Raw genomic sequence first — 115,343 nt, forward strand, 5'->3', positions numbered from 1 at the left:
CATTATTCATTATTCATTATTCATTATTCATTATTCATTATTCATTATTCATTATCAACCTCATTGACTGAGGTTGAAGTAAAACTATAGAGCGAATTCGCAGAAGATTAAGCTGCAAATAAACACCAAACCTCTCGAATGTCGTTAGTTAGGAAGCATGTTGCCTGCAGCTCTACCCCTCATTTTTAACTCTATTTATTTCACACTACTCGGTCTTTGGAACCAAGGTGAGCGCGCATCAGTTTGATCGAACAAGTTGTATTGCTTGTTCAGCACTTGGCCACCGTCACGCGTGATCGGTAACCAGGTAAAGCCTGCGCGGCTTGAGCTTGGTTTCACGGTGACTAAATCAAACGGAATCGACACGTAGAAGCCTTTGGTATAGCTACCTTCACCGTACTCTTCAGTTGTCATGTCGGTTAAGCTGACAAACGCACCGGCAATAACGCCACTCTTGAACTGCTTAGAGAAATCGACACGAGTACCGATATCACCAGCAAGGAATTTACCGACGCCCACTTTAAGCAAGGTATCGCTCAAGAAGTCCCATTGTGGGGTGTAGTAACCGGTAATAAAGCCCGTCGTGCCCTTATCGATCACTTTGTACGTTCGACTGCTGTCGTCTGGGTTGACTTGGATCTCTTCATCAAACGTACCAAACCAGCTTTCAGGGTCTCGCTGACTGATCGCGGTCATGTCTGCACCAATGGCCCAGTTTTGGTTGAATGGACGATACAGGATTTCGCCACCCACACCCGCGAACATGCTCTCTAGGTAACCACCGTAAGCTTGGGTGTAGACACCGCTGCCATAGTCTTCAAACCAAGTCAGTTGTAAACGGTCTAAGCGAACCGGATCGTCAACGTAAGAGCGGAACAAGGTTCTTACTCTTGGCGTTTGGTCAGTGCCGTCTGATGGGATTTCGTAATTAAACTTGTCGTAGTTGTCGACTAAGTTAACGTAAAGAGAGCCCGACAGTTCGACATTGTTTAACGCCCAGAACGAAGCATTGGTGTATAAACCCAAACTGTATAAGTAGAAGTTTTCAGCCGAACCGAATGATTGAGCTAGGTTTGGTGAAATCGACACATCGAATCGTTCACGCCCATCATGATAGATAACGGATTTCTTGCGTTCTAATTCGTGAGTATCCGTTGCATCACTGGTTTGAGCGTTAAGGTAACTGTTGTTAGCTGCCGCTTTGAACGCTTGAGCATCCACCGTTGTCTCGGTGAGTTCCAATGATTTGTCGTTTTCGATGATTTTGTAGGTATAGATGTAACTCGGCACCGCGTTGGCAATCACGGTCGCACCGCGTTCTAGGGCGATATCTCTATCTCGGTATTTAACCTGAGTGCCCTTTACTACAATACTGTTATCGTCGACCAAGATTTGCGCTTGTTCATAGCCAGCGATCGTTTCAAGCTCTTCCGCAAGGGCTGTCATGTCAATATCTTCAACCGTCTCGACACCACTTGGGCGCAATTCTGCTGTTTCGGTATCTCGCCACACGGAATACATTTCATTGAAGTTAGTAGAGAGATCGAAACCAAGGGTTAGCGTATCACCTCGCTCATAGCTCACTTTAGCCGAACCCCAATCAGTGAAACGGTACACCGCTCCCACATTCCATGGCGTATGTTGTGTCATGTCGACACCACCACGTACTACTGGGAAATCTTGAGAGTAATCGTTGCCATCGTATTCAAGCTTCAAGGTTAAAGGCTTATAAGGGGTTTGATATTCAAAACCACCATAAATCGCCGCATCGCCTTTGAACCAACGTTCAAAATCGACACTGCCGCCATTGCCTTTAAAATCAGACGGGCGAGCACAATACTTATCACTGGCTTTACACAGTGGGTTAGTAAAGTTACCACTGGTACCCATGTAGCCCCAAGCCATGCCAACAGTAAAATCAATCGGACCCAAACGTTTGGTTGTCGCGAAAAATTCGCCATCAAATAAGCCAGTACCACCAAAGTCACGAACACCTACCGAGACTTCCGGCATGTAGTACCCTTCTTCGATTAAGCGCAGTTTAAAGTCGATGCCCTTGTCGGTGTGCTTGGTACAGCCACTAAATGAATTTTGAGAACAGTCTTGATTACCACTGCCGCTATAATAAAGGTCTTGCGCTTGTGTGTAACGAATGGTGGTTTCAAGCCAAGGCATCACCTGTAGGCTGGCGTTATAAAAATAGTATTCATTGTTAAACGAGGCGCTAAAGTTAAACTCGCCTTCTGGTGCCATTCGGCCTGTAGGCATTTGCATTAAGCCAACACCACCAAAGTTCATTTGCGACGTTCTGTATTCTGTGTCGTCGAATGATGATTTTTCTGCTCGAATCGAAACGGAATCAATGGTTGTCTCTGCTCTCGTCGAAACGCTACTGGTCATTAACAAAGCGCAGGTAACCGATGTGCACACCGCCGATAGAGGGAATGATTTCTGTTTCAGCATTACAGGCCAACCTTATGACGTAGCAAATCGACGATATCTTGGTTCAACGTTGAGTATTCCGATGGCAAAGAATAGAACGCCATAAATACGATGGCACCTGGCGCTAAATAAACCGGCAGTTCGTTCCAGTACGCATATTGAATGGTTTGCACCACGCCATCAGGTTGAACAACATACGCCACGCTATTATCTACAGATTCACCCATAAAACCGTTCGGCAATGCATCGAGATAATCATTCAACGTTCCATGCTCAATCAGATTCATTGTTACCGACTCTTTCATTGCACCCATCAACTGAATGGAAGTTGGTCGTTGTGGTAAGTACAGAGAAAATGCTTGAATTTGACTGTCTGACGGCTTGTTAGTGTGAGAATTTGAAACAAGTAACGGGTTCTTATCTGATTGCGAGATAACCGCATTGCGGTCTAATTCAATAAAAACTCGATTTAGATATTGGAAAGAAGCCAATTGTTGCTTTACCAGTTTTGCTTCTGGTTCTTCTACCGAAAAAGCGTCAAGCTGGTTAAATACATTGCGTTTTTTTGCTTCGATAGCTTGATTGGCTTTGTTAGATTCGTTAGCCTCAGTATTGGTTTTATCAAACAGTTGAGCCGAAAGGGGAAAGTAACCAATACTGCCGTTCGCATTCACGTTAACGTCGTCTAATACCTGAAGCAGTCGAACGTCAGCTTTATACTCAAACGTTACACCTTGAAGGGGAAGTTCAACCGTTGTCTTAATCGGAGAGGCGTTGCTAACAGTGCACAGAGAGAACAGCGTACTCAACACCAACAGAGCTCTCACCACTGGTAACCGACGTCCCGTCATTTTTGATACATGACTCATATAATTCATCATTTTCGTTCATTACCCTGTTCGTTAATTGCTTTGATAATGCTTAAGAACGGTTAACTCAAGCCTTGTCATATCAGGGCCTAAATACTGTATGGTTTTGACCACTTTTCCTTTACTATCGACCCAATATTCGTTGGTAATCTCTTGTTCTAACATCGGAAAGTTAATTTTTTCTTGAAACTTCTTGGTATCGATAGACATTATCGGTGTTTCGACCGTTTCATTTCCCGCATACGTTCGGATAATGTTTGCTTTATAGCCGAATCGATAATTGGGTTGCCAGTCGTAAACCGCTTGCCATTTTTGAGCTCCGGGGTTGGTAGACACATCAAACGCAGAAGAAGAGTCTGCTGACGAACTGTTTGCAGACGAGAACGAATCTAACGGTTGGAATGCCAAACCTGAAAGGTTTTCGTAGGGAAGCAATAGCGTTTGTACAATACGTCCATTTTCAGTGACGATCATAGCTTTATCAGAAGACATCCATTTTAATTGCTCTACGCCCGTTTGAGGATTTTCACCGACGTACGCCAAAACCATGAAGATTTTGCCTTGGTCATTCACTTCCGCATAAATACTGGAATAAGGTAAGGTTTGAATGTATTCCTTTGATAGCTCAACATCGGTTCTGCCAAAAAAGGCTTCATCAAAAGTGGAGTTAACGTCTTGAAACTGCTGAGAACAACCCGCAAGAAAAAGACCAAGAGATATGATTAGAAGTTTAAGCATGACGAGTTCGGCTTCCTAGCAATCTGGTTGCTGATATCCAATATGAAAATCTGATATAAAAAAACCACTTTATGCTTTCACACAAAATGGTTTTAAACACCAACTCAAAAATTATCGAGTTGTTGTTGTAGTCGTTGCACCGCTTTCGTTAGAAGCAACGGCTACTGCTGCTGCCGCTGCTACTGCTGCTGTCGTTACTGCAACAGTTGTAGCTGTACCTGCTGCAACTGCAGATGCGCCTGCACCGGCTGCCGCACCACTAGTACCAGCACCAGCGCCCGCTACTGCAGTTTCTGTTGCTGCAAAAGCACCACCTGAGAAGCTAACTGCTAATGCAGCTGCTAGAGCCATCTTTTTCATAATGATTTCCAATAATATAAACGTTTATAATAGAGACTAATTACATAGACCCTACCAGCCACTCAGCTTAAGTAACTGTTTGTACATCATAATTAATAACTTCAATCAAGTAAATGGATAAATCATAAGCAATTAGTATATATCCCCCATTAATACATTAACTCACACACAACAATATGCTTCCTCTGTATTCTCCCCCCCTTTATAGCTATACTCCTACCCTATAATTTTTCGCCCAATAACGAATAAGAGTTCAAGATATGCAAGAGTTAGTTCCATTTGTTCAAGAGAATATGATTTTAGCCATCGTATGGATCGGCTTGGTTGTTGCCATCATTGCGAACGTTATCAAGACATCAAACGCAGCTTACAAAGAGATCACGGCTGCGCAAACCACACACATGATTAACCGTGAAAACGGTGTTGTGGTTGATATTCGTACTAAAGATGAGTTCAAAAAGGGGCATATTACTGACGCAGTTCACATTTTGCCGTCAGATATCAAAGCAAATAGCTTTGGTAGCCTTGAAAGCCACAAAGCCGACCCAATCATCGTAGTATGTAAGACAGGTCAAACAGCTCAAGAAAGCGCTAACCTACTGGTTAAAGCTGGTTTCGAAAACGTAAGCCTGCTGAAAAGCGGCTTAGTGGCTTGGAGCGAAGCTAACCTACCTTTGGTGAAAGGTAAAAAGTAGTTAAAGGTAAGCTGACCTAACTAAACGAATATGACTTTAAGGTTTTGTTCAACAGAGATGGCGAACGAAACCTAATTATAAATTTTTAAGGACAAGAAAATGGCTGAAGCAGCACAACAAGACGCACAACAGAACTTCGCAATCCAACGTATCTTCCTAAAAGACGTATCTTTCGAAGCGCCAAACTCTCCAGACATGTTTCAAAAAGAGTGGAACCCAGATGTAAAACTGGACCTAGACACTCAAAGCCGTGAGCTTGGCGAAGGCGTGTACGAAGTAATCCTACGCCTAACGGTTACAGTTAAGAACGCAGAAGACACTGCATTCCTTTGTGAAGTTCAACAAGGCGGCATCTTCTCTGCAAGCGAAATGGAAGCAGGGCAACTAGCTCACTGCCTAGGTGCATTCTGCCCGAACATCTTGTTCCCATACGCTCGTGAAACAATTTCTAGCCTAGTGGTTAAAGGTACGTTCCCACAACTGAACCTAGCACCAGTTAACTTTGATGCTTTGTTCATGAACTACCTACAAAACCAAGCTCAACAAGCTGAAGGCGAACAAGCTTAAGTCTCAAACTAGAGCTTAACTCTAACGATTCAAGCGCTAGTTAGCTTTTAAATGCACATCGCAACTTCTGCGATGTGCATTTTTTCTTTACACTGTATTAAAATTGAAAGCTCCTCTGATTTTAGTGGATAGCTTTTCCAAGACTCTTCGATTTCCCTCATTATTTTTAGGTGGAAGCATGACAGAAACAACTGACTCGACAAACGCTTATGGCAAAGAGATCGCCATGGCAGTAATTGGCGCAGGTTCTTACGGAACATCTTTAGCTATCTCTCTAGCGCGTAACGGTGCAAACGTTGTTCTGTGGGGGCATGATCCTGTTCACATGGCTCGCCTCGAATCCGAGCGCGCAAATAATGAGTTTCTACCGAATATCGACTTCCCAGAAAGCCTAATCATCGAATCAGACCTTGAGAAGGCAGTAACAGCAAGTCGTGATCTTCTTGTTGTCGTCCCTAGCCACGTATTTGGTATCGTTTTAAATAGCCTTAAGCCTCACTTAACAGATTGTTCTCGTATCTGCTGGGCAACAAAAGGCTTGGAGCCAGAAACAGGCCGCCTACTTAAAGATGTCGCTCACGATGTGCTTGGTGATGGGTACTCGTTAGCAGTTCTATCAGGACCTACCTTCGCCAAAGAGCTAGCGATGGGTATGCCAACGGCAATCTCTGTGGCTTCCCCTGATGCAGAATTCCTTGAGCAACTTCAAGAAAAGATTCACTGTGGCAAAACGTTCCGTGTGTACGCAAATTCAGATTTTATTGGCATGCAGCTTGGTGGCGCGGTTAAAAACGTTATCGCCATTGGTGCTGGCATGTCGGATGGTATTGGTTTTGGTGCCAATGCACGTACTGCACTTATCACTCGCGGTCTAGCTGAGATGAGTCGACTAGGCGCAGCTCTTGGTGCGCAACCAGAAACCTTCATGGGCATGGCTGGATTGGGTGACCTAGTGCTAACCTGTACTGATAACCAATCACGTAACCGTCGCTTTGGTTTGGCACTTGGCGCAGGTAAAGATGTAGATACAGCACAAGAAGAAATTGGCCAAGTAGTGGAAGGTTATCGCAACACCAAAGAAGTTTGGTTACTATCAGAACGTATGGGCGTTGAAATGCCCATTGTTGAACAGATTTATCAAGTGTTGTATCAAGGGAAAGATGCACACCTAGCAGCACAAGATCTGCTTGCTAGAGACAAAAAGTCAGAAAGATAGTTAGAGCAGATACGAAATTAAAGTAAGCGAGATACGAAGAGAGTTAGAGGTACGGGTAATCAAGATGCGAATAACATAAAGTAAATGACCCGAACAAAGTTCTCCAACTCGCTCGTTCCTCACTCTTGAAGATGACGTTAATATAATGCCCGTCATTGAAGAATGAAGTATCTGGGATCTCATTTACGCTAATTGGCTTTTCTAAGCTCTTCGTATCTATCATCTCGCTACACGTATCTGATTTAAAAGAATGGATGGAAAAATGAAACACTGTGAACAGCAAAAAGTTTGGCAATGCATAGTGAAGGAAGCTCGACAGCTGTCAGAGCAAGAACCTATGCTTGCGAGTTTTTATCATGCCACGATCATCAACCATGAAAGTTTAGGCGCAGCCCTTAGCTACATCCTAGCAAACAAGCTAAAGACGGCTTCAATGCCAGCAATGGCAGTACGTGAAGTGGTTGAACAAGCATTTAAGCAGGATCAATCGATTATTGATGCGGCAGCTTGTGATATTTGCGCGACGGTAAATCGAGATCCTGCGGTCGAGATGTACTCGATGCCTCTACTTTATCTGAAAGGCTACCACGCTCTGCAAGGTTACCGAGTAGCTAACTGGTTGTGGAAACAAGGGCGTATCGCACTTGCTACTTACCTACAAAACCAAATTTCAGTTGCTTGCCAAGTTGATATTCACCCAGCGGCTCGTATCGGTAAAGCTATCATGCTCGACCACGCCACTGGTATCGTGATTGGTGAAACTGCTGTCGTCGAAAATGATGTATCGATCCTTCAAGACGTTACCCTTGGTGGTACTGGTAAAGAAGGCGGCGACCGTCACCCCAAAATCCGCGAAGGCGTAATGATTGGGGCCGGAGCTAAAATACTCGGCAACATTGAAGTAGGTGAAGGCGCGAAGATTGGTTCATGCTCTGTTGTACTACAAGCCGTACCACCTCATACAACAGTCGCAGGCGTTCCTGCAAAAATTGTCGGAAAACCGAAAACAGATAAACCATCTTTAGATATGGACCAAGGCTTCAATGGTCGCTCGCAAAATTTCATTCATGGTGATGGAATATAAGAGCTGATTCTAGGTTCGATGAGCCAAGATACGAAAGACTTAAGAGCAGATGCTGAAAACTAATAAGAGCAACATGACGATAATGATGAAACCAGTCCAAGTAATTAGCACTGTTCTTTTGATATCTGCCAGCCTTTGCGCTGTTCTTTTCTCTGCATCGCCACTTGCCGCATCGAAAGGGGAGCTGAAAGGTGTGTCGAGTGAGATATATCGTCAACAAAAAACACTATCCTCACAACAGAAGAAGCTCGACAATTTACAAGCAAACCTCAAGCAACAAGAGCTCTCTATCTCCTTGCTTGAAAAAGCCATTAAAACAAGTAAAAAACAACTCAATACCGCCAATGCTAATGTTGCTAGCTTAGATAATAAGATTAAAGCGCTTACAGTACAGAAAAAAGCCCATACCGATAAGTTAGAGCAGCTGATTCAGACTTACTACATGACCAGCAGAGCCAAAGCCTCTTCTCACATCTTAAATACTGGCGTTGAAGAAGACCGCATTAGTCACTATTACCAACACCTCGCCAAAGCGCGTTCTGCAACAATCAAAACGATCGAACAAACTCAACTTGAATTAGAAGAAAGCCATAAGCAACGCCAACTTGAGCAAGAACAAATAGCAGCGCTGTTAAATCAACAGGTAGCAAAGCGCAACAAACTATCGCAGACCCAAACACAGCGTAAAAAGACCGTCGGCAGTATTAAGAAAAACATCTCTGGCGACAAAAATTACTTAGCCGAACTTCAACGTAATGAAACCCGCCTAAAAGCCGAAATAGCGAAAGCAGAAAAAGCCGCACGAGAGAGACGCAATGCTGTCCCTATGGATGGCTTAGCCAAACGTAAAGGTAAACTGCCTTGGCCAATCAAAGATAAAGTTCTGCATAACTACGGCTCACGCCAAACTGGTCAAGTAAATTGGAAAGGCATGGTGATCAAAGCGAAATACGGTCAACAAGTAAAATCCGTATACTCGGGAACGGTCGTATTTGCCGAGTACTTGCGTGGTTATGGTTTAGTGGTACTGCTGGACCACGGTAAAGGCGACATGACGCTCTATGGCTTTAACCAAGCGCTTTTAAAGAAAGAAGGTGACAAGGTGAAAGCGGGTGAGGCTATTGCGCTTGCAGGTGACACTGGCGGACAAACCCGCCCATCGCTGTACTTTGAAATTCGTAGAAACAGCCAAGCTCAAAATCCGAAAAGATGGTTAGTTAGGTAAAAACAGATACGAGATATAAGTAACCGAGATGCGAAGAGCAAGCCCAAAGAGCTGAAAATCTCTGAATTCGCATTTATCAAACTCAGTCATTCCTGAATTGAGGGACGAAATATCTGGAATCTCTATCTCACATTGCCGTGAGTCATCTTTCGAGCCCTGACATAAAAAGATTCCCTATCACGCTCGTTCCTCGCTGTAGGGAATGACGTCGCGATTTATATCCCACCACTCGAATCTGTGCTTTCCCGCTCTCGTTACCCGAATCCCACTTACCGCTTACCCACACCTTCGCTTTTATTTACTGTTCAGCGCTCTCACACCATCTTCTAGCAATGTCAGTTGCTCAAAGCCTTGAGTCGTTGCAATCGGTTTAACGGTTGCGATCATCTGCAGCATTCCTTGGTGAACAACTTGTTCAGTAATTTGAGCTTTTGGCGACATCGCGGACTGATACGCCAACCAACCTGATGCGATCAAGTGAAGAGATGTGACCATCGACTTCATTTCTGCATCTGTTGCCTTTAGCAAATTCAACTCAACAAATGCTCTCATAATATCCACAAGATTCGTTTGCAGCTTTTCTTGAACGGCCATGTAATCAAGGTGCAGCTTTTCATCACGTGACAATATTTCAGGCAAATTTGCATAGAAGAATCGATACTTCCACATCAGCGTGAAGATGGAATCTAAGTAGCTCTTTAGTAGCGTCAGGCTTTCTTGCTGCCCTTGAATCGGAGTAAATCTTTCAAGTAACTCTGTCGAGTAGAGAGTAAAGATATCACGTACAATTTCTTGTTTGTTGCGGAAGTGGTAGTAGAGGTTTCCGGGGCTGATTTCGATGTGTTCAGCAATATGATTGGTCGTAATACTACGCTCGCCGTGCTCATTAAAAAGCTCTAGAGCTGCGTAAACAATCTTGTCACGTGTTTTCATTAGCATTAGTATCCCTATCCGTTTAGTGGTTCAGTATATCGCCACTAAACAGATAGATCGACCTGTTCACATCTGGTCGAATTAGCTATAGCTACATGGCAGACAGTTTATTTACTGTACTTTTTCACCATGTTTACTACATTTACTACATCATGCCTTGTTATGCCCATATGCATTGGCAATGAAATGATTTCATTACTTGCTATCAAAGCTTTTGGGCAACGACCAGATTTTTCATACATTTTGTACTCTGAATTATCTGTATAATGCACACCTGGATAGATATCATTTTCATTTAGCTTGATTAGTAACTCATCTCGATTTGAAACTCGTATTTGAAGTAAATGTGTCGATGATTCACACCCTTGAGCAATCGGAACTATTTTTACATTATCACATTCAGATAACTCTTCACGATACCACTTAGCTAACTGTCTGCGATAAGAATTATCATTATCCAAGTATTTAAGTGCAACTAAAGCCATACCGGCCATAATTGAGTTGCCATGATATTTAAAGCCTAAATCTTCAACATCATATTTCCACTTATAAGCACCTTGTGCGGCTGTACGCGCGTAAGTATCTTTATTAATACCCAACCAAGTTAGTTTACGTGCTAACGCATCATATTCTGGGTTCTGGAAACAAATCATTCCAGAGTCAGCTGTAGGCATATTTTTTACAGCTTGATAACTAAACACGGTGACATCAGCATTATAACCTACGTGCTTTCCCTCAAACCTTGACCCGGCCATGTGCGCCGCATCTAATACTAGAGCCAACCCACGCTCTTTACACAGCTTTGCCACCGCTTCAAGTTGACCAGTATTTCCACCTAGCCCCACAAAAACAACAGCTTTAGTCTTATCTGTTATCTTTTCTTCAATACTCTGAGGGTCTAAGCATAAGTACTCATCAACATCAGCAAAAATAGGCTCTAGACCAGCGTACTTAATAGCGTGGTTAGTAGAGACAAATGTTAAAGATGCAGATATAACTTCATCGCCATCACTCCAATTATGCGCACGCTTCAAGACTTCAAATGCGAGGTGAAGGCCCGCTGTTGCTGAACTCAAAAAGTGAGCATGAGGTAGGCTAGTATACTTTTTCCATTCATCCTCAATTTCGACAGTTTTAAAGCCCATTCCTGTCCAGCCTTTTTCTAGGCACTCTCTTACATGCTCTAGACACTCATCAACACGAAACTTTGGAACAAATAATTGCGTTGTCATCTTATAAAACCTTATTTTTAGAAATGCTCAGCATCTTTAAGTAGCAGCCCATTCTTGTCTTTATCTGAAACGATCAAACTTTCTTCATCTAATTGCCAATCGATCTTTAATTCTGGATCATTCCAGGCAATAGAACGTTCACTTTGTGGGAAGTAATAATCGGTTGTTTTATACAAAAACTCGACTTCATCTGTCAACGTCAGAAAACCATGAGCAAAACCCTCAGGGATCCATAATTGCTTCTTATTCTCCTGACTCAGTTCAAACGATTGCCACTGTTTATAGGTTGGAGAGTCAGCCCGTAGATCGACCACGACATCTAAAACTTTTCCACGGACAACTCGAACAAGTTTGCCTTGCGGGTGCTGTATTTGATAATGCAGGCCTCGAAGCACAGCCTTACCTGATTTAGAGTGGTTATCTTGAACAAATTGAACGCTTCGGCCAATTAATTTTTCAAAGTTTGAATGATTGAAGCTTTCCATAAAAAAGCCTCTCTCATCTTCAAAAACTTTAGGCTCAATTATCAAAATGTCTTTTAATTTAGTCTTAGTTGCTTTCACTGTTTACAAGCCTCTCTAGATATTGTCCATACTCATTCTTTAGCATAGGCTTTGCTAAGTTTGATATATCCTGGCTACCTAACCACCCATTACGCCAAGCTATTTCTTCTAAACAAGCAACCTTTAGCCCTTGTACATTTTCGATGGTTTGCACAAAAGATGAAGCCTCATGAAGGCTTTCGTGAGTACCTGTATCTAGCCACGCAAAACCACGACCTAATAGCTCTACATTCAGCGAGCCATCGTTTAGGTACATTTCATTGATAGTGGTAATTTCTAACTCACCTCGATGAGATGGCTTTACTTTTTTTGCCATTTCTACAACTCGATTATCGTAGAAATACAAACCAGTTACCGCATAGCTAGATTTTGGCACATCAGGCTTTTCTTCGATCGAAACAGCTCTCATTTTTTCGTCAAATTCGACCACACCAAAACGCTCAGGATCTTTGACTTGATAACCAAAAACAGTTGCTCCAGACTCTTTTGAAGCTGCATTTTGTAGAGTTCTAGAAAAAGACTGTCCGTAGAAGATGTTATCCCCTAACACCAAACAAACACTGTCATCACCAATAAACTCTTCACCTATGATAAAGGCTTGCGCTAAACCATCTGGGCTTGGTTGAATTGCATACTCAAGGTTGATGCCAAAATCTGAGCCATCACCAAGTAGGCGTTGGAAACCAGCGTTATCTTCAGGTGTCGTAATAATTAAAATATCTTTGATACCAGCTAGCATTAACGTCGAGATTGGGTAAAAAACCATCGGCTTATCGTAGATGGGCAAAAGCTGTTTTGATACGCCGCGAGTGAGTGGATACAACCGCGTGCCTGAGCCTCCAGCAAGAACAATCCCTTTCATTACTTATCAACCTTACCATTTACAACTAAATCTGAAGAAACACCTAAGCGTTCACCAGCGTAAGAGCCATCTAATACGCGTGACCACCATTGTTTATTATCTAAGTACCACTCGACAGTTTTACGAATACCTGATTCGAAAGTTTCTTCTGGCTTCCAACCCAATTCTCGTTCAATCTTTGACGCATCGATGGCGTAGCGTACATCATGCCCAGGCCTATCAGTGACATAAGTGATTAAGTCAAGATAGTTACCCACACCTTCTGGCTTATTGGGCACCAACTCTTCAAGTAATGTACAGATCGTTTTTACTACATCAATGTTTGCTTTTTCATTGTGACCACCAATGTTATAGGTTTCACCTACCTCACCTTCAGTGACCACCTTGTACAACGCTCGAGCGTGGTCTTCGACAAACAACCAATCACGGATTTGCATACCGTTGCCATACACTGGCAGAGGTTTTCCATCGAGTGCATTCAAGATCATCAATGGGATCAATTTTTCAGGGAAATGGTAATGGCCGTAGTTATTTGAGCAATTAGTTACGACGGTTGGTAAACCATAGGTGCGTAGCCAAGCTCGGACGAGATGATCAGAAGAAGCTTTCGAAGCTGAGTATGGGCTTGATGGCTCATACGACGTCGTCTCGGTAAACAAGTCATCCGTACCTTCTAAGTCGCCATAGACTTCGTCAGTAGAGATATGGTGGAAACGAAAAGCAGCTTTATCACTTTCAGAAAGCTCATTCCAATAGGCTCTAGTTGCTTCAAGCAATGTATATGTACCAACAATATTAGTTTCGATAAATGCAGCAGGGCCGTCAATCGAACGGTCAACATGAGATTCAGCAGCCAAGTGCATTACTGCATCAGGCTTATGCAGCTCAAAAATACGGTCTAGCTCAGTACGATTACAAATATCCACCGCTTCAAATGCATAGCGCTCGTGCTCTCCCACGTCAACAAGAGACTCTAAGTTACCCGCATAAGTCAACTTATCAACATTCACGACGCTGCTAGATGTATTATTTATAATGTGACGAATGACAGCTGAACCGATGAAGCCAGCGCCGCCTGTAACTAATATCTTCATAAGATTTCTAAAACCCTAAAATTCAAAGGAAAAGTTCTTCTAATTTTGTAAATCTATTTCTTACTATTCGAAGGATAGTTCGATACGTAATACCAGCTCAAATGCTTAAGCAACTAAAATAGTTCAAAATCAATTGCGACCAAACAACTCTCATGTCGCGCGTAAGCCAGCCTACAAACAAAAGTCGAAGACGTAGAATCTTTCATACTAAGACCGATAAGATCGTGTTTTGAGTAGGTAATAATGACTAGATTAACACAATCATATCACACTAGAATTAAAGAATTATTCCACTAGCTCGCTTCGTTTGTTCCTTGCTATACTCGTGTGAGTTTGTATTCAAAAAAGTAGGAAGAAATATGATTATCGTAACTGGTGGTGCAGGCATGATTGGCAGCAATATTGTTAAGGCGCTCAATGAAGCTGGCCACAACGATATTCTAGTTGTCGACAACTTAAAAGATGGCAAAAAATTTAAGAACCTGGTTGACCTAGATATCACAGATTACATGGATCGTGATGACTTTCTAACTCAAGTTATGGCTGGTGATGATTTCGGTCCTATTGAGGCTGTTTTCCATGAAGGTGCATGTTCTGCGACCACCGAGTGGGATGGCAAATACATGATGCTCAACAACTATGAATACTCTAAAGAGTTGCTGCATTACTGTATCGAGCGCGAGATTCCGTTCTTGTATGCTTCTTCTGCTGCCACTTATGGTGAAACCGATACCTTTATTGAAGAGCCGCAGTACGAAGGCGCGCTAAACGTATACGGCTATTCAAAACAGCAATTTGATAACTATGTGCGTCGCTTAACTGCAGATGCAACCGCACACAACGAAACGCTTTCTCAAATCACTGGGTTTCGATACTTCAATGTCTACGGTCCACGTGAACAGCACAAAGGCAGCATGGCTTCTGTCGCTTTCCACCTAAACAATCAAATGAACGCTGGTGAAAACCCGAAATTATTCGCAGGAAGCGAAACCTTCAAGCGTGATTTTGTGTATGTTGGTGATGTTGCGGCCGTAAACCTGTGGTTCTTAAAAAATGGCGTATCAGGTATATTCAACCTAGGTACAGGTAATGCCGAATCATTTGAAGAAGTCGCAAAAGCGGTGATTAAACATCACGGTAAGGGAGAGATTGAAACTATCCCATTCCCTGAGCATTTGAAAGGTGCTTACCAAGAGTTTACTCAAGCTGATTTAACTAAGTTGCGTAATGCCGGTTGCGATGTTCAATTTAAATCGGTTGCTGAAGGCGTCAGCGAGTACATGCAGTCAGTTAATCGCTAGATTACACTCTCCCGAAAACAAGCTAACGGTATACTGTTAGCTTGTTCAATATATATCGCCAGTTAAAGGTTTACAGTGACAACTCAACGCGACGACTACGATCCTAAAGCATACAACCCCAAATTCATCAGTGCGTTTTTATCACCAAAACACTGGGGAACTTGGCTCGGGCTATGCCTATGTCTACCCATTTCTTTGCTGCCAAACTCGATTCGAGTAGCCATAGCAAAATTCGTGGCGACAAAAATGGCGAAGAAGCAACGTGGCTCAGTACAAAAGGCACGTATAAACCTCGCGCTTTGTTTTCCAGAAAAGTCTGTTCAAGAGCGTGAAACCATTCTAACCAATTGCCTAACAACTGCTGGCGCCTTTTTACTTGGTTTTCCTGCCATATCATTACGCAGTAAACGTTGGCTTGAAAAACACTCAGAAATCATTGGATTAGAACACTTACAACAGCTACAAAAAGACAATCAAAGTGCTATTTTGCTCGTACCTCACTCTTGGTGCATCGACATTCCGGCTATCCTTTTAGCTTCAAGAGGCTTACCCGTTTCTGCGATGGCAAATAGCCAGAAAAACCCTCTGACCGATTGGCTCATGCACAAGCAAAGAGTTCAGTATGGCGGACGAGTTTATGATCGCAGTGGAGGCATTAAGCCATTTATCAAATCAGTCAAAGATGGCTACTTGGGATATTACCTGCCAGATCAAGACCATGGCCCAGAGCAAAGTGTATTCTCAGATTTCTTTGCGACTGAAAAAGCAACCTTGCCCGGACTTGGAAAACTAGCAAAAGTAAGCCGAGCGAAGATCGTTCCAACCTTTGCCAGCTATAATATTGAGACGGGTAAATACGAAATTGAAATCAAAGCACCCATTGAGTTATCCGGCGATGAACATCAAGACGCTAGGGCAATGAATGAAGTCGTTGAAGGTTTTGTTAATCCGAAACCTGAGCAGTACATGTGGATTTTAAAGTTGTTAAAAACACGTAGGAATGGACAAGACCCATATGTGGGTTATTAACACATATCTTCTAATTTATTAAAGATTATCCGCCTTCTTAGAAGGCGGATTTATTCGTCTCATTATTTTTGACTAAATAATAGGTTATGATAAAAACCATCAACTGTGTAATCTTCAAGCTTAATCAAAACTGATTCATCAAAGTCACCAGAGATAAATTCCTCAATATGATTTGCGAGTTCATTTAGAGAGTCAAATATAAGGAAATTATCTTTTGAGTATAAAGGGTGATTATAAAGACTCGTATTATTCGTGATAACTTTCTTTCTGGCGTATAACGCTTCTTTAACCCTCATAGTATCAGACGTCTGTCCATCAAGAACAATTTCCAGTACACATTTGGTATTGAGCATCACGGTTAGGTATTCAACATAGGAATAAGAAGGTTTTTTGTCAAACACAATAAAGTTGCACTTAAAATCACCCAATGCCTCTTCTATTTTTTGAACCTTTTCTTTCCTTCCTTTATCCACCCCCACAAAAGACACATCGTAATCAGAGGATTTTGCTATCTCATCAATAATTTTTAGTTGAGGCATCGGAGAATAAGCATGCTTAAAGTTGTATTTTTTTGCATCACCCTCATCAAACGTATATATTTCAAAATCATCTAAAAGATGGTTCAAGCTCCCATCTGTAATATTCCTAAAAAGAATAATCTTCCTCCCACTAACCTTTGATATTGACTTAATGTCTCTCAAAGAGTCGGTTGTGAATATGACATCAAAGCCATTTAGCGCCTTTATTTTTCGTCTTATGATCGCTCCATAAGCCTCATGATAGTGTTTTTTACTGTAGAAAAATAAAAAGGAAATTAATTTCACTAACCACTTGCTTAAGAAAATATGATGCTTTTCATAATCAGACGATAGCACATCAATTTCTAGTTTTTCATACTGTTGCTTGTAGCCTACAAAAACCAGTTTTGGCTTCAATTTATCGTTCATAAGGCAACCTTTTAAAAGACTCGACAATACTTCCTAATGCACTATTGGCTTTATTACCTTCAACTACCTTCTCGTAATAACTAACATACGCTGCAGCCATGACATTGGCATTGAATTGATCTCTCGCGTATTCATTACAACGAGCTGAATCATAGGTGTCAGAATTTAAGATCCCTTCTACGAGATCTTGTTCACAGCTCGATAAAAGACCTACCTCACTAGAAACTAATTCCGGCAGTGAGCCATAAGGTGTACCAAACACTGGGCAACCAAAATACAAACTCTCTGTAATCGCTAAGCCAAACGGTTCATGCCAAGTCACGGGGAATATCAGACCTTTTGACTGAGTCATGATCTGAGATTTCGTTGTATCGTCCACCATCCCTAAAAAACGAACATGACGATCTAACGTTAACCTGAAACCCATTTTTAGGTTCAATCGATGGCCGCCCAACACATCAAGCTGCTGGCCAGCTTTCTTGGTAATATCAATGGCACCTTGAACATTTTTAACTCGCCACGCCGCTTTCCCAAGAAAATGGAAACGTTCTCGTTGCAAGTTAAAGTTAGGCTTTTGGTAGTTATCCCAATTCAAGCCATTGTAAACATAAGCTTGTGCACCATGATTTTTTGCATGCTGAGATGAAACAAAGACGGTATTAGGGTCAATAGGGCCGTCTGAATTACCATGCTGCGTTAAAATGTAGGGATAAGAGATAGGCTCTAGATCAGAGTGGAAATGTACAACATCAATATCATTTGGAAGCTGACTTTGCAGTGGTACATTCGGTTGATACTCGATGACTCTCGCCCAATCACACTTTGTGCCTTTGCCAGCGAGCAGCGTCACTCGGTGCCCGGCAAGATGCAAAGCATAAACTAAGTCCCAAATGACTCGTTCGGTTCCACCATAATTCACCACAGGTAACGTAGCTCTTGTATACATTAAAATATTCATAATCACTTAATTTTTAAAAGCTTTTACTTTAGCGACAACAGCTTGATGAACACACCCTGGAACAAATTGCTCTATTTCTCCACCATGAATAGCGACTTCACGAACCAATGTTGATGATAAAAAAGCAAACTCTTCTGAAGGTGTCAAAAACAGGCTCTCTAGTTCTGGTTTTAATCGACGATACATTGTCGTCAAACCAAACTCATACTCAAAGTCCATTGTTGTTCTTAAGCCACGCACCAAAATTGAGGCATTTTGCTCGGTCGCAAAATCAACCAGCAAGCTGCTAAAACCCTCGACGGAGACATTAGGTAATTCATGGCAAGTTTCTCGCAATAAGGCCACACGCTCATCTAAGCTAAATAAGGTGGCTTTACTTGGGCTCTCTGCGACACCAATGACAAGCTTTTCAAACATACATGCAGCACGTTTAATTAAGTCATAGTGGCCGTTAGTCACTGGATCAAAAGTACCTGGGTATATTGCTATTTTCATGACATTCCTTTATTCACTGGATGTTTTCTTGTTTTTCAATCGGCCTAATACACGGTCTAGCTGCTCAATCACCGATTCTGTTGAAATAAGAGCCATAAGATCTTTTCCTTTTACTCGGGTTCCCCATGGAAGCTCGTCAACCGCTTTACCGTGTTGCTCTTCAGCAATCTGTTCATAGACAGAAACCACACTGTCTAAACTATGATAAGGCCCTGTTCGCATTGGGTTACTGTGCGCATACAAACCAATCACGGGGACACCTTGAGTCGTCGCAATGTGTGCAGGCCCTGAATCAGGAGCGATCACAACACTGGATTTACCAATCACTGCGGTAAGCTGCTTTAACGAAGTTGAGCCTACTAAGTTAATACAAGGTGATGTCATGTGCTGAGAGATATTGTCGGTTAAATTGCGCTCTCTATCCGTTGGAGCACCACAAAAAACCACTTTAAAGCCTAACTGATAAGCGTGATCGGCGACAGCGGCATAGCGCTCAACTAACCAGTTTCTCTCATCTTTACTCGCGGCAGGGCTAATAACAATATACGGCTCATGCGCAAGCTCCATCGATAGTCTTTGATCTTCATCAGACAAAGCAAGATCCCATGTCGGCACCTGTTTGGAACACCCCAAAAAGTAAGCAAATTCAGAGAAATTATCTAACACATGAGATGCGTCCGTTTTTGGCAGCTTGCGATTGGTAAAGAGCCACTGCCCCTCTTTGGCACGTGTCCAACTAAAGCCAAGTTTTACTTTTGCCTTTATCCCTATCGTTAACAGGCTGGCTCTTAGTGCAACTTGCATATGCAGTAAATAATCAAACCGAGTTAGACGCAGGGATCTCCATACTTCTTTCATTCCTTTTAGGCCGCGTTTTTTATCAAACACTACAACTTGAATTCCAGGTATATCACCAAGTAATTGAGCTTCGATTTTTCCCATCACCCACGTGATCTGACATTCTGGATAGGTAGCTTGAATAAGTTGCACCACAGAAAGGGCATGACAAACGTCACCAATGGCAGATAAACGCAGAATACAAATAGATTTTGGAGCAGAAAGAGCGTTATTCATTGATCGATTCCAATGGCATCATTTCTAGAACAGCAGAAACAACGTTATCTGGCTTGATATCTTGAAGGCATGGCGAATAGGCATCATCGCTAATTTGACATTTATTTTTATAACAAGGGACGCAGTTACGTTCAGATTGCACAAGTCTAATATTGGCGACTCTTTGGGAGCGAACACCATTGCTGTATAAATTGTTCGTTACATCAATTGGCTCTTCATAAGGCCAAGGTGACCACATGCTTGCTGGCGCCACGCTAATAATAGATACAATTGGGATAGAGTAACCTGATGCGAGGTGACCAGGGCCACTATCAGGTCCAACAAAACCATCACTGTGTTTTATTAATACCGAAGTTTGAGCTAATGATAATTCCCCTAAAACACTGACCAGTTGATTCGATTCAGGGACTTGGTTAATGATTTGTTCCACAATGGTCTCGTCTCGTTCTAATTTAGCGCCAGATAAGACAATATTATAACCTGCAGATATCAGACGATTGATGACTTCGACCCAATACGAGACTGGCCACTGCTTAATTTCGTTAGAGGATGGCGCATGCACAACAATATAGTTTGATGGCAATCTCTTTTGAACTGCTGAAGGTAATAACTCTTCGGGAGATACAAGCCGTGCAATACAATTAACATCTATGGTATCCAACATACGAGCAACGCGACTCATTTTATGCTCAAAGCGATGCTGTTCTTTAATGTAATAAGTATAAATTAACTTTTTAACCCAGGCGCCAGAAAGCGATTCATCAATGGCCCCAAGTCTTTTCTTGCCAAAGATAAAACTATAGATAGCGGTTCTATCATTAAGCATTTCATTGACGACTAAATCATATCGACCATGCGTTTTTAAAATTCGGTAATAGTCCTTAACGGATGCTCTTGGCGGAATTTCAACTAAAGAGTCAACGTCTGGATTGGTACCAAAAACCATCTCCCCTCTAGCATTCACTAAAACATCTATTGTGGCGGTCGGAAACGCTTTTCTCAGACTATGGGTAAAAGCAGAGATCAACAAACTATCACCAATGCAATGAGTGGCAACAACTAATATTTTTTGGTAACTACATGAATCGTTCATTAATCTGTTCGGCGTTTGATATACTGTTCTACCAAGTATGCCATAAACTCCCCAATACGAGACAGTGATTCATGTTTACAACAAAGCAAATCCATAAAACAACGTACTGGTATAACCCTAAGTTACTCACCGAAGACGTTGAATTGGCTTTTTCTGTGGATTATTGGAAGGCGAATCAAGCAATACTGGGGCACGCTCAAGGTAGAGGAACAACATGGTTTGTTAAGGGAGAAAAAAGCGATTTCGCTCTTCGACATTATCATCGCGGCGGCTTGTTTGGAAAGCTAGTTAGAGACAGCTATTTATTTACTGGATTAGAGAACTCACGAGCATACCAAGAGCTAATGTTACTTGAGCTTCTAGCCACACATAAAGTTAATGTCCCGACACCCGTTGCTGCGAAAGTTTCGCAAGAAGGGCTCGTTTACAAAGCCGATATTTTAATTGAAAAGATTTCCGACGCAGAAGACTTAGTAAAGATACTATCAAACAAAAAACTATCCGATTCCCATTTCAACGATATTGGTCATCAAATTCGAAAAATGCACGATGCCGGGGTCAATCATACCGACCTCAATATCCATAACATTCTCGTTGATAAAGCAGGCAAGGTTTGGATTATCGATTTTGATAAATGCCTAACGCAAACAGGTAATAGCTGGAAAGAGAGTAATTTAAAGCGACTTAAGCGCTCATTCGAAAAAGAAGTTCGATTAGGAAGGATTGATGCTCAGCACTTTGATTTTTCACAAATTGAACAAGGGTACAAAGTGAGTACCCTTGAGAGTCTATGATTTATTCTTCTTTCAAACCAAATAACTTACGAAGTTTCTTTTTCTTTTTATAGATATGCCCTCGAATCACTTCAGCAAGAGGGCGCTTGAAGGACACTTCTTTAGCTAAGCGTATTTGCTCTTCAAATGGTTTATCTCCGTGTTCTTCAAAGAACTGTTCCAACACCGTTCTCGCCCAGTCTTTTCGTCCACTCGTTGAATAATGATTGAGCCAAGCTTTCGCTGGTTCAATATTCACCTGTGTAGAGAGCGCTTCAGATAACGCAAACTGTTCTAGAGTGTGTGCCTCACACCCTTCTTGACGTAACGCTTGAATCAACACATCGGCATAATCAAAAGCCGATGAGTTTTTTCCGGTGATACCAATGACTGCCGACGCCCACATAACTGAGTTTGAATTAGTGCGGTAGACACTGCCATCCATAAGTTTTATATCTCTATCTCTGATATGTGAATACTCATTGGTGCTTGGCAAAGTATTGATGTTCACTTCTGAGCAAAACAGTAACGCGTTTTTATCCGATATAGAGTCGAAGTAAACATTTGTTGGCACGTTAAAGTACGTATCTGTATCTAGAAAAAGCAGTTTATCTTCAGGACTCAACTCTAAATTATCACAAAGATATTTTAAGCCGCGGTTCTTGATTCTAAAGTGATAAGTATTGTCTAGACTCCATTCAGCCTTTTGCTCAGGCGATATCGGAAACACTTTAATTGGCATATTAGCGAAATGCTCAGGTTCTTCCGCTAGAACAGAAATTTCAGGCCTAGTTCCATTTGCCTCAACCCAATTGGCTAAAAAAGACAAAATGCAAAACCTTGCGCCTTGATAGTAAGTTCTATCATTGCCATAAATGACAAATGTTAAGTGTTTTCTAGCCAATTCTGATTTCATAATTTAGTACTTCGTAATATTTTTAAAAAGTGCTTTGTGCTTGCTGCTGACATGGCTTCGAACATGAGTTCGGTATCCCTCTTTAAACCAACTTCTAACCGTCGCATAAAGCCCTGAGGTTCTACCACTCAACTCACTATCAAATGCACCGGTTTTACTGCCCTGACGAACCAAAGGTGGGTGTGTCCAAAAAATATTGTACTCTAATGTCGTTCGTTCATTACCAATATAACCATCAATAGGTGCGTCAGTTATATTGCTTTCCATATGCTTTACCATTGCACGAGCAAAACTAAGGTCATAAAGCAAACCACCAGTAAGCTTGTTCGTTTTACACAAGTACAGATGTTGATTTGGAACTCTTACTGATGCAGGTACTAAGCTCGATGCCTCTTCAATATTTACAAGATACTTTTCTTCACCACGAAGTTCATTTTGGAAAGCTTCTAGTTGCTCAATAAAATCGCTATTTAAAAAAGCATCATCTTCTAACACTAATACTTGTGGAATTTGTTCTTCTACGACTTTTTTCATCACTAAGTAGTGCTTATAAAAGCAAGACTTCTCAGGGAGCCTCAGTGAGTCGTCAAAAAAACCATTTCTAACCTCATCAGATAGATCATCGATATCACCAGCTAACATATATTCGTAATCAGTGATGCCCACTTCTGGCAGGTGCTTATCTATATGTTTTCTACGTTCTTCGTAGCCTTTGCTTACATGAATAACAAAAGTTTTGATCATGGTGATGTCTCAATATTGGTTGACTGATTATTGGTGGCTGAATGATGTATCAATTGGAGTGTTTGTTGTAACGCACCTTGATTCTGTTGAACTATACCATAGCCTATTCGCCCTTTTTCAATTAACTCTTTAGGCTTGGATAATGCACTGATCATTTGTAAAGCAAGCTCATTCTCATCGGCTACAACAGACAGTGCGCTCGAGTCGATCAATTGATTCGCCAGGTCTGCAAAATTGAAATAGCTCGGCCCTGTTAAGCAGTATTTTTGAAGCAGCGCAGGTTCGATGAAGTTATGTCCTCCTACTTTCTTTCCAAGTAGGCTTCCTCCCATAAAAACAAGATCGCTCGCAGAAAGCATAACCATAAGCTCTCCCATCGTATCCCCCAAGTAGACGTCGACATCGAGCGGTATCTCGTCAACAACTTCGGTTCGACGAACCAAAACTAAGCCTTGGTTTTTGGCCAATTCAGCAACTGAATCAAACCGTTCAGGGTGACGAGGTACTATCACTAACAGCAATTCTGGCCGTTGGATTTTGGCTTGTTGGTAAGCTCTAAAAATTTGTTCATCTTCGCCCGCATGAGTGCTCGCGGCGACAACAATCTGCCTACCCTGCCCCAAAATATCTTTAAGATGCTCGCCTTGTGCGATTACATTATTATCAATCGACACATCGTACTTAATTGACCCTGTGACAATGACTTTTTCGCTCGGCGCACCTAGTAACTCAAATCGAGATTTATCATCAGAGTGTACTGTCAATATTAAATTTAACTTAGAGATAGTCGGATAAATTAACGAACTCATTTTTTGATAATTACTGGCTGATTTTTCGGATAATCGTCCATTAACTAATATCATCGGAACATCATTTTTAGCAACGGTGTTAATGGTGTTTGGCCATAATTCCGTTTCAATAATGAGCATGTTATCTGGCTGAACGCGGTTGATAAAACGTTGAACACACCAACTAAAATCAATAGGCATATAACGATGGCTAATCGAACCGCTCATCTTTTCGACCTGCTCAGCGCCTGTACTCGTTGTTGTAGTGATCAGTATTCTTTTATCTGGGTTTTGTATCGCCAGTTGTTCAACTAACTTCTTACTCGCCAGCACTTCCCCTACTGAAACAGCATGAAGCCAGATCACGCCCGACTGTCTATTATTGATCGACGGTGTAAACCCGAAATGCTCTTTCCAACGACGACCAAAAGGTGGTTTGTTTGCTTTGGAACGATATAAGCCCCAAAGCAGGATAGGGCTTACAAGGAAAAGTAACGCGGTATAGGCCCAACGAACGACAGTGCTCATATGACGACCTTATTTATATTTTGCCTTGGGAAATTACATCAAACTGCTCAATAGCACTAATGACTCTACTCGGCATTAACTCAGTTAGGCACTTTAGGTGCTGCTTGGGACAAGTTCGTTCAAAGCAAGGTCGGCACTCAATATCGGTATTGATGATCGCCAGTTTGTTCGTTAGCGGAGGCGTATATTTAGGTGAACTAGAGCCGTAAACAGCCACGACATTACAGCCCACCGCAGCGGCCACATGCATCAGCCCAGAATCATTGCTAACGACAGTACGACAAGCCCCGATCAAGTCTACAGCCTGAATTAAGCTCGTATCTCCAGCTAAATTGAAGCAATGCTGCTGCATATTAACAGGGACTTGTTCGATTATCTTTTGGGTTACTTCACGATCTTTAGCCGAGCCAAACAACCACACTTGGTAACCTTGTTTTGTCATCGCTGTCGCTGCTGTTGCAAAGTGATTATCAGGCCAACGTTTCGCAGGGCCAAACTCAGCACCAGGACATAAACCAAGGACAGGCCTTTGATTGTTTAAACCAAATTGCTCCATAGCCTCTTGTTGGCTGGAGTCAACAACTTGTAGGCTTGGAAAAGGTAATGATGACAATTCACCTAAACAACCACTACCCGTCATTTCAGCTTTAGGGTGCGCTAACGCTACATATCGCTCTAACATGTATTGAAACGCTTTTTTATTGGTTCTAACGTCATTAAGCAAACCAAAACGCATTTCACCTTTCCAGCCAACTCGTTCAGGAACGCGTGCAAACAGGGGAATTAAAGCTGATTTCGCGGAGTTAGGTAATACGTACGCTTTATCGTACTGTACTTCCCTCAACGATTTGCCGATCTTATAACGAGATTTCAGATCAAATTGCCCATGCCCTAGTGGCATTTCAAGAGCTTGATTGACTTGTGGCATTCTTTCCAAAATAGGCTTACACCATGCTGGCGCTAAAACATCAATTTTTGCGTCAGGGTACTGCGTCTGCAACTCAATATATAAGCCTTGAGACATTACCATGTCTCCAACCCATGATGGGCCAATAATCAGAATTTTCATTTGTCTTGCTCGTTAATAGCGTGTTCGTGAGTAGCTTGACCAGATAGTCTAAAATATTCTTGAAGTGTTTTAATGCAAACCAATTTTTCTAGTTGTTCATCTTGGAAAGGAGCAAGGTATTCATGCGCATTTTTGATCATCTGTTCAGACTCTTTAGGGTTGTCTAAATAGTATTTAATTTTTTGCTCAAAATCCGACCAGTCATCCTTCACCTCTACATAATGTATGCCTGGCTGCAGAGTGCCTTCCATAAACCACGTTTCAAATTTCATTTTTGGAGTAACGACAAGTGAGTTTGAAGACATTGCCCATTTCAAGTTTGATGCAACATCGTTCCCTTCAAGACAAATAATGAATTTGTATTGAAGCTGCTCTTCTACTGTCATAAATGGCTGTTGCCACTCTGGGTGTTGCTCTGAAGTATTCGATTGACCTGCATTCATCAGTGGATGACCATACAGAGTTTCCATAAAACGAATTCTATGTGGTTGAGTCACAGCACCACGAAACACGGCCATATTTTTTTTATCAGAAAAACTTAAGCTATCATCCACGAATCGGAAATGACGACGCTTATCTAATTTAAATAGTACAGAGTTACTATTGTTCCCATCAATCGGACGAGCTTTAAATAAAGTTGGAACTGGCTCTATATGCGTTTCATCACCAAAGTAGTAACTGAAACGAAAGTACTTTGGAAAATAATGAAGAAACTCTTTAAGATCAAAGAAATAAGATGTATAACCTTTTCGAGAATAATTACTAATCTCGCAGCTTAAACTAGCCTTATCAAAGTCGCCGAGCCCTTTTACGTAATAATTTACTCTGCTTTTTATATAGTCAGCTTGATCGGAATATGACTTTTCCAGCTTTTCAAACTGTTTTGAAAAATACAAACGAGGTGCGATAGAGAGCAAGGCATGTTTTAGATAATAAAATATCTTCATAGTTTCTCTTTATATTTTATTTTTGCGTAATGTACTAATGTTCCGGTGACAATCATATATACAACGAGGGTATCACCATTTCTAAAAGGTGAATCGGTTATACTGGCTACAGCGTAGTGGATAGAAGGTAAACTAAACAACCAAAATAAATCGGGATATTTTCTCAGCCCTAAATATACTGGATAGAAAATAAAGAACAAAAAGATACTTAAGCCAAGAATTCCAGAGCGCGCTAATTTATCAATATAATTATTATGTAAATGTGCTTGTGAGATAAAATAATATCCAGTAGGGGTATAACCCGTTAGGTTTTCTTCTGCATACTCACGAGTAAACTCTCCATGACCTAACATAGGACTACTTGCAAAGAGCTCCAAGCCAGCTTGATACATCTGTAATCTCAAACCTATAGATGAATCGAGATCACCTCGTTCAATTCGGCTAACTTCCCCCCATGTCTGGTCGTAACGATCGACAAGAGCCTCTTTAGAGAAGAAAACGGCACCAAAACACAAAATTAACGATAAGACTATAACTTTTATATTAATTCTATTTTTGTACAGTAAGGTTAAGCCAATTAAGATGTATAGAATCACAATCCCTAAAATAGCACCTCTCGATTGTGTCAAGAGCAAAGAAAACCCAGAGATAATCGCACTTAAAATTAATAGCCAGGTAATTTTATTTTTAAACCTTGTCAATAGTGCCCCTATTGAAAGCATAGAGACTAACCCTTGGTGTGTTGCTAGTGGAATAGGGTTCGTTGGCCAAAACATTCTATTCGTCGGATCAATAAAAAAGTACCAACATGACAAAGTAAAGCAGGCCAAAGCAGCACCAAAAAGTAGATATTGAGCTAGCTTTACATTGAGAAGTGGCTTTTGAGGGAGTAAGCACAATAATACAGTAGTAACAAGTAAGCCTCTTAATTCTTGAGAACTAGCACCATAAGTAACATAACTTATTGCGGTAAACATCCCAGCAAATAGAATGCCCCATAGCCAAACATTATTCTTAAAATTGGACTTAATCTGAAACAAGCCATAACTAAACATATGAATAATAGCGGCAATCAAAACCAGAGCAACCAAAGGTTTGTTGCCCTGAGGCATCCAAATAATGCCAATGGCTAACCATAGGTAAGGAACTATCAACAAAGCTCTAGATATAGACTCTGCTTTTAGAAATGAAGACGACATAATTCAAACTATAAATTAAAAGAGTATCAGTAATTTTATCAGATAAAGTGCCCTAGACACAGCTTCAAGTGATATCAACTTCTGTATTGAGAGCTACACATCTATACCTGACAGCTAGAGCAATAAAACGTGTTTCTTTGCCCGATTTTAAGTTCCTGAATCAGCTCTTCACAGTTAGGACACTGTTCACCAGCCTTACCATAAACCTGTAGCTCTTGAGCAAAATATCCCGGTTTTCCATCCGCTTGGGCAAAGTCTTTTAGCGTTGTTCCACCCTGTCTGATAGCCGTCGTGAGTACTTGCTTGATCTCTTTGGTTAACAAGAGCCACTCTTGTTTTGTAACCTTACTTGCAGAGCGCAAAGGATTAATACGTGAAGAAAACAGAGCTTCATTGGCGTAGATATTACCCACACCGACCACTACTTTGTTGTCCATAATGAACTGTTTGACGGCAACCTTACGCTTGGCGGCTTTTTCAGCAATATAGTCAGCGTTGAAGTCATCGGTTAGTGGTTCAGGGCCAGAACCGAGTAACACAGTATGTATCTCATCAGGCGCCGACCATAACCACGCACCAAAGCGACGCGGATCGTTGTAACGCAATATCTTGCCATTGGTGAGCTTGAGATCCACGTGATCATGTTTTGCTGGCGGGAAATCGGCATCCAACACGCGCAGTGAGCCAGACATCCCAAGGTGAACAATGGCTGTTCCGGTATCAGTTTCTATCAATAGGTACTTAGCTCGACGTGAGATAGAGCGAATCACCTGCCCTTCCAACCGCTTAAGTTCTTGAGGAATATCCCAGCGCAGCTTGGGGGTACGAAAGGTAAGCGTTTTAATCGTCTCGCCAACTAAATGAGGCGAGATCCCCATGCGGCTTACTTCAACTTCGGGTAATTCAGGCATAGTTAATCGTCCGATAGAGATGGTTCGTCTGATATAGATAGCTTGTCTGATTTAAATGACTGGTCTGAGCCAAAGCTTGGAAACAAGTAACTCTCTTCAATAGACACCGCCAGCCACTGATCATTCCAGTTTTTTAGCAACCAAAACTCAGCAAGTTGATAATAGGTAATACGCTGTGGCTCTTCCTGGTCTTGATACCACACTTCAATGGTGTGCGGCGTATTAAGCTGGGGAGTAAGGTCGGTATAGGTTTGTGAATCTACTTCCGTGCCTACTAGCTGTTGCCAGCGTTGCGATAGCTCTTGGGCACTCACACTTTGCTCTGAGGCAGACTCTTTCATTTGATAAACCCAACGGCCGTCTTCTTGTACTACCGACCATTTAGCAAAATGTAAGGCTTGAAGCTCTGCTGCTGGGTTTAAAAGATAAGGATAAGGGTTATTTGCCTGAAGTTCAGGCTCAGGTTCGATAAGGTACGTTTTGATCAATGTTGGAAGGTTTAGCACCCCAATAAAAGCGATCACGCTTAACATGAGTATGTTGTTCCATCGACGTCCACGATATCTCATCTGATTCTGCTCATCTAACCTATTGAGTGTTCAGTATATCGTGAAAATGGCGACACATTCTATCCTGAGTAATTTTCTATCACATAAGCTCATCGGCAAGTGTAACGTCTGTACGGTAGGTGCCAAATTGAGCCAATAATGCTTACCCTTATCAAAAACACTGGGGCTTCTCAAATTTTGGGCATAAAAAAACCCAGCTATAAGCTGGGTTTTTAATTTATTCTTCTATAAAAGAAGAGACAAAGGGGCTATCAATTACTTGATTTTAGCTTCTTTGTACATAACGTGCTGGCGAACTACTGGATCAAACTTTTTGATCTCAAATTTGCCTGGCATGTTACGCTTGTTCTTGTCAGTTGTGTAGAAGTGACCAGTTCCAGCAGAAGATACTAGACGGATTTTCTCACGAATGCCTTTAGCCATTGCTTAATTCCTCTTAAACGTTTTCGCCACGTGCACGGATATCAACAAGAACAGCATCGATGCCTTTCTTATCAATAATACGCATGCCTTTAGCAGTTAGACGTAGTTTAACAAAACGTTTTTCGCTCTCTACCCAGAAACGGTGAGTTTGTAGGTTCGGCAGAAAACGACGCTTGGTAGCATTGCGTGCGTGTGAACGGTTGTTACCCGTTACTGGACGCTTACCAGTTACTTGACATACTCGGGACATGAATGTCTCTCCAAATCGTTTCAGCTCGATATCAACCTTGGTGGCCGAACCTCTCTATCAATTCTGAAAATAGAGGTAAAAACCATAATGGAAAATCCATTCAAGGCTATCAAAGGTCGCGTATTATACTAACTTGACATGCATTGCTCAAGACCCGAACAGATCCTTTTTAAGGATTTCGTGATCTTTTTTTGAACAGGGCAGCTATTTGAGTAATCAGAGCTGATTTAAGGTTCTAAAATGTGGGCGGAATGATAGCAGATTTAACGCAACTAACAACCTAAAATGTGATTCAAATCCATCCGCGCTCTGCAAAAGAGATAACTTCGCCATCTCCAACGACAAAATGGTCGAGAATTCGGATGTCCACTAGTGCCAATGCGTCGGTTAATCTACGTGTAATTCGCCTATCTGCTTGGCTTGGCTCTGCGACACCGGAAGGATGGTTGTGCGCTAGGATTAAAGCGGCTGCATTATGATGAAGTGCCCGTTTAACCACTTCTCTCGGGTAAACAGATGCTGCATCGATGGTTCCTTCAAACATCACTTCATCCTTTATTACTCTGTTTTGATTATCTAGGAACAATATATAGAAGGCTTCTCGCTGGCGATCACGCAATATACTCGAAAGATACAACTTGGTGTGACTTGGGCTGGTGAGTGCATCCCCTCGAGATAAAGTCTCGGCCAAATAACGTTGCGTCATCTCCAAAACAGCCTGCAACTGGACATATTTCGCCTGCCCCATCCCTTTATGGGCACAAAACTCGGCCTCCGTTGCAGAAAAAAGATGGCGAAGCGAACCAAAATCTTTGATCAACTTGTCTGATAGCTCTAAAACATTCATTCCTTGTGTGCCCGTTCGAAGAAATATAGCTAACAACTCCGCATCACTTAAGGAGTCGGGGCCTCTACTCAGTAACTTTTCTCTTGGCATCGACTCAACAGGCATTTTACTTATAGGCATATAAAGGCTATCTAGGGTGATGAATACGATCCATCAGCCTAATCCGTTTGTCTACGGAGAGCTTCCACAGCTTTATAAAGAAGACTAATGCCTAGCAAAACCGTGTAATTGATAAGTTTGATAACATCAACTTGATGAGTGTCAAACCTGTTCCAATTCTGCTTCTAGGCACTAATCCTTTGTTCTGATATCGTTAGTCCCAGAGAAATTAAGGAACAGAATCATGCAAACATTGGTTAATCAACTGGATAACGCTGACCAACAAGGCCTAGCTGGAAAAAAAATCCTACTTGGCATTAGTGGTGGTATCGCAGCTTATAAATGTGCCGAACTGACTCGACGCTTAATCGAACGTGGTGCGCAGGTACAAGTCGTCATGACTAATGCGGCTAAGGAGTTCATTACTCCTCTCACCATGCAAGCTGTCTCTGGAAGGCCAGTGTCTGATAGTTTACTTGATCCTGCTGCTGAAGCTTCCATGGGACACATCGAACTGGCGAAATGGGCTGACCTAGTCTTATTAGCACCCGCAACCGCAGACCTTATTGCGCGCATGACCGCAGGCATGGGTAACGACCTACTGACCACTTTGGTTTTAGCAACCGATGCGCCAGTTGCGGTATCCCCAGCAATGAACCAACAAATGTACAGCCACCCTGCAACTCAAGAGAACATCGCAACGCTAAAACGTCGTGGATGTGAAATCTGGGGTCCGGCAGCTGGTGAACAGGCCTGTGGCGATGTTGGTATGGGGCGTATGTTAGAGCCAATGCAACTGGTTCATCGTTGTGAAGACTTCTTCCAACCTAAACCTCTGACTGGCCGTTCGGTGTTAATTACTGCGGGTCCAACTCGCGAAGCGATCGACCCAGTTCGTTACATTACCAATCATAGCTCGGGCAAGATGGGCTATGCACTGGCTGAAGCGGCCGCGAAACAAGGTGCTACGGTAACTCTAATTAGTGGCCCTGTATCACTAGCGACGCCAAATCAGGTTAATCGCATTGATGTAGACAGCGCACAACAGATGTTTGATGCCGTGAATGCCAATGCTGCTCAGCATGATATTTTCATCAGCTGCGCTGCGGTTGCCGATTACCGCCCAGAGACCATTGCAGACCAGAAGCTTAAAAAAGTCGATGGTAAAGATGACATGACCATTCAAATGGTTAAGAACCCAGACATTGTGGCTTCCGTTGCCTCAATGACTGAAGATCGTCCATTTACTGTCGGCTTCGCAGCAGAAACTCAAGATGTCGAGAAGTATGCGCGCGGAAAATTGGAAAGAAAGAACCTCGATATGATTTGTGCTAACGATGTCTCTGTCGAAGGTCAAGGCTTTAATAGTAGTAGTAATGAGTTGCACCTTTATTGGAAAGGTGGCGATAAATCTCTACCTCTAGATAGCAAAGACTCTCTTGGTTTCCAGATCCTTAATCAGATCCAACAGCTTATTGACGTATAAACGCACAATTTTACCCTGACAATACGCTGACACCTCTCGATTCTGTTGACCTAGGTCTTACAAAACTAGGAACAGAATTGAATGGTGTTTATAATCCTGCTTCACTCAATCCTCATCTTTAGGAAAGGAAGTAAATAGATGGCCGGTACTCGAAAATCAAACCGTCGTGAAGAAATCCTGCAAGCTCTAGCACAAATGTTGGAATCGACCGAAGGTGCTTCTCGTATCACAACAGTAAAGTTGGCCAAGCAAGTTGGTGTTTCTGAAGCTGCGTTATACCGCCACTTCCCAAGCAAAGCTCGCATGTTTGAAGGCTTGATCGAGTTCATTGAAGAAGCGTTGATGTCTCGAATCAACCGTATTCTAGATGAAGAGAAAGACACACTAGAGCGCATACGCCTAGTGCTACAACTTATCTTGGTTTTCTCAGAACGTAACCCAGGCCTGACTCGAATTTTGTCTGGTCATGCTCTAATGTTTGAAAATGAACGCCTGCGCGATCGCATCAATCAGCTTTTCGAACGTATTGAGACGCAACTTCGTCAAATTCTACGAGAAAGAAAGCTTCGCGAAGGGAAGTCATTCCCGGTTGATGAAAAAATCTTAGCGGCTCAATTGTTAGGTCAGGTTGAAGGAAGTTTAAATCGATTTGTTCGCTCGGACTTCAAATATCAACCGACAGCGAACTTTGAAGAGTATTGGGCACTTCTGAGTGCACAAATCGAATAGTAATCAGCATTAAGCCAAATATATGAACAAAACCACATATGATAAGCCTGAATTTTCACTCTTACTGCTGCACCCTAAATACTGGCCCGTATGGCTAGGCTTTGGGTTGTTGGCTCTAATTGTTAACCTGCTACCTTACCGTGTGTTGCTCTCCTTAGGGCAGCGACTTGGCTTACTAGGCGTGCGTTTTGGTAAAAAACGGGTTGATATTGCAACTCGTAATATGGAGCTAGCCTTTCCTGAAAAGCCCATAGAAGAAATAAATCAATTAGTTAAAGAAAACTTCAAAAATACTGGATTAGCGTTGATTGAAACCGGCATTACTTGGTTTTGGCCTACGTGGCGATTTAAAATGTTGCTGGTTGATAAAGATACTGCAGTAATGAGATCGCATAGCAAAAACGGTAAAGGCGTTCTACTTTGTTGTGTGCACGCTCTCAACCTTGAAATTACCGCTCGCGCTTTTGCCGTACTCGGACAACATGGATATGGCGTGTATCGCCCACACAACAACGCTGTATATAACCTTATTCAGTTTTGGGGCCGAACCCACAATGGCAATCTGACTATTGATCGTAAAGATGTGAAAAAGATGATACGTGTTCTGCGTAACGGAGATCGCCTATTCTATCTCCCTGATCATGACTACGGTCGCAATAAATCTGTATTCGTACCTTTCTTTGCAGTAGAGGATGCAAGCACCACCACTGGAACCAGCATTTTGGCTTACACCAGTCGATGCGCGGTCGTTATTGGGTCTGGCTTTAGAAATGCCGACGGAAAATATGAAATCATGGCCGACGAATCAATCGAAGATAACTATCCGCAGAAAGATGAAAAAGCGGCAGCAGCGTATATGAACCGCTATCTTGAGAAGATTATCTTAAGAGCCCCAGAACAATGGATGTGGCTACACAAGCGCTTCAAAACCATGGAAGATCCAGAGGCGGAAAAAGGCATTCGTTACAAGTAAGCGAGCCTTGTTCTGTCCAATAAGATTTAAGTAAAAAATGCCCGAAAGAGTTTCATCTCTCGGGCATTTTTCTTTTTTAAGCTCTAAACCTAAGGCACTAAACCATTAGGTTCAACTTCTTCAGCTTACGAATTAGATTCCGTATTGAGTTCGGTACGCTTTTACTGAATCAAGATGTGCTGCGTCTGTGCCTTTCTCTTCAAGAAAAGTCACTAAATCAGTCAGGCTAACGATTGAGATAATCGCACAGCCGAAGTCGCGCTCTACTTCCTGAATCGCAGACAACTCGCCTTTGCCCTTCTCTTGACGGTCGATAGCAACAAGCACACCCGCTAAGTCAGCGCCGTTTGCTTGGATGATTTCCATCGACTCACGGATTGCAGTACCTGCAGTGATCACGTCATCCACTAACATGATGCGACCTTCAAGTTCGCTACCGACTAGGTTGCCACCTTCACCGTGGTTCTTTGCTTCTTTACGGTTGAAGCAGTAAGGCGTGTCCACATCGTGGTGATCAGCAAGTGCAACCGCTGTTGTTGTTGCGATTGGGATACCTTTGTATGCAGGGCCAAATAGTACATCGAACTCAATACCTGAATCTGCTAATGCTGCTGCGTAGAAGCGACCTAAGCGTGCTAGGTCACGACCTGTATTAAACAATCCAGCATTGAAGAAGTAAGGGCTCTTACGGCCAGACTTTAAAGTAAACTCACCAAACTTAAGTACTTCTTTCTCTAGTGCAAATTCAATAAATTCACGTTGATATGCTTTCATGTTCTTCCTCTACGTTTATTCAATAAAACTTAACTTACGCTCTGCACTACCCTTTCGGGTTTTACAGACAAAAAAATAGCTCCTTGTGAAAGGAGCTATCTAAAAACTATTCTACTAACGCCGACTTCTGCGCTTCAACAATATCGGCAATGCCCTTATTTGCCAGGGCTAAAAGCTGCATCAGCTCTTCGTGGCTGAACGGTTCGCCTTCTGCGGTGCCTTGAATCTCAATCATCTTACCGTCTTCCGTCATTACAACGTTCATATCGGTATCGGCTGCTGAGTCTTCAACGTACTCAAGGTCACACAGTGCTTGTGCACCAACGATGCCCACTGAAACTGCCGCTACGTGGCCTTTCATTGGGTTCTTCTTCAGTTTGCCGCTTGCTAGTAGGCTGTTGATAGCATCAGCCATTGCAACGCTTGCACCTGAGATAGAAGCAGTACGAGTACCGCCGTCTGCTTGGATAACATCACAATCGACAGTGATCATGATTTCACCCATTACTTTCAGGTCAACAACAGCACGTAGGCTACGAGCGATCAGACGTTGGATTTCCATCGTACGACCACCTTGCTTACCGCTCGCCGCTTCACGACGGTTACGAGTGTGCGTCGCACGTGGAAGCATGCCGTATTCAGCCGTTACCCAACCCTTTCCTTGGCCTTTCAACCAACGCGGTACGTTTTCTTCTACCGTCGCATTACATAGAACTTTAGTGTTGCCGAACTCAACTAATACAGAACCTTCAGCATAAGCAGTGTAGTTACGAGTAATTTTAATTGGACGAATTTGATCTACAGCGCGGTCATTTGGACGCATTGGTATCTACCTTATTAACAGTCTGAAGTGATTTACTATCGAAAGAGTGCATCACCTAAGAAAGGGGTGAGACAGTTTTGATTGGGGCAAGATTATATAGCAGTTTATCTTTCAAATCTATTTACCATTCAAAGTTGCCTACTACTTAAGGCGACTTACGACTCAAAGATACTTACCGTGAAGGCTATTTATAACGGAAAATCGACAAGCTTCGGGAGCACACCATATCGTGATACTATGCGTGCGCGTTATTTTCAGAATGATAAAAGACAGGAAAATTCGATGATTTATAGTATGACCGCGTACGCGCGCAAAGAAGTAAAAGGCGATTGGGGTACAGCAGTATGGGAAATCCGTAGTGTAAACCAACGCTACCTAGAAACTTACTTCCGTATGCCTGAACAGTTCCGTGGTTTAGAGCCAATCTTACGTGAGCGTTTCCGTAAGCGTCTAGCTCGCGGCAAGGTTGAATGTAACCTACGTTTTGAAGCAAACCCAGCAGCGAAAGGCGAGCTAAGCATTAACGAAGGTTTGGCTCAGCAAGTAATCAATGCTGCTAACCAAGTAATGACGATGACAGGTGAAGACAGCCGTTTGAACCCATTCCAAATCATGAACTGGCCTGGCGTAATGGAAACGCCAGAGCAAGACATGGATGCCATCAACAAAGATCTACTTGAAGCATTCAACGATGCAATCGCAGAGTTCATTGACGCTCGTGCTCGTGAAGGCGAAAACATGAAAGCGCTCATCGTTCAGCGTTTAGATGCAATCACTGAAGAAGTCGTTAAAGTTCGTGCACGCATGCCTGAGATCCTAGAATGGCAACGTGAGCGTCTTCTTACCAAATTTGAAGATGCGAAGATTGAACTTGAAGGTTCTCGCGTTGAGCAAGAGCTTATCCTACTGGCTCAGAAGTCAGACGTAGCAGAAGAACTAGACCGCCTAGACTCTCACGTGAAAGAAGCGAATGTAGTATTGAAGAAAGGTGGCGCTTGTGGCCGTAAACTTGACTTCATGATGCAAGAGTTCAACCGTGAGTCAAACACACTAGCGTCTAAGTCTATCAGCACAGACATCACAGCATCAGGCGTAGAGCTTAAGGTTCTTATCGAACAGATGCGTGAGCAGATCCAGAACATTGAGTAGAAAATCAAACTCACTCACGAAGAACCAGATGTCATTAAAAACAAACAGTTAGTAAAAACGAAATAATCAGACGTACTCATAGAGCATCTGTTAATATTAAATTAATGGTGACAAATTGGTGACAAAAATCGAGTTTGCATGATAGTGTAAACTCATTGTCACCACTTTGAGTCTCTGCCATGCAAGATAATCAGCTCATAGCCTTAATGAAGAAAGGCAAACCTGCTCGACACCGTATATCTACAGGGCTCTACTTTCGGGTGGTAAGCCCAATGTCAGCTTTTTGGACTTTTCGTTACACCTTTCAAGGGAAAAGAAAAGAGCATACGATTGCAAAGTATGGCGTCCCTCCTTTTGGGATAAAAATGACCGAAGCACAAAAAAAAATCATTGATTTGAAGTTTGAAGTTGAGCAAGGGAACGACCCACAAGTAGAAAAAAGACGCCCAGATAGACTAGAGTTTGATAGCGTAGATCAACTTGCGGAAGATTGGTTATCAATCAAAAAAAAGAGAATCAAGAATCCACAGATTCCAGAAAGGGTTTACCGTAAAGACATAGCGCCATACATCGGTAATATGGCAGTATGTAAGGTGGAACCTCGCGATATTGCTCAAATCATTAGGTCTATTAACGACGATGGGCGCCCTTCCATTTCAAATGACGCTTTAAGCTATCTAAATCAGCTCTTCAATCATGCTATTAAGATGGGTCTAGTACAGTATAACCCTGCATCTGCGTTTGATATAAACGATGCTGGCGGTGAAGAAAAATCTCGGAAGCGGGTATTATCAATAAATGAAATTACATCGCTTTTCCAAGCGATAAAGTCACACAATGATATTTTTGTTCGTGAAAATTACTTAGCATGTTGCTTGCTCTTACTTCTTGGAGTTAGAAAGGGAGAGCTAATAGCGGCGAAGTGGGATGAATTCGACTTTGAAGAGAAGCTATGGCACATCCCTGAAGATAGAACAAAAAATTCAATTCCAATATCAATTCCTATCCCTCTAGCAATTTGGGATATTTTTTCGGAGTTAAAAGTTAGAGCAGCCGATAGTGAGTATGTATTCCCCAAACGACGCTCATCGAAAAGGTTTGGCCATGTCTCACCAGATACATTAAACGCAGCTCTCAACAAACTACTATCACAAGACAGTGTTGATGTAGAACACTTCACAGTACATGACCTTCGTCGTACCTTCAGAACCTTGCTAGCCAGTTGCCACATTCTTCCGCACATAGCAGAAAGGTGTTTGAATCATAAGCTCCCCAAGATAGAAGGAACTTATGATTTACATGATTACTTAGAACAACGAAGAGATGCTTATGAGAAACTTAGTCTGAAACTCATCCCTCATATGCTTCTAGCACCAAATGAGAGCCCGTAAATGATTTAAAAAACAAAAGAATCAAGCTCGGAGAATACTTCTTTTGAAACTGCAAGTGTGTTCTTTCTCGCCACTTCGAATACATTTTGTTCAGATGAAAATAGGATTGGATCAAACCAGACCTTTCTATCTATTCCATACTGTCTTTCAAAATACAGTATTCCTGACTCAGCTCCCTTTTCATAATCCTTGATTGTGATAGATGCTAATCGACTGGCATCAATCCCAGGAGTATTAGAATAAATATGAGGGATGTCTTTCAAGAATCGAGCTTCAACATACCCTGAAATAACATGTAAAAATAATGAAAACTCATTCTCTTTATTCCAGATTTGTGCAACTTCAATATCAGGTAGAAACTTATTTAGGATGTTGACGTAATGATAAGGTTCCTTCGTCATCCTCGCCTTAGTATCATCCCACGTTATAACATAATCAATATGCTCAACATCTTCTATGTTTGGTCCGATTCTATTAACATGAAAAGCTTTTTTAGTGTACCCAGTAGCTTTTACAAACTTATCAAAGCTAAGTTCATATTGCTCCAGTGCATCCTCAGCATTATTACATTCAAGAACAGAAATTAAACCATGAGGACCACTTTTAAATAGCCCTTTAATTTCAGGAAACAGTTCTTCAACAATGTTTACAATATATGGGTGTTTCTGATCAGCCTCAGGGTTGGTAAAGAGTTTTCCGTCTTCACTATATTTAGGTATCGACTCTCCCAATAGATACTTTTTCCACGAAGCTTTATCAAAAAAAGACTTCATTACTGCATCAAACATATCCGGATTTTCAAAAGATGGATCTGCTTCTCTATATCTACCATCGAGAGATTTTTTAAGCTTTTCTTCAAAGCTCTTACCATTTTTCAAGATGCCTTCAAGGCCATCTAACTCCAAAACTTTATGTGTCCAGAAAATTGTTCTTATCTTGTTTATCAAAATCACCTACCACAATAGCCCGTAAATTTCAACCTAGCTCATTAATTCAGCTAGTACCAATACTCAGATGCCTTCAAACCATATCATAGAACGTATTCAATAACCCGAGGATACAAAATGAATCAACAGCAACTCACCCCACTACTCTTGCGCAGAAAACAAGTTTGTCACGCATTAAACATTAGTCCATCTACCTTAGATCGATTACGACACGATCCAAAAGTGAATTTTCCATCGGGAATATATACAGGAAATAAGATCTTAGGGTGGCGAACAAAAGACATAAATAACTGGTTAGATAACCAATAAGGAAAAATAGATGAAAAAGTTAACTGAAATCCAAAAAGAACTAAAGCATACAACTGAAAGAATGTTCGAAGATTCGAGCATTAGGTACAAGGCATATATTGCGTACTTAATGATAGGAAAATTCCACGGTCTTTCCCCTATAGAAGTAGCAATCGACTTTGGTTCAAAGGAGACACGTAAAATACTAGATAGGGTGGATGGAATTGAAGGTGTGGACAATCAGGCTGAAGGAAAAAATCCAAATTACGCTCGAGTAATCTCAGGACGAAAAGCTAACTTACCAAGACGTATTACAACAGCCACTCATATCAAATGGGTAGTCCTTTGCTGGGTTTTACTGCAAATGGCAAGACTCAGACCAGATCGCCGCTAAGTCAGCTTTAGGCTAAACCTAAAATACACGCTAAAGCCAATCAAGATAAGGGGTTGGCGTGTATTCACCTCTGAATACATACGTTAGATTTTCTGCAAAAAAACCTAATACATTCAGAGTGTTTACATTGAACACATCCAGAGAAAGAAATATGACTCGCTCAAAACCAAAATCAAACACTGAAAAGACAATAACCTTGCGTGTTACAAGACACCAATATAACCGAGTAACTCAAGCAGCGGAAGAAAAAAACATGAATAACTCCGCTTTTATTCGCTCAGTAGTCGATGACCGACTCACTCAACAAGATACAAATAAAAAAATAGATTTACTCGAAAGGCGATTAGAAAAGCGAATCTTCGAGATGGTTGCCTCAATTGCAGGACTTGATGAACATCAGCGTCTACAAGCTAAAAAACAATATCTGTCGAACCTAAAGCCAGAGGCTAAGTAATGAATTCAGTTTTTAGCACTTATAAAGTAATCATCTTCTCGTTGGCTAGCATAATGCTCTCTATCCCAGTCACTTTTATCATGATGAACATCTATTGGGGCATGTCATCAGCTCTCAATATCATGGTTTTACTTACTGTATTACTTGAGTTCATTTCTACTTTAAGAAGTCCAACGCCACCAATAGACTTGATTACATTGTGGGAGCTATTAGCCCATAGTAAATATTCTGGATTCATCTTTAAGTTTATTGGTATTCCTTTTTTATTGTCATTTACGTTGTCAGTCTTGTTTATAGCACTTTGCTATAAAAGCAGAGTGCCGTCTAAGCAATTAACTCACGTGAGTGGCCCCAAGTTTTACTTGGGAAAGCAAGCCATCAAACATGCTCAATCGAAGCATAGGCATGACTTGATAAGCAGTCGTATGACGTCATGCGGTGTCAATATTCATCCAAAAATCAAAATAACTCAAGCAAGAGAACAAAATAACTTTCTCATACTAGGAACGACAGGGGCAGGCAAGTCGACCGTATTCAAACCCCTAGTGAAACAAGCAATTGAACGCGGTGATAACGCTGTTATCTACGATGAGAAAGGTGAGTATACAGAGAGCTTTTATCACAAAGAATCGAGCGTCTTAATCGCTCCTTGGGATACAAGAAGTGCGAAATGGAACATTTCTGCTGACATCAAAAGCAAACAAGATGCAGAATTATTTGCACAATGTCTAATCCCAAACTCCACTAGTGCAGACCCTTTATGGGATCAAGGAGCTCGAATTATTCTAGTCAGCATGTTGATGAGATTAATCAACGAACAAGAGAATACATGGGGATGGAGTGACCTATACAAACAACTCACGTTCAGCCCAGAAAAAGCACGTTTCATATTTGTTGAACATTACCCTTTAGCCAATAGTCTACTTGAGCCCAACTCAAAAACGACTCAGAGCTTTTATGTTCACATTATGAGTAAGTTAAGCTGGATTGAAGATCTAGCAAAAGCTTGGCCTCCACAATTCAAAAAAGAATTCAGCCTTAGTCAGTGGGTCAAAAAAGATAGTACAAAGCACATCGTCATAATTCAAGCAGATAGCCAGTTTCAAAACCTCGGTGAGCCTCTATGTAATGCAATTATTTCATTCATGACCAAGCACTATTTGAGTAGCAGTAACCCATCTAAAAAAAGAACTTGGTTATTCATTGATGAGTTTGCCAACCTTCCACGCAACCCGAGCATTTCTAAATGGCTAGAACTTGCACGAGCTAATGGCGCACGCTCAGTACTTTGCACTCAGTCTATCTCTCAACTCCACGATATCTATAGGAAAGACGAAGCAAACACCATTCTCAACTTATTGTCCAACGTCATCGCTTTTCGAATGGGGACGGCGGGGAGCGATGCAGAAGACGCTGCGAATATTTTTGGGCAGTACGAAGCAGAGATCCCTAACTATGAACATCGTAAACGAATCGGAACAAGGGTTGATAAGCTACTAGTTAAGAAATCTGATCTTGTTCAGCTAGCCCAACCCACACGAAAAGGTGTCGAAGGGTATATGCAAATACCTGGCTGGGAGTCGGTTTACAAACTGAGATGGCCTTTGTTCAAAGACATTCGGAATGCCAAAAAGAAAATACCAGCTAAATGGTTAACTGACTCAAAGCCAAGAAAGCAAGCCATAAATAAGAACCAAGCCAATCGATTAAACAAAAGGAATCCAAACCATGATGTCAATTAGTCCAGTAAACAACATCGCTTATTACGCTGACTTGGCAAAGGAAGACTATTACTCAGGTCATGGAGAGCCCAAAGGCACTTGGTCGGGGCTTGGTACTAAGCTTTTTGGACTACAGCATCAAATCATCAATGACAACGATTACCAAATGTTGATGACCGGTTTTTCCCCTTCAGGTGATGCACTGGTTCAAAATGCTGGCAAAGAAAATCGTCGAGCAGCATGGGACTGCACCCTTAGTGCACCCAAAAGTGTAAGTCTGGTATGGGCTAGCTCTTCACCTCAATTAAAAAATAAAATAGAGAAAGCCAAAGAAGCAGCGGTACAAAAAACCATCAGTTTTATGGAACACCAAGTTGCTCTGACACGCAGAGGGAAAAGATCTTCGCTCTATGAAAGAACGTCTGGTCTTGTTTTTGCTTGCTTCAATCACTGCACAAGTAGAAATGAAGACCCACAACTGCATACACACCTGTTAGTTCTGAATGTGGCTCCTCGCCTAGACGACACATTTGGATCTCTTGCTTCTGACAGCCTTTATCATTGGAAAATGGCCGCAGGTGCCATGTATCGTGCTGAGCTTGCATTTCAATTGCAAACACTAGGCTTTGGCATAGAACCTGATGGCGATTCTTTTCATATAAAGGGGGTATCGAAACAGGCATGTGATGCCTACTCTAGCCGAGCCAAAGAAATTGAGAGTGAGCTAAAAAAAGCTGGTATAAAAAGCAGCTCCAGTAAACAAGGCGCTCGCTTTAAAACTCTAACTAGAAAAGCGAAAAGAAATGTCGAACGAGGCCAGCTATTACAACGCTGGAAAAGTGAGCTCGAAAAATATGGGCTATCAGAATCTTACATTGAAACCTTAACTCACTCTGAAAAAACAGTGACCCCTTATGAATTAGAGCAAGATCTAATCTTATCAGAACTCAGTGACAAGAAAGCAGTTTTCACCGAGCAAGAACTTTTCAAGGCTATTGCCGTACAAGCTTCACACCACGGCATCAATGCCACGCAAGCCGAAGGATTCTCACTATTAATGATAGAAAGCGAAGAGCTAATATCTTTGCAGCCGAAAAACGCCTTTTCCCGTCAATTCACAACTGAAGATGTACTTTCATGTGAACGGCTAATGGTTCATGACGCACAAACTTTAGCGAAACGTCATTCAAAAAACATTAGCATTGAGCTAGTAAATGACGCTGTTACAACTGCTCAAAAACAATTGGGGTTTTCTTTTGACGAAGAACAAAAAGAAGCTATTCAGTACACATTGTGTTCAGGTGACTTCTCAATCACTCAGGGCAGCGCTGGTGCAGGGAAAACAACACTAATGCTTGCGGCAAAACTTGCTTATAAAAAGCAAGAATTGACTATAAAAGGAGCCTGTATTGCGAAAAAAGCAGCCGATAACCTAACTCAAGAAACGGGGATTCAATCTTATACCGTAGCCTCTTTGGTTACAGCGATTAACAAGAATAGGAATCCTCTCAATAAGGTCGATGTGCTAGTCGTGGATGAAGCAGGGTTACTACCCAGTACAGACTTGCAATTGCTACTTTACGAAGCAAAGGTATCAAACTGCAAAGTCATTCTCACAGGAGAAGATAAACAGTTAGATGCTATCAATCGCGGCGGTGCCTTGCGCTTTCTATCTCGACCTGAAATTCTCGGCACACAACGTATAGAAACAGTCCGTCGCCAGCGAGATAGGTGGGCAAAACAAGTCGTTGTTGATCTCCGAGATAAGCGTTCAGAACGAGCACTGAATACTCTACAGCAACACAACTGCCTGCACTGGGCTAATAATAATGATGAAGCTATACAAGCACTCATCAGGGATTGGCATCACTATCAAAAGTCACATCCAGAGAAACAATCGTTAGTCATTGCTCGTGAATGGAAAGACGTGAAAAAACTAAGTAAAGCGATTAGAGAGATCTACATCAAAGGCGGTCAGGTTGGCACTGAGAACGTTAAGCTAACTTGCAGTGTTGCAGATAAACGCTTTGATTATGACTATTCCGTAGGCGACAGGGTCAAGTTTTGCCGCAATGAATACAGGCAATTACAGGTGTCTAACGGTACATTTGGAACTATATCTTCGATAACTCAATTAGATGACGATGTACGGTTGTCTGTATTGCTTGATGATGAACGAACAATTTCATTTTTAGCATCAGAATACGGTGACGAGATTGGTGTCAATTTATGCCACGCTTACGCATTAACAGTTTTCAGTTCACAAGGTACTACTGTTGATGGAAATACGTTTACTCTCTATTCAGGCAGGATGGCCCAGCGAGAAACTTATGTGGCCCTCAGCCGCCATAAAGATGAATCTCACGTCTACATCAATGAAGCTGAGATAAATGAGCGTGTAAGGTCATATGGTGAGGATTTGGAGCTAACTGATGAGTTAAGGCAAGCTGAGTTAGTGAAGTTAATAAATCTAGATAGACATTCATCTTTAGCTATAGAACAACATGTAACGCATTCTCAGCAAGAGAGCCGTGACCATTTGCATAATTCAGAGGCGATGCCAATTAGTAGTATATAACTCCAATCTTATCTATATGACCTCCTTAACTACAACCGACTCAAATGCTTAGGGGAATATTGAGGTTTGCCAGTTAGTGGAGTAACATTGAAAGGCTCTTTAGTGTAAGACGTACTTCGTCTAGTCGGGTGATTAGCCAGACTCAAATTTATTGAACGGGTTTAAATGCGAGATGTACGCATCCTAAACTCGTTCCTCCTTTAGGATGCGTACACCTCGCACTCTTTAGTAAAGAGTTAAGCTCAAGGTGTTTTACCACACCTTGAGCTTTTTAACGGAAAACTATGAGTATCATTAGCCAGATAGCACAAACCTTAAAGAAACCTGAGTACGTGATAGAAGATATTCTATTCATCGCTCCAATGAGATATAAAATCTACTATATCCCTAAACGAACTCACGGTTTTAGACAAATAGCCCAACCATCAAAAGAATTAAAAGAATGCCAGAGGGCATTTCTTAGGTTTTGTAACCTCCCCACTCACAATTGCGCTATGGCCTATAGAGAAGGCTTAAGTATCAAAGAAAATGCCATTGCGCATAAAAACCAAGCATACTTGCTCAAGCTAGATTTCGAAAACTTCTTCAACAGCATAACTCCTAATATCTTTTGGCACACATGGGAATTAACAGGTGCAGAGCTACCAACTAAAGATAATCAACAATGGATTGAAAAGCTGCTTTTTTGGAACCTAGAAGATAAGCTCGTTTTAAGCGTGGGAGCCCCTAGCTCACCTTCTGTATCCAATTTTTGTATGCTTATATTCGATCAAATGTTACAAGACCAGTGTCAAAGTTTGGGAATAAAGTACACTCGCTATGCCGATGATTTAACCTTCTCTACCAATGAGAAAGATATACTTTTCCAAATCCCAGAAAGTGTAGAAAATATTTTGTCCAAATGCTTTAACGGAAATTTAAGATTAAATAAAGGTAAAACTATTTTTTCGTCCAAAGCCCATAATCGTCACGTAACCGGAATTACCATTACTAGTAATGGAAAGATATCTTTAGGTCGTAGTAAGAAAAGATATATAAAACATAAAATTCATCAATTCTCTCTTGAGCTGCTAAATAACCACGAAGTAATGCACTTAAAAGGGTTGATGGCTTATGCTCGTCATATTGAACCAAGTTTTTATGAGTCTCTTATAAGAAAGTACTCAAAAGAACTAATAGAATGTATTTTTGAGGTCCCAAATGAGTAGAGAAGCTAAGATAAAAAATGAAATAGCATTACTTGAAAGAAGCTTTAAGGCTGGATCTATTTCATCTGGATTTAAGCTTTATGAGATGTATGACAATGGTGTCTTCGAAAAAAATTCTGATGGCGATATAATTTGCATCCTAGATAAGAGCCCAAAAATAGCTCATACATATTTACTAGATTGTAGACAATCACTTAATGATAATGAAAAAAATAACAGGCTTCATGTATCTCGATTAACTTTATCGGACTTCAGAAAATTCAAAACACTCAAAGTAAAGCTGAATAAAAACCTAACTGTTATTATTGGTGATAATGGTGCAGGTAAAACGACCATTATTGACGGCATAACAAAATCTTTAAGTTGGCTTAGTGCAAACATTCTCAAAAAAGGGGGAGCTGGCCTTCGTGTTACAGATTATGATGTAAATATTGATTCAATGAGCTTTGCTGAAGTTACCTTACAGACAAGCCTAAATAAAAACAGTCAATATTCAGTATCTTTATACAAAACAGCCAAAGGTGCTAAAGAAGCAAAAAAAAGTGAACTAGAGGCGTTCGAAGAATTAGGTGGACTATATAGAGTAGTAGATAATTACAATCGCACAAATAATAAAAGTGAGATTAATTTGCCACTTATTGTTAGCTATTCAGTGAACAGAACCAATATTAAGTCTAATAAAACCTTTGACTTAGAAAAAATCACCTCAGTTAAAATAGGCTCTAAGTATGATGCTTATGAGAATAAATCAATTGATGGCACTGGTAACTTTGATGAATTTTCTGAATGGTTTTTAGCTCTACACAACCTCTCAGGCGAAGATTTAAGCGTTCGCTTACGCAGTGCAAAAAAACGACTTGATGCACTGAAAGCTGTAGGAGCGGATAAAGACACTAGTGAGATTTTTGAATTATACACTACCGCTAAAGAAGAGTATGAACATCTCCAAAACGATTATGACAGTCGTAAATCTCACATAAAGAACCTTCACTTTGTAAAAAGCGCAATACTTTCAACAGTACCTGGCTTTACAGACATTTTTATTGAAAAAAACCCTGACTCAGGGAGGGCAGAGCTAAAAGTAACTGTAGACGGGAGGAATATTAATATATTTCAAACTTCACAAGGGCAGCATGTCTTTATATCTATGATTGCAGATATCGCAAGGAAATTAGTTGCGTTAAATCCTAATATGGAGAACCCTTTACATGGCCAAGGAATAATACTGATCGATGAGATTGAACTTCACTTACACCCTAAGTGGCAACAAAATATAGTCAATGTATTAGTAACCACATTCCCAAACATTCAATTTATAGTTACAACTCATAGCCCACAAGTCCTATCGACTGTCGATAAATCTTCTATTAGGCACTTTATTACAGATGAGAATGGTAATGTCCATTGCCCACCACCTAGGTTTCAAACGAAAGGGGTTAGAAGTGCTGATATCCTCGCTGAAATAATGGGGACAAATTCAATTCCAGATGTAGAGGAAGCTCGTAAAGTTGATAAGTTTTCAGGATTCTTATTAGATAATCAGAAAGATAAAGCAACGGAACTACTTAAAGAGCTTGAACAACATTTTGGTTCCGACCACCCTGTCATTCGAGATTGCCAGAGCAAATTAGACGTATTCGAAATGAAGGAAAGGATTAACCTTAAGAGAAAAGAGGGTTAATAAGTGAAGAAGTTAGATCGCAATCTGGCAGAAAAGCCCATATTTCTCAATAATATATCTCACACCACACACACTTGGAAGAATATGACCAAATCTAGGAAGAAAAGTGTGTGGAAAGAGCTAGGGAAATTCCAAAATAAGCTCTGCGTTTATTGTGAATCCGAAGCAGAAAATGGAACTCATACAGGCCATATCGAGCATTTTTTCGACAAAAGCACTCATGTTCATCTAACTTTTGATTGGAGCAACTTATTCGGATGTTGCGCTTCAAGACTTCATTGTGGTCATTACAAAGATCAAGATCTCCCTGGAGGAGTTAGGCGAACCTATAACACAAGCTTATTAATTAAGCCTGACACTGAAGACCCAGAAGATTACTTACAGTTCTTACCGAGTGGTAAAATTGAGAGCAAAAATGGCTTAGATGCTCTCTCTGAACAAAAAGCGAGTGAAACAATTAAGGCGTTAAACCTTGACGACCCATCATTGGAACGCTCACGAGAGCAGCAGATAACTCGATTTCAATCAAAAGTAACCACAGCTCTAAGCTTCATCGACACTGGAGATGAAGAAACTATAGCTTTAGCCATGATTGAATACAGAAATATAGAACAAGAAGCCAAGTCCGCCTCACATAGAACAGCAATAAAACAAGCCGTGATCTGGATATAGTCAATCAATTCAGTGAGTTGATTAAAGGTATCAACTCACTATTCTATTAGACTAAAGAAAGACTAGCTCTATATGGTTGATCTCCAATCTGTGTGTTTTGGCTAACTAAAGATAAGCTAAAGAATGGATTATTGAATGTTAAATTCGAAATTTCATCTAATGGGAGAAATAGCTCATTACAAATATCTACACGACGATAACCTTTGTCTTTTAAAGATATAAATACTTTTTCAAGTAAAAGAGATTTCTCACGTTGCTCTAAACCTTCAGGCTCACATGAGCGATACCCCTCTTTAGTTGCACTAATTGTAAGCTGTCGATATTGCCATTCAGTTAAACAACTCAGATCGTAAAGGCGCCTAATCATAGCCATCGCAGATACATTCCAATTTTTCTTAAGAGCAAGGATATCTTTAAGCGCAGCGTTAGCATTAGGACGTACTTTTGCTAGAACACTACCCCTTGGCATCAGAAAAGCAGAAGCAAATCGGTCAGCCTCTAACTCAGCCTCTCTACCCTTATTTTGACAACCATGCTTATGTAAAATAAGGTGAGCAAGCTCATGCGCAGCATCAAAACGGCTCCTTTCTGGAGTTTTAAACTGATTTAAAACAACAAAGGGCCTATCCCCCTTCCAAAAAGAAAACGCATCCACCTCTTTACAGTCTTCTGACAATGAAAAAACTCTAACTCCCTTTGACTCCAGCAAGTGAATCATATTTTTAACTGAAAGCTCACCTAACGCCCATACATTGCGAAGCTCCATTGCTGCAACTTCAGGGTCATTACGATTATCATGAGAGTAGTCTGGCAATTGAACCTTAGGCAAATTTTTAAACTTACTATCAATCCACTCTGATAACTCTAAGGCATTTACACTAGCAGCTTCCGTAGCTAGCTTTAGCCGACTAGACAACTTAGTTACTGCCCTGAAGCTAATTGATTCAGGGTCAATTGTTTCTGAAATGGCTTTATAGAAGAACTCAACTGGATACCCTAAGGCTATAGCGAACTTCTGTATCATTTCGTCTTGGAGCTCGAATTGAGGCTGACTACTTTCATAGATAGAAACTGTTTTCGAGCTAATACCTATCAAATCAGCAAATGCTTTTTTTGTTAGCTTCCGACGTTCTCGGGCTTGTTTTAATCTAGTGGGGATATACATTTTTAGTTCATTGAAATATCTAAATCGATATCATCAGAGAAGCCATCAGTAGCACTCTCATCAGTATCAATAATGAGGCCAGAATTGAAGTCGGACATATCTATCATGAAACGTTTACTAAATCCATTAACGAAACCTTTTTGAGAACAAAAAACCGGTTTCGATAGCTCCGCTTTGATATCCAACCCCTCCGATTTTTTCTCAGCATTAAGCAATAAAAACCACACATCAAATGGGCAATTATTCAGAGAGTAGTCTGGAAGGTCTTCAGGAAACATATCTATCTGGCTAATATCAGATGTTATCAGCCCAAAGAACTCTTGAGACCTTGGCCCTTTAGCTCTCATTGTTGAAGGGTATCCGCTAGATATACCAGCTTGCTCATCACCTCTACAAATGTGAATCGCAAACTTATTATCACTATTTGCCGTCAATTCGATGTTATGTGGAGCTTCCTTCTTAAATCCAAGAGATTTCAAGCTCTGACGCAATGCAAGTGTTGCTTTAGCAGTTATTGTATAACCTCTGTATCCCGCAGGCTCATCTGATGTCGTACTATTAAATGCAATGACAGCCTCACTTACCGCGTGCTTAATATGGTCTATCGAAACTCCCTTTTCCTGAAGAAAAGAATCAAGGGCACCCATGTCACTACTAATAATTTGATTGTCTATGTTCTGCATTCTAAGTCCCGACTTTTATTCACTTCCTTTATTTTAACCTCAAATGAGGTTAAAATAAAGGAAGTGGATGTGATTTTCTAAAAAATATCATTGCATAAAATAAATTGGTGACAGGAGTGGTGACAAAAAACCAAAAATCACAAAAACAAACTATTTAAAACAATAGTTTAAATCAAAATTACGCATTCAGATTCAGAATATTGAATAACAGTTTGTCAGTAACACGCTGTGAATAGCCATTAGCTGAATCAGTGTTGATTAACTAACAGTGTTGATTAGATCAAGATAAGCTCCTAGTTTTAGGGGCTTTTTTTATGGATACAATAATGACAATCAGGATGAGTAAGTTGAGCAGGTTGTTACGCAGGAGATGTACTTAGCACAAAAAATAGATACAGCGATAGATAGAACTGATCAGGTGTACAAAAGGATTTTTAATATTTAGAGGAGGTGTTGCAAGTGGAGGAGAATGTTACGGTAAAACTGAGGGGAAACTGGTTTGAGAGAGAAAGTGACGCAAGTTGCTATTGCAACCTGCGCCGACTTAAAATCTTATAGAGCTACAACGTTTGCAGCTTGAAGACCTTTTTGGCCTTGCTCTACTTCGAAAGACACTTGTTGGCCTTCTTTAAGAGTCTTGAAACCTTCAGAAGCGATTGCACGGAAGTGTACGAATACGTCAGCGCCGCCGTTGTCTTGAGTTAGGAAACCGAAGCCTTTCTCTTCGTTAAACCATTTTACTACGCCGTTTGTTTTGTTAGACATGATGTGTCCCTTATATAAAAATAAAAAATTAATCGCCAAAAGTGCGATGCGCTGAAAGCTTGAATTATTTAATGTATCTATGAAGCCAAGGGAAACACTGAGAATAACAATGAAGCAATACTAAGGGTTTTACTTTACAACTGGATGTTTCATTTAATAACCCTGAAAACAGAGCAAGCACATTCTTGGTGATCCTGACCAGGTTGTAAAGCGTTATTTGAATAAAATGACTATTTTTTGTTCAATTAACTTCTATTCAGCCCCACAACATCACTGAACTTCATTTACAAAGCTATGATCTGAAGAAATTTACTCTTCCGCGGTTTGGTTCGGGCAACACACACGGCCAGTAATAATGTCCTACTAGAATCAAGAGTACGACAAAAGCAAAAACACGCGCCGTGGTAGCACTCTCCACGTAACTAAACTACCTGTATCTTCACACCTAGTTCTCGTAAAGCATCAAGCACCTTAGGGTCAGCGCCGTCATCTGTAATCAATGTGTCAATCTGAGAAGCGGTAGCGAGTAACTTTCCACCATGCTTACCTACTTTGCTGCTATCTATCAGAGCCACAATACGATCACCATACTCCAGCAGCTTTTTCTCTGCCATATAGACCAATAGATCAGAGGTATGCACACCAGCTGTCGTAACACCCGTACCCGTAAAGAAGACAAAACGACTTTTATGGTCATCTGCTGCTTCTTCATCTGGAGAAATAGTGATCTGACGTTCGGGTAGATATTGGCCACCAAGTATGATGATACTTTGATGATCTTGACTAATCAGCTGATAAGCCAATGGCATAAAATTCGTCACAACTTGCACATCACGATGCGCTAAATGCTCTCCCATCAAAAAAGTCGTATTGCTACCACTCACAATAATACTGTCGTGTTCTTCACACATATCTGCCGCAGCTTTAGCAATTCTCTTTTTCGCTACATAGCTTTCTATATCTGTTTCGCAGGGGATAAAGCTGCTTGGTGCATGAGTTGCGGCTAGGGACGAGTCAAAATTGATTACCTCTGCCCCATTACGGATTTTTTTCAGCCTCCCTTCTTCCGCCAACTTTGTAATGTCCCGACGAGCTGTAGATAAAGAGATATCTAACATCTTCACATAGTCATTTGTCGTTATAAACGTATGACTCGTTAGATGATCTAACAAGCTTCTATGACGCTGAGCTTCATTCATTGTTCATACCATTAAGTTCTTTTGAATTATTTTGACGCATTATGAACTTTTGAGCAATTAGATTCTCAAAATGAACTCTTTTGAATTAATTTGACTCAAAATATGTGATAAAAACCATTATTTGTTCATAACAAATCAAAAATGACTTTAAGTGACCGCATTTGACCACTTATAGTCAATTTGCGTCATGAGAAGTCACTGGAGAGTAAAATGAAATACCAAGCAGTAATGATTGATTTAGATGGAACACTGTTAAGTGATGCTGAGCAGATCTGCGTGACTAACAAACAAGCGATTTGTCTTGCAGTTAATAATGGATATCAGGTGAGCTTGGCGAGTGGTAGACCGCACCAGCTGATGATGCCATATGTTGACCAGCTTCAATTATCGCTACCAATCATCTGCTGCAATGGTGCCTATATTTATGACCCTAAAACACAACGTGTTCAACATCAGCACACAATTAGTCATGAATCACTAACGGGTCTGTTGAGCTTACTGAATGATGGACATTTCGCCTTCACCATCTATTCAAGTAAAGGCATCTTTGCTCAAAAAGAATCAACTCATACAAAGGGTTTAGAAAAAAAGGCTGAGGTTATTAATGCCGCAATGGAGCTGCAGATTATCCCAACGCTGACCGAACTCATCGCTCGCAGTGGCGATGTATACAAAGTATTAGTGTCTAGCCAAGACAAAGAATCTCTAAACCAGTTACGAGATTCCTTAAAAACGCACTTCCAAGCTGACTTATCAACACCGAATAAATTGGACATTACGTCTAAAGCAGCCACCAAAGGCCACGCTCTTCAGCAGTGGCTAAATGACCAAAGAATTTCATCTCATAACACCATTGCTTTTGGGGATGGGGACAACGATGCCTCTATGTTCCGACTTGTCGGAGAACCTGTCGCAATGGCTAATGCCAGCCCTGCTTTAAAAGGCATGGCTAATCTAATTGTTACCAATAACAACGGCTGTGGAATTGGCCAGTACCTTCGCTTGATAGTGCAAGAAGGCCAACACACATGCCAAAACACTTTTAGTTACTAAGGATAAATCATGAAAAAAGTAAAAATTGCCGCAGGATTAGCACACGTAGATTACGGCCACATTGCAGACGTAGTGAAAGAAGTATCTGATGCTGGTGCCGATTACATCCACTGTGATGCAGCAGATATGCATGACCTGAAAAACCTGCAATTGATGGGGGGGCATCAAATTGTTGAAGGCATTCGTCCTTACACTGAAAAGCCAATTGAAGTTCACGCTTACTTCAAAGATTGCGACAAATTATTTATCGATAAAATCGCTGCTGCTGGTGCAGACATGCTGATTCTACCAGCTGAGCATTTTATCGGTGCTCCTCTGTGTTACATCATTAAGTACTGTCAAAACCACGGAATGAAATTTGGTTTAACCGTTGGTGCATTAACGCCAGTGTCATTTGTTAAAGAATCTATCTACTACCTAGACCGTTTACACATTGTTATTCACGGCATTACTGATGGCGATGATGAATGGTTATGGCGCAAATCTGCGATTGCAATGATCCGCGAAGCACGTGAACTCCTCAACGAACGCAACCCTAACTGTGAGCTATGTGTTGATGGCGGTATCCGTAACCACAACATCGAAGAACTGCTTAATGAAGATATTGACGTGATGGTTGCATCGACAAATATCTTTGGCCACAAAGACGGCATCACAGCAGGCGTTCGTGACTTCCGCGCAGCAATCGACCAACTGGAAGATAAAGCAGCGGCAAACACAAAAGAAGTCGAAACCGTTTAAGTAATTGCCTAGCGCAGCTTCTATCGAATCGATGCGCCACAGCAATCTAGAAATAACGGTGCTAAACCTACCCCCCTCTATGCTCGGGTTTGGCACCACTACCAAGGATTAAACCATGACACAGTTTCAACACTATCAACCGACCAAGCTAACCTTTGGTGCGGGTGAGATTCAGAAAATAGGTCAGCTTATCGCTCAATATGGCACACGTTGCCTAGTCGTATCCGAACCTATTTTTGATGCAGTAAAGCCAGCCTATGACCGCATTTTTACTTTGCTTTCAGAGCAAGGAATTGAAGTGACTCATTTTGATGGTGTCGTACCGAATCCGCCTACAACCGTCGTTGAACTTGGCCGCCAAGTGGCCATCGGAAATAACTGTGATGTGGTTTTGGCCATTGGTGGTGGTTCATCGATTGATACAGCAAAAATCATTTCGGCAACGATCAATGCAGAGTCTCTAGATTGGGCTCATTGGTTTGCCACTTATGATTCACCGTTTGGGGACGTCAACCCACTACCCGCGAAAGTCGTACCTTTGATCGCTGTACCTACAACATCGGGAACAGGCTCTCAAGTGACGCAAGCGGCAGTGATTACCGACCTTGAGCAACATGCAAAGCTAACACTGTTTCACCCTGAATTTTTCCCTTGTGAAGCGTTAATCGATCCAGAGCTCATGCTGACACTGCCTCCACGTATGACAGCTATGACCGGATTTGATGCTTTTTCACATGCGTTTGAATCATTTACGGGTACTCGACCATCTCCATTTGTTGATGGTATGGCGTTAGAAGCAATGAAGCTTGTCATTGATCACCTACCGAGTGTTGTCGACAACGGCGCAGATTTACATGGCCGCTGCCAACTCGCGAAAGCAGACACACTTGGCGGGATCTCGCTAGCTAATGGCGGTGCGGGGGCACCACACCCTTTAGGCGAAATCTTAGGTAGTAGCAAAACAAACCTACCACATGGATTAACACTCGCAGTGGTTTATCCAGCTTATGTACAACTTCAATGGCGCAAGCAACCAGAGAGATTTGCTCAAGTGGCTGAGTTATTTGGTGCTGTGGGAAGTACCGAAGAAAAAGCTCAATCATTAGCGGCTGCTCTTGTGAAATTCCTTGAACGTATCTGTCTTGAATCGAACTTAACTCAAGTAGGTGTCACCAAAGAAGATGTTCAAAAGTTGGAGCCGGCTTTTTGCTTTGATCTACCACTAACCAGTGGTGAAGAAATGAAAAAAGTATTGCAGGCCAGTTTGGTTGAATAAGCGACAGTCACAAATTCACGTTTGTCATAATTAAAGAAAATGGAGATTGAAACATGGAGTGCAAGAACAACACTTTAGGTCATACAGCTTTGAAATTGGAAAGAGAGGAATTCATTGCCAGTAACCTGAAAGCGTTGGTCTTTGACTTCGATGGCCTTCTCGTCGATACCGAAACCTGTATGTTCAAAGCCTGGGAAGCTTTGTTAAAACCATACGGCGTTGAAGTTTCGCCACTCCAGGTTGCTGGCCTAGTTGGGAGCTCAGCGCCAGCAACCTACCTTTATCAACTATTCAACAAAGCGTCGAATCAAAAGCTGTCCGATTCACAAATTCGCGATCGAGTGATCGCTCATGCCTACCAATTAATTGCTTCAATAACAGAACGAGAAGGTGTCCGTCAGTATCTAGACTTTGCTAAATCACACTCATTGAGCATTGCACTGGCCACCAGCTCAGAGGCTGAACATTACATGCCAATTCTGAATCGTTTGAACCTTACACCCTATTTTGACTGTTTTATCGGAGCAGAAGACATTGCCTCAGATAGACGGAAACCACATCCCGATGTGTATTTAGCGGCATTAGAACAACTCGGTGTATCTGCCCATCAAGCCATCGCTTTCGAAGATTCCCCTCCTGGAATTATGGCGGCTCGATCGGCAGGAATACCAACAGTTGCAGTAACCAATTTGCTCACTCGTCACCTCGATGTCTCGCTAGCCAACGTGGTGCTGAGTTCGATGAATGATCAAACGCTACTGCAATTGATAAACCAACTTACCGAGAATGAACGATGAATAAATTAGAACAACTGAAAAAGCACACCACTGTCGTTGCCGACACAGGTGATATTGATGCTATTGCTGCATTTCAACCTGAAGACGCCACAACTAACCCATCTCTAGTACTAAAAGCCGCAGAAATGCCGCAATACGATCACTTAATCGCCGATGCGATCACTTGGGCAAAAGCACAAAGCAACGACAAATCACAACAGTTGATCGACGCTGGAGACAAACTGGCGGTCAACATTGGATTAGAAATTCTAAAAACGGTACCGGGGCGCATCTCAACAGAAGTCGACGCTCGTATGTCATTCGACAGAGTCGCAAGCTTGGCAAAAGCTCGAAAGCTTATCGGCATGTATAACGAAGCTGGCATCAGTAACGACCGAATCCTAATTAAGTTAGCGTCAACTTGGGAAGGCATTCGAGCAGCTCAAGAGCTAGAGAAAGAAGGCATTAATTGCAACCTAACGCTGCTGTTCAACTTTGCACAAGCCAAAGCCTGTGCAGAAGCCGGTGTATTCTTAATCTCACCTTTTGTCGGTCGTATCCTAGATTGGTACAAAACCAATACCGATAAAAAAGAGTACCTTCCTCATGAAGATCCTGGTGTCGTTTCAGTCTCTGAAATTTACAACTACTACAAAGATCATGGCTACAACACGGTTGTGATGGGCGCGAGCTTCCGTAATGCCGATGAAGTCCTAGCATTAGCGGGCTGTGACCGTTTGACCATAGGTCCTGCAATTTTAGACCAACTTGCAGCACAAGAAGGCTCTGTTGAGCGCCTACTCTTTGCCGACCGTGACACCATCAAAGAGACACCAACAGCTATGACTGAAGCACAGTTCCGCTGGGAGATGAACCAAGACCCGATGGCAACAGAAAAGCTCGCCGAAGGCATCCGTAACTTTGCCGTCGATCAAGGCAAGTTAGAAACCATGATCGAAGCACGCCTGTAGGAGAAGCAGAATGATTACACGAACTAAATTAGCTGACGCTATTCGCGTTCTAAGCATGGACGCTGTACAAAAAGCAGGATCGGGCCACCCCGGAGCACCGATGGGCATGGCCGATATCGCTGAAGTTCTATGGCGTGATTTTCTAAAACACAACCCGAGCAACCCTAACTGGGCCGACCGCGACCGTTTTATCTTGTCGAATGGCCATGGCTCAATGCTTATCTATAGCTTGTTACACCTATCTGGTTACGAGCTATCAATGGATGACATCAAATCTTTCCGTCAATTACACAGTAAAACCGCAGGTCACCCTGAATACGGTTACGCTCCAGGTATTGAAACCACTACCGGCCCATTAGGACAAGGCATCACCAACGGTGTCGGCATGGCTTTGGCTGAAAAGGTGCTGGGTGAACAGTTCAACCGTGAAGACCACGATATTGTTGATCACCACACCTACGTGTTCATGGGTGACGGCTGCATGATGGAAGGTATTTCTCATGAAGCATGTTCACTTGCCGGTACGCTTGGACTAGGGAAACTGGTCGCTTTTTGGGATGACAATGGCATTTCGATTGATGGCGAAGTCGACGGCTGGTTCTCTGATGACACACCAAAACGTTTTGAAGCCTACGGTTGGCATGTTATTGCTGATGTTGATGGTCATAACGCTGATGATATTCACAAAGCAATTACTGAAGCTAAAGCCGTAACAGATAAACCAACCTTAATTTGCTGCAAAACCGTGATTGGTTTTGGCTCACCAAACAAGTCAGCCAGTCATGACTGTCATGGTGCTCCGTTAGGTGCTGATGAAGTCGCATTGGTTCGACTCAACCTCGGCTGGGACCATCCTGAATTTGAAATTCCTCAAGATGTATACCAAGCATGGGATGGGAAAGAGAAAGGACAAAGCAATGAAGATGATTGGCAAACACGTTTCAATGCTTATCAAGAGGCGCACCCAGAATTAGCCGCTGAGTTTTTGCGTCGTAGCCAGAACCTATTACCTGAAAATTGGGATCAGCACACTCAAGACCTAATCCAGACTTTGCAAGCGAATCCACAAACCATCGCGACTCGCAAAGCATCACAAAATACTATTGAAGCATTCGGACCATTACTGCCAGAGTTTTGGGGAGGTTCTGCCGATTTAACCCCTTCAAACTTAACTAACTGGTCAGGCTCAAAAGCAATTACCGCTCAAGATGCGTCAGGAAACTACTTGAGTTACGGCGTTCGTGAATTTGCGATGTCTGCAATGATGAATGGCGTGGCGTTGCATGGAGGCTTTATCCCATACGGCGGTACGTTCTTGATGTTCATGGAGTACGCTCGTAACGCGCTTCGTATGGCAGCACTAATGAAGCAACGCAGTATCTTCGTTTATACCCATGACTCTATCGGTTTGGGGGAAGATGGTCCGACACACCAACCGGTTGAACAAATCGCATCGCTTCGACTTACCCCAAACATGAGCACTTGGCGTCCTTGCGACCAAGTAGAAACCGCGGTGGCTTGGAAGTCTGCTATCGAACGTTTTGATGGTCCAACGTCATTGATTTTCTCTCGCCAGAATCTTGTTCAATTCGAGCGTGATCAAGACACGCTTTCCAATGTAGCGAAAGGTGGATACATCCTTTCTGACTGTGAAGGCGAACCACAACTTATTTTGATTGCAACCGGCTCTGAAGTGGCACTTGCCATGGAAGCAAAAGCACAACTCAGCCATATTCGCTGCCGCGTAGTTTCAATGCCGGCCACCGATATTTTTGACGCACAAAGCGCGGAATACAAGGAACAGGTTTTACCAAGCCATGTGACAGCACGAGTTGCCATAGAGGCTGGTATCCGTGACTACTGGTTCAAGTATGTCGGGCTACACGGCGACATTGTGGGAATGACAAGCTTTGGTGAATCAGCACCAGCAGAACAACTCTTCGAAATGTTTGGATTTACGGTTGAAAACATCGTTGAAAAATCCCTAGCGGTTCTGGAGAAGTAATATGAGCATGGCACAACGCTTTATTGAAAACCAAAGCCAAGACTGCCTGCGAACTAAGGCTGCAAAAGTAGCCTTAGAGCAAGTCCTAAAAACGCTAACACCTTCTAGCGTGATTGGTATCGGCACAGGTGCAACAGTTGAAGTATTCATTCAACTATTGAAAGAAAGTGGCGCTGAGTTTGCTCACTGCGTATCCAGTTCGGTTCGCTCAAGTCGAGCTTTATCCTCTGCAGGGCTGAATGAGATATCCATATCTGAATGTGGCCGTGTTGATTTCTACATTGATGGCATTGATGAAGGTCTTACAACCGGCATGACCGTGAAAGGTGGTGGTGCAGCACTGGCTCGTGAAAAAGTACTCGCGACGCTTGCGCTAAGCTTCATCACCATCGCAGATAGCGGTCGATTGGTCACTCAACTCGGAAAGTTTCCACTCCCTGTAGAGGTTTTACCTGCCGCACAAACCGCTGTGTTTAATGCCTTACAAAGCCTTGGTGGACACCCGACGTTGCGCCAAGACTGCACCACTGATAACGGCAATATCATTCTCGATGTTGCTCATTTGGACATCGCTGAACCAAAACGATTAGAACTCCAAATTAACGCTATTCCTGGCGTCGTCGAGAACGGTATTTTCGCGCAAAGATCGACTGATTTCATGGCTTTTTCGAATGCAGAAGGTACGTATTTATTATCAAAGCAACACGTTCAATAGCTGGGATTTATAATCAAAATGAGACCTCGCTTGCAAGTCTATTTACAAGCATGTCAGTAAGGATAATTTAGGAATAAAACATGACGGAAAGCAATTTTTCAGCTCAAACACTGCGCTATTTTGATTCAAATATTGAAACGTTTACGCGTGATCTATCTGAGCTAATTGCTATTCCGTCTGTACGAGATATCAGCAGCTGTTCACCCAATGCTCCTTTTGGTTTACCGATTAGAAACGCATTCGACTTTCTCATTAACTGGGCGAAACGAGAAGGGTTTGAAGTCCGTGATCATGATGGTTATGCCTTGGACATCAGCTTTGGCGAAGGCTTACAAGAAATCGGCATATTGCATCATGTAGATGTGGTAGAAGCAGGTAATTTGGACTCATGGTTAACCCCTGCATTTGAGATGCACCAACAAGGTGATGACTTATTGGGGCGAGGCGTTACCGACAACAAAGGCCCGTTAATGGCCAGTCTGTATATTCTCAAGATGTTTAAAGCGCTTGATGTAACACTCGACAAAAAAATAAGAGTGATCATCGGCGGCGCAGAAGAGACAACTTGGGAATGTGTAGAGCATTATTTTAATCATAACCCTCAACCGGATTATGGTTTCTCTCCAGATGGCGACTTCCCAATCGTTAATGGAGAAAAAGGCATCCTATATGCGTCATTGCAACGAGAATTCCCAACTCACAATGGCCTAGGAACTTGTCAGATCGTAAGCATTGAAAGTGAGCGTGACAGAACATCCACCTGCTATCAATTATCGATTTATCTGACAGGAGAAAAAGCGGCTGAAGTAGCAGCAACATTTGAAACTTCAGCAACGGTCACTCTTGCCAATGTGGCACAAAGTGACAACCACCAACAAAAGGAGTTGTACTGCGTTGAGTTGTCAACGCCGTGGGAGAAATCTCGCAACCCGCATAAGGTCGATAACTGTATGGATCAGTTTGTTCGTCACATGCGACATGTTGAAGGGTTAGACACTAACTCTCGAAATTTAATTGATTTACTAGACGCGTGTTTTAGTGATTCCAATGATGCTTCGAAATTAGGGCTAGCACACCAAGATAATGAAATGGGGTCGACTACATGCTGTGTCTCCTCCATCAATTTGAGTCAACATGGCTACAACTTGGATTTTGATTTTCGGTTTCCTAAAGGACTGACTATCGATCAAGCTCGTACCCAACTCCAGTATGTATCCCAACAATACGGAGTGAGATTGATTGAACACCAGTACTTACCTCTATCTTACCTCTCACCCGAAAGTGAACTTATCCAAGCAATGGGAAAAGCTTATTCCGAAGTTACCAAAATGGACGCTCAATGCTTTAGCAAAGGTGCAGCTTCTTACGCGCGCGCGCTAAACAATGGTGTGGCATTCGGACCTACTTTTCCTGGTGATGTGACTCGTGTCCATGAGCCTAATGAAAGGCTCAGCCTCGAGTCATTAAAAAGAGCAATAACAATATACGTGAAAGTTCTCATATCACTTTAGGAGTAAATTATGAGAGATAAGGTTCAAGCACTTGCTGGAGGTATGATGGTATCCATCATCGTACTGGTTATCGCAGGTATATTTATTGGTGTGGGCGCTGGTGTTGTAAACCAAATGTCTGCTACCGACTCTGTTATTTGGGCATTCTTTAAGCTGATGTTAGATCTTGGCTTGATGGTCATGCGCAATCTACCGCCTTTCTTTGCGATTGGTCTAGCGTTCGCGCTGGCGAAATCTGAAAAAGGTTGGGCAGCCTTCACTGGCTTTACCATGTTCATGTGTTTCAACGTCGCTATCGGATCGATCGCTGCATTTCACGGATGGACTCAAGAAACTACAAGCGTTGCGTCATTAATGAATGATGCTGGCTACGACAAAGTAGCAGCGCAAAACTTCAATTCTTTATGGGGTGAGTCTTTAGGTATCTTCGCTTACAACATGGGGATCTTTAGCGGTATTCTTGTTGGGTGTATTACGGCTTGGATCCACAACCGCTACTACAAATTCGAAATGCCTGCACTCTTGAGCTTCTTCTCAGGCCCTCGTGCCGTAGTGATTTTTGCTTACTTCGCTATCATGCCTATCGCGCTGTTTGTTTACTACGCTTGGCCACCGATCGCTGGGGCACTGCAGTCCATCACTACTTTGATTACTAGCTCAGGTATTTTTGGCTCTTTCCTATTTGGCGTATTTGACAAAGGCTTATTGCCATTTGGCTTACATCACCTTATCGCCTTCCCTATTGAATACACTCGTGTTGGTGGCGTAATGGAGATTGATGGTGTTGTTTACGAAGGTGTTCGTAACATCATGAATGGCCAAATGAGTTCACCAGAGGCAACGAGCTACATTACACATAACTTTACCAGCGGTCGTATTCCAATCCAAATTGGTGGCCTAACGGGTGCTGCTTATGCAATGTACGTAACAGCAAAAACAGCCAATCGTAAGAAGGTAGCCGCTATCATGGTGCCTGCGGTATTTACGGCTGCTGTTATCGGTATTACCGAGCCACTAGAATATACCTTCCTATTCGTCCAACCATTCCTATTCTTTGCAGTGCATGTACCGCTAAATGGTCTTGCTTATGTGATCACCGAAATGATGGGTGTTTCAATTCACGGTAATCAGCTGCTATTTATGGTGCCTAACCTACTACAACCTGAAAAGGTTCATGCTTGGGCTCTATTGTGGATTATCCCACTATACTTCGCGATTTACTTCTACACATTCAAGTTCTTCATCCTGAAGTTTGATTCAAAAACTCCAGGTCGCGAAGAAGATGGTGATATCGCCCTGTATTCAAAAGAAGACTTTAAAAAGAAAAAGGAGCAGACCTCAAAAGGACTGCCTGTTGAAATCATTAAGGCACTGGGTGGAGCTGACAACATTGAGAACGTGACAAACTGTGCAACTCGACTGCGTGTTTCGCTGCATGACGAATCACTAACGGCAAGCGATAAAGTTTGGAAACAACAGCTCAACGCAATTGGTGTCGACTCTTAGCTAAGCGCAACTTCCGTAACCCTACTGTTACGAATCTATAGAAACCAATAACTGACAATTCCTCCTGTGACTACAAGTCACAGGAAGGGATTCGTGCACCTGAAATATGGGAAATATAAAAATGAAAGCAATGACAAAACATGCAGTTACTTTACTTGCTCTTTGTGTTTCTGGCGTCCTACACGCAAACGAAAATACAACATCAAGCTGGTCTGAGCGCAACCCTATCGTCTTCTGGGGAGATAGAGCCAATGAGGACTGGAGCTATGTCGATGGTCTAGACGAAAGTCAAAAAAGCTTTTCAGAAAAACTCAAACGCTTGGATATTGATGACAGTGGTGACTGGAAAGTCTCATTTAGCGGTAATGTAAAAGCCGCAGTCGATAACCGTTGGAATCACATGTACGACGGAGAAAACCGCAAGAAAAATGAACTGCGTACTCGCATGCAATTCTCCACCGATGTGACTTACCAAGACTGGATGCGTGTATTTGGTGAAATTCGAACCAATTACACTAACCTCGATAGTCCGGGTCCAGTAGACGATGCCGGTACTGACTTCCACCAGTTGTTTACCGAATTCAAATTACTCGATGACGGTGAGCAATACCTAAGTACCCGCCTTGGTCGCCAAGAAATATACTTAAATGAATGGCAAATGATGAACCGTGAACCAACGCCAGTTCAATCAAGTTGGAATGCAGCCAGCGCAAAATACAGCGTAGCAGGCATCAATTTTGACGCATACTACGGCGAGGAAGTATTCCCTCTCTACAAAGATGGCAGCTTCGGTGGTAACTGGGATGATAAAACCAATGGCAAAAAATCGACCGGCTTATTCGCTAATTGGAGAACTGACTTCGGGGCAATGCAAGCCTACATAATGAGTAATAAACTCACCAATGAAAGCTTTGTTAATGCACCAGATGGTGACGTCGACATTCAAGTTTTAGGCTTACATGCCCATGACTTTGTGAGTGAAGGGTTTGGTTACATGCTCGACGGTGTTTACCAATTTGGTGATCATGCAGGTAAAGATATCTCAGCCTACATGGCTTATGCCGATTTGAACTACAACTGGAAAGCAGACTGGAACTATCGCTTAGGTCTGAACCTACATTACGCATCAGGTTCAGATAAAGACAGCGACAAAGTGAACACGTTTAACCCTTTGTGGACAGGTGACCCACTGGGTTTCGCGCATGATGGCGCTTACGGTAACGCAATGCAGGTCGGTTCTTACACTGTGATTGAGTATCAGCCGAAACAATCCATCATCGCTGGCTTTATGTCGACATGGCGTGCCAACACAGATGATGCAATCTACACACTCAACCAAGATGTATTATTTGGTGCAGAGTCTGACGAAAAATACGCTTACACCCAGTTCTATCTGCAATTCCATAATTACATCACAGGCAACTTAAAGTCTGAGTTAAATATGTACTACGCATTAGATAGCGACTACACACGTGACGTAGTCGGCAGTAGCAGTGATGACATTTCTCGTGTTGAAATAGCACTGATCTATAACTTCTAACACTGCTTATCAGGTTAGTATGTTACTAAATGAGTTCGCCCAGCAGTGCTGGGCGAATTTTTTAGATCATCATATTTCAGTTAATTGAATTACTCATCCGGCTGCTTGGTTCGAAGATCCACATATGGCCAGTATATGGTGCCCTACTCGAATCAGCAGCGTGGCTGCGGCTAAGATAAACGCAGCAACAGACAACCAAACGATGAGTACTGCATCCAACTCTTTCATGCCCAGAGTAATGTAACGAGCAATCGCCATCATCGCGATGTAAATCGGATATCGAACCGGGATCTTACCGTTCATCACAAACTGCTGAACCATCGCCAACACTTCTAAATAGATAAACATCAGAAGAATATCGGTCAATTGCACTCGACGTTCAGCAAAAACATGCATGAACTCTTCGACCATCGCAAACAAGGTCGCGAGCGTGATCGCCACCAGTAATACCGCTTCCATAATGTGAAATACTTTTAAAAACGGCTTACTAAAAGATTTAGGTAAGTGAGAAGGCATAGTCACTCTTCAAAAAATAATTAATCCAGTCTCTACATTAGCATGCGCTCTAAAGAAGCGACGAATACAAAAATGGCCCCACATTCGCTGCAGAGCCATCGACTTGCTTTTTACTTAGCAACTTTCTAGTGGCTAACTAACCTTACAAGAGAATCAGATAAGTTAAGAACACTACACACAGGCCGTAGATCAATGGGTGCACTTCTTTACGCTTACCTGCAACAACCATTGTGAATGCGTAGCTGATGAAGCCCATCGCCATGCCGTTTGCTGGAGAGAAGCTTAGCACTGTGAACATGATGGTGAAGAAAGCTGCAATGCGTGACTCTTTCTTTTCCCAGTTAATCTGACCAAGACGACCCACCATGTAGATGCCTACCACAACCATCGCAGGCGCGACCATTGCCGCTGAGAAGATAGAGAAGATTGGGTATAGGAATAGAGACACTAGGAATAGGCCAGCCACCATGACTGCCGCTAAACCTGTTTTCGCACCTTGAGAAGAGGCAATACCCGATTCAGAGAAAGCAGTAATCGATGTGGTACCTAGAATTGAACCAATCACAGTACCGCCCGCATCAGCCACTAGCGCCGATTTTGCATTCGGCACTTTACCGTCTTTGTCGATGATACCGGCATCACGGCCAACACCCACAATCGTGCTCAATCCATCGAAGAAATCGACAATCAAGAAGATAAGTACGATGAACAACAAATCGAACATTTTCTCAGGCGTAAAAGCTGAGAAGTCAAAGATAGCGCCAAAGCTGCCTGCCATACTTGGTGGCATTGAAACGAATTGGTCAGGGATTGGGGCGTTTGATGTGCCCATGAATACATCAGCAAGAATGGTCAGTACGATAGCTGAAACAAACGAGATAAACGTGGCCAACTTAATATCACGAACCATACAGCCCAATGCGATGAAGATGCTCACATAAGCGATGATCACTTTTGGATCGGAAATGTCACCTAAACCAACCAGTACGAACGGGTTAGAAACGATGATACCCGCATTCTTAAGGCCTAAGAAGGCAATGAACAAGCCGAGAGACACAGTAATCGCCAGCTTCAAATCTTCAGGAATCGATTCAATCATCGACTTACGGATATTAGTCAATGAGAAGGCAAGATAAAGAATACCCGATAGGAAGATGCCAAATAATGCTTCATTCCAAAGTACCGCCACTGAACCACTTAACAATAAACCTTTGAAGAAGCCATTCATGCTCATGCCAGGTGCTAGCATGACTGGATAGTTACCCCAAATGCCCATGATAAGCGTTGCAATAGCAGCAGAAAGAGCGGTCGCCGTAAAGACTGCACCTTTGTCCATTCCCGGAATGCCACCCAAAATTGCTGGGTTAACTGCCAAGATATAACTCATCGCTAAGAAGGTAATAAAACCTGCGTATAGCTCAGTGCTGATCGTGGTCTTTCTCTCTGAGAGTTTGAACATGGTGTCAAGTGAGCCAGATGTCTTCTGGGCTTTCAGGGTGGAGTCGGTATTCACAACAAAACCTATGTATTAAATTAAGAAATTTGAGATTCAAATGCTGTGAGAATAGAGGGATCTCTACACTAAAAACTGTAGTCACCAAGGTAGGCTCGGTAGTAGAAACATTTGATCCATTTCATCAAACATATACAGCATTTAATCGTTTGCGCGGATTGTAAGGGTTGAGATTAAAACTTCAACAAATTTTGTTCAGATCACATAAAAAACTGAACATGATCAGTCATTACATTTATAGGAAGATCAGACAAAGGATCATTTGAGAATAAATAACGATCAAGCCAGTTGTTCTCAATCATCTAAATATGCTACTCTTCGCCTCCATTTTTCTGACCTAATTTTCACCAGTTGTCTCTATTAGTTTTACTTGTTATCCCTTTTTAGATGCAACCATCGGAACAAAAATTAGAGTCAGTGCTATCTTTTATAGTGTCGGTTTATCGCCCTCACTCAATCCAACCAACAGTGGAAATATACAGATGGGCAAAGGTACTCTTTACATCGTATCTGCACCTAGTGGCGCAGGTAAGTCGAGCTTGATCTCAGCAATGCTAGAAACCAATCCAACCTACGCAATGAAGGTATCTGTTTCACACACCACTCGCGGTATGCGCCCTGGTGAAGAAAATGGTGTTCACTACCACTTCGTAGAGAAGCATCATTTTGAAGACCTTATTAATAAAGGTGAATTCCTAGAGTACGCTGAAGTTTTCGGCAACTACTACGGTACTTCACGCGTTTGGATTGAAGAAAACCTAGACCGCGGTATCGATGTATTCCTAGATATCGACTGGCAAGGTGCTCGTCAAATCCGTGAACAAATGCCTCAAGCGAAGAGTGTCTTCATTCTTCCACCATCAAATGGTGAGCTAGAGCGTCGTTTAAATGTTCGCGGCCAAGACAGCGACGAAGTTATTGCAAAACGCATGAGCGAAGCAAAATCAGAAATTTCTCACTATGCAGAATATGATTATGTGATCGTGAATGATGACTTTGATGCAGCCCTAATGGACTTCAGAGCTATCATTCGTGCGGAGCGCTTAAAAGAAGATAAGCAAGCAGCAAAATACAGCGGCATGCTTACAGCACTACTAGCGGAATAATCTCTGATACCAATCGTAGTAAACAACTGGTCATTCTAGCTTGTGAAAAAGCCTGATAACGTCGTTAGAATTTTTGATTGTAGGGTCACTACTTATCGAAAAATTCTGCCTTGTTCTCAAACTTTTGTTCGGCGCTATCTCTGAACACTTATTTACTGTGATTGGTATAACTGGATTTTCCATTGAGATAAGTATACGGTGAACTAGAAAGTCTCTAGTTAAACTTGTATACTTTCTCGTCATCAAAAATTTATTAGTTAATTACTATTTGGAGTCCTCATGGCACGCGTAACTGTTCAAGACGCTGTTGAAAAAGTTGGCAACCGTTTCGACCTAGTTCTTATTGCGGCTCGCCGCGCACGTCAAATGCAAACTGGCGGCAAAGATTCACTAGTGCCTGAAGAAAACGATAAGCCAACGGTTATCGCTCTTCGCGAAATCGAAGAAGGTCTTATCACTAAAGACGTACTAGATGCTCGTGAGCGTCAAGAGCAACAAGAGCAAGAAGCGGCTGAGCTTGCAGCAGTAAGCAGCATCGCTCACACTCGATAGCTCGCAATCGTTAGATCACAGCCGCAAAAAGCGTCATTCGAACTAATTAACCTTCCGGGCCTTTAATTTGTATCTATTCGATAGCCTCAAAGACGTTGCCCAAGAATACCTAACAGAGCCTCAAGTTGAGGCTCTGCGTCAATCTTATGTGGTAGCGAGAGACGCCCATGAAGGGCAAACCCGTTCAACGGGTGAACCATACATTATCCACCCTGTAGCTGTTTCAAGAATCCTGGCAGAAATGCGTCTGGATATCGAAACTCTGCAAGCAGCCTTACTCCACGATGTAATTGAAGATACTGAAGTTACAAAAGAGGAGCTAGAAGCTCAATTCGGCAATACCGTTGCTGAACTGGTTGATGGTGTATCTAAGCTGGATAAGCTTAAATTTCGTGATCGCAAAGAAGCGCAAGCAGAGAACTTCCGTAAGATGGTTCTCGCGATGGTGCAAGACATCCGCGTTATCTTGATCAAATTAGCTGACCGTACTCACAACATGCGTACGCTTGGGGCACTTCGTCCTGATAAGAAGCGTCGTATTGCTCGTGAAACCCTAGAGATTTATTCTCCGCTAGCTCACCGTCTTGGTATTCATAACATTAAGACAGAACTAGAAGAGCTGGGCTTCGAAGCCCTTTATCCTAACCGTTATCGCGTCCTGAAAAACGTAGTGAAAGCTGCGCGTGGTAACCGTAAGGAGATGATCCAACGTATCCATAGCGAAATCGAAGGCCGCCTTGAAGAAGTCGGTTTGCCTGCTCGCGTACTTGGTCGTGAAAAGAACCTGTTCTCCATCTATAACAAGATGAAAACCAAAGAGCAGCGCTTCCACACCATTATGGACATCTACGCTTTCCGCGTGGTGGTTGATACACCAGATACTTGCTATCGCGTACTTGGTCAGGCCCACAGCCTGTACAAGCCCCGTCCTGGCCGCATGAAAGACTACATTGCAGTACCGAAAGCCAACGGCTACCAATCTCTGCACACGTCAATGATCGGCCCTCACGGGGTGCCAGTTGAGGTCCAGATCCGAACTGAAGATATGGAGCAGATGGCAGATAAAGGTGTCGCGGCGCACTGGTCTTACAAAGGCAATGGCTCACGCAGTAGCAACGGGACAACCGCACAGGTTAAAGCACAACGTTGGATGCAGAGCTTACTTGAGCTGCAACAAAGCGCAGGTAACTCATTCGAATTCATTGAAAATGTTAAATCTGATCTGTTCCCAGATGAGATCTTCGTATTCACGCCGAAAGGTCGCATTGTCGAACTTCCAGCAGGCGCAACAGCAGTCGATTTTGCTTACGCGGTACATACCGACGTCGGCAACATGTGTGTCGGTGCTCGTGTAGACATGAACCCTTACCCACTCAGCAAATCGCTGAAGAATGGCCAAACTATTGAGATCATCAGTGCTCCGGGCGCACGTCCGAACGCAGCATGGCTCAACTATGTAGTGACCTCACGTGCGCGTACGAAGATCCGTCAGGTTCTGAAAACGATGCGTCGTGAAGAGTCGATTACCCTTGGCCGTCGCCTACTGAACCATGCACTTGGTGAACACTCTATTGCCGATGTCGGTCAAGAGAATATCGAACATGTATTGTCTGATCTACGTCTCGATAACATTGAGGACTTGCTAGCATCGATTGGTCTTGGTGAGCTGATGAGTATCGTTATTGCTCGTCGTTTATTGGGCGATGCTGACGAACTGACTGAAGTGGCAAACAACAGCGATACACCTAGGAAGAAATTACCTATCCGTGGTGCTGAAGGCCTATTACTGACGTTCGCCAACTGTTGTCACCCGATTCCAGATGATCACATTATTGCTCATGTATCTCCAGGTCGTGGTCTTGTGGTACACCGAGAAACGTGTCCAAACGTTCGTGGTTACCAGAAAGAACCGGATAAATACATGGCGGTTGAATGGTCTGACGATTACAACCAAGAGTTCACTGCTGAACTCCAGGTCGAATTACAGAACCATCAAGGTGCACTGGCTGAGTTAACTAACGTTATCTCGAAAACAGGCTCGAACATTCACGGTATTTCAACCGAAGAACGTGACGGACGCTTGTACACAGTGACTATCTTGTTGACCACGAAAGATCGTGTTCATTTAGCGAGCATTATGAAGAAGCTACGTGTGATGCCACACGCGCTCAAAGTAAGACGTCGTAAGAACTAACGTTCGAACTTATTAGCAACTTTGCTAAGAATTGAAATCCCCTTAATGCTTTATCGCTTAAGGGGATTTTTTTGTGGCTGCGATTCTAGAGTTCCCCTAGCTTCATGCTATTCATGCCTGTACAAAAATCCAGTAAAATGCTTGAATAGATTATCTCTCTTACGTTTATGAGCCTTGTTATGTCACAGCTTTTATCTGCTATCCCTCTCAACTCTTTATCTGGAGTCGGCGCAAAAGTCGCAGAGAAACTGGAAAAGGTTGGGCTTAACAATGTACAAGACCTACTGTTTCACCTACCACTACGTTATGAAGATCGAACGCGTATCTATCCAATAGTAAAACTGCACGCTGGTCTTTGGGCTGCGGTGCAAGGTAAGGTAATGCACGTCGATACCATTTTTGGTAAACGTAAGATGTTGGCGGTAAAAATCAGTGATGGTAACGGCACCATTACCCTACGCTTTTTCAACTTCACCGCCGGTATGAAGAATAACTTTGCCGAAGGCAAACAAGTCCATGCCTATGGTGAGATCAAGCGCGGTAATATGGGGCTTGAGATCGTCCATCCGGATTACAAATTCTTTGCACCAAGGCAGCAACCAGATGTGGAAGCGAACCTAACTCCGGTGTACCCAACCACTGAAGGACTAAGACAAGTCACGCTGCGTAACCTTACCGATCAAGCTCTAGAGTTAATCGACAAGGCCGCGGTTAATGAGCTTTTACCATCAGGTTTATACGACCACCAAATTACCCTCGCACAAGCACTGCATACCATTCACAAACCGCCTCCAGGGATTGACCTAGAGCTGTTTGATGAAGGCAAGCACCCCGCGCAACTGCGTCTAATTATGGAAGAGCTACTGGCTCAAAACCTGTCGATGTTGTCTGTTCGCAGTAAAGGGCAGCAAGACAAGGCAATGCCTTTTCCTCCGGTGAACACCCTCAAAGATAAGCTGTTAGCTCAGCTGCCGTTCTCGCCAACCAACGCACAAGCACGAGTAACCAAAGAGATCGAAGCTGACTTGGAAAAGCCGCACCCTATGATGCGTTTAGTACAGGGTGATGTGGGCTCAGGTAAAACCTTAGTCGCGGCACTCGCGGCTGTTCGTGCACTCCAACACGGTCAGCAAGTAGCACTGATGGCACCAACTGAACTACTCGCAGAACAACACGCGATTAACTTTGCCAACTGGTTTGAGGCAATGGGTATTCAAGTTGGATGGCTAGCAGGTAAGCTCAAAGGCAAAGCTCGTGAAACTGAGCTAACACGTATTGCCAGCGGCGAAGCGCAAATGGTGGTCGGTACTCATGCGCTATTTCAAGAGCATGTCGAATTCAAAAACCTTGGCTTAGTGATCATTGATGAGCAACACCGATTTGGTGTCCACCAGCGACTAGAGCTGCGTGAAAAAGGCGCGAAGCAAGGTTATTACCCTCATCAGTTGGTGATGACTGCTACGCCAATTCCACGAACACTTGCGATGACGGCCTATGCCGACCTTGAAACCTCGATTATTGATGAGTTACCACCGGGGCGAACCCCAATTCAAACCGTCGCGATTCCTGATACCAAGCGCGATGACATTGTTGAACGTGTGAAAAATGCGTGTCTCAATGAAGGCAAACAAGCTTACTGGGTGTGTACGTTGATCGATGAATCGGAAGTACTGGAAGCTCAAGCTGCAGCGGATACGGCAGAAGAGCTGCAACGCAAACTGCCCGACGTAAAAATTGGTTTGGTTCATGGCCGAATGAAACCCGCAGAGAAACAAGCGGTGATGCAGGAATTCAAAGAGAACAAACTGCACCTGTTAGTTGCTACAACCGTGATTGAAGTAGGTGTGGATGTACCGAATTCAAGCTTAATGATCATCGAGAATCCTGAGCGTCTTGGTCTAGCGCAACTCCACCAACTGCGTGGCCGTGTTGGCCGTGGTTCAGTCGCGAGCCATTGTGTACTGCTGTATCACTCCCCACTCTCTAAAACCGCTCAGAAACGCTTAGGAGTACTACGTGAAAGTAACGATGGCTTTGTGATAGCTCAGCGTGACTTAGAGATCCGTGGCCCCGGTGAACTGCTTGGCACTAAGCAAACAGGCTTGGCTGATTTTAAGATTGCCGACTTAGTCCGTGACCAACGTTTGATACCTGAAGTGCAGCGTATCGCGCGTCATCTTCACGATAGCTACCCAGACAACGCCAAGGCGATCATCAACCGCTGGCTGGGTGAGCGCGATGTGTATTCTAAGGCGTAATTCGCCCTCATATCTTGCTTAAAACGTAAAAAGGCTTCTACAAGGAAGCCTTTTTCGTGCGTATAGCCTAAGGTTTCACAGGGAAACTGATCTGCGCCTTCAAGCCACCCTCACTGCGGTTATTCACCACCACCGCACCTTGATGCTGACTAACAATACGTTTCACGATCGCTAAACCTAAACCTGTCCCTTCACTACCACGAGCCGTGTCACCACGCGTGAACGGTTCAAACAACTTCCCGATCTGGTCTTGTGGAATACCCGGACCGTTATCTTCTACCGTTACCCAAGCCAGTTTGTTATCTGCCGTCATGCCAGTCGATACTTTGACCCAACCATTACCGTAGCGTAGCGCGTTCACCACCAAGTTACTCACTGCACGCTTCATCGCGATCGGGTTACCCAACGCAGGTTTCATGGTTTCTGGAATATCGGTTTCAATCTGAACCTCATAGCCACCTTCAGAGCTAGAGACCTCGCGCGCAATATCATCAACAAATACCGCCTGGAATGAGTCTCGATCAACAGGCTTTAGGTAATCCATAAACTGACTGATGATCTCATTGCACTCTTCAGTATCACTGATGATCCCTTCCGCTAGATAACTGTCTTCTGGCGACATCATCTCAGTCGCCAAGCGAATACGCGTGAGTGGTGTACGCAGATCATGGCTGATACCCGCCATGAGTAGGGCTCTATCTTCTTCGAGTTCTTGAATGCCCTTCGACATCTGATTAAAGGCTCGAGTTACCGAGCGAATCTCTTGTGCACCTTGCACTGGAAGTGGCGGTGGAATATCACCACGCCCAACACCTTGCGCGGCTTTCTCTAGGGCTATCAACGGCCGATTTTGCAAGCGGATAAACAGCCAACCACCAGCAACAATCAACAACGCCATGATCAGGCTGTTACGAAATAGAGGCGCAAAGTCTTCTTCTTGCAGCTCAGATAGGGGAATACGAATCAAGGAGTTAGGCAACTGCGCAATGTCCATCCACAACACGTAACTTTCTTTGCCCAAAACCAATCGCACTTCGGTTTCAGAGCCGAGCTCTTTGGTCATCTCCTCACTCATCAGGTCTATCGCGACCGCATGGTAGTACTCGCCCGACGCTTCACGGTCCTTGGCATGAACCGTAACCCCGAGCTGCTCAAGTACACGCTGACGCAGTGGCGCATCAATCTCGATATCACTGCCTTGGTCCAATACTAGGTTTAGTTCGTGAGCCAAAATCTTATTAAACTGCTGCAAACTCGGCATCAATGCATAATTGAACACCGCGTAATAAGAAAAGATTTGGCTAGCAACCAACAGGGTTAAGAAGAGCACTATCGACTGAGTAAAGGAGCTACGTATGCGCATAGAAGACCTAAAGTGAGGGATGATAAAGGGATATAGTGGGAACTATAGCTGTAATACCAATCACAGTAAGTAAATGATCATAAATAGCGCCGGAAAAAGGCTTGAGAACAAGGCTGCAATTTTTGATAAGTAGTTATTTTACAATCAAAATTTCTAACGAAGTTATCGAGCGTTTTAACAAGCTAGGATGAGCAGTTATTTACTACGATTGGTATCTCTCATTGTGCTGAATACAAAACGGGCCATCGCATATTAATGAGATGACCCGTAAATAAAGAATTCTGAATCACACAACGAGCAAAGCTAGATTACACAGCTTTGCCATCTGGAACGAATACATAACCCAAGCCCCACACCGTTTGGATATAACGAGGTTTACTTGGATCTTCTTCTACTAGACGACGCAAACGCGAAATCTGGACATCGATAGAACGTTCCATCGCTGAATACTCACGGCCACGAGCCATGTTCATCAGCTTATCGCGAGACATTGGCTCACGAGCGTTAGTGACCAGTGACTTCAGAACCGCAAATTCACCTGAGGTAAGAGGCATAGGCTCTTCACCGCGGAACATTTCACGTGTACCTAGGTTTAGGCGGAACTCACCAAACTCAACCACAGACTCTTCTGTGCTTGGCGCGCCCGGTGCTTCAATCACTTGGCGACGCATTACCGCTTTGATACGAGCAAGCAGTTCACGTGGATTAAATGGTTTTGGCAGGTAATCATCAGCACCCACTTCCAAACCCACAATGCGATCCACTTCGTCACCCTTTGCTGTAAGCATCAGGATTGGTAGCGAGTTGTTTGCGTTTCGTAGACGACGACAGATCGAAAGACCGTCTTCGCCCGGCAACATTAAATCCAATACCATCAAGTGAAAGTTTTCACGGGTTAACAGGCGGTCCATCTGCTCACTGTTTGCCACGCTACGCACTTGAAAGCCTTGCTCTGACAGATAGCGTTCTAGCAGTGCACGTAAACGAGCATCGTCATCGACCACTAAAATTTTGTAGTTTTCTTGCATGTAATGGTTCCACCTATTAAAGCTTAAACCTAAGGTTAAGCATTCTTGGTACATTGTATATTGGTATAAGACATTAAAAATGTAACATTATTGAGGGAAAAGTCGCCTAAATAATTGTTAACGTATGTTGCCTTTCTATATATTCTATCTTAGATCATCATTTCATTAAGTCAGATTTATGAAAACCAAACTTATCACCCGCGAAGGTTATAACAAACTCAAAGCAGAACATGACCACTTATGGCACGAGAAACGTCCTGAAATTACTAAGATAGTCACTTGGGCTGCAAGCCTTGGAGATCGTTCAGAAAACGCAGATTACACCTTCAATAAGCGTTTGCTTCGTCAGATTGATCGCCGAGTGCGTTTCCTACGCAAATTCCTACCAGATGTCACTATCGTGGATTACTCGCCACAACAAGAAGGTAAGGTATTTTTCGGTGCTTGGGTCGAGATTGAGAATGATGATGGGGAAATTAAGAAGTTTCGAATTGTCGGCCCAGAAGAGATCTACGGCGATGCCAAAGGCTATATCTCTATCGACTCACCAATGGCTAGAGCTATGCTCAAGAAAGAAGTGGATGACGAGTTTACGGTAACCACACCGGAAGGCGACAAAGAGTGGTTCATTAACTCGATTCGCTACGCAGACGACGAATAATCAAACCTAATAAACACTTAGCGATGAGCTAAGTGTTCAGCAAACCCAAACGCCAGATAAAAGAAAACCCCGCTAGGCTTTCGCCTGACGGGGTTAAGTCTCTATCGCAGCAATCCGGCTACTGTTTATCTCTTCGAGATAAGGTGCTCCCTGCATCTTTCCTTGATAGTGGCTAAATCCTTTAACCAATTTCCTTTTTGTTCATCGCCATCCTAGCGGTGTCCATTCTAGCCTGTCATCCTGACTGGCGAATCTCATCCAGAGGTTATCACTTCCTTGCTGACCACTCATCCTAAGTAATCAAATCTTCATCCTGAAGATACCTAGTCCATTAGGCTTTTTCCTGTTCCTGCCAACTCCCTGTCGACAAGTTAAATATTACGGTATTTGGGCGAGTTTCCTAGACAGTCCCAAAAAATATTTCAGGCGAGAAATACGCCCACAAACACACAAACAAATAAAATCAGTAACTTAGATTTATTTTAAGACGATTTCATCGATTTAAAGTGACTTAGTCGCACACCACGTGTGAGAGATCTCGCACAAAGTGGGTATCAGAAACGGAAATTGGACTTCTGACAGGATAATTACACAGTCAAAGCTAGAAAAAGCGTACGCTCACCCCCATGTATTTGTCATGATATTAAATAAGAGATTCATCGGATGAGCCAAGCTATCTGTCGACTGATTGCTGAAGAACTGAATGTTCGTTCAGAGCAAGTCACCGCCGCAGTAAACCTAATTGACGACGGTAATACCGTTCCCTTTATTGCCCGCTACCGTAAAGAAGTCACGGGTGGCTTAGACGATACCCAACTACGTAACCTTGATAGTCGCCTTTCATACCTTCGCGAGCTAGACGATCGTCGCCAAACGATCCTAAAATCGATTCAAGACCAAGGCAAGCTCACGCCAGAACTGGAGCGTGATATCACTCAAGCCGACAGTAAGACTCGCCTAGAAGATCTATACCTGCCATACAAACCAAAGCGTCGTACCAAAGGTCAAATCGCAATCGAAGCAGGCTTAGAACCACTTGCCGATACACTTTGGAATGAACCACAGCACGATCCTGAAACCGAAGCCGCTAACTTCATCAGCAGCGATAAAGGCATTGCTGATACTAAAGCCGCACTCGATGGGGCACGTGCAATCGTGATGGAGCGTATTGCAGAAGACGCAAACCTACTTGAAAAGATTCGCCAACATCTAACACGTAACTCTGAGCTCGTTTCACGTGTCGTGGCAGGCAAAGAGCAAGCTGGCGAGAAGTTCAAAGACTATTTTGAACACAACGAAACACTCAATAAAGTCCCTTCTCACCGTGCGCTTGCCATGTTGCGTGGCCGTAATGAAGGCTTCCTAACGTTGGCAATGAATGCAGACCCAGAACAAGAAGAAGGCGTCCGTGGTTCATACTGCGAAAACATCATCTCTGAACACTATGGTATTACCCTGAGCAGCGCTCCTGCAGATGCATGGCGTAAGCAAGTGATTAGTTGGGCATGGCGTATCAAGGTTTCTATGCACATGGAAACTGAGTTGATGGGCGCGATGAAAGAACGCGGTGAAATCGAAGCGATTGAAGTGTTCGCAACCAACCTTAAAGACTTGCTAATGGCGGCGCCTGCTGGCCCTCGTGCAACCCTAGGTTTGGATCCGGGTTTACGTACTGGTTCGAAAATCGCCGTGGTGGATTCAACCGGTAAGGTTCTGGCAACAGAGACCATTTACCCTCACCCACCTCAAAAGCAATACGACAAATCTGCACACGTTGTTGAGCAGATGGTTCGTCAATACAATGTTGATTTGATTGCGATTGGTAATGGTACGGCTTCACGCGAAACCGACAGCTTTGTTGCTGATGTGATTAAGCGTGGCAACCTAACAGCACAGAAAATCATTGTTAGCGAAGCGGGCGCATCGGTTTATTCTGCTTCTGAGCTAGCGGCAAAAGAATTCCCGAATATGGATGTCTCGATTCGTGGTGCGGTGTCTATTGCGCGTCGTCTACAAGATCCACTGGCAGAACTAGTGAAGATAGACCCTAAATCGATCGGTGTGGGCCAATACCAACACGACGTTAGCCAAACTATGCTCGCTAAGCGCCTAGATGCGATTGTCGAAGACTGTGTAAACGCGGTTGGTGTTGATGTGAATACCGCTTCTGCTGCGCTTCTAACCCGCGTAGCTGGTCTTTCTAACACCATCGCTCAAAACATCGTGGATTTCCGTGATGAAAACGGTCGCTTTGAAGCCCGCACTACCTTGAAGAAAGTCGCTCGTTTAGGGCCAAAAGCCTTTGAACAGTGTGCTGGCTTCCTGCGTATCATGGATGGTAAGAACCCGCTAGACGCATCATCGGTTCACCCAGAAGCTTACCCATTGGTAAAAACCATCGCCGAGAAAAACCAGAAAGACATCAAGTCTCTGGTAGGTAACACAGACTTCTTACGTGGCTTACATGCGGTTGATTACACTAATGAGAATTTTGGTGTACCGACAGTAACCGACATCATCAAAGAGCTGGATAAACCGGGTCGAGATCCTCGTCCTGAGTTCAAGACTGCGACGTTCGCCGATGGCGTAAATAGCATGTCTGACTTGGAACCTGGCATGATCTTAGAAGGTGTGGTTTCAAACGTGGCAAACTTTGGTGCGTTCGTAGATATTGGTGTTCACCAAGACGGCTTGGTACACATTTCAGCGCTGACCGATCGCTTTGTCGCTGACCCACGTGAAGTGGTGAAAGCGGGTGATATCGTGAAAGTGAAGGTGATGGAAGTGGATGTTCAGCGTAAACGTATTGCACTAAGCATGCGCATGAAAGATGAGCCTGGACAAGATAACCGCGCACAACGTTCAAGTGCACCTCGCACACAAAACCGCCCGAACCAAAACTCACAAGGTGGACAACGCCGTCGTGAGGAACCACAACAAAACGCGGCGATGGGTGGTGCATTCGCTGCTGCTTTTGCAAAAGCGAAAAAGTAATCCGTTAACTCGTCTGCAAAACAGATATGCTTAAAACAGAAAACCTGCATCCCTTAGGGTATGCAGGTTTTTTTATTATGTGTTCAAAAGAGACATCGAAGCTTGGTTGTATTCTTCGTGCTTATACTCAAAATAATTGGAGTTGCAGCTAGGCAACAAGTAAGTTCATCCCTATGAGCATAGAGGTTCTATGTGATTAGGGTGAACTTACGCAGTTAACAACGCTGCAGCTTCAAGTATGAAGAGTATAACTATAATACGACTAACATCTCTGACGGAGCATGAGGCGCAACAGCATGACCATAATGATATTTTATGACCTTACGTCGTTTCTCCATCTGTCCCTCCTGAATCGCCGCATCTAAAACATGCTTTGGCAGGCGGAAACGCATGGTATAGCCCTTTCCTTGATCAGCACTGTATGTTCTCAGAGCCAATAAGCTGAACAGCCTGTCAAAAGGATCTTGTGGCTTTTCATGGCTAACCGAATTGGCCTCTGACTCGTTCTCCATTTCATAACCTGGATGGTCTGAAGGATCCCAAGCCGACTGCTGCCTTCGTTTATCGTCTGATTTTACCTTACGCTCTGCATTGGTTCTCGCCAATGCTACTGCGGGAGCAACAGGTTCTCGGACTCTATTATCACGCGCAACTTGCTCTGTTTGCACATTAACGGACGGGGCGATTAGTGGCACACTTACTGCAGTTGCAGGTGACACAATCATCGCGAACTCTCCTCAAGAATCGCCCATCACTGTTGCCATAACACTGTCGTACTGAGTCAGCACAACAGGCATAGCCCAACTTACCGCAATCAACTCATGAGAGAGTGAGGTCTGAGTATCATGCAATGCCTTGGTGTTATACCAATCGTAGTAAATAACTGCTCATCCTAGCTTGTTAAAATGCTCGATAACGGCGTTAGAACTTTTGACTGTAGAATAACTACTTATCAAAACTACTTGTCAAAAAAAAGCAGCCTTGTTCTCAAGCCTTTTTCCTACGCTATTTTTGAACACTTACTTACTTACTGTGATTGGTATTAGGTTATATATCGACCAATCCGGCAATAAATTTAGTGATTATTTTTGCGCGAAGCTAACTAGTTCACTGCAAAAGGCATCGGCTTCTGTCATAAACGGCGCATGTGAAGACTGCGTGAATATATATTGCTCGGTATGAGGCAGCGCTCTACCCAGATCTTTTGCTACCTTGATTGGCACCAATCCATCCAGTCGCCCGTATAAACGCAACATAGGCACTGAAATCTCCGGCAGTTGTTCACGCAAGTCAACATCAGACAGCATCTTTAAGCCGGCTAATAAAGAATCAGGATTCGGAAGCGGACGAGACAGTACCGCTTGCTTGAGTTGTTTTACATCTTGCCTTGCAGAAGGGCTGCCCATGGCTTGCAGTGCCATAAAGCGTTCGATAGTAGTTTGGAAATCTTCAACCAGCTGTTCGGTAAATGCGCTTAATACGTTTGGCTGAATGCCTCGCCATAACACGGGTTCTTTTGCAGCGGCGAATTTAGGAGAACTGGCAACAGTCACCAATTTGCTTACGTAATCTGAGTGATGCAAAGCCATGTGTGTTGCGACCAAGCCACCCAGTGACCAACCGACCCAAATAGCCTGCTTTGGAGCTTCGGCCAACAGTTGCTGAGCTATCTCTTCAAGATCTTGAGCGTGGCAATGAGAACTGTGTCCATACCCAGGAAGGTCAACAACATGCACTCGAAAATCAGCTTCTAACGCATCAACGGTTTGTTGCCATACCGCACCGTTCATTCCCCAGCCGTGAACCAACACTAAATCAGGCCCTTGCCCAGAAACATGCCAATATAACGTGTCACTCATTCTCGATATTCCCTACTTTTTCCATCAGCGATAATCCGCGCTTTTCAGTATTGTGAGTAAAAGGAACACCATAACCCAAAAGCATCACGAGCTATGTTATCCGATTGGCTACAAAAACACACATCACGTCTGGTCACACCTCAATGCGACCTGTGTAAGCTAGATAAGTCGCACAGCGATACTCACCCTAGATGGTGTAATTCTTGTCTCAAACTCTTTGATCCAGTTCCTCGCTGCCAACGATGTGGTTTAAAAACGCTGCTCACAGTAGAGCAGTGTGGGCAATGTTTATCACAGCCTCCACCTTGGCATCGTCTCTATTGTGTTGGGGACTACACCTTTCCAACAGCACGTTACATTCAGCAAATGAAGTACGCCGATAAGTTTTGGTTTGCACGCGATCTGTCAAAGCTATTGGCCTCACGTATCGAGTATCCTGCTTCGATGATCACCAGTGTCCCTCTACATTGGCGTCGATACATTCACCGTGGCTTTAATCAAAGTCAGCTGCTCGCTAATTACACAGCTCAAGAACTTGGCGTTAAAGATGAGGTGCTGTTCCGTCGAATTCGCTCAACAGCTTCTCAGCAAGGGCTAACTAAATCCGCACGATTGCACAATCTAAAGAGTGCTTTTACGCTTCGAAAACAAGACTTTCAAGGAAACATCCCCTCTCACGTCGCGATAATTGATGATGTTGTAACCACCGGCAGTACTGTGTATCAATTATGCCAATTACTACTTGAAGTAGGTGTGAAAAGGATTGATATTTACTGCATCTGCCGCACTCCTGAGCCCTCTGGATAGAAGCTGTGAATCGCTACTTGTACAGCAATCCAACAAAAAAGGGCTGAAATACAAGTCTGACAGGAGTAGAATGGCGCTAATAACCTACAAATCTACTCAGGTATTCGTCGTGTCAAATATTACTATTACAGAAACAGCTCAAACTCACTTTGCCAATCTGCTGTCACAGCAGCCTGAAGGTACAAACATTCGTGTGTTCGTGGTAAACCCAGGCACACAAAACGCTGAGTGTGGTGTTTCTTACTGCCCAACAGATGCTATCGAAGCGTCTGATACAAAACTGTCTTTCGAAGCATTCTCTGCATACGTAGATGAGTTAAGCCTGCCATTCCTAGACGAAGCTGAGATTGACTTCGTGACTGACAAAATGGGCTCTCAACTAACACTTAAAGCACCAAACGCTAAAATGCGTAAAGTATCAGACGACGCAACTCTGATAGAGCGTGTTGAGTATGCAATCCAAACCCAAGTGAACCCACAGCTTGCTGGCCACGGCGGTCACGTTAGCCTAGTAGAGATCACTGAAGAAGGTGCTGCTATCGTTGCATTCGGCGGTGGTTGTAACGGTTGTTCTATGGTTGATGTAACGCTAAAAGAAGGCATCGAGAAAGAACTTCTTCAACAATTCGAAGGTGAATTGACAGCCGTTCGTGATGCAACTGAACACGATCGCGGTGAGCACTCTTACTACTAATCATTTTTACTACTAGGCACTTTACAACTAAGTGCTCCTACGGCTAAGTACTCATACAGTCTTAGCCAGTAGGTAGTTAAAGATTCAATCAAAAGGTTGATGCGCAAGCATCAACCTTTTTTTGTGTTTAAAACAGCAGAAGCACTCCTGAACCGTATATTTCCCGTTCAATGCCAACAATAGTGAGGCGTTACCATTTGCAGTAAGGTATTCAAGTGATCGCAATCGGTTCCTGCTCCAATAATTCTAGGATATGAAAGCTAGGATCTAGGAACTCACCGTCATTTCCCCTATATTAGAATGACTTTATAAGAAAGAATTCCAATGAGTTAAGGAGTGAGCGCAATGACAAAAAGGACCAAACCAGAAATTTTGGCTCAGCAAACTGTCGCTCAATCAAAACTGTTCTCTATCGAGTCTCTCGATTTACGCTTTTCAAACGGTGAAGAGCGCACTTACGAACGTATGAAGCCCAGCGGCCGAAACGCAGTCATGATGGTTCCGATTACTGAACAAGGCGATATTCTGTTAGTGCGTGAATACGCTGCGGGTACAGAGCGCTATGAACTCGGCTTCCCAAAAGGTCTAATTGATCCAGGCGAACAACCAAATGAAGCCGCCGTTCGTGAACTAAAAGAAGAGATTGGCTTTGGTGCCAACAAGCTGACTCCTCTAAAAGAAGTGATCCTTGCACCCTCTTATTTCTCTAGCAAGATGACGCTGTTTATCGCAGAAGAGCTCTACCCAGAGAAACTAGAAGGTGATGAACCAGAGCCACTAGACATTGTGCGCTGGCCACTTGCTCAAGCCGAAGAACTGTTAACGCATCTAGACTTCTGTGAGGCTCGCAGTATTACCGCCCTACTATTAGCCCTTCGCGTATTAAACAATAATTAAAACAGTCAGAATCACTCGAAGAGTAAGAGAATATTTATGCCAATAACAAAAGATTTGTCTCACCTGCTGCCCTCTGTCATTGAGATTGCTCGCTCTGCTGGGCAACTGATCTTAGAGATCTACGAGAAAAAAGATTACGAAGAGTTTACCAAGAGTGATGATACGCCCGTCACTAGTGCTGATCTCGCCGCTCATAAACTGATCTCGAAAAAACTTAGCGAACTGACACCTGATATTCCGGTGTTATCGGAAGAAGCCGCTGATATCAGCCTAGAGCAACGTTCTCAATGGGATCGCTACTGGTTGGTTGACCCGCTGGACGGAACACAGGAATTCATCGCACGAAGTGGCGATTTCGCGACAATCATAGCCCTAATCGAACACAACAAGCCGGTAATGGGCGTCGTGTACGCACCGGTTTCAGGTGTGAGTTATTACGCTTACAGTGGTAAAGGTGCATGGAAAATTCCAGACCTTAATGACAGCGTTAAAATCAAAACGCACCGTCACGAGCTACCAAACCAATCGATCGCGATGGCAATCAGCCGTCGCCAAGACATCAATCGTATCACTAATCGTATGAGCTCTGCTTGGAACTACGACTTAGTTCCTCTTGGCTCTGCTGCGCTTAAGGCATGTTTAGTCGCAGAAGGTGCTGTGGACTGTTATCTACGTATTGGACCAACCGGAGAGTGGGATACCGCAGCAACCCAGTGCATTGTTGAAGAAGCTGGCGGACGAATCTTAAGTACCCAGTTAGAGCCGCTTTCGTACAATGAAAGAGAGACGCTTGAGAACCCGAACTTCATTGTACTTGGTGATGCTGACTTACCGTGGGCAGAAATCTTACAAGGCAAAGACTAGGCTTGTTTGCTCTCTTTAACCGTCAGATATCCTCTAGATTCTCAGAACAAATAAAACGGGCACCTCACTGAGGTGCCCGTTTTATTTATATTTCGTCGTTTAGTAACCCTTAGCTATTTAGCTAAAAACGGCCTTGATAAGTAAATTGGTATTTACCTTGGCTATCAGGGTTGCCCAACCACTTAAGCTGACTCTGCATCGCAGGTGGGAATTCAGCGCCCGGCTTAAACCATGCAGCCGAGGTGTAGCTTTGATTTGGCGTTACACTCGCAGAAAACTCACTATCAACTTGAGCACTCTTCTGATTACCTTTCGCTGAAACAGTGCTGTTTTCACAACTGATGTCAGCAATCACAGGGCCAAAATCTAACGAGCCAACCGGAGAATCAACCGCAGCGCCCGACCAAGCAAGCGTACCTTCACCCGATTGACACCAAGGTTGAGCATGAACCGCATGTTTGATAGTCAGTTCAACTTGTCCTGCAATAGACACTGGCACTGGGATAGCAGGCGCATACTTCATCACGTTACTAGCTGGCATTGATGCCACTAAGTTTTCCGTGTAAGCACCGCTCATGCTATACCCGATAAGCCCTTTACCAGATAAGTTCATGTCGCTGTTACGACCAAAGCGAATTGCAAGTTCTGCTTTGGCTTGGAATAGTTTAGAGAACTGGAAGTCCCACTGCACTGAGCCGTAATTGACACGCTGCCACGCAATATTGTTAGCGCGACCTTGCCAAACCGTACCCTCAACACCTTCAATGCTTAAACCACGTACAACGGGCGCATGTTTGAGAACAAAAGAAGCCGGCAAGTGCAGCAACAAACTTACCGAGAAAAAAACGATAAAGATGCTGCTAAATAACAAACCATACTTAAAAGATAAACCGCGTTTCACATTAACCTCATTTAAACTGTAGTCGGTTGACGTCAATAACCCCAAGGCTATCAGAGCGATCAATATCCATAAACTCAACCTCAACACCCTGCTTTTCTTTCAGGTATGTCAGCCAATCAACAAATTGATTAAATGGCAAAGGTTTAATCCACACTTGCAGCATCTCGCCACGTGGTTGCACTCGTATCAATTCAATCTTGAAGCGACGCATAGATGCGGGCACGGATTGATTCAGAGGCTGACTAGCACTAATGCCACCATTGCCTCTTAGTTCAACCACCTCATTGGCTTTATTGGTAACCCAAGCCAGTAGTTGCTTTTCACTTTGAATGCGACTCTGTGCCAGTTCAGCTCGCTGACTGAGGGGCTGTATTAGCCCCCAATAAATGATACCTACTACCAATAAAATTGAGCAACCAACGACTAATCGTTGCTCTCTTTGACTTATTGAAGTCCACCACGCTTGGAGTGGCTCAATTATATTTCTCATCACTGATCTCCTTGCGCAGTTACTGACGGGGCTTAAGGGTAAAACTGCCAAATACGGCATCGCCATTACGGTTCAATGGCCCTTGTTCAACGGAAAACTTCTCTTCAAGTTTCACTTTAGCCGTCTCAAAATGTTGAAAATCAGCGCTTTTAGCTTGTAATCGAACTTCAGAGCGACTGCCATCATAGCGAATGCTTTCGACTTCGATCGATTTCACTTGTCCTAACGTTTCTGGCAGCAATGCTAACCAACCAAGTAAGGAGTCACCATCGCCTGAGCCACCGTATTTCTTAGCTTCATCATTCATCTGACGCTTAAGGTAGCTTACTGTAGGAATTCGTTGTTTGCCTGGCAGAACGGCTCTAAAGATACGCTCACTCTCCATGCGATAGGCTTGTGCCTGTGCTTCGTATTGCTGCACCTTCAACACTTGTTGAGTCACAATCACGGCCACCAGCAAGCAAGCAGCAATCGCCACCTTCTGCCATACACGCCAATATTTACTGAAAGAAGATTTGGTTTTAAAGGTGCCAGTCAGTAAATTTACGCCGCTTGTGATCGCTTGTTGGCTCAATAAGGACATCACCAATTCCGCAGGCTTTGCTTGCCATTCCATACCGCTTTGCTGCTGTACATCGTCGCTCGGCATTGCGGTATAGCTGAAGATAGTCGTAGGTTGGTCTTCGTCGTCAGCCACAACCCAATCACTTTGCAAAAACATCGCTAACCATGCTTCGCTGATTGATACGGCTTGATAGTTACCTTGACGTTGAGAGTGACCTTGACGTAATAGCCAATGCTGATCGATTTGCAATGCACTGATGCCTTGATCTTCAACAGGCACGGCTAGTGTATCTGGTAGCACCTTACGGAAAATAATATTGGCTTTGCGAAACTGGTCTAAAGCTTGTTTTAACCACTCGCGATCTACACCACACACAGTAGCGTGCGTTGCATCTTTATCTAAAATGGCTAGATGTAAGTCTTCGATATCTTGTGCCACTTCGTCTTCTAACAAAAATGGCAGCATAGAGTCGAACTGGCGAGCAGCACCTTTCGGAATTTCAACACGCTTAATTAAGCACTCATTTCCCGGCAATAAAACGATACAGCTACGCTTTTCAGCGTAAGGCGTTAACTCATCAAGCTGATCCCAGCTAGACAGCTCACCACTTGCTATCACTTCTTGTTGGCTTGTCGACCAAACCAACCACTGCACTGGGCTTTGTGGCTCGCTACTCAGTCGAACGGTCAGAAACTCGCTCACGGATTCCTCCAAAACGACGGCGTACTACCGTCACTGTTTCTCTATTACTACTATAGAAAAGCGTTCGTATACGTACACGAGACTGCTCAACTAATACCTCTGCATCTAGCTCAAAATAGGCGCTATCTACAGTTAAATATGCTTTCGCTTGTTTGCTGACTTCTGCACTCACACCAACAATAGCAGGCTCAGCCATAAACGCATCCACCGAATCCCAGCCATCAAATGGGCGCTTGTCTATCAGCTGTTTGGCGTCCGATTCACTTAGACCGGGTGCAAACATTGCTTCCAGTAAAGATGCCTGCTTTTCCGAGATGGTATTCACGTTTAATCGGAAATCATCAGTGGGCAAAGCACAAATAAATGGATGTACCTTTTCCATTGCCTCACCAGAGACCTGATAAACGGCTCGCAGCTCCGATTCATCCGCTATTAAGCCATTCGCCGCCAAATAAGCTGGCTTCATCGCCTCATAAGTGCTGTCTTCTACCCCCGCAGAAGAGGTGGCTCGAGTATCAGAGTCCAGAAATTCCCAACTTGAATTTGCGATAACCTCAGCCTGATAAGGCTCCACATCTTGGTTTTCCAGTAAGGTTTGCCAAACCTTCACTAAATAAGGGGGTTGGTTACTTGATGTCGTCGTAATCCCAGCGAGCGCATTAAGATTGAAACAAGCCTGCGCATCAACGATATGCCCTTTAACTTGGCCATAATCCAATGGGTACACCTGCTCCTCTAACGCCCATGGCTGGCTTAAGTTCACCGTATCACTATCTTTATAACTTTGCCTAATACCGTCTTGGACAAGTGCTTCTACACCAATGCTATACCAGTAAGCCTGTTGGTAATTCAGTTGATTGCCAACGCGTTTGAATTGCGTAAACAGACGCTCCGACATACTGCCAGCTATGGTTGCCATGATCGCCAAAAGCATCAGAATAATGATCAGCGCGACACCACGCTGTTTACGCCCCACAGCAGACCTTGTCAGTGCAGGCTTATTAGTTTGATGAATCATTATTCCCCTCATTACTGCCTGAAGAGTCACTGTTTGAAGAATCATCGACCTGATCTAAGGCGCCACTTGGTGTGAGATAAACACGTTCTATCTCACCGTAATCTTTCAGTGTCAGCTTAAGTCTCACCGCTTTAGGCAGTGATTTATCGGTTTGCCACTCTTTGCCCCAGCGGCTTCCGTCATAAAACTCGAACTCCAGGTTCTCAACATCATCAAGCAGAGGAGTAATCACACCTTGTTGGCCGGCAGGTGTATCGGGGTAACGCCACCATACACGCTCAAGCGTTTCCTCTTTTATGCGGTAGCCTACTTTGGTGACTTCTCCGCGAGGGAACTGCTGCTGTGGGTTGTGCCAACCAAGGCGAGTAAACATGATGCCAACACTGTCGGAATCCAGTAAATACTCTTTCATTAGGATCAGCTTAGATGATGCTTCTTCACCATTGGTACGAAATTGTCGTACCGCCATCTGGCGAAAATCATTATCTAAAATGACTAAACTGCGTTGCAGTTGATTTAAACGAGCACTGCGCTCAATAGAGAGTTCGTTGCTTCGTTGGACCTGATTTACCACCTGATAAGCCGCCATGCTTAACGTGGAAAAGATGGCAATCGAAACCAAAACTTCGATTAAAGTAAAGCCTCTCCCTTTTGAAGATATACCTTGTTTACGCGGCGTATGCTTATTTGCCGACATGCTTTTACTTAGCGATTTGCTCTTCGCTAACGACACGATTTTACTTAACCACACGCTTTTAATTGACCACATAGCTGCGCACCGTGACCACTGGAGAAGCTTTCTTACTGGTTGCCGCACTCACATCAAACGCCTTTAATAAATTATCGCTGGTATCGATGGGAGTCACCTTCCAGAACCACTCTCTTCCTGCTAACTCTTGCGTGCCCTGCGCTTTTTTAAGCTTCTCAGGATGCAGCATGACTAAGGCCATCTGGTTATCAACAACCATCGCCGCGAAGGTTTTTTCTTCTAAATAACTGAGGGTATTAATGTGTTGGGTGACAGCACGAATCACACTGATCGCCGCCGTAGCGAAGATAGCAAGCGCAACTAATACTTCAAGCAGAGTCATTCCTCGAGAACCAAGAGGCATACCACGAGAAGGTGAACGGTTATTCCTCTTCATCTTCTTCTCCCGGCTCTAGCAGTCGAATCACACCATTATCCAACACTCGAATACGCCAACCATCTTGTATGGTGTCTCCGGTATTTGGATAAAACGATAATACAAATGGCGTCATTTCAGCACTCGACAAGATGTATATCTGAGGTGGCTTGGGCTTTTTTTCCTCTTCAAGATCCGCAAACATATCTTCATCAAACAAGCTTCCGGGATTGAACAAACGATCATCGTCTTCCCATGCGCCACCACCTAAAGTCAGTGACAACGCGACTTCTTCCGGTAATTCAGTTGAAGAGGGGATTTTTTCAAATTCGACTTCTTGCCAACCTTCTGACTTAAGCGCCATCAGAACGTAAGTCGATTTCTTTTCATCGACACGAACGCCAAAATCCAAGCCACTCAAAATAGCCTCTTCATTGAGTAATTGAACTCGTTGATAGAAGCTTTGAGCGTACTTTTTAGCGACATCTTTGCTATTGGTCGGAATAGTCGCGATCACCGCGACCGCAGTTACTGACAGTAATACCAACACCAAAAGAATCTCAATCAAGGTGAAACCTGGCTGTGTTTGCTTAGTTTTCACCTTGGAGACTCCATCTGTTTACGTCTTACCATCAATAACGTATCAACTAACACGAACTGTTCACCAACAGGAACTTATCAAGCGACAATAAACCGAAGCTTATTGGAAATCCTGCATGTTCCAGTTACCGATATCCGCAGCGATACCTTCACCGCCTTCTTGACCATCAGCGCCAAGAGTAAAGATATCAATCGTACCGTTGTCACCAGGGCTTAGGTATTGGTACTCATTGCCCCATGGGTCGTTAGGCAGACGCTTAATGTAGCCACCGTCACGGTAGTTACGAGGCTCTGGACTGCTTGGCTTAGAAACCAATCCATCAAGGCCTTGATCCGTTGTTGGGTAAACACTGTTATCCAGTTTGTACATATCTAGCGCGTTCTCTAGCGCCACGATATCCGTGATGGCTTTCTGTTGATCCGCCTTCTCTTTGTTACCCAAAAGGTTAGGAACAACAAAGCTAGCTAAAACACCAAGAATAACCACAACAACCATCACTTCCAATAGAGTAAAGCCTGACTGTTTTTTCATTTTATTTTTCATTATTTTCTCCAAATTACAGATAGCGAGTTGAAGGTAATAATGCCCTTCTTCTCGATAATCCAAAAACTAACGTCTGATGAGCAGTACGTTATCCACTCATTAAATTGTTCATTTCAAGCATCGGCATCAGTGTCGCCATCACGATAAACAGCACCAAACCGGCCATCAACGCGATAAGCGCTGGGGTGAAAATGCCTAACGCGATATTGACCGTCGACTCAAAGCTTTGGTCTTGGTTATCTGCCGCTCTTGTCAGCATCTGTTCCAACTGACCACTCTGCTCACCACTGGCGATCATATGCAGCATCATCGGTGGAAAGAGTTTGGTTTGATCCAACGCTTTACGTAAGCTTGCGCCTTCTCTAACACTGTCTGAAGCCTGTAATACTTGTTGTTTCACATGTTGATTCGACATCACATCAACCGCGACCTTCATCCCTTCAAGGATTGGAATCGCACTCGAGGTACAAATTGAGAGTGTTCGTGCAAAACGAGAGGTATTGATCCCTTTCGCAATCTTGCCGATCAGCGGAATACTTAATAGTTTGCGATCCCAGTTCATGCGAACACCCGGCTTTTTTAGCGCGGTCTTAATCAACACAATCACACCAATGATCAACAACAGTAATTGGATGCCCCAATTCTGGATAAATTCACTCGATGCCAATAAAAATTGTGTCGACTGAGGAAGCTCTTGGCCAATTTGGATAATAGGCTCGACGATCTTAGGTACCACGGTTGCCAACAGGAACGAAACAATCGTCACCGCAAACACCACCAGAACCACAGGGTAGATCATCGCTTGTAGCAGCTTAGAGCGCATCTTCTGACGATTTTCTGCGTAATCGGCCAGTCGCTCCAATACCGCATCTAAGTGACCAGACTTCTCACCCGCCGCAACCATGGCCCTAAACAGTTCATCGAAGATATGCGGGTAATCAGACAAGCTATCCGCTAGCGAATAACCTTCTGTCACTTTAGATCGGACTGCCAGTAACATAGTTCGAATACGTGGCTTTTCAGACTGCTCAGCTACCGCTTTCAAGCACTCTTCTAGCGGCATACCTGATTGAACGAGCGTGGATATTTGACGAGTAATCAACGCAAGATCTGGCGTACTGATACCACGCTTAAAGCTGGTCGAAGGCTGAGTACCTTTCGCATTTTTCGCCTTAGCTTCGGTCATCTCAACCGGCATTAAACCTTGTTCTTTTAAACGTTGGCGAGCCTGACGAGCATTATCCGCTTCAATCGAACCCTTTTTGCTCTTACCTTTGGCATCCAGCGCTTTGTATTCAAATGCCGCCATACTAGATTTCCTTAGTCACTCGCATCACTTCTTCTAAGGACGTTACCCCTTTCAGAACTTTGCTCAAGCCATCATCTCGAATACTTGGGGTTGTGCCACGAATCGCTTTCTCAATTGCCTGTTCACCAGCTTCACTGTGAATCAGCTCTTGTACCGAATCGTCAATCATCAGTAGCTCATGAATACCGGTACGACCTCGATAACCTTTATGGCCACACTCTTCACACCCTTTTGCATGGTAAAGTGTGAGGCTCTCTTTCTTCTTCATACCAAACAGCTTTTTCTGTTCTTTATCGGCTTCGTAAGGTTCTTTACAGTCGTTACACAGAGTACGAACCAAGCGCTGAGCCAAAACACCCAGCAGAGAAGAAGAGATCAAGAAAGGTTCAATGCCCATATCACGCAGACGCGTGATCGCACCGATTGCCGTATTGGTGTGAAGAGTCGACATGACTAAGTGACCCGTCAAAGAGGCTTGAACAGCGATCTCAGCAGTCTCTAAATCACGGATCTCACCAATCATTACCACATCGGGATCTTGACGAAGAATCGCACGTAAGCCGCGCGCAAAGGTCATATCAACCTTAGGGTTTACCTGTGTTTGACCAATACCATCAATATCAAATTCGATTGGGTCTTCAACGGTAAGGATGTTGCGTTCGTTACTGTTGAGTTCTTGCAGACCAGCGTACAAGGTCGTTGATTTACCCGACCCCGTAGGACCGGTAACCAAGATAATACCGTGTGGGCGCTGAATAAGTTTACGGAAGTTCTCGTGGTTCTCTGCCGTCATACCCAAACTGTGTAGATCTAGGCGAGTGGCGTTTTTATCCAACAGACGCATTACCACACGTTCACCGTGTGAAGAAGGCATGGTAGATACACGCACATCAACCGCTCGGCCACCGATACGTAGAGAAATACGACCGTCTTGTGGCACGCGTTTTTCCGCAATATCCAGCTTAGCCATAACCTTGACACGCGAAACCAACAGCGGAGCCAACTTACGGCTTGGTGCTAATACATCGCGCAGCACACCATCAATACGGAAACGGATCGACAGTGACTTTTCGAAGGTTTCGATATGAATATCCGAAGCGCCTTCTTTAATCGCCTCACCCAACATCGCATTAATTAACTTGATGATCGGTGCGTCGTCTTCTGATTCAAGCAAGTCTTCGTCTTGTGGCAACTCTTCCGCTAACGAGAAAAAGTCGTCATTGTCGGCACCAATATCTTCCATTAACTGTCGAGCTTCCGACGAGTCACGCTGATACGCGTCCGTCAGTTTTTTATCAAATTCGTCTGCGCTGATCGCTTGTGGCGTGAAGCCATTTTTCACAACACGGCTCACTTCAATGATCGCCGCCGATTTCAGAGGTTCAACATAATAAAGTACTGGCGCGCGCTCCGGGTGCTGATATTCCAACACCATCTTGTAGCGATTCGCAAAGCTAAACGGCAAGCGCTGATAAGTACGTGCCGCCCCTACCAATTCAGCCATTATTCTGCTTCCATTTGGTCGATGAAGGCTTGGATTTCAGCAGGATGATTCATGCTATCGCCAAACTTAGGAAGTACTGGAATATTATCGTTATCCATTAGTTTCAAGCCTTGCTCTGCCTTGTACAGTTGCTCAGCACGGATAAAGTTGTATTTGCGTTGCGTGATACCATCGGCTGTCATGCCATCACGAATAATGGTTGGCTTGATAAATACCATTAGGTTCTTTTTCTCAACCTGAGTACTGGTTGATTTGAACAGGTGTCCAAGAACAGGAATATCACCCAAGAATGGGACCTTAGACTCACTCTCCAGTGCACGCTCGTCAATCAAGCCCCCCAACACCAGCATTTGACCATCTTGAACAATCACTGACGTATTTAGCTGACGCTTAGCAAAACGAACATCTACTGCCCCGTTTGCCCCTAATACGTTCGATACTTCTTGTTCTATTTGCAGTTGAACCGAGTCACCTTCATTGATTTGCGGCACGACTTTTAGCTTAATACCCACTTCTTTACGTTCAACCGTTTGGAATGGATTATCGTTGCTTGAACCTGCTGTAGAACCGGTTAGAACGGGCACCTCTTCACCAACGATAAACGACGCTTCGCCGTTATCCATCACCGTGATACTTGGAGAAGACAGAATGTTTGAGTTTGAATCGGTCGCAACCGCACTGATCAACGCTGTCCAGTCGCCCATAACCACACTCATTGCAGCACCATTAACGCCAGAAAGAGCAGATGCTAACGTTGAATAGTCACCCTTTTCTGTCGTGGTTTCATTACGTAGGAAATTATTATCCTTATCGTAAACCGCTTTAGTTGTTGTCGAGTCTTTTGCTTCTTCTAGACCCACCATCACACCGCCAATCGATGCACCGGTATTGCTGTACTGAATCATGGCACCCGTTTCTAGGTTGCCCCACTGCACACCCAGGTTAACGCCGTCACCTTCTGCCATTTCAACAATTAAGGCTTCAATCAAAACTTGAGCACGACGGATATCGAGTTGAGCGATCACGTCTTGCAGCGCGTTCATGATGTCTGGCTGTGCGGTAATCACCAACGAGTTAGTATCGCTGTGAGCCGAAATCATCACTTGGTTGCGCTGCGATGAACTGCCTTTGGTTGATGTTTGTTTCTCTGATTGCAGGTTGTCAGACACGCCTTTCAGCACATCGACTAAGTCTTCCGCTTTTGCGTATTTAAGGTAGATAACTTGGTTGTTACCCTTAGTCGCCATTTCAACATCAAGCTGTTCAATCAACTTTCTTAAACGACTGCGTACTTTAGGGTCGCCTGAGATAAGAATTGCATTGGTACGCTCATCGGCAACTAATTTAGGCTGCAGGAAGGCAGGGGTGTTTTTAGCATCTGTGGTTTTACTTAGTGCATCGACTATACGCACCATCTCCGCGGCGGAAGCATTCTTTAGTTCAACGACCTCAATCTCTTTATCACCCGCTTGGTCTACACGCTTGATGATCTCTGCTAAACGGTTTACAACCGCCGCACGGCCGGTAATCAAGATGATATTTGCAGGATCGTAGTGCACCACGTTGCCCGCGCCCGCGTTGTCATTCAGTTGACGAAGCAGAGGAGATAGCTCACGAACCGAGACATTACGAACCGTCACAACACGAGTTACAACGCTGTCGCCTGTGATCGAATCACGGTCGCCAACAACGGGGATTGCCGAGGTTTTAGAATCTTTCGCTTTGATGATCTTAAGAACACCCGAGTCCATTTCAACGACTGCATAGCCGTACACTTCTAATACGTTTAAGAAGAAGCTGTAATATTGCTCTTCATTGAGCACGTCGTAGCTGCGTACATCGATTTTTCCGCGCACCGAAGGGTCGACGATGATCGTCTTCTCTAGATTACGACCAACAATATTAATAAACTCTTGAATATCAGTGCCTTTAAAACTAGCACTAAAATCACTCGCGATGGCGGCGGGTGTGCAGATTAAGCTTCCTGCCAATAACCATGCACTTTTCTTAAACCAATGCTTCACGTACTTCTCCTACACTTTCGTCCTTCGTTAGACGCAAAGTTTTAAAATTCAATAAACACTTCATGTTGTTGACCATCTCTCTCGACGACGAGATTTAGCTCTGTCAGCTCTGAGATAGAACGGAATATGTTGCCCATAGCAGCGGGGTCTGTCAGGTCTTGCCCATTTAACTGAGTCGCGATATCTCCGTTTTGGAGCCCTACTGAGTTAAAAAGTTCTGAATCTTTGCCTGGACTCACTCGATAACCAATCACTTTATCGTCGCGCTTGACCTGGGACAGTCGAACATATTGGAAGATTTGTTGCGGATCTTTCATTATCTTCGCTTTAATTTCATCTAGCTTCTGTTCTGCTGAAACAGGGTTATTACCACGAACCGAAGAAGAAGCGCGAGGTGGCGCAGGGGCTGAGACAGCTAAACGCTTGTACTCAATACCTTCAAGCATCAAGGTTTCGTCTCGACCTGAGTTATCAATAATCACACGATCGACTAATACGGCTTTAAGCTTAGCTCTAGTGCCTTCTATCTCTTCATTAATTCCGTAGGTCGCCTGCGTACCGCGATTGGCAATCACCGCTAAGCTCCGCTTTGGATTAGAACTGGCAACAGCACCGACCAAAACTAGATTTAATCGTGTCTTTGGCGCATCTTGGATAACTTGCTGTTCAACCACAACTGGCGTTGTTGGGTTATAGGCACCAAAAAGGTTGCTCCGCTGCAAAGAAGAGATATCAAGGGTCGATTGAGGAGTAGAAGACGATGAAGCTGTTGCTTTCCAAGGCACGACGGTTTGCTCAGCAGGTTCAATAAACCATGCAAGCTGTCCTAAAATCCATGCAGAAGCTGCAATCAACATACAACACATCGCTAGGCTTAGTTTCTGCTGAAGTACAAATCCATTTTCTAATAAGCGGCTCAACACAGGAGAATTTCCTGCGCGATTCTTGAGCTCTAAAAAGTTCACTTTCCTTGCCCCTTTTCATGACGACAAATGCTGCAAATCATTAAACTTTCAGCTTTTTTATTCATTCGTTCGATACCAAGCTTATTTAAGCATAAGATCCTGAACTATATCATAGTAAATCTATAAAGCGGCATTACATGGCTATTTTGTATTATGACTTGAAAAAAATGCCAACCGCCTCCACTTTAAGCTTCTACTTAATGTAATTAAAAGCATGTTGCGCACTGTTCATTACAGTTAAACCGCATTCATTTCTCACTTAATAAGGCACAGCCCTATATGAAAACTACTAATGAAGCTGTCAGACTCGATAAATGGTTGTGGGCAGCTCGTTTTTACAAAACCCGGTCTATTGCTCGCAATATGGTCGATGGTGGCAAAGTCCACTATAATGGTCAGCGCAGCAAGCCAAGTAAAATTGTCGAACTTGGAGCAGTGATTACCCTGCGCCAAGGTAATGAAGAAAAGACGGTGACAATCGAGAAAATCTCGGCCCATCGTGGTGGAGCTCCTATAGCTCAAACCCTCTATGAAGAAACCACCGAGAGCTTGGCAAAGAGAGAAGAGTTTGCAACACAACGTAAACTGAACGCTCATAGCCCAGCACCAGAACGTCGCCCAGATAAAAAGCAACGTCGTGACATCATCAAGTTCAAGACTCAATAAGCTAGAAGGAATAGCCAAATGGCCAACCCAATGTCTACAAGTAATGTTTTAAATCGCTACCTATTTGAAGACCTATCAGTTCGTGGTGAATTGGTACAGATGGACGAAGCGTACCAACAGATTATTTCTAGCAAGGAATACCCAGCGCCAGTACAAAAGCTGTTGGGTGAGCTACTGGTTTCAACGACGCTACTAACAGCGACTCTAAAGTTTGAAGGCTCTATCACGATGCAACTGCAAGGTGATGGCCCTGTATCTCTAGCTGTTATCAATGGCGATAACGATCAGAAGATCCGTGGCGTTGCTCGCTTTGATGGCGACATTGCCGACGACGCTGGCCTGCACGATCTAATAGGTAAAGGTCACCTAGTGATCACTATCGATCCTAAGAAAGGTGAGCGTTACCAAGGTATCGTTGGTCTTGAAGGTGACACTTTAGCTGAAGTCCTTGAAGGTTACTTCGCAAACTCTGAACAACTAAAGACACGTCTATGGTTGCGCACGGGCGAGCATGAAGGTAAAGCACACGCTGCTGGTATGTTGCTACAAGTGATGCCAGACGGCACTGGTACGCCAGACGACTTCGAGCACCTAGAGCAGCTAACTGACACAGTTAAAAATGAAGAGCTATTCACTCTAGAAGCAAACGAACTGCTTTACCGTTTGTACAACCAAGAGAAAGTACAACTGTTCACACCACAACCGGTTGAATTCTTCTGTGGTTGTTCACGTGACCGAAGCGGTGCCGCTATCATTACTGTCGCTCAAGAAGAGATCTACGACATTCTTAGCACGGAAGGTAGCGTTGCTCTACACTGCGATTACTGTGGCACAAACTACTCGTTCGACAAGAATGATGTTGACGCTCTGTATGCAGAAGCAGCAGATAAAGGCAGCAATACGGTTCATTAATTTACGGCGTACCAAAAACACGTAATTTACCCCAAAAAGGTCAGCGCAACGCTGGCCTTTTTTGTGATCAAAATATCGCAAACTCCGTAACATCTCGTAATAAAATCACCTCTTAATTTTAATCAATTAATAATGTTCTCTCCTCTAGCGCAAAGGTTTGCGTACAGGATAGACTAGTCAGGCCAATATGTGATGAGGCGCTTAAAACCCCATGGTTAATATGGATATTTTTTGAGCTATATCCCTGTTTCCCCCGAGCCTCGTTGCTAGCATGGTGAGCAGATAACAATAAAAAATTAATACAAAATCCCTACAAAATATCCTACAAGGAGCACCTATGACCGTTATGGAACATACTAAGGCTGCACAAATTGATCTAACTAAGCACGGACTGACTGGCGTTACTGAAGTTCTTCGTAACCCTAGCTACGAGCAGTTATTCGTTGAAGAGACACTGCCAGGTTTGGAAGGCTACGAAAAAGGCGTAGTAACGGAACTAGGCTCTGTTGCGGTTGACACTGGTATCTTTACTGGCCGCTCACCAAAAGATAAGTACATTGTTAAAGATGACACCACGCGCAATACCATGTGGTGGTCAGATCAAGGCAAAAACGACAACAAACCGATTACAACTGAAGTATGGGATGAGCTTAAAGAGCTTGTGACAACTCAGCTATCTGGCAAGCGCCTGTTTGTCATCGACGGTTACTGTGGTGCTAACCCTGATACGCGCTTAAGTGTACGTATTATTACTGAAGTAGCGTGGCAAGCGCACTTCGTTAAGAACATGTTCATTCGTCCAACAGACGAAGAGCTAGCAACGTTCGAACCTGATTTCGTGGTAATGAACGGTGCTAAAACAACTAACCCTAACTGGGAAAAGCAGGGGCTAAACTCTGAAAACTTCGTTGCTTTCAACCTAACAGAGCGCGTTCAAATCATCGGTGGTACTTGGTACGGCGGTGAAATGAAGAAAGGCATGTTCGCAATGATGAACTACCTACTTCCTCTGCAAGGCATTGCTTCAATGCACTGTAGTGCTAACGTAGGTGAAGAAGGCGATGTAGCGATTTTCTTCGGTCTATCGGGCACAGGTAAAACAACCCTATCAACGGATCCTAAACGTGAGCTAATCGGTGATGATGAGCACGGTTGGGACGACGATGGCATCTTCAACTTTGAAGGCGGTTGTTACGCCAAGACCATTCGTCTATCTAAAGAAGCAGAACCTGAAATCTACAATGCAATCCGTCGCGATGCGCTACTAGAAAACGTAACGGTTCGTGGCGATGGTTCTATCGATTTTGATGACGGTTCAAAAACCGAGAACACTCGTGTTTCTTACCCAATTCACCATATCGACAACATCGTTAAGCCAGTATCAAAGGCCGGTCACGCTCAAAAGGTTATCTTCCTGACTGCTGATGCATTTGGTGTGTTACCACCTGTTTCTAAACTGACTCCAGAACAAACGAAGTACCACTTCCTATCTGGCTTCACTGCGAAACTAGCAGGTACAGAGCGTGGTATTACTGAACCAACACCAACGTTCTCTGCGGCATTTGGTGCGGCATTCCTAACTCTTCACCCAACTCAGTACGCTGAAGTACTTGTGAAGCGTATGGAAGCGGCGGGCGCTGAAGCTTACCTAGTGAACACAGGTTGGAATGGCACAGGCAAACGTATCTCAATCCAAGATACTCGTGGCATCATCGACGCTATCCTAGATGGCTCAATCGACAACGCTGAGACTAAGGTTATCCCTATGTTTAACCTAGAAGTACCACTAGCGTTGCACGATGTTGACCCAGCGATTCTTGATCCACGTGACACGTACACTGACCCACTACAATGGGAAAGCAAAGCGAAAGATCTAGCAGAGCGTTTCATCAACAACTTTGATAAGTACACAGACAACGCTGAAGGTAAGTCACTGGTTGCGGCTGGCCCTCAACTGGACTAACCCAACATCTGCTCGGGCCAAGCTAAAAGCGAACGCCCAATTTAAAGTGATATTTTTGTAGCAAGCCCCTCTTTTGAGGGGCTTTTTTGTTGCTGCTTGTCCCTTTTTGTTCCACTCTGTTTTGAGACGATTGAAATTTAAGGCTTTCAGGGAATGAAAAAGGTATTCATGGTGTTCGGCATTGCGTTGGCTATCGCCGTTGCAACTATCGCAGCATTGCTATTAAGCCTACAAACCCAATACCGTACGGATATTACTAACTTTTTTATCAAACATGCGATTGAACAACGTGTGCTCATTGAAGATGTTGAGTACCAGGCGCCTTATCACATCACCTTAATGGGCATTACCCAAAGCCAACCTGAAAAACAAACACCGCTGTATATCGACAAGATTGACCTTTGGTTCAGCTCCAGCTCGATTACGGAGGCCAAACTGGTCTTTGAATCCGTTTTAATCAGTGGCCTACAGTTAGAAGCCGACGACCTAGAAACGCTCACCTCTTTATTTACCCAGCCAAGCATTAAGATCCACCAGCTGGCCATCAACAATCTCGACTTTTCAACCCCAGACTTTAACGCGCGAGGCATCGATCTTCAGATCTCAGATCCAACATGGGACGACAGCAACTCACTACTACCCTATGGCAAAACCCAACTTTCTGCCTCACAGCTGTATTGGCAAGGCGAAGCGTTCGATAACCTGTTGATTGATCTAGATCTTAAACCAAGTGATAGCACCCTGTATGGCGCTTCGTTTGACTGGCGTGGTGCCAAAATTTCTGGTCAAGCAGAGCAGTATCAGCAAAATTGGTCGTTGGTGAATGTGACCGTCGATGGCTTACGACTCAATCAGAAACAAACCCAAAACCTACTATGCAAAGAGTGGGATGTAGCAGGCATTCAGATCAATCACATCAATAGCTTAGATATTCTGCGTAGCGATGTAGAGTGGCAAGACGGCCACCTCGCAGCTTTTGATGCCTCACTAGAAAATATCCAACTGCCTTTTGAGCTGTGGAAGCAACAGAAAGCCATTTTCTCTCTGCAAGCAGAGGGAGTGACCATTGATGATGACATGTTCATAGAGCCAAGTATCAAGCTCAATTTAGATACGAACCAGATTCTGATTGAAGATTTCTATACTCAATTCCTACAAGGCACTGTTCAACTTAATGGCGAAGTAACCCCTAGCAGCATTCAATTAGCGCAGCTCGACCTGCAAGGCATAAAGTGGATTACGGAAAGCCAAGATAGCCCTCCACCCGCCACTCGCTTGATACCTTGGCTCACGCAGCTCCAGAATGTCGAAATTAGCCGAATTAACATAGAACGCAGCCAACTTATCCAACTCGCACAAAAGCCTTACTGGCAGGTCTCAGGATTACATATCGAGGGGTATCAAGTTCAACTTCTACAAGATAGAAAGCTAGGTCTGTGGCAAGGAAAGCTGATGGCCAGCGCGAATGATGCCAGCTACCAAAACATTATTAGCGCTCAACCAGTGGTTGAGATGAATAGCGAGCAAGGAAAATGGACGCTGACACGCCTGTTTATGCCACTAAAGCATGGCTATGTTGAAGCCAATGCGACACTCGATTTTAACCAAATCAGCAAGCCATGGAGCATAGATATTTCTGCCGATGGATTACCGATAGCTCCCATATTACAGCAACTTGAACTACCGCTCGACGCAACCGGTTATGGCGAATTTGAACTTCAAGCTGCGGGTTTATACGGCGATTCATTAATGCTCGGCTATTCCACAACAGGTCAACTCACTGGTAGCGTTCGCCAAGGTGTGATGACCTTTAATGATAAGCTTTCTGAAACATCGACTGATAACGTATTTGAAATCCCAGAGCTCAATGCGAATTTTGACCGTGGACGCTTCGCACTTGAACCAGTGCACATTATTGGTGCATCGGCAGCAGAGCAAAGCGAACAAAGGATTCAAACGTTAAATGGCGAAATTTCTGGAGAGCTCGACTTGCTAAAAACCGAGCAACACACTCTCTCTATTTCACTATCCGACCCATGCCACCAAATATCAGGAAAGCTCACCCAAGCTGAGTATTCCGAGATTAACGACTGCCAACAAAAAAGCGCCACTCCACAAGAGTAGCGCCTTCTATCTGTCTCTTTATCTGCTAGCTATTGTCAGCTATACGCTTACGTTGGAGTCTGGTGATAATCTCTTTTTGTAGTCAGGGATCAGCATATAGGTTCCCGTAAACTCAACCGCCTCCACGTCGCCACTGTTAATGGTCACGTGAATGATGATACGAGCTTTTCTTCCAGACGCGAGGCGATCTAAATCGCCACTGATCCCATCCAATGACGTGGATGCCACTGGGTTTTGCTCAACTGGATGACGGTAACGAATATTACTATCTGCTAGTACGATATCACCTGTCAACCCACGCTCCTTCATTAGTAACCAAGTCATACCCCAACCGGTTAAGGTCGCCAAGGTAAAGGCTGAGCCAGCAAACATGGTGTTATGAGGGTTAAGGTTTGGATTCAACTGAGCACTACACTCGAACTGATAACCCGTGTATTGGTTAATCTTGATGCCCATCTTGTCACTGATCGGGATCTGATGCTCCCAGCGCTGCTGAAGCTCATTACACCATTCTGGTTTGCGCAGTACATCAGCCATTGGATCAAGAGGTTTTACCATCTGTTGGTGACGCACAGGCCCACGTTGGTCGTTAATCTCACCACGACGCTCAAACTCATTCTTCTCATAGAATGAGATCGCATCTTCACGAGCATTACACACCAAACGCTTCGCACCTTCTTGACGTGCCAGTGACTCTAGCGCAACCAAGATAAGTGAGCCCATGCCTTTGCTTTGGCGAGAGTTCTTCACCGCCATATAGCGAATCTGCCCCTCTAGATCTGGGGTGATATAGAGACGACCAATCGCCATCGGGCGACCTCGACCATCAACAATCATGCGATGGTGACTCATTGGGTCATATTCATCGCGCTCTGAACCGACCGGCATTCGCCAAGGTTCACGGAGCATTTGCCAACGAAAATGGTAATACTTGTTCAGTTGATTTTCGGTGGTCGGGGTTATGAGTTTAAACATGCTTATTCCTTTAAGCCTAAACCTGCAGCCAGAATGTCACTGGGCCATCATTAACCAAAGACACTTTCATGTCGGCTGCGAATCGGCCACGTTCCGTTGGCAACACTGATTCACATTGGTCAGAGAAGTAGTTGTAAAGACGCTCTGCATCTTCTGGGTGAGCACCGCGAGAAAATCCAGCTCGTGTCCCTTTCTTGGTGTCAGCTGGCAAAGTGAATTGAGACACCACTAATACCTTACCTTCTACCTGCTTCACGTTAAGGTTCATTTTATCGTCTTCATCTCCAAAGACACGATAAGTGGTCACTCGTTCCATCAAACGTTTGGCTTTGGCTTCGTCATCACCTTTTTCTACACCTAACAGAACTAATAAGCCTTGCTCAATCTCACCCACTACTTCGCCATCAACACGGACGGCAGCTTCACTTACTCTCTGGATCAGTGCTATCACTGTTGTTTCCTTGCTCTGTAATTTTGTCTTTATCCGACGAGTGTACCATTTCTTGAGAGTCACTCCACTGTTCCTGCTCGCCCAACGCGGCCGTCACTTCAGCACCCACTAACACAATCAACCAGCACAAATAGACCCAAACAAAAAGAATGGGAATCGCCGCTAATGCGCCATAAATCAACTGGTAAGACGGAAACTGAGTAATGTAAGCTGCAAAGCCTTTCTTGCTGAGTTCGAACAACAGAGCCGCCACTAGAGAGCCAGCTGCCGCATGAGAAAAGTGAATCTTTTTGTTGGAAACCAACAGATACAGACCGAAAAACGCAAAGAATGAGGTAATCAAAGGGAGCTTGCGAATCACGGTATTAAAAGCACTCGACACGACTTCGTTTTGTAACAAGTTTAATGATGTCACATACGACGTTGCAGCAATGCTCGCTCCGATCAAAATAGGCCCAAGTGTTAGCACCATCCAATACATCGAAAAAGACAACACAGCACGTCGCTTTTCCGTTACTCGCCAGATGTAGTTTAGGTTTTTATCAATATTGGAGATCAGCATCAGAGCGGCAATGAATAAGAACACACTGCCCACCGCCGTCATCTTGCCGGTATTAGCAACAAACTCCAGTAAAGCACCATGCACCGCATCCCCGGAAGCGGGAACAAAGTTGGTAATAACGAAGTTTTGAATCACTAAACCAACATCAGCAAAAACTGAAAATGACGACAAAATAGAGAGCAAAACCGTCAACATCGGTACGATCGAGAGCAAAGTAATGTACGCCAAGTACCCTGCATTCACATTAACTCTATCGTGCGTCATCCGCGTAAGAAGATAGCGGGAAAACTGGATGCTTCCTGTAGCTGCCTTTTTTATCTTCAACTTGTAACTCCCTGGTAACTCGTTCATAGTCCTAATTAATATTCCGTTATATTAATCACAGTAAGTAAATGTTCAAAAATAGCGTAGGAAAAAGGCTTGAGAACAAGGCAGAGTTTTGTGATAAGTAGTTATTCTACAATCAAAAACTCTAACGCCGTTATCGAGCATTTTAACAAGCTAGGTTGAGCAGTTATTTACTACGATTGATATTATTTAACTATAGGAAACTAGGATGCCTTATTTAATAGTTATAGTCCTCTCTATTTTTACTCTTACTGGATGCCAATCAGCTTATTACTCCGCAATGGAGCAAGTGGGTTACCACAAGCGTGACATTATGGTCGACAGAGTGGAAGACGCTAAAGAGTCGCAACAGGACGCTCAGGAAGAGTTTACTAGCGCACTTGAAGCCTTGAGTAGCCTGACTAATTTTAGTGGCGGCGACCTTGAAGACATGTACAACAAGATTAATGATAAATACCAAAACAGCGAGAAAGCCGCGCAAAATGTCAGTGACCGAATTGCTGCGATTGAAGATGTGTCGGATGCGCTATTTGCAGAGTGGCAGGGAGAGTTGGACCTTTACACCAGCGATTCACTGCGTCGTTCAAGTGAGAAAAAGCTGCGTGAAACCAAATCATCTTACCAGACCATGCTTTCAGCGATGAAACGGGCTGAGAAGAAAATGGATCCGGTACTCAACACTCTTCGCGACAACACGCTTTATCTCAAACACAACCTCAATGCGAGTGCCGTTGGTTCATTGCAGGGAGAGTTTATGAGCTTAGAAAAAGACATCGCCTACGCAATAACACAGATGAATGCTGCGATAGCTGAGTCGGATAAGTTCTTAGCACAACTCAACCAAAAATAACGTTTCAGAGACAGGACACGATGAAGCCTATCATTATTACTGGCGGTCCCGGAGCCGGAAAAACAACTCTGATTAACGCCTTGGGTGACATGGGTTACCCAACCTTCGCAGAGTCCTCTCGCCACCTGATAGAACAGCAGAGCCAACTTGAGAACGGTATCTTGCCTTGGTTAGATCTTCCGGGGTTTGCTCACTTGTGCTTAATATTGATGAGTGAGCAAAAAGAGCAAGCGAGGCAGCAACCGGTAGCGTTTCTTGACCGTGCGATTCCAGATATCTGTGGTTACTTAGCTCAGGCGAACCTTGAGATTGATGAGAACTACCGAGAAGCGAGCCAAGACTATCACTCCCAAGTCCTATTCTGCCGCCCTGAAGCTTCTATCTATGTTCAAGATGAAGTGCGCCCTTATCCCTTTGAAGAAGCACTAGAGATTCACTGCGCGTTAGTCAGAGTCTACCAAGAGCTTGGCTATGCGATAGTCGAGGTGCCATTTTTGCCAGTCAAAGAACGGGCTCTATTTGTTAAAAGCCACCTAGGTATCAAAAGCTAACTACCCAACTCAGTCGTTCCTCCCTCTTGAGGATAACGAATACTTGAATGCCCTTCGTATCTCGCATCTCGCATCTCGTTTACTCGTATCAACTCTAACACCACATAAAACAAAAGCCCCGAGCAGCTAGGCTACTCGGGGCTTTCTTATTTATTCTAAAACGTATTGCTTGAATAGCTAGAAGCTAGTCAGCTGGCGATTAAGCCTTAGCTGGACGTGCTGCACGCTTACGTTCGTTTTCAGTAAGAAGCTTCTTACGGATACGTACGTTTAGTGGCGTTACTTCTACTAGTTCATCTTCATCGATAAACTCAAGAGCTTGCTCTAGAGTGTGCTTGATCGGTGGAGAAAGAACTTGTGCTTCATCAGTACCAGATGCACGAACGTTCGTTAGTTGCTTACCTTTCAGACAGTTTACTGTCAGGTCGTTTGAACGGTTGTGAATACCGATTACTTGACCTTCATAAACTTCATCAGCGTGCTCTGTAAATAGACGACCACGAGCTTGAAGGAAGAACAATGCGTAAGTCAGTGCTTTACCAGTCGCGTTCGAGATTAGAACACCGTTGTTACGTTGACCAATGATACCGCCTTTGTAAGGACCGTAGTGATCGAACGAGTGGTAAATAAGACCAGAACCAGACGTCATTGTAAGGAATTCAGTTTGGAAACCGATAAGACCACGAGAAGGCATCATGAAGTCCATGCGAACACGGCCTTTACCATCTGGTGCCATATCTGTTAGCTCACCCTTACGTAGACCGATGCTTTCCATGATCGCACCTTGGTGCTCTTCAACTACATCGATAGTAACCGTTTCGAACGGTTCCATTTTCTGACCATCTTCTTCTTTGATGATTACTTCTGGACGAGATACTGCTAGCTCGAAACCTTCACGACGCATGTTTTCGATCAGGATAGAAAGGTGAAGTTCACCACGGCCTGATACGCGGAAACGGTCTGGACTTTCAGTTTCTTCAACACGTAGTGCAACGTTATGAACCAATTCTTTTTCAAGACGCTCAAGGATGTTACGTGAAGTTACAAACTTACCTTCTTTACCCGCGAACGGAGAAGTGTTTACTTGGAACGTCATTGTTACTGTTGGTTCATCAACAGACAGTGGTTCCATTGCTTCAACAGTGTTTACGTCACAGATAGTGTCTGAAATTTTCAACTCACCAAGACCTGTGATTGCAATGATGTCGCCAGCGTTAGCTTGTTCTACTTCGTGACGCTCAAGACCTAGGTAACCAAGTACAGTACCTACTTTACCGTTACGTTTTTTGCCTTCAGCATTCACGATAGTTACTTGTTGGTTTGGCTTAACAGAACCACGAGTAACACGAGCAACACCGATAACACCTACATAAGAGCTGTAATCAAGTTGCGAAATTTGCATTTGTAGTGGACCGTCAAGGTCAACTGCTGGCGCTTCTACTGTATCAACAACAGCTTGGAACAATGGTTCCATGTTCTCGCCAGTTTCACCTTCAGTCATTGTTGCCCAACCGTTTAGAGCTGAAGCGTAAACAACGGTGAAGTCTAGTTGCTCATCTGTAGCACCTAGGTTGTCGAAAAGGTCGAATACTTGATCCATAACCCAATCAGGACGAGCGCCTGGGCGGTCAATCTTGTTGATTACAACGATTGGCTTAAGACCGTGTGCGAATGCTTTTTGCGTTACGAAACGAGTTTGAGGCATTGGGCCATCAACTGCGTCAACGATAAGCAGAACAGAATCAACCATAGACATGATACGCTCAACTTCACCACCGAAGTCCGCGTGTCCCGGAGTATCTACGATGTTGATGCGGTAATCATTCCAGTTGATTGCTGTGTTCTTAGCAAGGATTGTAATGCCACGCTCTTTTTCGATGTCATTCGAATCCATGACACGCTCTTCAGCTTCACCACGAGACTCAAGAGTGCCTGACTGTTGTAGTAGTTTATCAACCAAAGTCGTTTTACCGTGGTCAACGTGCGCGATGATCGCGATATTTCTTAACTTATCAATCTGTGGAGTAGACATGGATTCTCGATTCACTCATAAAAGTAGCCGTCACTTATCTCAAAAGTTTGGATAATAACCGCTAGCTTGATTTAAAAAACGGTCAATAATATACCAGATTCTAGACAAAAACCCAGAAATATGTGATCTGAACCAAGGCTTTTTTCTTTATTAGCGATTCATATCCGCTTAACTTTGGTTCCGTACAGTGTCTAGTCGACTAATTCGTAGGGTTATCGAAAAGTATCACCCGCGAAGTGGGCAACCAAATCTCAGGTAAAATAACAAAAGTGGATTGACAACTTAGGCAATTCATTGCTGAATGGTGTTCGCTTATGTCTCATCTTGGTGCACAGATAAATAGTTGCACCAATACCGTGCAACCAAAGATCATTTTGGTGCAAAAGTCAGAGTTCGCAAATCAAGAAAACAAGTAAATCATTGAAATTAATGGAATAATTTTTTGGCACGTTTTTGGCTATAGATAAATCAGCATCGATTAATGCACGTATAGACATTAATCAATGCTGGTTTCAACCGAATCGAGCTAATACCGAATTAATAACACTGGAGGTTATCCAAGATGTCAGTAGAAAATGTACTATCCCTGATCCAAGAGAACGAAGTTAAATTTATCGACTTACGTTTTACTGATACAAAAGGTAAAGAGCAGCACATCTCTATTCCTTCTCACCAAGTTGATGCAGACTTCTTCGAAGAAGGCAAAATGTTTGACGGCTCTTCAGTAGCTGGTTGGAAAGGCATTAATGAATCTGACATGGTAATGATGCCAGACGCAGCTTCTGCTGTACTGGACCCATTCACAGAAGATGCAACGCTAAACATCCGTTGTGACATCCTTGAGCCTGCAACAATGCAAGGCTACGACCGTGACCCACGCTCTATCGCTAAACGTTCTGAAGAATACCTACGTTCTACGGGTATCGCAGACACAGTTCTAGTGGGTCCAGAGCCAGAATTCTTCCTATTCGATGACGTTAAGTTCTCAAACGACATGTCTGGTTCGTTCTTCAAGATTGATGATGTAGAAGCAGCTTGGAACACAGGTTCTGACATCGAAGGCGGTAACAAAGGTCACCGTCCTGGCGTTAAAGGCGGTTACTTCCCAGTAGCTCCTGTCGATTCATCTCAAGATATCCGTTCAGCAATGTGTCTAGTAATGGAAGAGATGGGCCTAGTTGTTGAAGCTCACCACCACGAAGTTGCAACTGCGGGTCAAAACGAAATCGCAACTCGCTTCAACACGCTAACAACAAAAGCGGATGAGACTCAAATCTACAAGTACGTTGTACACAACGTTGCGCACGCATTTGGCAAAACAGCGACATTCATGCCTAAGCCACTAGTTGGTGACAACGGTTCTGGCATGCACGTTCACATGTCATTGAACAAAGATGGACAAAACTTGTTTGCTGGTGATAAGTACGGCGGCCTATCTGAAATGGCTCTTTACTACATCGGTGGTGTAATCAAGCACGCTCGCGCAATCAACGCATTTGCTAACCCATCAACGAACTCATACAAGCGTCTTGTACCTGGTTTCGAAGCACCTGTAATGCTTGCTTACTCAGCACGTAACCGTTCTGCTTCTATCCGTATCCCAGTAGTACCAAGCCCGAAAGCACGTCGTATCGAGCTACGTTTTGGTGACCCAGCAGCTAACCCATACCTATGCTACTCAGCAATGCTTATGGCTGGCCTTGACGGTATTAAGAACAAGATCCACCCTGGCGAAGCTATGGATAAAGATCTATACGACCTTCCTGCAGAAGAAGCAGCTGAAATCCCAACAGTTGCAGAATCTCTACAAGGTGCTCTAGCAGCACTTAACGAAGACCGTGAGTTCCTAACGGCTGGTGGCGTATTCTCTGACGACTTCATCGATTCTTACATCACTCTGAAATCTGATGACGTACAGCGCGTGAACATGGCTACACACCCACTTGAGTTTGAACTGTACTACTCAGTTTAACCCTTAGTCGGTTAGCATGTAATTCTTACTGCAGTAAAAGCTATTGCAACATGTAAGAAGCACTAAAAAATATTAGGCTCGCCTCGCAGGCGGGCCTTTTTTCTATTCTCCCTCCCCCAGCTTCCTCGTACCATATCTTAAACAAAGCCCTCAGAGGCTGTTGCTATAAATACAATAAAATCAATAACAAAACTAACGTCAAACGTGAAAACACCTAACGGTGGAAAGAGGCTAACGATATGAAAAACATACTGTTCCTAATCGGATTAACAGTCGCATTCTCGTGCTCTGCTCAAACGGTGTACACCTGGGAAGATGAGGATGGTGTGCTTCACTTTAGTGATACCCCTACAGATCGAGGTGCGGAGGCTCTGCGCCTACCTGACGTACAAGCTTCCGCGCCTGCTCCTAAATTTGAGGCTTCAACGCCTGTTGACGCTGCAGATCCCTCTACAAGTAAAACGGCAACACCAGCTCAAGCTCAGAAAAAAACAGATAACACGAAACGAGAGATACCCGCTCAGTTAGCCCTCAGCATGCTGACTCCAGTTCATGATCAAACCATCCGCAGCAACCGTGGCTTAATCCCAATAAAAATAGAACTCAACCGCAAGCTTGGTATTGGAGAGCAGTTGCAATTGATGCTCGATGGTCGTCGTTATGGCGCTCCACAAACCCAACCTAATTGGGAATTGAAAGGTATCAATCGAGGCACTCACACCATTGCAATTCAAGCACATAGAAGCGGCAAGCTTATTGCATCTACTAGTCCAGTCACCGTGTATTTACATCGAGCGACGCTCAAGTAAGCCAATGTGTTAAAAGAGGCCAAATTACCTCTATTTTTCACCTGATCGAAGCAGCTTTCAGCGACTCTAATGAATTATCTTTAGCTTCTGGTTGATATGCGCCATACTTGAACTTAGCTTCGCACCAATTTGGTGCAGTGAGAAAAACACCAGTTCAAGGACGAAATAGTGAATCGATCAGCCAAAAGCGACAGCATAGATACACATCATCTTTCCAGCGCCATTCTCGACAATATGGTGACCTCAACATTGATGCTCGATGAGCAACTGTATGTCCGATATGCCAACCCGGCGGCTGAACAACTCTTTTCGCAAAGTGCACGACGTATCGTTGATCACCCTCTGAGCCAACTTATCCAGCACGCCTCACTGGATTTAGCGCTGTTGACTCAACCGCTACAAAGTGGCCAAAGCATTACCGACAGTGACGTTACCTTTGTGGTTGATAACCGCCCACTAATGCTTGAGGTAACAGTGAGCCCAATATCTTGGCAGCGAGAAACGCTGTTATTGGTTGAGATGCGCAAGATAGACCAACAAAGACGCCTCAGCCAAGAGCTCAACCAACACGCACAACAACAAGCGGCTAAACTATTGGTACGCGGATTAGCCCATGAGATTAAGAATCCATTGGGCGGATTAAGAGGAGCCGCGCAGCTACTTGGTAAAATGCTTCCTGATCAGTCCCTTAATGAATATACGCAGATCATTATTGAACAAGCCGACCGCCTGAGAGCTTTGGTCGATCGCCTGCTTGGGCCACAGAAACCGGGGACCAAATCGGAAGAGAACCTTCACCAAATACTTGAAAAAGTAAGGCAACTCGTCGAGCTAGAATCAGGTTCAACACTCGTCATCGAACGAGACTACGACCCGAGCCTACCGGACATCTTGATGGATTCAGCACAGGTAGAACAAGCCATGCTCAATATAGTGAGCAACGCAGCTCAGATTCTGAAGGCTCAAGAATCAGGGAAAATCACCATTCGCACCAGAACGGTGCATCAAGCAAACATTCATGGTCAGCGACACAAACTCGCCGCTCGCATTGAGATCTGCGACAACGGCCCGGGTATCCCCGATGAATTGAAAGACACCCTGTTCTACCCAATGGTCAGCGGACGAGAAGGAGGCACTGGCTTAGGGCTATCGATATCTCAAAACCTGATCGATCAGCACAACGGAAAAATAGACGTTGAAAGCTGGCCAGGTAATACCACATTCACGATTTATTTGCCGATATAAGCGAAGCCTTGATTCCCACAGGAAACAACGTTTCATCGGCAACAACGAATACCGAACAATAAAAACAACAATGATTATCACAATAGATTTGGCTGCAAAGGAATTGAATTATGAGTAAGGGATACGTTTGGGTCGTCGATGACGACAGCTCTATCCGCTGGGTAGTAGAGAAAACACTTTCATCTGCGGATATAAAGTGTGAAACATTTGCTGATGCAGAGAGCGTATTACTTGCTCTTGAGCGCGAGACGCCAGATGTATTGGTATCTGACATTCGCATGCCCGGCATTGACGGTATCGAGCTTTTGCATCAGGTTCATCAACGCTCTCCCGACCTGCCAGTGATCATTATGACCGCGCACTCAGACCTTGATGCGGCGGTCAATGCTTATCAAAAAGGCGCTTTTGAGTATTTGCCAAAGCCGTTTGATATCGATGAGACACTGACTTTAGTAGAGCGAGCAATCGCCCACAGCCAAGAGCAAAAGCGAGAACAAGCCAGCGAAGTAACCGAAGACACCAACGCGCCAGAAATCATTGGCGAAGCGCCTGCGATGCAGGAAGTCTTCCGCGCCATTGGTCGTTTGTCTCGGTCATCCATTTCCGTGCTCATCAATGGTGAATCAGGTACAGGTAAAGAACTAGTCGCACACGCCTTACATCGTCACAGCCCAAGAGCGAAAAAGCCCTTTATCGCCCTAAACATGGCAGCCATTCCCAAAGATCTCATCGAGTCAGAGCTGTTTGGCCATGAGAAAGGCGCGTTTACTGGAGCCAACAGCGTTCGCCAAGGACGCTTCGAGCAAGCCAACGGGGGTACTCTGTTTCTTGATGAGATTGGCGACATGCCACTCGATATTCAGACTCGACTACTGCGCGTGCTGTCTGATGGCCAGTTTTATCGCGTAGGTGGACATTCTGCGGTTAAGGTCGATGTTCGTATCGTTGCCGCAACCCACCAAGATCTTGAGCGCTTAGTACATGACGGTGGTTTCCGTGAAGACCTTTTCCATCGACTCAACGTCATCCGAATCCATATTCCGGCACTACGCGAACGTAAACAGGACATTGAAAAGCTGACTCACCACTTCCTAGCATCAGCCGCTGAAGAGCTTGGCGTAGAAGTGAAGACACTACACCCAGAGACCATTTTAAAGCTCAATCAGCTCAATTGGCCGGGTAACGTGCGTCAGCTTGAGAACATTTGTCGTTGGTTAACAGTAATGGCGAGCGGCAGCGAAATACTCCCTTCGGATCTACCTCCTGAGTTGTTGGAAGAGAAGGTAGTGATCAGCGAAGGTACTGATGGTAATTGGCAACAACTGCTGGCTAATTGGGCCAAGAGTGCGCTTGATTCCGGCGAAAAAGAGCTGCTGACTTATGCTCTACCCGAGTTTGAACGTATATTATTAGAGGCCGCACTCAACCATACTAATGGCCATAAACAAGATGCAGCGAAAGTTTTAGGATGGGGAAGAAATACCCTTACTCGTAAACTCAAAGAGTTGTACTGATCTTTATATGCATTTAGATGCATATTTTTTAAAGCTAAAAAGGTGTCGCTTGCTTTGAATAGTATCGGTACAATTACAGTACACTATCTATCCAAACTGTAGCTAAAGATGTCTTTGAAAACACAAATTACCTTGAGAACCGCAGTGGTTCTGCCATTCGTGATGATATTTCTCTTCACTATGGGCGTAATGATTTTCACTCAAAAGCAAAGCTACAAAGAGATGGTGAGTGATATTAGTGCACGCCAACTAACATCACTCACAGATAATGTTCATCAAAGCCTTGCCGATTTTTTAGAAAAGCCATTTCACGCTAACCTTTCACTAAGTCATAACATCGGTTATCACAACCTTTATAAAGAGGGAAATCTTAGTCAGGTTCAAGACTATATTCTTTATAAGTTTTCTGCGCATTTTCAAGCGATACCTCAGCTTGATGTGATCGGCTTTGGTTCTGAAGATGGTAACTATGTCGGCTTTCGAAAAGAAGTTAACAACGGCTACACCTTGATGGCCCGAGATGATCGAACTCAAGGCAAACTTGTCATTTATCGTGGTAATGCGATTAGCGGAGACATTCGAACCATAATTTCAGGTTATGATCCTAGAGTTCGCCCTTGGTACACTCCAGTAGTGACACAGAACAAGGCTGTATGGTCATCAATTTATGCCAATGCAGATGAACGACAAGAGATCACTTTATCGGCTCTCGCTCCTATTTATAGTGACAACGAGCTCAAAGGCGTCCTCGCCAGTGATATCAAGATCCACACCTTTAATGCTTTTCTCAAAGAGCTAAAAGATGAAACAGATGCTTCTGTTTATATTATTGATAAGCAACAGCGCTTAGTCGCTCATTCGGGCGGAGGCAGCGTGGTCTCTTGGGGAACAGGACAAACAGACAAAGGCCAGCGCTTGTTAGCAACAGAGAGTGCTAACGCGGTAATACGTGAAAGTGCCCGTTATGTAGATAAGTTTCATCTAATCGATGATTTAAATGTGCAGCGCTTTAGTTTTAATTTAGATAACGAACGATATTTCAATCAGCTTACCCCTTATGAAGATAAGTACGGCATCACTTGGATTATTGGTATGTCGATCCCAGAAAGTAGCCTACTTGGTGAATTACCAAAAAACCAAAGAAACAGCTGGTTACTCGGTCTAACGCTCAGTTGCATTGGTATTATCGCTGGATTAATTGCCTTTAATCGCGTAACTCAACCCATAACTTCAACTGCAGGCGCAGCAAAGCGCCTTGCCAAAGGTGACTGGGATACGAGCATGCCAAAAACGGGCAATATCTATGAAATTAGCATGTTAACTGCGTCATTTAATGAAATGACCAACAACTTAAAGGCTTCTTTTCAGGCGTTACAGGCTCAACTTACCTATGACTCATTAACCAAACTGTATAGTCGTGAAGGCTTTATTGATACAGCCAAGAAAAACCCTGAAAACGAAAAAGGTACACTTTACTTAATTGGTATTGACCGCTTCCGAGATATTAATGATAGCCTCGGCCATTACAATGGTGACCAACTGCTTATCATTGCGGCCGCTCGTTTAAGAGGTACGCTACCATCGAACTTCCTGTTAGCTCGAACTGGCGGAGATGAATTTGCGATTTACGCTCCTAACATCAATCAAATAGATGACGTTCAACTACTGACGAGTCGCTTACTTCGAATCTTTACCTCCCCATTTGCCATGGAATCAGAAAGCGTGGTCATCAAAGTATCAATGGGTGTCGTGAATGTCTCGAACGTCAACGACATTACACTGCTGCTACGCAACAGCAGCATAGCCTTGAGCAACGCAAAGCAAGACAAAACCAGCGTCAGTATTTACAGCCCGGAGATGGGCAAAGCATCGAGATATCGTACCAAGATGCTGGCACGTCTTAACAAGGCAATTGAGCTTCAGCAGTTCGAGCCTTTCTATCAGCCTATAATCGACCTTGAATCTGGAGCAACCATAGGTGCCGAGGCTTTGGCTCGTTGGGTAACGGACGAGGGTATAATCTCACCTTTGGAGTTCATTCCTTTAGCAGAAGAAACAGGATTGATCTACGACATTGGTAAGCAGATTTTGCACAAGTCATGTCGAGATACCGCAATTGCGATTGAATCTGGAAAATGGAATAAAGACTTCTCTATTCACGTTAACTTATCTGTCGACCAACTGAGTGAAAGCGGATTCATTGAATTGGTTAAAAGCACGCTGCGTGACACCAAATTACCAGCCCAAAACCTGACGCTAGAGATCACTGAATCACGCATCGTCGACAATGACCAAACCATCATCGATAATATGCTGACGCTAAAAGCACTAGGTATCTCGATTGCAATTGATGACTTTGGTACCGGCTATTCGTCACTGGCTTACTTACACAAACTGCCATTTGATTGCTTAAAGATCGATCGCAGCTTCGTCAGTAAGTTGGAAAAAGAGAACCTAGACAGCTCCATCGTCGCGGCCATCGTCAACATAACCAAGGGTTTCAAAGTGAGTTTGGTAGCAGAAGGCGTTGAAACACAACAACAAGCTGAACTACTCAAGCAGCTTCAATGTCCGTTAGCTCAAGGGTTCTTATACAGTCGTCCAGTTCCGTTTGACCAATGGCCTACCGACCTCGGCACCAAGCAAAATGCTAAGTTTAAAACGAATAACAAAATCGAACAAAACGCAGAGGCCAAACAGAGCACCAAAGAGAACCTCGCCTAAATCAGGCACAAATCGAATGAGTCAGATACAAAAATACCAGCATGATGCTGGCATTTTTTATGTTTCTATTCTCTATCGAGTTATTAGATGACGCGAGAGAATTGCTGTTGGCGAGCCTTGGCACGTAGGTATTTATCAAAACACATACAGATGTTACGGATCAGCAAACGGCCACGCAAAGTTACGCGGATTTCTTTGTCATCGACTTCAACCAACTCATCGTTGATAAAGGTTTGTAGAAGCTCTAAATCTTCTTTGAAGTAGCGATTAAAGTTAACCGAGAACTCAGATTCGATCATTGTTTTATCAAGCTTGAAGTTACAAATCAGCTGCTTGATCACTTCACGACGTAGAAGGTCGTCACTGTCTAGTGCAACACCTTTCCAAAGTGCATGGCGCAGGTCATTCACTTGAGCGTAGTACTTCTTCAGCTCTTTCTGATTTTGTGCGTAAGCATCACCAACCATAGAAATCGCAGAAACACCGAAACCAATTAAGTCAGCTTCACCTTGGGTCGTGTAGCCTTGGAAGTTACGATGCAGAATACCTTCACGTTGTGCTACGGCTAGCTCATCTTCA

General features: G+C 43.6%; 104 protein-coding genes, 2 pseudogenes and 1 riboswitch (1 of these 107 running past the window's edge). Of the genes and pseudogenes, 51 read left to right on the top strand and 55 right to left on the bottom strand.

Annotated features, from left to right (window positions below):
* Positions 1-195: 195 nt before the first annotated feature.
* The 4 genes from ACED28_RS04670 to ACED28_RS04685 all read right to left on the bottom strand — a co-directional run bounded on the left by ACED28_RS04670 (position 196) and on the right by ACED28_RS04685 (position 4,409).
* Positions 196-2,463, bottom strand: coding sequence for a YjbH domain-containing protein (locus ACED28_RS04670; protein ID WP_371709402.1), 2,268 nt, complete (start codon positions 2,461-2,463; stop codon positions 196-198).
* A complete protein-coding gene (locus ACED28_RS04675) occupies positions 2,463-3,323 on the bottom strand; it encodes a capsule biosynthesis GfcC family protein (RefSeq protein ID WP_371709403.1) in 861 nt (286 codons plus the stop codon). The genes ACED28_RS04670 and ACED28_RS04675 overlap by 1 nt, the downstream gene beginning before the upstream one ends.
* A 21-nt stretch (positions 3,324-3,344) precedes the next feature.
* Positions 3,345-4,049, bottom strand: coding sequence for a YjbF family lipoprotein (locus ACED28_RS04680; protein WP_371709404.1), 705 nt, complete (start codon positions 4,047-4,049; stop codon positions 3,345-3,347).
* Positions 4,050-4,160: 111 nt separating this feature from the next.
* The gene (locus ACED28_RS04685; protein ID WP_371709405.1) at positions 4,161-4,409 is read right to left on the bottom strand and encodes a hypothetical protein; all 249 of its coding nucleotides are present in this window, start codon (positions 4,407-4,409) and stop codon (positions 4,161-4,163) included.
* A 260-nt stretch (positions 4,410-4,669) separates the two neighbouring features.
* Here ACED28_RS04685 and ACED28_RS04690 point away from each other — a divergent pair, with 260 nt between their 5' ends.
* The 5 genes from ACED28_RS04690 (at position 4,670) to ACED28_RS04710 (ending at position 9,196) form a co-directional block, all read left to right on the top strand.
* The gene (locus ACED28_RS04690; protein WP_371709406.1) at positions 4,670-5,104 is read left to right on the top strand and encodes a rhodanese-like domain-containing protein; all 435 of its coding nucleotides are present in this window, start codon (positions 4,670-4,672) and stop codon (positions 5,102-5,104) included.
* 99 nt (positions 5,105-5,203) lie between these two features.
* Positions 5,204-5,671, top strand: a complete 468-nt coding sequence (gene secB, locus ACED28_RS04695; protein ID WP_009847959.1) for a protein-export chaperone SecB — start codon at positions 5,204-5,206, stop codon at positions 5,669-5,671.
* A gap of 178 nt (positions 5,672-5,849) precedes the next feature.
* On the top strand, positions 5,850-6,887 hold the full coding sequence (gene gpsA, locus ACED28_RS04700) for an NAD(P)H-dependent glycerol-3-phosphate dehydrogenase (protein WP_135445139.1): 1,038 nt from the start codon (positions 5,850-5,852) through the stop codon (positions 6,885-6,887).
* 262 nt (positions 6,888-7,149) lie between these two features.
* Complete coding sequence (gene cysE / locus ACED28_RS04705; protein WP_371707613.1) at positions 7,150-7,971, top strand: serine O-acetyltransferase; 822 nt, start codon at positions 7,150-7,152, stop codon at positions 7,969-7,971.
* A gap of 73 nt (positions 7,972-8,044) precedes the next feature.
* A complete protein-coding gene (locus ACED28_RS04710; RefSeq protein WP_371709407.1) occupies positions 8,045-9,196 on the top strand; it encodes a murein hydrolase activator EnvC in 1,152 nt (383 codons plus the stop codon).
* Between the two features lie 294 nt (positions 9,197-9,490).
* Here ACED28_RS04710 and ACED28_RS04715 read toward each other — a convergent pair whose 3' ends face one another.
* The 5 genes from ACED28_RS04715 to rfbB form a co-directional block, all read right to left on the bottom strand.
* On the bottom strand, positions 9,491-10,129 hold the full coding sequence (locus ACED28_RS04715; protein ID WP_029222818.1) for a TetR/AcrR family transcriptional regulator: 639 nt from the start codon (positions 10,127-10,129) through the stop codon (positions 9,491-9,493).
* Between the two features lie 107 nt (positions 10,130-10,236).
* Complete coding sequence (locus ACED28_RS04720) at positions 10,237-11,361, bottom strand: DegT/DnrJ/EryC1/StrS aminotransferase family protein (protein WP_017097372.1); 1,125 nt, start codon at positions 11,359-11,361, stop codon at positions 10,237-10,239.
* 17 nt (positions 11,362-11,378) lie between these two features.
* Entirely contained in the window at positions 11,379-11,924 is a 546-nt protein-coding gene (gene rfbC, locus ACED28_RS04725; protein WP_017097373.1) for a dTDP-4-dehydrorhamnose 3,5-epimerase, read from the bottom strand.
* The gene (gene rfbA, locus ACED28_RS04730; protein WP_371709408.1) at positions 11,911-12,786 is read right to left on the bottom strand and encodes a glucose-1-phosphate thymidylyltransferase RfbA; all 876 of its coding nucleotides are present in this window, start codon (positions 12,784-12,786) and stop codon (positions 11,911-11,913) included. The genes rfbC and rfbA overlap by 14 nt, the downstream gene beginning before the upstream one ends.
* Positions 12,786-13,880 carry a dTDP-glucose 4,6-dehydratase gene (gene rfbB / locus ACED28_RS04735; protein WP_371709409.1) on the bottom strand — a complete coding sequence of 365 codons (1,095 nt, stop codon included), beginning with the start codon at positions 13,878-13,880 and terminating at the stop codon, positions 12,786-12,788. Before rfbB ends, rfbA begins: the two co-directional genes overlap by 1 nt.
* Positions 13,881-14,239: 359 nt before the next feature.
* Between rfbB and rfaD the strand changes: the two genes are divergently transcribed.
* Both rfaD and lpxM read left to right on the top strand, forming a co-directional pair.
* Positions 14,240-15,181, top strand: a complete 942-nt coding sequence (gene rfaD / locus ACED28_RS04740) for an ADP-glyceromanno-heptose 6-epimerase (protein WP_371709410.1) — start codon at positions 14,240-14,242, stop codon at positions 15,179-15,181.
* Between the two features lie 75 nt (positions 15,182-15,256).
* A complete protein-coding gene (gene lpxM / locus ACED28_RS04745; protein WP_012603053.1) occupies positions 15,257-16,210 on the top strand; it encodes a lauroyl-Kdo(2)-lipid IV(A) myristoyltransferase in 954 nt (317 codons plus the stop codon).
* A 62-nt stretch (positions 16,211-16,272) separates the two neighbouring features.
* On the opposite strand, the gene ACED28_RS04750 is transcribed toward lpxM, so the two are convergent.
* Genes ACED28_RS04750 through ACED28_RS04770 form a run of 5 tightly spaced genes read right to left on the bottom strand, consistent with a single transcriptional unit; the run spans position 16,273 to position 20,777 of the window.
* Positions 16,273-17,157 carry an LPS biosynthesis protein gene (locus ACED28_RS04750; protein ID WP_017102397.1) on the bottom strand — a complete coding sequence of 295 codons (885 nt, stop codon included), beginning with the start codon at positions 17,155-17,157 and terminating at the stop codon, positions 16,273-16,275.
* The gene (locus ACED28_RS04755) at positions 17,147-18,103 is read right to left on the bottom strand and encodes a glycosyltransferase (RefSeq protein ID WP_017102398.1); all 957 of its coding nucleotides are present in this window, start codon (positions 18,101-18,103) and stop codon (positions 17,147-17,149) included. The genes ACED28_RS04750 and ACED28_RS04755 overlap by 11 nt, the downstream gene beginning before the upstream one ends.
* An 18-nt stretch (positions 18,104-18,121) precedes the next feature.
* Complete coding sequence (gene coaD / locus ACED28_RS04760) at positions 18,122-18,610, bottom strand: pantetheine-phosphate adenylyltransferase (protein ID WP_017102399.1); 489 nt, start codon at positions 18,608-18,610, stop codon at positions 18,122-18,124.
* A 9-nt stretch (positions 18,611-18,619) separates the two neighbouring features.
* Positions 18,620-19,684, bottom strand: coding sequence for a glycosyltransferase family 9 protein (locus ACED28_RS04765; protein ID WP_371709411.1), 1,065 nt, complete (start codon positions 19,682-19,684; stop codon positions 18,620-18,622).
* Complete coding sequence (locus ACED28_RS04770; protein ID WP_371707606.1) at positions 19,677-20,777, bottom strand: glycosyltransferase family 9 protein; 1,101 nt, start codon at positions 20,775-20,777, stop codon at positions 19,677-19,679. Before ACED28_RS04770 ends, ACED28_RS04765 begins: the two co-directional genes overlap by 8 nt.
* Positions 20,778-20,848: 71 nt before the next feature.
* On the opposite strand from ACED28_RS04770, the gene ACED28_RS04775 reads away from it, so the two are divergent.
* The gene (locus ACED28_RS04775; RefSeq protein ID WP_371709412.1) at positions 20,849-21,571 is read left to right on the top strand and encodes a 3-deoxy-D-manno-octulosonic acid kinase; all 723 of its coding nucleotides are present in this window, start codon (positions 20,849-20,851) and stop codon (positions 21,569-21,571) included.
* A gap of 1 nt (position 21,572) precedes the next feature.
* Here the strand turns inward: ACED28_RS04775 and ACED28_RS04780 are convergent, their stop codons facing one another.
* From ACED28_RS04780 to radC, 11 genes are all read right to left on the bottom strand, one after another.
* Positions 21,573-22,466 (bottom strand): hypothetical protein, encoded by an 894-nt coding sequence (locus ACED28_RS04780; protein WP_371709413.1) that lies wholly within the window; start codon positions 22,464-22,466, stop codon positions 21,573-21,575.
* A 3-nt stretch (positions 22,467-22,469) separates the two neighbouring features.
* On the bottom strand, positions 22,470-23,210 hold the full coding sequence (locus ACED28_RS04785) for a glycosyltransferase family 25 protein (RefSeq protein WP_371709414.1): 741 nt from the start codon (positions 23,208-23,210) through the stop codon (positions 22,470-22,472).
* The gene (gene waaA / locus ACED28_RS04790; protein ID WP_371695130.1) at positions 23,207-24,526 is read right to left on the bottom strand and encodes a lipid IV(A) 3-deoxy-D-manno-octulosonic acid transferase; all 1,320 of its coding nucleotides are present in this window, start codon (positions 24,524-24,526) and stop codon (positions 23,207-23,209) included. The genes ACED28_RS04785 and waaA overlap by 4 nt, the downstream gene beginning before the upstream one ends.
* A 13-nt stretch (positions 24,527-24,539) precedes the next feature.
* Complete coding sequence (gene waaF, locus ACED28_RS04795; protein WP_371695131.1) at positions 24,540-25,595, bottom strand: lipopolysaccharide heptosyltransferase II; 1,056 nt, start codon at positions 25,593-25,595, stop codon at positions 24,540-24,542.
* Positions 25,592-26,542, bottom strand: coding sequence for a glycosyl transferase family 90 (locus ACED28_RS04800; protein WP_371695132.1), 951 nt, complete (start codon positions 26,540-26,542; stop codon positions 25,592-25,594). The genes waaF and ACED28_RS04800 overlap by 4 nt, the downstream gene beginning before the upstream one ends.
* A complete protein-coding gene (locus tag ACED28_RS04805) occupies positions 26,539-27,741 on the bottom strand; it encodes an O-antigen ligase family protein (RefSeq protein WP_371701537.1) in 1,203 nt (400 codons plus the stop codon). Before ACED28_RS04805 ends, ACED28_RS04800 begins: the two co-directional genes overlap by 4 nt.
* A gap of 101 nt (positions 27,742-27,842) precedes the next feature.
* Complete coding sequence (mutM, locus tag ACED28_RS04810; RefSeq protein WP_371701534.1) at positions 27,843-28,652, bottom strand: bifunctional DNA-formamidopyrimidine glycosylase/DNA-(apurinic or apyrimidinic site) lyase; 810 nt, start codon at positions 28,650-28,652, stop codon at positions 27,843-27,845.
* 2 nt (positions 28,653-28,654) lie between these two features.
* Positions 28,655-29,221 carry a hypothetical protein gene (locus ACED28_RS04815; protein WP_371709415.1) on the bottom strand — a complete coding sequence of 189 codons (567 nt, stop codon included), beginning with the start codon at positions 29,219-29,221 and terminating at the stop codon, positions 28,655-28,657.
* A 255-nt stretch (positions 29,222-29,476) separates the two neighbouring features.
* The gene (rpmG, locus tag ACED28_RS04820; protein WP_002535344.1) at positions 29,477-29,644 is read right to left on the bottom strand and encodes a 50S ribosomal protein L33; all 168 of its coding nucleotides are present in this window, start codon (positions 29,642-29,644) and stop codon (positions 29,477-29,479) included.
* 13 nt (positions 29,645-29,657) lie between these two features.
* The gene (rpmB, locus tag ACED28_RS04825) at positions 29,658-29,894 is read right to left on the bottom strand and encodes a 50S ribosomal protein L28 (protein ID WP_004728407.1); all 237 of its coding nucleotides are present in this window, start codon (positions 29,892-29,894) and stop codon (positions 29,658-29,660) included.
* A 292-nt stretch (positions 29,895-30,186) separates the two neighbouring features.
* Positions 30,187-30,861, bottom strand: a complete 675-nt coding sequence (radC, locus tag ACED28_RS04830) for a DNA repair protein RadC (RefSeq protein ID WP_012603038.1) — start codon at positions 30,859-30,861, stop codon at positions 30,187-30,189.
* 223 nt (positions 30,862-31,084) lie between these two features.
* Between radC and coaBC the strand changes: the two genes are divergently transcribed.
* The 3 genes from coaBC to lpxL all read left to right on the top strand — a co-directional run bounded on the left by coaBC (position 31,085) and on the right by lpxL (position 34,028).
* The gene (gene coaBC / locus ACED28_RS04835; protein ID WP_012603037.1) at positions 31,085-32,326 is read left to right on the top strand and encodes a bifunctional phosphopantothenoylcysteine decarboxylase/phosphopantothenate--cysteine ligase CoaBC; all 1,242 of its coding nucleotides are present in this window, start codon (positions 31,085-31,087) and stop codon (positions 32,324-32,326) included.
* Between the two features lie 138 nt (positions 32,327-32,464).
* On the top strand, positions 32,465-33,055 hold the full coding sequence (slmA, locus tag ACED28_RS04840) for a nucleoid occlusion factor SlmA (protein WP_017100198.1): 591 nt from the start codon (positions 32,465-32,467) through the stop codon (positions 33,053-33,055).
* A gap of 22 nt (positions 33,056-33,077) precedes the next feature.
* A complete protein-coding gene (gene lpxL / locus ACED28_RS04845) occupies positions 33,078-34,028 on the top strand; it encodes an LpxL/LpxP family Kdo(2)-lipid IV(A) lauroyl/palmitoleoyl acyltransferase (protein WP_017100199.1) in 951 nt (316 codons plus the stop codon).
* A gap of 132 nt (positions 34,029-34,160) precedes the next feature.
* On the opposite strand, the gene pyrE is transcribed toward lpxL, so the two are convergent.
* Both pyrE and rph read right to left on the bottom strand, forming a co-directional pair.
* Positions 34,161-34,802 (bottom strand): orotate phosphoribosyltransferase, encoded by a 642-nt coding sequence (gene pyrE / locus ACED28_RS04850; RefSeq protein ID WP_009847982.1) that lies wholly within the window; start codon positions 34,800-34,802, stop codon positions 34,161-34,163.
* Positions 34,803-34,908: 106 nt separating this feature from the next.
* Complete coding sequence (gene rph / locus ACED28_RS04855) at positions 34,909-35,625, bottom strand: ribonuclease PH (RefSeq protein WP_371709416.1); 717 nt, start codon at positions 35,623-35,625, stop codon at positions 34,909-34,911.
* A 282-nt stretch (positions 35,626-35,907) separates the two neighbouring features.
* Between rph and ACED28_RS04860 the strand changes: the two genes are divergently transcribed.
* Together ACED28_RS04860 and ACED28_RS04865 are read left to right on the top strand one after the other, a co-directional pair.
* The gene (locus tag ACED28_RS04860) at positions 35,908-36,774 is read left to right on the top strand and encodes a YicC/YloC family endoribonuclease (RefSeq protein WP_009847984.1); all 867 of its coding nucleotides are present in this window, start codon (positions 35,908-35,910) and stop codon (positions 36,772-36,774) included.
* A gap of 179 nt (positions 36,775-36,953) precedes the next feature.
* Positions 36,954-38,165 (top strand): tyrosine-type recombinase/integrase, encoded by a 1,212-nt coding sequence (locus tag ACED28_RS04865; protein ID WP_371709417.1) that lies wholly within the window; start codon positions 36,954-36,956, stop codon positions 38,163-38,165.
* A 5-nt stretch (positions 38,166-38,170) separates the two neighbouring features.
* On the opposite strand, the gene ACED28_RS04870 is transcribed toward ACED28_RS04865, so the two are convergent.
* Positions 38,171-39,112, bottom strand: coding sequence for a hypothetical protein (locus ACED28_RS04870; protein WP_371709418.1), 942 nt, complete (start codon positions 39,110-39,112; stop codon positions 38,171-38,173).
* Between the two features lie 319 nt (positions 39,113-39,431).
* Between ACED28_RS04870 and ACED28_RS04875 the strand changes: the two genes are divergently transcribed.
* From ACED28_RS04875 to ptuB, 7 genes are all read left to right on the top strand, one after another.
* Positions 39,432-39,794, top strand: a complete 363-nt coding sequence (locus ACED28_RS04875; protein ID WP_371709419.1) for a hypothetical protein — start codon at positions 39,432-39,434, stop codon at positions 39,792-39,794.
* 151 nt (positions 39,795-39,945) lie between these two features.
* Entirely contained in the window at positions 39,946-40,248 is a 303-nt protein-coding gene (locus ACED28_RS04880; RefSeq protein ID WP_016796592.1) for a hypothetical protein, read from the top strand.
* Positions 40,249-40,673: 425 nt separating this feature from the next.
* The gene (locus tag ACED28_RS04885) at positions 40,674-41,990 is read left to right on the top strand and encodes a type IV secretion system DNA-binding domain-containing protein (RefSeq protein WP_371709420.1); all 1,317 of its coding nucleotides are present in this window, start codon (positions 40,674-40,676) and stop codon (positions 41,988-41,990) included.
* Positions 41,977-44,547, top strand: a complete 2,571-nt coding sequence (gene mobF / locus ACED28_RS04890; protein WP_371709421.1) for a MobF family relaxase — start codon at positions 41,977-41,979, stop codon at positions 44,545-44,547. Before ACED28_RS04885 ends, mobF begins: the two co-directional genes overlap by 14 nt.
* Positions 44,548-44,831: 284 nt before the next feature.
* Positions 44,832-45,755: a retron St85 family RNA-directed DNA polymerase gene (locus ACED28_RS04895; RefSeq protein ID WP_371709422.1), complete on the top strand. Its 924-nt coding sequence runs from the start codon at positions 44,832-44,834 to the stop codon at positions 45,753-45,755.
* Complete coding sequence (ptuA, locus tag ACED28_RS04900; protein WP_371709423.1) at positions 45,748-47,436, top strand: retron Ec78 anti-phage system effector ATPase PtuA; 1,689 nt, start codon at positions 45,748-45,750, stop codon at positions 47,434-47,436. Before ACED28_RS04895 ends, ptuA begins: the two co-directional genes overlap by 8 nt.
* Before the next feature lie 3 nt (positions 47,437-47,439).
* Entirely contained in the window at positions 47,440-48,108 is a 669-nt protein-coding gene (gene ptuB / locus ACED28_RS04905) for a retron Ec78 anti-phage system effector HNH endonuclease PtuB (RefSeq protein ID WP_371709424.1), read from the top strand.
* A 46-nt stretch (positions 48,109-48,154) separates the two neighbouring features.
* Here the strand turns inward: ptuB and ACED28_RS04910 are convergent, their stop codons facing one another.
* From ACED28_RS04910 to ulaR, 4 genes are all read right to left on the bottom strand, one after another.
* Entirely contained in the window at positions 48,155-49,273 is a 1,119-nt protein-coding gene (locus tag ACED28_RS04910) for a helix-turn-helix domain-containing protein (protein WP_371709425.1), read from the bottom strand.
* A 2-nt stretch (positions 49,274-49,275) separates the two neighbouring features.
* The gene (locus tag ACED28_RS04915; protein ID WP_248713519.1) at positions 49,276-49,956 is read right to left on the bottom strand and encodes a hypothetical protein; all 681 of its coding nucleotides are present in this window, start codon (positions 49,954-49,956) and stop codon (positions 49,276-49,278) included.
* 552 nt (positions 49,957-50,508) lie between these two features.
* Positions 50,509-50,721 carry a cold-shock protein gene (locus tag ACED28_RS04920; protein ID WP_004735656.1) on the bottom strand — a complete coding sequence of 71 codons (213 nt, stop codon included), beginning with the start codon at positions 50,719-50,721 and terminating at the stop codon, positions 50,509-50,511.
* 422 nt (positions 50,722-51,143) lie between these two features.
* Positions 51,144-51,920, bottom strand: coding sequence for an HTH-type transcriptional regulator UlaR (gene ulaR, locus ACED28_RS04925; protein WP_012603034.1), 777 nt, complete (start codon positions 51,918-51,920; stop codon positions 51,144-51,146).
* A 210-nt stretch (positions 51,921-52,130) separates the two neighbouring features.
* On the opposite strand from ulaR, the gene ACED28_RS04930 reads away from it, so the two are divergent.
* The 10 genes and pseudogenes from ACED28_RS04930 to ACED28_RS04975 all read left to right on the top strand — a co-directional run bounded on the left by ACED28_RS04930 (position 52,131) and on the right by ACED28_RS04975 (position 64,014).
* Positions 52,131-52,973, top strand: a complete 843-nt coding sequence (locus tag ACED28_RS04930) for a Cof-type HAD-IIB family hydrolase (RefSeq protein ID WP_009847986.1) — start codon at positions 52,131-52,133, stop codon at positions 52,971-52,973.
* Positions 52,974-52,982: 9 nt separating this feature from the next.
* Entirely contained in the window at positions 52,983-53,714 is a 732-nt protein-coding gene (locus ACED28_RS04935) for a ribulose-phosphate 3-epimerase (protein ID WP_371709426.1), read from the top strand.
* Positions 53,715-53,829: 115 nt separating this feature from the next.
* Positions 53,830-54,990 carry an iron-containing alcohol dehydrogenase gene (locus ACED28_RS04940; protein ID WP_135445102.1) on the top strand — a complete coding sequence of 387 codons (1,161 nt, stop codon included), beginning with the start codon at positions 53,830-53,832 and terminating at the stop codon, positions 54,988-54,990.
* Positions 54,991-55,043: 53 nt separating this feature from the next.
* Positions 55,044-55,787 (top strand): HAD family phosphatase, encoded by a 744-nt coding sequence (locus tag ACED28_RS04945; RefSeq protein WP_017099279.1) that lies wholly within the window; start codon positions 55,044-55,046, stop codon positions 55,785-55,787.
* Positions 55,784-56,737, top strand: coding sequence for a transaldolase (gene tal / locus ACED28_RS04950; RefSeq protein ID WP_017099278.1), 954 nt, complete (start codon positions 55,784-55,786; stop codon positions 56,735-56,737). The genes ACED28_RS04945 and tal overlap by 4 nt, the downstream gene beginning before the upstream one ends.
* Positions 56,738-56,747: 10 nt before the next feature.
* Entirely contained in the window at positions 56,748-58,742 is a 1,995-nt protein-coding gene (tkt, locus tag ACED28_RS04955) for a transketolase (protein ID WP_371709427.1), read from the top strand.
* Position 58,743: 1 nt separating this feature from the next.
* Positions 58,744-59,457 carry a ribose-5-phosphate isomerase RpiA gene (gene rpiA, locus ACED28_RS04960; RefSeq protein ID WP_371709428.1) on the top strand — a complete coding sequence of 238 codons (714 nt, stop codon included), beginning with the start codon at positions 58,744-58,746 and terminating at the stop codon, positions 59,455-59,457.
* Positions 59,458-59,537: 80 nt separating this feature from the next.
* On the top strand, positions 59,538-60,968 hold the full coding sequence (locus ACED28_RS04965; RefSeq protein ID WP_017102431.1) for a Sapep family Mn(2+)-dependent dipeptidase: 1,431 nt from the start codon (positions 59,538-59,540) through the stop codon (positions 60,966-60,968).
* 9 nt (positions 60,969-60,977) lie between these two features.
* Positions 60,978-62,465 (top strand): annotated as a pseudogene (locus ACED28_RS04970) (PTS transporter subunit EIIC); the annotation flags it as partial.
* A gap of 130 nt (positions 62,466-62,595) precedes the next feature.
* Positions 62,596-64,014: an alginate export family protein gene (locus ACED28_RS04975; RefSeq protein ID WP_009847995.1), complete on the top strand. Its 1,419-nt coding sequence runs from the start codon at positions 62,596-62,598 to the stop codon at positions 64,012-64,014.
* A gap of 89 nt (positions 64,015-64,103) precedes the next feature.
* On the opposite strand, the pseudogene ACED28_RS04980 reads toward ACED28_RS04975, so the two are convergent.
* Both ACED28_RS04980 and ACED28_RS04985 read right to left on the bottom strand, forming a co-directional pair.
* Positions 64,104-64,530 (bottom strand): annotated as a pseudogene (locus tag ACED28_RS04980) (phosphate-starvation-inducible protein PsiE).
* 142 nt (positions 64,531-64,672) lie between these two features.
* Positions 64,673-66,043, bottom strand: coding sequence for an NCS2 family permease (locus tag ACED28_RS04985; RefSeq protein ID WP_009848001.1), 1,371 nt, complete (start codon positions 66,041-66,043; stop codon positions 64,673-64,675).
* Between the two features lie 58 nt (positions 66,044-66,101).
* A riboswitch (purine riboswitch) is annotated at positions 66,102-66,201 on the bottom strand.
* Between the two features lie 324 nt (positions 66,202-66,525).
* Here ACED28_RS04985 and gmk point away from each other — a divergent pair.
* From gmk to recG, 4 genes are all read left to right on the top strand, one after another.
* Positions 66,526-67,149, top strand: coding sequence for a guanylate kinase (gene gmk / locus ACED28_RS04990; RefSeq protein ID WP_009848002.1), 624 nt, complete (start codon positions 66,526-66,528; stop codon positions 67,147-67,149).
* 279 nt (positions 67,150-67,428) lie between these two features.
* Positions 67,429-67,701 carry a DNA-directed RNA polymerase subunit omega gene (rpoZ, locus tag ACED28_RS04995; protein ID WP_009848003.1) on the top strand — a complete coding sequence of 91 codons (273 nt, stop codon included), beginning with the start codon at positions 67,429-67,431 and terminating at the stop codon, positions 67,699-67,701.
* A gap of 67 nt (positions 67,702-67,768) precedes the next feature.
* Positions 67,769-69,895 carry a bifunctional GTP diphosphokinase/guanosine-3',5'-bis pyrophosphate 3'-pyrophosphohydrolase gene (gene spoT / locus ACED28_RS05000; protein WP_012603022.1) on the top strand — a complete coding sequence of 709 codons (2,127 nt, stop codon included), beginning with the start codon at positions 67,769-67,771 and terminating at the stop codon, positions 69,893-69,895.
* A gap of 179 nt (positions 69,896-70,074) precedes the next feature.
* The gene (gene recG, locus ACED28_RS05005; protein ID WP_371709429.1) at positions 70,075-72,153 is read left to right on the top strand and encodes an ATP-dependent DNA helicase RecG; all 2,079 of its coding nucleotides are present in this window, start codon (positions 70,075-70,077) and stop codon (positions 72,151-72,153) included.
* A 67-nt stretch (positions 72,154-72,220) separates the two neighbouring features.
* Here the strand turns inward: recG and envZ are convergent, their stop codons facing one another.
* Together envZ and ompR are read right to left on the bottom strand one after the other, a co-directional pair.
* Complete coding sequence (gene envZ / locus ACED28_RS05010; RefSeq protein WP_371709430.1) at positions 72,221-73,516, bottom strand: two-component system sensor histidine kinase EnvZ; 1,296 nt, start codon at positions 73,514-73,516, stop codon at positions 72,221-72,223.
* A 308-nt stretch (positions 73,517-73,824) separates the two neighbouring features.
* Positions 73,825-74,544 (bottom strand): two-component system response regulator OmpR, encoded by a 720-nt coding sequence (gene ompR, locus ACED28_RS05015; RefSeq protein WP_009848007.1) that lies wholly within the window; start codon positions 74,542-74,544, stop codon positions 73,825-73,827.
* A gap of 178 nt (positions 74,545-74,722) precedes the next feature.
* On the opposite strand from ompR, the gene greB reads away from it, so the two are divergent.
* Both greB and ACED28_RS05025 read left to right on the top strand, forming a co-directional pair.
* Positions 74,723-75,205: a transcription elongation factor GreB gene (greB, locus tag ACED28_RS05020; protein ID WP_371709431.1), complete on the top strand. Its 483-nt coding sequence runs from the start codon at positions 74,723-74,725 to the stop codon at positions 75,203-75,205.
* Between the two features lie 663 nt (positions 75,206-75,868).
* Positions 75,869-78,199, top strand: a complete 2,331-nt coding sequence (locus ACED28_RS05025; RefSeq protein WP_371709432.1) for a Tex family protein — start codon at positions 75,869-75,871, stop codon at positions 78,197-78,199.
* A 251-nt stretch (positions 78,200-78,450) separates the two neighbouring features.
* On the opposite strand, the gene ACED28_RS05030 is transcribed toward ACED28_RS05025, so the two are convergent.
* Both ACED28_RS05030 and bioH read right to left on the bottom strand, forming a co-directional pair.
* Complete coding sequence (locus ACED28_RS05030) at positions 78,451-78,924, bottom strand: hypothetical protein (RefSeq protein ID WP_009848010.1); 474 nt, start codon at positions 78,922-78,924, stop codon at positions 78,451-78,453.
* A gap of 357 nt (positions 78,925-79,281) precedes the next feature.
* Positions 79,282-80,058, bottom strand: coding sequence for a pimeloyl-ACP methyl ester esterase BioH (gene bioH, locus ACED28_RS05035; RefSeq protein ID WP_009848011.1), 777 nt, complete (start codon positions 80,056-80,058; stop codon positions 79,282-79,284).
* Between the two features lie 93 nt (positions 80,059-80,151).
* Here bioH and ACED28_RS05040 point away from each other — a divergent pair, with 93 nt between their 5' ends.
* The 4 genes from ACED28_RS05040 (at position 80,152) to cysQ (ending at position 83,320) form a co-directional block, all read left to right on the top strand.
* Positions 80,152-80,865 carry a ComF family protein gene (locus tag ACED28_RS05040; RefSeq protein WP_371709433.1) on the top strand — a complete coding sequence of 238 codons (714 nt, stop codon included), beginning with the start codon at positions 80,152-80,154 and terminating at the stop codon, positions 80,863-80,865.
* Positions 80,866-80,974: 109 nt separating this feature from the next.
* On the top strand, positions 80,975-81,559 hold the full coding sequence (gene nfuA, locus ACED28_RS05045) for a Fe-S biogenesis protein NfuA (RefSeq protein WP_009848013.1): 585 nt from the start codon (positions 80,975-80,977) through the stop codon (positions 81,557-81,559).
* Between the two features lie 345 nt (positions 81,560-81,904).
* Complete coding sequence (nudE, locus tag ACED28_RS05050; RefSeq protein WP_009848014.1) at positions 81,905-82,456, top strand: ADP compounds hydrolase NudE; 552 nt, start codon at positions 81,905-81,907, stop codon at positions 82,454-82,456.
* A gap of 36 nt (positions 82,457-82,492) precedes the next feature.
* Positions 82,493-83,320, top strand: a complete 828-nt coding sequence (gene cysQ, locus ACED28_RS05055; protein ID WP_009848015.1) for a 3'(2'),5'-bisphosphate nucleotidase CysQ — start codon at positions 82,493-82,495, stop codon at positions 83,318-83,320.
* A 121-nt stretch (positions 83,321-83,441) separates the two neighbouring features.
* Here cysQ and ACED28_RS05060 read toward each other — a convergent pair whose 3' ends face one another.
* The 12 genes from ACED28_RS05060 to gspC form a co-directional block, all read right to left on the bottom strand.
* Entirely contained in the window at positions 83,442-84,221 is a 780-nt protein-coding gene (locus ACED28_RS05060; protein WP_102257549.1) for a type II secretion system protein N, read from the bottom strand.
* Between the two features lie 7 nt (positions 84,222-84,228).
* A complete protein-coding gene (locus tag ACED28_RS05065; RefSeq protein WP_009848017.1) occupies positions 84,229-84,711 on the bottom strand; it encodes a type II secretion system protein M in 483 nt (160 codons plus the stop codon).
* Between the two features lie 19 nt (positions 84,712-84,730).
* Positions 84,731-85,978, bottom strand: a complete 1,248-nt coding sequence (gene gspL / locus ACED28_RS05070) for a type II secretion system protein GspL (RefSeq protein WP_371709434.1) — start codon at positions 85,976-85,978, stop codon at positions 84,731-84,733.
* The gene (gene gspK / locus ACED28_RS05075) at positions 85,947-86,996 is read right to left on the bottom strand and encodes a type II secretion system minor pseudopilin GspK (RefSeq protein ID WP_371709435.1); all 1,050 of its coding nucleotides are present in this window, start codon (positions 86,994-86,996) and stop codon (positions 85,947-85,949) included. The genes gspL and gspK overlap by 32 nt, the downstream gene beginning before the upstream one ends.
* Complete coding sequence (gene gspJ / locus ACED28_RS05080) at positions 86,980-87,765, bottom strand: type II secretion system minor pseudopilin GspJ (protein ID WP_371695152.1); 786 nt, start codon at positions 87,763-87,765, stop codon at positions 86,980-86,982. Before gspJ ends, gspK begins: the two co-directional genes overlap by 17 nt.
* Positions 87,752-88,141 (bottom strand): type II secretion system minor pseudopilin GspI, encoded by a 390-nt coding sequence (gspI, locus tag ACED28_RS05085; protein WP_076667666.1) that lies wholly within the window; start codon positions 88,139-88,141, stop codon positions 87,752-87,754. The genes gspJ and gspI overlap by 14 nt, the downstream gene beginning before the upstream one ends.
* Positions 88,128-88,721, bottom strand: coding sequence for a type II secretion system minor pseudopilin GspH (gene gspH, locus ACED28_RS05090; RefSeq protein ID WP_371709436.1), 594 nt, complete (start codon positions 88,719-88,721; stop codon positions 88,128-88,130). Before gspH ends, gspI begins: the two co-directional genes overlap by 14 nt.
* A gap of 99 nt (positions 88,722-88,820) precedes the next feature.
* Entirely contained in the window at positions 88,821-89,264 is a 444-nt protein-coding gene (gene gspG, locus ACED28_RS05095; RefSeq protein ID WP_009848023.1) for a type II secretion system major pseudopilin GspG, read from the bottom strand.
* A gap of 88 nt (positions 89,265-89,352) precedes the next feature.
* Entirely contained in the window at positions 89,353-90,573 is a 1,221-nt protein-coding gene (gene gspF, locus ACED28_RS05100) for a type II secretion system inner membrane protein GspF (RefSeq protein WP_371709437.1), read from the bottom strand.
* Between the two features lies 1 nt (position 90,574).
* Positions 90,575-92,077, bottom strand: a complete 1,503-nt coding sequence (gspE, locus tag ACED28_RS05105) for a type II secretion system ATPase GspE (RefSeq protein ID WP_371709438.1) — start codon at positions 92,075-92,077, stop codon at positions 90,575-90,577.
* Positions 92,077-94,101 (bottom strand): type II secretion system secretin GspD, encoded by a 2,025-nt coding sequence (gene gspD / locus ACED28_RS05110; protein WP_009848026.1) that lies wholly within the window; start codon positions 94,099-94,101, stop codon positions 92,077-92,079. The genes gspE and gspD overlap by 1 nt, the downstream gene beginning before the upstream one ends.
* Positions 94,102-94,142: 41 nt before the next feature.
* A complete protein-coding gene (gspC, locus tag ACED28_RS05115; RefSeq protein WP_371709439.1) occupies positions 94,143-95,066 on the bottom strand; it encodes a type II secretion system protein GspC in 924 nt (307 codons plus the stop codon).
* Between the two features lie 279 nt (positions 95,067-95,345).
* On the opposite strand from gspC, the gene hslR reads away from it, so the two are divergent.
* The 4 genes from hslR (at position 95,346) to ACED28_RS05135 (ending at position 100,731) form a co-directional block, all read left to right on the top strand.
* Complete coding sequence (gene hslR / locus ACED28_RS05120) at positions 95,346-95,732, top strand: ribosome-associated heat shock protein Hsp15 (protein WP_012603005.1); 387 nt, start codon at positions 95,346-95,348, stop codon at positions 95,730-95,732.
* Positions 95,733-95,750: 18 nt separating this feature from the next.
* The gene (gene hslO / locus ACED28_RS05125) at positions 95,751-96,644 is read left to right on the top strand and encodes an Hsp33 family molecular chaperone HslO (protein WP_009848029.1); all 894 of its coding nucleotides are present in this window, start codon (positions 95,751-95,753) and stop codon (positions 96,642-96,644) included.
* Between the two features lie 337 nt (positions 96,645-96,981).
* Entirely contained in the window at positions 96,982-98,607 is a 1,626-nt protein-coding gene (pckA, locus tag ACED28_RS05130) for a phosphoenolpyruvate carboxykinase (ATP) (RefSeq protein WP_371709440.1), read from the top strand.
* A 153-nt stretch (positions 98,608-98,760) separates the two neighbouring features.
* Positions 98,761-100,731 carry an AsmA family protein gene (locus ACED28_RS05135; RefSeq protein ID WP_371709441.1) on the top strand — a complete coding sequence of 657 codons (1,971 nt, stop codon included), beginning with the start codon at positions 98,761-98,763 and terminating at the stop codon, positions 100,729-100,731.
* A gap of 39 nt (positions 100,732-100,770) precedes the next feature.
* Here ACED28_RS05135 and ACED28_RS05140 read toward each other — a convergent pair whose 3' ends face one another.
* From ACED28_RS05140 to ACED28_RS05150, 3 genes are read right to left on the bottom strand one after another with little or no spacing between them, the layout of a single operon-like run.
* Positions 100,771-101,706, bottom strand: a complete 936-nt coding sequence (locus ACED28_RS05140) for a YiiD C-terminal domain-containing protein (protein WP_371709442.1) — start codon at positions 101,704-101,706, stop codon at positions 100,771-100,773.
* A gap of 16 nt (positions 101,707-101,722) precedes the next feature.
* Positions 101,723-102,157 carry a D-aminoacyl-tRNA deacylase gene (gene dtd / locus ACED28_RS05145; protein ID WP_004735590.1) on the bottom strand — a complete coding sequence of 145 codons (435 nt, stop codon included), beginning with the start codon at positions 102,155-102,157 and terminating at the stop codon, positions 101,723-101,725.
* Positions 102,129-103,070, bottom strand: coding sequence for a virulence factor BrkB family protein (locus ACED28_RS05150; protein WP_371709443.1), 942 nt, complete (start codon positions 103,068-103,070; stop codon positions 102,129-102,131). Before ACED28_RS05150 ends, dtd begins: the two co-directional genes overlap by 29 nt.
* Before the next feature lie 205 nt (positions 103,071-103,275).
* Here ACED28_RS05150 and ACED28_RS05155 point away from each other — a divergent pair, with 205 nt between their 5' ends.
* Positions 103,276-103,917 carry a DUF2959 domain-containing protein gene (locus ACED28_RS05155; RefSeq protein ID WP_135445079.1) on the top strand — a complete coding sequence of 214 codons (642 nt, stop codon included), beginning with the start codon at positions 103,276-103,278 and terminating at the stop codon, positions 103,915-103,917.
* A gap of 20 nt (positions 103,918-103,937) precedes the next feature.
* On the top strand, positions 103,938-104,468 hold the full coding sequence (locus tag ACED28_RS05160) for an AAA family ATPase (protein ID WP_371709444.1): 531 nt from the start codon (positions 103,938-103,940) through the stop codon (positions 104,466-104,468).
* A 199-nt stretch (positions 104,469-104,667) separates the two neighbouring features.
* On the opposite strand, the gene typA is transcribed toward ACED28_RS05160, so the two are convergent.
* Positions 104,668-106,500 (bottom strand): translational GTPase TypA, encoded by a 1,833-nt coding sequence (typA, locus tag ACED28_RS05165; protein ID WP_009848036.1) that lies wholly within the window; start codon positions 106,498-106,500, stop codon positions 104,668-104,670.
* 562 nt (positions 106,501-107,062) lie between these two features.
* Between typA and glnA the strand changes: the two genes are divergently transcribed.
* From glnA to ACED28_RS05190, 5 genes are all read left to right on the top strand, one after another.
* Positions 107,063-108,472: a glutamate--ammonia ligase gene (gene glnA / locus ACED28_RS05170; protein WP_009848037.1), complete on the top strand. Its 1,410-nt coding sequence runs from the start codon at positions 107,063-107,065 to the stop codon at positions 108,470-108,472.
* A 239-nt stretch (positions 108,473-108,711) separates the two neighbouring features.
* Entirely contained in the window at positions 108,712-109,281 is a 570-nt protein-coding gene (locus tag ACED28_RS05175; RefSeq protein ID WP_371709445.1) for a DUF4124 domain-containing protein, read from the top strand.
* Positions 109,282-109,449: 168 nt separating this feature from the next.
* Entirely contained in the window at positions 109,450-110,526 is a 1,077-nt protein-coding gene (glnL, locus tag ACED28_RS05180; protein WP_012602997.1) for a nitrogen regulation protein NR(II), read from the top strand.
* A gap of 110 nt (positions 110,527-110,636) precedes the next feature.
* A complete protein-coding gene (gene glnG / locus ACED28_RS05185; protein WP_371709446.1) occupies positions 110,637-112,040 on the top strand; it encodes a nitrogen regulation protein NR(I) in 1,404 nt (467 codons plus the stop codon).
* A 108-nt stretch (positions 112,041-112,148) separates the two neighbouring features.
* Positions 112,149-114,764, top strand: a complete 2,616-nt coding sequence (locus ACED28_RS05190; RefSeq protein ID WP_371709447.1) for an EAL domain-containing protein — start codon at positions 112,149-112,151, stop codon at positions 114,762-114,764.
* 83 nt (positions 114,765-114,847) lie between these two features.
* Here the strand turns inward: ACED28_RS05190 and hemN are convergent, their stop codons facing one another.
* Positions 114,848-115,343, bottom strand: partial view of an oxygen-independent coproporphyrinogen III oxidase gene (hemN, locus tag ACED28_RS05195; RefSeq protein WP_009848042.1) — the 3' end only. 896 nt of this gene lie beyond the right edge of the window; the window shows 496 of its 1,392 coding nt (coding positions 897-1,392); its start codon lies off the right edge, out of view; the stop codon is at positions 114,848-114,850.

Origin of the sequence: Vibrio sp. 1F253 (genome assembly GCF_041439295.1) — a bacterium.
Taxonomy (GTDB): Bacteria; Pseudomonadota; Gammaproteobacteria; order Enterobacterales; family Vibrionaceae; genus Vibrio; species Vibrio tasmaniensis_A.

Coding starts and splice junctions, on each gene's coding strand:
- envZ (WP_371709430.1), bottom strand. CDS start 73,516: ATGCGCATACGTAGCTCCTTTACTCAGTCGATAGTGCTCTTCTTAACC.
- rfbB (WP_371709409.1), bottom strand. CDS start 13,880: ATGAAGATATTAGTTACAGGCGGCGCTGGCTTCATCGGTTCAGCTGTC.
- gspF (WP_371709437.1), bottom strand. CDS start 90,573: ATGGCGGCATTTGAATACAAAGCGCTGGATGCCAAAGGTAAGAGCAAA.
- rpmB (WP_004728407.1), bottom strand. CDS start 29,894: ATGTCCCGAGTATGTCAAGTAACTGGTAAGCGTCCAGTAACGGGTAAC.
- ACED28_RS04785 (WP_371709414.1), bottom strand. CDS start 23,210: ATGATCAAAACTTTTGTTATTCATGTAAGCAAAGGCTACGAAGAACGT.
- ACED28_RS04715 (WP_029222818.1), bottom strand. CDS start 10,129: ATGAAAACACGTGACAAGATTGTTTACGCAGCTCTAGAGCTTTTTAAT.
- ACED28_RS04675 (WP_371709403.1), bottom strand. CDS start 3,323: ATGATGAATTATATGAGTCATGTATCAAAAATGACGGGACGTCGGTTA.
- ACED28_RS04880 (WP_016796592.1), top strand. CDS start 39,946: ATGACTCGCTCAAAACCAAAATCAAACACTGAAAAGACAATAACCTTG.
- ACED28_RS04940 (WP_135445102.1), top strand. CDS start 53,830: ATGACACAGTTTCAACACTATCAACCGACCAAGCTAACCTTTGGTGCG.
- secB (WP_009847959.1), top strand. CDS start 5,204: ATGGCTGAAGCAGCACAACAAGACGCACAACAGAACTTCGCAATCCAA.
- bioH (WP_009848011.1), bottom strand. CDS start 80,058: ATGAGTGACACGTTATATTGGCATGTTTCTGGGCAAGGGCCTGATTTA.
- hslO (WP_009848029.1), top strand. CDS start 95,751: ATGGCCAACCCAATGTCTACAAGTAATGTTTTAAATCGCTACCTATTT.
- radC (WP_012603038.1), bottom strand. CDS start 30,861: ATGCCTATAAGTAAAATGCCTGTTGAGTCGATGCCAAGAGAAAAGTTA.
- ACED28_RS05150 (WP_371709443.1), bottom strand. CDS start 103,070: ATGAACGAGTTACCAGGGAGTTACAAGTTGAAGATAAAAAAGGCAGCT.
- gpsA (WP_135445139.1), top strand. CDS start 5,850: ATGACAGAAACAACTGACTCGACAAACGCTTATGGCAAAGAGATCGCC.
- rph (WP_371709416.1), bottom strand. CDS start 35,625: ATGCGTCCAAATGACCGCGCTGTAGATCAAATTCGTCCAATTAAAATT.
- cysQ (WP_009848015.1), top strand. CDS start 82,493: ATGCCAATAACAAAAGATTTGTCTCACCTGCTGCCCTCTGTCATTGAG.
- waaF (WP_371695131.1), bottom strand. CDS start 25,595: ATGAAAATTCTGATTATTGGCCCATCATGGGTTGGAGACATGGTAATG.
- ACED28_RS04805 (WP_371701537.1), bottom strand. CDS start 27,741: ATGTCGTCTTCATTTCTAAAAGCAGAGTCTATATCTAGAGCTTTGTTG.
- ACED28_RS04690 (WP_371709406.1), top strand. CDS start 4,670: ATGCAAGAGTTAGTTCCATTTGTTCAAGAGAATATGATTTTAGCCATC.
- ompR (WP_009848007.1), bottom strand. CDS start 74,544: ATGCAAGAAAACTACAAAATTTTAGTGGTCGATGACGATGCTCGTTTA.
- ACED28_RS04860 (WP_009847984.1), top strand. CDS start 35,908: ATGATTTATAGTATGACCGCGTACGCGCGCAAAGAAGTAAAAGGCGAT.
- rfbA (WP_371709408.1), bottom strand. CDS start 12,786: ATGAAAGGGATTGTTCTTGCTGGAGGCTCAGGCACGCGGTTGTATCCA.
- ACED28_RS04965 (WP_017102431.1), top strand. CDS start 59,538: ATGACGGAAAGCAATTTTTCAGCTCAAACACTGCGCTATTTTGATTCA.
- typA (WP_009848036.1), bottom strand. CDS start 106,500: ATGTCTACTCCACAGATTGATAAGTTAAGAAATATCGCGATCATCGCG.
- coaD (WP_017102399.1), bottom strand. CDS start 18,610: ATGAAAATAGCAATATACCCAGGTACTTTTGATCCAGTGACTAACGGC.
- ACED28_RS04920 (WP_004735656.1), bottom strand. CDS start 50,721: ATGTCTAACAAAACAAACGGCGTAGTAAAATGGTTTAACGAAGAGAAA.
- ACED28_RS04815 (WP_371709415.1), bottom strand. CDS start 29,221: ATGAGATATCGTGGACGTCGATGGAACAACATACTCATGTTAAGCGTG.
- tal (WP_017099278.1), top strand. CDS start 55,784: ATGAATAAATTAGAACAACTGAAAAAGCACACCACTGTCGTTGCCGAC.
- coaBC (WP_012603037.1), top strand. CDS start 31,085: ATGCAAACATTGGTTAATCAACTGGATAACGCTGACCAACAAGGCCTA.
- gspJ (WP_371695152.1), bottom strand. CDS start 87,765: ATGTGGTCAATTAAAAGCGTGTGGTTAAGTAAAATCGTGTCGTTAGCG.
- ACED28_RS05030 (WP_009848010.1), bottom strand. CDS start 78,924: ATGATTGTGTCACCTGCAACTGCAGTAAGTGTGCCACTAATCGCCCCG.
- ACED28_RS04775 (WP_371709412.1), top strand. CDS start 20,849: ATGTTTACAACAAAGCAAATCCATAAAACAACGTACTGGTATAACCCT.
- ACED28_RS04910 (WP_371709425.1), bottom strand. CDS start 49,273: ATGTATATCCCCACTAGATTAAAACAAGCCCGAGAACGTCGGAAGCTA.
- ACED28_RS04685 (WP_371709405.1), bottom strand. CDS start 4,409: ATGAAAAAGATGGCTCTAGCAGCTGCATTAGCAGTTAGCTTCTCAGGT.
- glnA (WP_009848037.1), top strand. CDS start 107,063: ATGTCAGTAGAAAATGTACTATCCCTGATCCAAGAGAACGAAGTTAAA.
- gspG (WP_009848023.1), bottom strand. CDS start 89,264: ATGAAAAATAAAATGAAAAAACAGTCAGGCTTTACTCTATTGGAAGTG.
- ACED28_RS05190 (WP_371709447.1), top strand. CDS start 112,149: ATGTCTTTGAAAACACAAATTACCTTGAGAACCGCAGTGGTTCTGCCA.
- waaA (WP_371695130.1), bottom strand. CDS start 24,526: ATGAGCACTGTCGTTCGTTGGGCCTATACCGCGTTACTTTTCCTTGTA.
- ACED28_RS04755 (WP_017102398.1), bottom strand. CDS start 18,103: ATGTATACAAGAGCTACGTTACCTGTGGTGAATTATGGTGGAACCGAA.
- ACED28_RS05155 (WP_135445079.1), top strand. CDS start 103,276: ATGCCTTATTTAATAGTTATAGTCCTCTCTATTTTTACTCTTACTGGA.
- gmk (WP_009848002.1), top strand. CDS start 66,526: ATGGGCAAAGGTACTCTTTACATCGTATCTGCACCTAGTGGCGCAGGT.
- lpxL (WP_017100199.1), top strand. CDS start 33,078: ATGAACAAAACCACATATGATAAGCCTGAATTTTCACTCTTACTGCTG.
- rfaD (WP_371709410.1), top strand. CDS start 14,240: ATGATTATCGTAACTGGTGGTGCAGGCATGATTGGCAGCAATATTGTT.
- hslR (WP_012603005.1), top strand. CDS start 95,346: ATGAAAACTACTAATGAAGCTGTCAGACTCGATAAATGGTTGTGGGCA.
- recG (WP_371709429.1), top strand. CDS start 70,075: ATGTCACAGCTTTTATCTGCTATCCCTCTCAACTCTTTATCTGGAGTC.
- ACED28_RS04710 (WP_371709407.1), top strand. CDS start 8,045: ATGACGATAATGATGAAACCAGTCCAAGTAATTAGCACTGTTCTTTTG.
- rpmG (WP_002535344.1), bottom strand. CDS start 29,644: ATGGCTAAAGGCATTCGTGAGAAAATCCGTCTAGTATCTTCTGCTGGA.
- mutM (WP_371701534.1), bottom strand. CDS start 28,652: ATGCCTGAATTACCCGAAGTTGAAGTAAGCCGCATGGGGATCTCGCCT.
- ACED28_RS04945 (WP_017099279.1), top strand. CDS start 55,044: ATGGAGTGCAAGAACAACACTTTAGGTCATACAGCTTTGAAATTGGAA.
- ACED28_RS04975 (WP_009847995.1), top strand. CDS start 62,596: ATGAAAGCAATGACAAAACATGCAGTTACTTTACTTGCTCTTTGTGTT.
- ACED28_RS05175 (WP_371709445.1), top strand. CDS start 108,712: ATGAAAAACATACTGTTCCTAATCGGATTAACAGTCGCATTCTCGTGC.
- ulaR (WP_012603034.1), bottom strand. CDS start 51,920: ATGAATGAAGCTCAGCGTCATAGAAGCTTGTTAGATCATCTAACGAGT.
- ACED28_RS04720 (WP_017097372.1), bottom strand. CDS start 11,361: ATGACAACGCAATTATTTGTTCCAAAGTTTCGTGTTGATGAGTGTCTA.
- ACED28_RS04680 (WP_371709404.1), bottom strand. CDS start 4,049: ATGCTTAAACTTCTAATCATATCTCTTGGTCTTTTTCTTGCGGGTTGT.
- rpiA (WP_371709428.1), top strand. CDS start 58,744: ATGAGCATGGCACAACGCTTTATTGAAAACCAAAGCCAAGACTGCCTG.
- ACED28_RS04885 (WP_371709420.1), top strand. CDS start 40,674: ATGACGTCATGCGGTGTCAATATTCATCCAAAAATCAAAATAACTCAA.
- ACED28_RS04935 (WP_371709426.1), top strand. CDS start 52,983: ATGAAAAAAGTAAAAATTGCCGCAGGATTAGCACACGTAGATTACGGC.
- ACED28_RS04765 (WP_371709411.1), bottom strand. CDS start 19,684: ATGAATAACGCTCTTTCTGCTCCAAAATCTATTTGTATTCTGCGTTTA.
- slmA (WP_017100198.1), top strand. CDS start 32,465: ATGGCCGGTACTCGAAAATCAAACCGTCGTGAAGAAATCCTGCAAGCT.
- ACED28_RS05025 (WP_371709432.1), top strand. CDS start 75,869: ATGAGCCAAGCTATCTGTCGACTGATTGCTGAAGAACTGAATGTTCGT.
- cysE (WP_371707613.1), top strand. CDS start 7,150: ATGAAACACTGTGAACAGCAAAAAGTTTGGCAATGCATAGTGAAGGAA.
- ACED28_RS04915 (WP_248713519.1), bottom strand. CDS start 49,956: ATGCAGAACATAGACAATCAAATTATTAGTAGTGACATGGGTGCCCTT.
- ptuA (WP_371709423.1), top strand. CDS start 45,748: ATGAGTAGAGAAGCTAAGATAAAAAATGAAATAGCATTACTTGAAAGA.
- ACED28_RS04865 (WP_371709417.1), top strand. CDS start 36,954: ATGCAAGATAATCAGCTCATAGCCTTAATGAAGAAAGGCAAACCTGCT.
- nudE (WP_009848014.1), top strand. CDS start 81,905: ATGACAAAAAGGACCAAACCAGAAATTTTGGCTCAGCAAACTGTCGCT.
- mobF (WP_371709421.1), top strand. CDS start 41,977: ATGATGTCAATTAGTCCAGTAAACAACATCGCTTATTACGCTGACTTG.
- gspE (WP_371709438.1), bottom strand. CDS start 92,077: ATGGCTGAATTGGTAGGGGCGGCACGTACTTATCAGCGCTTGCCGTTT.
- greB (WP_371709431.1), top strand. CDS start 74,723: ATGAAAACCAAACTTATCACCCGCGAAGGTTATAACAAACTCAAAGCA.
- ACED28_RS04895 (WP_371709422.1), top strand. CDS start 44,832: ATGAGTATCATTAGCCAGATAGCACAAACCTTAAAGAAACCTGAGTAC.
- tkt (WP_371709427.1), top strand. CDS start 56,748: ATGATTACACGAACTAAATTAGCTGACGCTATTCGCGTTCTAAGCATG.
- ACED28_RS04750 (WP_017102397.1), bottom strand. CDS start 17,157: ATGAACGATAAATTGAAGCCAAAACTGGTTTTTGTAGGCTACAAGCAA.
- gspK (WP_371709435.1), bottom strand. CDS start 86,996: ATGATTCATCAAACTAATAAGCCTGCACTGACAAGGTCTGCTGTGGGG.
- ACED28_RS04780 (WP_371709413.1), bottom strand. CDS start 22,466: ATGAAATCAGAATTGGCTAGAAAACACTTAACATTTGTCATTTATGGC.
- ACED28_RS04770 (WP_371707606.1), bottom strand. CDS start 20,777: ATGAACGATTCATGTAGTTACCAAAAAATATTAGTTGTTGCCACTCAT.
- ACED28_RS04800 (WP_371695132.1), bottom strand. CDS start 26,542: ATGAAGATATTTTATTATCTAAAACATGCCTTGCTCTCTATCGCACCT.
- ACED28_RS04930 (WP_009847986.1), top strand. CDS start 52,131: ATGAAATACCAAGCAGTAATGATTGATTTAGATGGAACACTGTTAAGT.
- ACED28_RS05135 (WP_371709441.1), top strand. CDS start 98,761: ATGAAAAAGGTATTCATGGTGTTCGGCATTGCGTTGGCTATCGCCGTT.
- pckA (WP_371709440.1), top strand. CDS start 96,982: ATGACCGTTATGGAACATACTAAGGCTGCACAAATTGATCTAACTAAG.
- ACED28_RS05040 (WP_371709433.1), top strand. CDS start 80,152: ATGTTATCCGATTGGCTACAAAAACACACATCACGTCTGGTCACACCT.
- gspI (WP_076667666.1), bottom strand. CDS start 88,141: ATGAAGAGGAATAACCGTTCACCTTCTCGTGGTATGCCTCTTGGTTCT.
- glnG (WP_371709446.1), top strand. CDS start 110,637: ATGAGTAAGGGATACGTTTGGGTCGTCGATGACGACAGCTCTATCCGC.
- ACED28_RS05140 (WP_371709442.1), bottom strand. CDS start 101,706: ATGTTTAAACTCATAACCCCGACCACCGAAAATCAACTGAACAAGTAT.
- pyrE (WP_009847982.1), bottom strand. CDS start 34,802: ATGAAAGCATATCAACGTGAATTTATTGAATTTGCACTAGAGAAAGAA.
- rpoZ (WP_009848003.1), top strand. CDS start 67,429: ATGGCACGCGTAACTGTTCAAGACGCTGTTGAAAAAGTTGGCAACCGT.
- ACED28_RS05065 (WP_009848017.1), bottom strand. CDS start 84,711: ATGAGAAATATAATTGAGCCACTCCAAGCGTGGTGGACTTCAATAAGT.
- ACED28_RS04875 (WP_371709419.1), top strand. CDS start 39,432: ATGAAAAAGTTAACTGAAATCCAAAAAGAACTAAAGCATACAACTGAA.
- ACED28_RS04670 (WP_371709402.1), bottom strand. CDS start 2,463: ATGCTGAAACAGAAATCATTCCCTCTATCGGCGGTGTGCACATCGGTT.
- ACED28_RS05160 (WP_371709444.1), top strand. CDS start 103,938: ATGAAGCCTATCATTATTACTGGCGGTCCCGGAGCCGGAAAAACAACT.